This window comes from Flavobacterium sp. KACC 22758 (assembly GCF_028736135.1).
GTDB classification, from domain to species: domain Bacteria; phylum Bacteroidota; class Bacteroidia; order Flavobacteriales; family Flavobacteriaceae; genus Flavobacterium; species Flavobacterium johnsoniae.
Genome location: NZ_CP117878.1, coordinates 3,747,437 through 3,862,779 on the forward strand (window position 1 = coordinate 3,747,437; position 115,343 = coordinate 3,862,779).

Consider the following 115,343-nt stretch of genomic DNA (forward strand, 5'->3'; position numbering starts at 1 on the left):
GATTAATCAATTTTACTGCATTTAAAGAATGTCCGCCAAGAGCGAAAAAGTTATCTGTAATACTAACTTCTCCTTTTATGTCTAATACTTCCTTATAGAATTCGAAAAGATGGTTTTCTATTACTGTAACCGGCATCACATTTGAAGATTCTGGTTTTGCAATCGTTATTTTACGAAGTGAAAGTTCCTTTCTGTCTATTTTTTTATTGGGAGTCAATGGAAATTCATCTACTTGTGTTATAGCATGCGGAATCATATATTCCGGCAGTTCTTCTCTTAATGTATCAATAATTTGAGAGGGATTAAAGTCTTCATTTTCAAGAATTAAGTATGCAATAAGAAAAGATTCCTGTTCTTTTGTTTTTTGAGCCACTACTACAGATGATCTCACATTGCTTATTTGATTTAATTTAGTTTCAATCTCGCCTAATTCAATACGATAACCTCTTATTTTAACCTGATTGTCATTTCGTCCTAAAAACTCAATTTCACCTTTTTCATTCCATCGTCCCAGATCTCCTGTATTATATATTTTTTGATGCTTATTAAATGGGCTTTGAATAAATTTTTCATCAGTTAGTTCCTGATTTTTAAAATAGCCTTGTGCCAATCCATCTCCGCCAATATAAATTGTTCCGGCTGATCCAACAGGAAGAAGCTGCATCGAGTGATCAAGAATATAAAGCTGTGTATTATTAATAGGTTTACCAATATTTGAAGCTTCATTATCGTGAGTTATTTTTTTGCAGCTGGACCAGATGGTTGTTTCTGTAGGACCATACATATTCCATAATTCTCCATTTGTATCTCTTAACTTTTTTGATAAAGTTTCACTTAGTAAATCTCCTCCGCATAAAATTTTTATTGCTTTGCTTCCTTCCCATCCTGCATTGTAAAGCATTTGAAAAAAGCTTGGAGTTGCCTGTATTACACTTGGGTTCTGATCTATTATTGCTTTTACAACCTCAAATGGATCTGAAAGAAGTTGTTTATCTGCAATATATAATGATGCACCGCTAATCAATGGGACAAAAAATTCCAGTATTGAAATATCAAATGACTGTGTGGTTACCGAAAACAGATAATCTTTTTCGTCTATTTTAGGTTTTTGCTGAATGCTGATTAAAAAATTAAGTAATGATTGATGACCAATTGCTACTCCTTTTGGATTACCTGTTGATCCTGAAGTATAAATAATATAAGCAGTGTCTGCAGAAGATGGGCTTTTTAAGACGCTTTCATCTGAATTAAATCTATCGTGAAACATCGATTCAAAATCAATAATATGCCCTTCTATGCCTATATTTTGTTTTAAAATTTCTGTCGAAATTACTTGTTCTACTTCGCTGTGATTTATAATATATTCTAAACGATCTTTAGGAAAAGACGGATCTAATGGGATATATGCATTTCCAGATTTCAAAACTCCCAGCAAAGAAGCGACAAGATTTGCAGAACGATCCATGAGAACTGCAATTGGAGCCGGTATTGCTTTATTTATTTTCTTTTGCAGATAAAATGCTATCCTGTCAGAAAATAAATCTAGCTGCTGATATGTAAATGTTTTTTCATCATCTTTTAAAGCAATTTTATTTGGCGTTTTGTTTACCTGTTGTTTGAAATAATCTAACAATGTTGCTTCCTGAGAATAATCAAACTGAGTTGCATTAAATTTATCCAGCAATTGCTCTTTTTCGAATGCAGTAATATATTCGTACTCTGAAAGTATTTTTTCAGAATTAGAAATTATCTCTGAAAGTAATATTTCAAAGTGCTCTGCAACTTTTGCAATATCTTCTGAATTAAAGTAGTTGACATTATAATCGAAATCTATTTTTACATCTTCCTGTTCATCAAATTCACGTATGTAAATTGCCAGTGCAACACGCTCAGAGTGATGTGACAAAGGAATTACTTTAGTATTTGTATTAAGAAAGTGATCAGCATAATTTTGTTTTTCGTAAGACAGCGTGATATTAAACAGTCTTTGGTTTTCCTGAAACAAACCCAGTTCTTTTACCAGTCTTCCTAAAGGAAATCTTTGATGACGATAATCCTGGCGCAACTGCTGTTTTATATTTTTAATGAGTTCTTCAAAATTATCTTCAAATCCAAATTGTATTCTTAGGGGAGATACTCCCATGAATAATCCAACCGTTTTTTTGAATATAGATTTTCCTCTATTCAAGACAGGAAGTCCAATTGTAAAATCGGTATTTTGATGTTTTCTTCCAAAATAGAGATATAAAATTCCAAGAATAACATGAAAAGTTGTAGCCCCAAGATCTTTACTTCTTTGCTCCAGTTTATTGTAAATCTCACGATTTATAATAATTTCTTTCCTTTTACTTTGATTTGGTTTTCCTGAATTTTCTTTTATCTCCAGTAATTGTTCCGGAAGCTGTTTAAATCTGTTTTTCCAATAATTTTTATCATTTTCATAGTCTTCAGATAACAAATAAGCTTCATCATCAAGAATAAAATCCTGATAAGAGTAAGGATAAAGAGATGTTACGTTTCCAAAAAGTTTAATTTCATTGTAATTTTTCACTAGTCGTTGAAACATTAAAGATGTCCCCCATCCGTCAGTAATAATATGATGATATACTGAGAAAAGATAATTGCGTTTTTCATCTACCTTAATCAAAATGAATTTGTGGAGTAATTCTTTGGTATCTAATTTAACAGATATCTGGAATCTTTGCTGCATAAACTGGCATGCCTCAATATCTGGATTTTCACGAGACGAAAAATCCAAATATTCTAAAAACGAATCATGATTTTCAACAGTATGAATCGTTACCTGATCTTCTGATTTATGTATAATGCTCCTGTAAGAATCATGCTGATTAATAAGTTCAATATATGCCTGATTTAATATTTCATAAGAAACATCTCCATCAATGGAAATCTTTGCCCCAATATTGTAAATAGGGTCATCAGGAAACATAAGCTGTTCAAAATAAACATCTTGTTGAGGAAGTGTAAGTTTCATTTTTTATCAAAATAAGGATAAGAATGCCCCTGCAATCTTCAATTGAGCAAAGATTGTGAGAATAATTACCGGTTAAAAAAATACTTAAATTAGGCCCAGATATTTTCGGCCAGTTCTTCTTTATTTGTAGTTTTTATCTCTTTGACGATATTTCCATAATCAAATTTTATAATCCTGTCTGCTAAATGGAAATACGCATCATCATGAGTAACTGCTATTATGGTTTTACCTTCTTCTTTAAATTTTGGAAGAAGAAATTCATAGAAATATTTTCTAAAATGCGGATCCTGATCTGCTGCCCATTCATCTAAAACCATAACAGGTTTTTTCTCTAACAAATTAAATATCAACGACATTCTTTTACTTTGTCCTTTTGAGAATTTTCTTCTTATAGAAGTGTCCTTATCATCAGTAATGATTCTGTCCATTTCCATAGTTTTCAAAAGTTCATTATAATGTGGGTTGTTTTCTAAAATGTAGTTATCATAATTTTTAGAGAATAAATGATTGTCTGTAAATACAGCTGCAATTAAATCCTGTATATTTTCATCCCTGCTGTTTTTGTCGTCTATAGTAATTTCCCCTTCAGTAGGTTTATACAATCCTGTCAGTAGATTAATAAAAGTACTTTTACCAGAGCCGTTTCCGCCTACAATAAAGATGGTTTCTCCCTTTTTAATATTTAGGTTTATTGGGCCTAACTGAAAAGAAGATTCTTCATCTTTACATGGGTATGTAAATCCTACATCACTAAAACTTAAAGATTCGAAATCATCGAGTGCAGATTCCTTAGGAAGATTCTCTTCTTCAATTACGTCAAAGTCTTTAATGAAATTTGAAATTCTTGTGTTAGCTACAAAAAAGCGGGTATAAAGCTGCTGCAAATTGATGATATTGTTAATAGGCCCAGATATAAATAAAATGATTATCACATACGAAATAACATCTTCTCTCGAAAGCAGATTTAATGCCGGCAATACAAATAAAATTACCGATACCACAAAATATAATCCGTATTGACTTATTAGATTGATAGACAAAAACACGTAATTTATATTAAAATCTAAATTCATGGCTTCATCTCTGTTTGGAACAATAAATTTGTTCATTAAGTTGTCCCTTCTTAAAAAACTAATTTTCAATTCTTTAAACCCTCTAATTACATCATCAACTGATTTGTAATATCCGTCATTATATTCCCTTAATTGATTTACTTTTTTTGACATGGCGTTCATTACAATAAAGTAACAGGCTCCAACCATTACAATCAGGGTTACTACTATAAAAGCAGATACGAGCGAAAGTGTAAACATGTAAATTAGACAAAGAATAAGCATAAGGAGCGAATTAATTGTATGCGTAACAGTATAGGGCAGTAAAGAAAAAGTTCTTAAATCTTCTACAACTGTATAAAATCTTTGTGATCCGTATTGTTCCAGTTTTAATAACGGTACACTTAATATCTGTTTGAAAATTTTCTTCTCGTTTTCATAAAGCATGTTGAAGGAAAACTTATTTAGCTTTTTCTGAAATATAACATTCAAAAGATATGTATATACTAGAATAGAAATAAATACAAGTCCCATATAATCATTAAGAAAAGCTTTGTTTCCAGCCATTACATTATTGATTATATACACGATCGAAAATGTCAATAAAGTATTTGGTACAGCGTATAGGAGTAAGTAAAAAATTTCTCTTTTTTTTATTTTTAACATGATAAGTAAGTTTACGTTAGTTTCATTTTTAATTCTACCCTTTCGGCATCGAGCTGATAAATTATTTTTTCGATATCTATTGATTCCATATCGCCATCTTCGTCAAAAGTTTCAATTATTTTCAATAAAAGTTTGACTATTTTTATTGTTAATGATTGTTTTCTTTCTGTGTTATACTTTGTTGATAATGTCTCATTAAACATAAAGTTCAAACTGCCTAAAATATATCTGAACTTCATTGACAGATTTTCAGAAATTAAAACTTCATTTATCATAATAGGTTCAAGATCATTTTTATTCTGAATTGTAGTCTTAATATCAAATATGTAGACATAACCATCAGTAACTGAGTATACTTCTCTTATATTATTATCCATCTTATTTTATTTTTTGATTGCTGATTTAAATTCCCAATAACTTCTTTTTGCTGGCAGAAAAAGACTTTTTTAGTATTACTGCTATATTTTCTGAATGCTGATAAATAAAAAAATGATTTCCTTCAAGGACACGATATTTAAAATCAGAATCTGTAAATTTTTTCCAGTTTTCAATCTCATGACAGGTTTCTTCTTCAGTTCCCATCAAAGCATAAATTGGTGTGTTAATTACAATTCCTTTTTCTGAGAAATTATCTTTTTCAAGACACTCAAAATCGGCCCGTATAATTGGAGCAAAAAACTCATACAATTCATCATCTTTCAGAACTTCTTCCGGAATACCGCCCAATTCTCTTAATTCATTTTTAAACTCATGATCATCAAGCAAATAGCGTAGAATATCTTTTTTCTTTTTTATTCCAGGACCTGCATTTCCGGAAACTATTAATCGTTCTGGAAAATGACCCATTTTTTCTAACATCGACACCACGCTTAATCCTAATGTTGCTCCCATGCTGTGTCCGTATATTACAAACGGGTTTCCATTTCTCAACTTAACAATCTGACGACAGTAATCAGCAATTGCATCTTCTTTTGATTTGATTAATTCTTCGTTTATTCTTCTGCCTCTTCCCGGCAGTTCTAAAGCAATTGACGAAATATTTTGGTCAAGTTTTTTTTTGAGAAAATCAAACGAAAACGAACTGCCTCCTGCAAAATGCAGTAGAAATAACTGGTTTTTCATACAATCAAAAATTAATTAATTACTTCTTTTTCTTTCTTCTTCATTCCCAAAGTTTCTTTTCTGCGTTTTAATTTTTTCATTTCCAAACATATAATTAAGAGAAATTCTAAAATATCTGTTACTTGGATAAGAAATATAACTTTGCTTTACATCGTTGATTTCTGAAGACATTTTTCTTGAACTAGCATTAAAAACATCAAACAAACCTGCAGAAAGATTTAAATTTTTCAATATTGATTTATAAGTAAATGCAAGATCTAAAGAAGACGCCTGAGAATATTTATACAAATTATCATTGTAAGGAGAGTTATACCAAAAGTTAAGTTCTCCTAAAATTTTTCCGTCTTTGTCTAATGTGAATACATTGTTTACAGAACCATAAAATTCAAAACCTTTTCTAACCTCTGCACTGATTTCATCATTTGTTTTATGCGAAACAGAGTAATTAACGAATAAAGTATTGTCTGTTTTCCACCATGAAAAAATGGGTAACTGATAGCTTTCTGTTAATGAAAATGCATAATTATTATAGAAATTATCTCTAATGATTAATTGTTCTTGTGTTGCTTCATCTAAATTGAAAATAAGTCCAAAGGCATTTGTCTTGGCTGTAAAGGATAATTTTGTATTCAAGTTTTCTTTATAGGTATGCGAAAGTTCAAAATTATCTATATAAGCAGGCTGTAAAGATGGATTTCCTTGTGATGATATTTTGCTGTTTACAAAATAGCGAAGCGGATTTAACAATGAATAATTTGGACGTTCAATTCTTCTTCCATAATTAAATACATACATATTGTTATCATTTTTTTGATAGGACAAGAAAACTGTCGGGAAAAATTTTAAATACTCATTTCGGTTTGTTTGGTCTAAAACTTTTGACTCACCTTTTGTTTGAGTATACTCTGTTCTTAATCCTACCTGAATCTGAATTTTATCATTTATTTTTTTTGTTCCATTTCCATACATGGCCTGTATGTTCTCATCGTATGTGAAATTATCTGAAAGACTAGGGATAAAAACCGGATTGCCCGTTAATAAATCATAACTGTTTGTATTATATTCTGTGGTTATAAAGCTTATTTTGGCTCCATATTGAAAATTGGCAAATTTTGCAGGATGCTCAAAATCAAGTTTAGTATTATAATTCGTTATGGTTTGGTTTGTTTTAGTATCATTTGCAAAATCCATATTCTGGAAATTGTAATTTTCATCATATCGGTTAGATATTATTTTGTTTGACATATCCTGATCATATTTCAAAACATCAAAGTTTAAAACAAGCTTTCTTCCCAGAGTATCGAGTTTGTTTTCAAAGAAAAAATTCAGCAAATGATTATTCTTGTCACTGTCCAATCTTCCTATTGCTTTTAAATATCCATCAATCTGCATGTCTGGCGTATACAAAATTGTATTTGATTTGTCATCTACATATGTTTTTGAGAATGATCCTGTATACTGCATTCCTATTTTACTGTTTTTACTTACATCATAATCAAGCAGCAGTCTTGGAGCAAAAATTTTATCATTTCGGTCTTGCAGAGTTCTTAATTTTAAAGGCTGGTCTTTAAATCCAATTTCTATACGCTGGTCAATATTGGTGGTTCCGGTATCATATCCGGTACTAAAAGTAAGATTGACTTTGTTTTTTCTGTAACTAAAATTGTTGTTCAATGACTGTCTTCCAAATTTTGCCTGAATATGTGTTAAAGAAACATTATCACTCCATGAATCCTTTTTTGATTTTTTGAAAATAATATTTACAATTCCACTGTTCCCTTCGGCTTCATATTTAGCTGATGGATTCGTAATAACTTCAATTTCTTTAATATCTGTTGCAGACAAAGTGGCTAAAAAATTCTTTAGATCATCTCCGGAAAGCTGAACCATTTTGCCTTCTACCATTACTCTTACTCCGCTTCTTCCAAGCATAGTAATCTGATCATTTTTTAAAATCAGCCCCGGCGTTCTTTTTAAGGCATCAAAAGCATTTCCTGTACTTGCAATTGGACTGTTTTGAACAGAAAAAATCGTTTTATCTAATTTCCTCTTTACCAAATTCCCCTGACCTTTAATAACAACTTCTTCCAGCTGATTGCTTTTTCGTTCCAAAAGAATGGTGTCCATCTCTAAATCTTGTTGTAAAACAATCTCTTTTGCAAAATGCTGATAATCTGAATGATTTACAGTTACAGTATATGTTCCTTTAGCAGCAGTAATCTCAAAAGACCCGTCTGGATTTGAAATTGTTTCTTTGATAATATGATTTTCCTTGTCTGTCAATACAACATTTGCATTGGCAACCAAACCAGTTTCATCTTTTATTACTCCGCTTATTTTTGCTTGCGAAAAAGAGTAAAAGGGTATTAGAGATATAAATATTAATAGTATATTTTTCATTTTTTGTTTTATTGAACTTTTCTTAATTGCTATTTCTAATTGTCTCATCGGCTTGTATTTATTTAGCTCTTAGGAATCAATCCATGCTGTTTGTGTGTAACGAAACAGCATGAATATTCATTTTCTGTTAATAAACAGTATTAATTTCAGAATTCTCGTGATCTTTAATTCCTTTTAGCAGGTCTTGTATAAAACTATCCAGAGAAATCAGATTTCCTAATTTTTCGTAGAGGTCTTTAGGGCACATCAATCTCAAATAAACACCATCCTGATATACTTCACATTCCAGATTTATTCCATAAAAGACTAAGAGATTATCATGATATACATTCAGTTTTCCGTTTACAGTATTTTTAGAACTTACTGAACCTTCTTTGATATATAAATTAAGATAACCACTCATGTTTTCGTCTATATCAAAACCTGTTTCCTGCAGAGTATCTTTTCTTATAGTTTCGTACGGAATACCTTGATAAGTTCTGTTTCGCAGGTAAGCTATATAAATTTCAAGAATAGATTCCATAGTAAGGCTGGTGATACCTTTTGCGTATGAAATTGGTAATGCATTATCAGTAACGCCCAATATCTTATTGATATCCATACCTTTCACTTCCTGCTCTCTTCCATTTACCATAAAACTATACAGCAGTCTTTGATCTGATTTAACAGTGCTTAATATCATTTCATAAAAACCAATAAAAAATGCACTAACCGGAAGATTGTTCTTTTTCGCCATTTTTTTGATACTTTTAAATCTATCATCCGAAATAACTGTTTCCTGTATTACATTCACCAGCTCTTTATTAGGATTAATTTCATTATGGTACAATGGCGTTTCCTGCAAAATGTCTGTCCAATATTCTCTTTCTTTCATTCCTTTATCAGATGATAAGAATTTTTCTTTTTCAACTATAAAATCAAACGGATGGTAATAATCAGACTGTTTACCTTCACCTTGGAAATAGTTACACAACTCTGTATAAATTCTATTTACTGAATAATGATCTAAAAGGGAATGATGTATTCTTAAAGTAACCACTGCATTTTTTCCAGAAGCATCTTCCTGCAATACAAGACATCTTATTAGGGCTCCATTAACTAAATCAAATGGTTTTTCTAAAAATTCATCTGTTATTTCAGAAATCTGTTTTTCTTCTGTCAAAGAAATATCATGTATTAATATTTCTAATGCTACATCGTTTGGATGAATATATCTCTGGAATACTTTATTCTCTATTGTTTCAAATTTGAGACTTAAGGCTGGAAAATCTAAAAGGAAGTTTCTAAAATCTTTTTCAAAAGTATCCTTATTAAAATTATACATCTTGTCTCTCATTGTTACACAAGCATATTCATATTTGTAGAATCTTTGCTGGTTGGGTGACAATTCCATTAAATCTCCATATAACCATTCTGTTCCCGTTTTTATATAAGGAGATTTTACAAAGCCTGAATTTGTTTCTTCTGCTTTTAAAGCTAAACTTTCAATAAGATTTTGCAGTTGATTTTCGTAAGCACGAGTCAGTTTTTCAATGGTTTCTTCAGAATATCTTTCTGATGAATAACCAATAGACATGCTCAAACTTCCTGAAACCATCATTCCTGAAACGTCCAGTAAAATATCGCTCTTAGTATTAACTACTGCTGCTGATGATCCTATATTTTCAGAAGCAAATTCAAACACATTCTCTCCTGTAGAATTTCCGGCATTTGAACCAAAATCTCCAAGATAATTAAATTGAATACTTGGCACTAAAGCTGCATCAAAAGCTTTATCGAGATAATTTAAAATTCCATAACCAATTCCTTTGTTTGGAATTTTACGAAGGGATTCCTTAACCGAAACCAACGGCTGATCTCCTGAAATATCCAGAACAAATGGATAAACACTCGTAAACCAGCCAATAGTGCGGCCAATATCGACTCCATCAATGATTTCCTCACGACCATGTCCTTCCATTTTTACTCCAGTCTGACTGATTCCGAAAACCTCTTCGACAGCCAAGCCCAATCCTGTTAAAAGCAGATCATTAATTTCTGTTTTATAAACATGGTGAACCTGGGTCTGCAGCTTATCGGTCAGCTGATTGTTAAGTACAAAACCATTTCTTTTATCAAGGCTGTTAAACTTTTCGGGAGCTGCATAATCCGATGGAAGCTGAGGCAGAACCGCTCTGGAAACATTATCCCAGTATGGTCTTTCCTGCTGCATCTTTGGACTTTTAGCAAAATCCTGTTGTAAAGAAGACCAGCGCTGAAAAGAATCTGTTTTTAAAGGAAGGTTCAATGAAGTTCCTGTTTGTTTGGAAAGATACAGAGCAGATAAGTCTTCGAGTAAAATACGCCATGAAACACCGTCTATAACTAAATGATGAATAATTAACGCTAGACGGTCTCCATCTGAAAGTCTGAAATGACCAACATGAAATAGAATACCTGAACTGATATCAAAGCTGCTTTGTAAATCGTTTCCAATATTTTTTAATGACAAAAGCTCATCTGATTCGCCTCTTAAATCGTGAAATTCAATTTTATGATGAATCCCTGATGAATCAGCGTTATATTGTATCCAGCCTTCTGCCTCTTGTTTGTAAATCATACGAAGAGCATCATGATGTGTGATAAGAGAAGTAATACAATCTGATAACACTTTTGTATCAAGTTCGTCTTTGCTTTTAAGCACAACCGATTGATTATAGTAATTTTTGTCTGACAAAGTTTCACTTTCAAAAAAGTAATGCTGAATAGGCGTCAATACTGATAATCCTTCAACCTCTGACTGGTCTGTGGTAACTGTACCGGCTTCAATTAAAAGAGCAAGGTCTTCTAATATTGGATTTCTCAATATCTGGTCAACTTTTAATAAATAACCATGCTGTTTTAATTTAGATATTAATTGAATCGATTTAATTGAGTCTCCTCCTAAATTGAAAAAGCTGTCATTTATACCAATATTTTCGTATTTTAAAACTTCAGACCATACGGCGGCCAGAATTTTCTCCTGAGCTGTACGCGGTTCTATGTATTCGGTTTTGATTAAATCTTCTTCCTTAACTTCCGGAAGAGATTTTCTGTCTATTTTACCATTACTCGTGAGCGGCATAATTTCTAACTGAACATAATAACCAGGAAGCATGTAATCTGGAAGAATTTTTCCTAAATCTGACTGAATTGCTCTCTTATCCAAAACAATGTCTGCTGTATAATAAGCTGTCAAAAATTTATCTCCATCTTTTACATTAGGAACTACTACAGATTGTTTTACTCCTTTTATTGCTGATAGGTTTCTTTCAATTTCTCCTAATTCGATTCTATGTCCTCTAATTTTTATTTGATCATCTACTCTGCCCAAATAAACCAAATTACCATCTGGAAGCCATTTACCAATATCACCGGTTTTATATAAACTTGTTCCGTCCTCAAATGGATTTGCTATAAATTTCTCTAAAGTTAATTCCGAACGATTCCAATATCCTCTGGCCAAACCAGAACCTCCAATACAGATTTCGCCTATAACTCCTTCTGGTTGTAAATTATTATACTCATCAAGAATGTAGACAGCAGTATTAGCGATAGGCTTTCCAATCAAAATTTCTCCTTCTGCAGACTCTGGTTCATATATTGTACATCCTACTGTAGACTCTGTAGGACCATACTCATTGACAATTCGAATATCCGGATTAAGATTTTTTAATATCCTTACATGATCTTGCTGAAGTTCTTCTCCTCCTACAATTGCTAATTGAACTTTACTTGAGGTTAGTCCAAGATTTCCTAAAACACTTATATGAGCAGGAGTTAGTTTTACACAGGCTGTTTCACTTGTAAAATATTGTTCTAATATATTCTGAAAAGTATCACTTGATTCAAAAACATTTAAACTGCCTCCACTTATTAACGGCAGGAAGAAACTTGTTACTGTTAAGTCAAAAGACAACGAAGTAAACAAACCAAAATTAGTATTTGTAAGTCCTTCTTTTAGATAACATTCTTTTGCCCAAATCAAATAATTGGTCAATGAACTATGTTCTATCATAACCCCTTTTGGAAGTCCTGTAGATCCTGAAGTGTAGATTATATAAGCCAAATCTGACGGCTCGATATTAATTTTATCTGCAATCAAGTCTTTTTCAGAAGGATTAAACTCTGTGTCGATCAATAAAACATTACCATTATAGAAATCTAAATTCTGTTTAAAAGAAGATTCTGTTATTAATAATATAAGTTCAGTATCTTTTGTTATGAATTCTTTACGATGATCCGGTAATTCAGAATCAATTGGTATATAAGTACTTCCAGACTTTAGAATTCCTAATATCGCAACAACCAGCAACTCACTTCTTGTTAAGTGTATACCAATTTTATCTCCTTTGTTTACATTATAATTCGCTTTTAGAGAATAAGCCAGTTGATTTGATAAAGTATTCAGTTCTTTATATGTCAGTTGCAGCTCATTATAAACAACAGCAATATTATCAGGGGTTTTCTGTGCTTGTTCTTCAAATAATTCAACTACAGATTTATCCTTTGGATATGCAATTGCAGTATCATTAAAATCAAATAATAGATGATTTTTTTCTTCTTGGCTTAAATAATCGATAAGCTGGATTTTTGTTTCAGGCTTCTTGATCATTTCATCTAATAACTGTTCAAGATGAATCGCTGTTTTTTCTACAAAAGCAGCATCATAAATATCTGTATTGTAATTAATTCCTAATTTTAAATTATCCTGCTCCAGGAATGTAAATACTAAATCAAACTGAGATGTTTTAATATTGGCTTTGTACTCATAAACCTCTAATCCCGATAATTTATCGTTTTCAACATTATTAAGTTTTGCCTGGCTTTGAAGCCCTACCATAATGTCAAATAAAGCAGATCTGCTGTTATTTCGTTTGAGTTCAAGATTATCGACTAACTCATCAAAAGGATAATTTTGATGCTCATAACCTCCTAATATTACTTCTTTTTCATGGCGCAACAAATCAAGGAAATTAAAATCCTTCTCTACTTTTGTTCTTAAAGCCAAAGTATTCAGATAAAGTCCTATTTGATTTTCAAGATCTGGATGCTCACGACCTGCAATAGGCGAACCAATCACAAAATCATTTTGTCCTGTGTATCTGCTTAATAAAGCGTTCACTCCGGCCATCAATGTCATGAATAATGTAACATCGTGTTTTTGTGAAAAAACTGTCACTTTCTCTAAAAATGAATTTGAAAACTGGTAATTCACAAAGTCACCATTATAGGTTTTTACCAAAGGACGTTTCTTTGATACCGGTAATTCAATCACCGGAAGTGAACCTGAAAATTGATTGAGCCAATAAGCTTCAGATTTTTTATAATGCTCCAGTTGTGATTCCTGATTTAACCAGGATGCATAATCTTTATACTGAACTCTCAATTCAGGAAGATTTACCTCTTTTGAATCAACTAATGCATTGTAAATCGTTACCATTTCTTTAACCAGCAGTTCTGATGACCAGCCATCTCCAATAATATGGTGCATGGTCATAAAGAAGAAGTATTCATTCTGTGCCGATTTTATCAATGAAACACGAACCAGCGGAGCTTTTTCTAAATTGAAAGCAATTCTGTTTTGAATGGCAATATATTCTTCTACTGCTGCTTCTATTTTAGTATTTAAACTGAAATCAATATAGTTTAAACCAAAATTCAAATCATCTGTAGGAGTTATAAACTGGCGCAGTTCTCCTTCTTCATTTATTTTAAAAGAAGTACGCAGAATTTCATGTCTTTTTAAAAGATAAATAAAAGATTCTTCAAATTTTAGTACATCCAATTCTCCTTTAAGCTGTAAAGCAGCCGGCATATTATAAGCTAAAGAAGCTGTTTCGAACTGACTTACAATCCAAAATCTATTTTGAGCAGGTGTTAAAGGGTACGAATCTTGTAAAGCGGCTTTCTCAATTGGAATATATTGAGTGTTTTGTAATTGTTTAGACAAAGTTTCTATTGTTGGGTTTTCGAAAAATGCTTTTATCGAAACATCCAATTTCAATTCTTTTTTGATCTTATTGATCACTTTTACAATCAATAAACTATGTCCGCCCAATTCTAAGAAATTATCATGTATTCCAACAGAATCAATCTTTAAAATTTCCTGCCAGATGTTTACCAGTTTTTCTTCAGTTTCGTTTCTTGGCGCAGCATATTGGTTCTTAATTACATCTTTACCAGATACATCTGGCAGTGCTTTGCGATCTGTTTTCCCATTAGAAGTTAATGGAATTTCAGATAATGGAACAAAAAATGACGGCACCATATATTCTGGAAGATTTTGTTTTAAATACTGTCTTAAATCTGACTGATTTAGTTCTGATGATGAAACATAATAGGCAGCAAGTATTTTACTGTCGTTTCTTTCCTTAACATCAATTACAACTTGTCTTACCTCATCAGAATATTTTTGTAAGCAGGCTTCTATTTCTCCCAGTTCGATACGATGTCCTCGTATTTTAACCTGATCATCTATTCTTCCAAAATATTCGATATTTCCATCTGGCAGCCATCTTCCTATATCTCCGGATTTATATAAAGTATCTCCGTTTTTATATGGGTTTTCTATAAACTTATCAGCCATTAAATCAGCACGGTTCAAATATCCTTTAGACAAACCCGCACCTCCAATGTAAATTTCTCCGGCAATTCCTTTTGGCTGCAGGTTTTTAAATTCATCCAAAATACAGATTGTAGTATTTGAAATAGGTTTTCCAATTAAAATCTCTTCATCGGATGAAGTAATTTCATATACAATACAGCCAACTGTAGTTTCTGTTGGTCCATATTCATTGTAAATTTTCATTGATGGATTTAACCCTTTTAAAATTTGTATTTGCTTTTGGGTTAATGCTTCACCTCCAACAACTGCAACTTCGACATTACTTGTTTTAATATCAAGTCCATCTAAAGCACTTATGTGAGCAGGTGTAATTTTAATACCAGATAATTTACCGTTAAAGTATTCTTTCAGGATATCCAGAACATCTTCTTTCGGATCAAAAACTTTTAAAGAACCTCCTGTAATAAGTGGTAAATACAAGCTTGTAATTGTTAAATCAAAAGATAAAGAAGTAAACAATCCAAAATCAGTGTTTACAAGCTGGGAAGCCAAATAATGTCTTTTACCCCAATCCAGATAATTAAACAAAGAACGATGTTTAATCATTACTCCTTTTGGATTTCCTGTAGAACCCGAAGTATAAATTACATAAGATAAATTGTCATATAGATTTTTAACCTCAAGATTATCTTTTGAATATTTCTCATAAATTTCGGTAAACAATCCTAAAGAAGAATCATCTATTACAATTTTACAGTTACTATCCTTTTCAATATACTCAATTCTGTTCTGTGGATAAGCCGGATCAATTGGAACATAAGCTGCTCCTGATTTTAAAACTCCTAAAATTGAAACTACAAGTTTTTCACTTCTGTTTAATTTTATTCCAATTACATCATTTGCTTCTACTTTATAATTTTCAGATAAATAATGCGCAAACTGATTCGCTTTTTCATTAAGTTCTTTATAGGTAAACTCAATATCTGCAAAGCGTAAAGCAATATTCTCAGGAGTTTTGCGAACCTGGTCTTCAAACAAATCCACTACAGTTTTTTGATCGTTATAATTAAAAACGGTATCGTTAAAATCTACTAAAAGTTCTTGCTTTTCCTGATTAGATAAATAATCTATTGAATTAAGATCCGCAGAACCTGATTTGCTAAATTCTTCGGTAATTTTTAAAAAGTGAGACGAAAGATTCTCTACAAATACTTCATCTAAAACCTCAGAGTTATAGCCAAAATCGATTTTTAAGGCTGTATCCGAAGGCGTTGCAATGATATTAAAATCATAGTTTGTTTGTTCAAAAACAGCTACTTCATCAATATAGAAACTTTTAGTATCTGCACTTTCTTTAGTACTGTCATCCATTTCCTGAACAAAATAATTTTCAAAAGTCAGCAGAGTCTTAATCAATTCATTTCCTAAATTGCTCTGAGACTGTACTTCAGATAAATTGATATAATGGTGTGATGCACTTTGAATTGCCTCTGTCTGAATTCTTTTTAATAATGTTTTTGGTGTGTCTTCATCAGTATATTGAAGTCTTACCGGAATTGTATTAATAAATAATCCTACCATCGTTTCTACTCCGGGTAATTCACCTGGTCTGCCTGAAACTACTGCTCCAAAAACTGAATCCTGTGTATTATTATATCTGGAAAGTAAATAACCCCAAACACCCTGAACAAACACATTAAGAGTTACTCCTGTTTCCTGGCAATAACGCATAACATCCTGATATAAAGCACCCTCTATATTAACTTTAAAATGCTTGATTTCGAAATTTGTTCCGCTTTTAGTTTTTTTCTTAAATGGCAGATCAATAACATTTTCTAAACCATTTAAATATTTTTTCCAGTATTCTAATGATACTTCTTTATTTACTTTTGACAGCCATTTTATGTACTCAGAATATTTTAATGCCACGGGAAGAGCAGCATCCTCGTTTGTAGAAACAGCACTTAAAATAATACTAAAATCATTAATTAAGATACTCATACACCATCCATCCATCAAAATATGATGATAACTCCAGATAAACACATATTTGTTTCTTTCAACTTCAATGATTTTTAATCTCATTAATGAAGGTTGTTCAAAGTTAAATCCTTGTGCTTTATCTTCTGTTTTTATTCTTTCAATGTATTGTTCGATAGTTTCACTATCGTTCTTTTCCATTTTTTGATATGAAAAATTACTTTCTACATTTTTATGAACAATTTGCAGTGTCTGATCTCCAAAACTATTTGTAAATGAAGTTCTTAAAATAGAATATCTTGAAATTAAATCATCAAATGCCTGTTTACAATTTTCAATAGATAATGTTTCTGCATTTATGGTATACACCATTTGTTCAAAGTACATTGGACTTGAATGATCTGCCAGCCAATGGTAATAGAATCCTTGCTGTAAAGGAGATAATTCATAAATATCTTCTACATTGTTATCCTGATTTATTTGTTTTAATTCTTCAAATGATAAATTGGTGTATGTTAAATCTGAAGGTGTTAATTGTGTTTGTTTCGTTTCTGAAAGTTCTGTAATAAGCACCTTTAGCTGATTTTCGTATGCACGAGTTAGTTTTTCTATAGTTTCTTCAGAGTACCTTTCTGATGAATAACCAATAGACATACTTAATCCGCCGGCAGCCATCATTCCTGAAACATCAAGCAAAATGGTACTTTTTGTATTGCTGACATTTACAGACGATCCTATGCTTTCTGGAGCAAATTCGAACACTGCCTCTCCTGTAGAATTTCCGGCATTAGAACCAAAATCCCCAAGATAGTTAAACTGAATACTTGGTGTTAAAGAATCTTCAAAAGCAGTATCGAGATAATTTAAAATACCATAACCAATTCCTTTGTTTGGAATTTTACGAAGAGAATCCTTAACCGAAACCAACGGCTGATTTCCGGAAATATCCAATACAAACGGATAAACACTGGTAAACCATCCAACAGTACGGCCAATATCAATTCCGTCTATAATTTCCTCACGACCATGACCTTCCATTTTAACCGCAGTCTGGCTGGCACCGAAAACTTCTTGAACTGCCAGACCTAATCCAGTTAAAAGCAAATCGTTAATCTCTGTTTTATAAACATGGTGAACCTGGGTTTGCAGTTTTTCAGTCAACGCATTGTCAAGTACAAAACCATTTCTTTTATCAAGCACTGAAGCCTTTACAGAATTTGAAAAATCTGAGGCAAGCTGAGGCAGTTTCGTTTTTGAAATTTTATCCCAATAAGGTCTTTCCTGCTGCATTGCATGACTTTTAGCAAACTCCTGCTGTAAAGAAGACCAACGCTGAAAAGAATCAGTTTTTAAAGGAAGGTTTGTCGGAGTTCCTGATTGATATGAATGATACAAAGCCGATAAGTCTTCAAGCAAAATACGCCACGAAACACCATCAACAACCAAATGGTGGATTATTAATCCTAAACGGTCACCATCTGAAAGTCTGAAATGTCCAGCATGCAGTAAAATTCCCGAACTGATATCAAAACTGCTTTGTAATTCATTTCCAATATTTTTAAGTGATTCCAATTCATCTGCATGACCTCTTAAATCATAAAAATTAATTTTATAATGAGGGTTAGAAGAATCAGCATTATATTGTGTCCATTTCTGCTGTTCTTCTTTATAAACCATACGAAGAGCGTCATGATGTACAACAAGTGAAGCAAGACAATCTGATAAAACTTTTGTATCAAGTTCATTTTTGCTTTTAAGCACTACTGCCTGATTGTAATGGTTTTTGTCTGGTATCGTTTCGCTTTCAAAAAAGTAACGCTGGATAGGTGTCAATACAGACAATCCTTCAACTGCTGACTGATCTGCAGCAACTGTACTGGTTTCAATTAAAAGAGCCAGATCTTCCAATACCGGATTTCGCAATATCTGATCAACTTTTAACAAATAACCGCGTTGTTTTAATCTTGAAACGATCAAAATTGATTTTATAGAATCGCCTCCTAAATTATAGAAGCTGTCTTTTACACCAATATTTTCATATTTTAAAACCTCAGACCATACAGCCGCCAAAACTTCCTCTTGCGAAGTACGTGGTGCGATGTATTCAGTTTTAATTAAATCTTCTTCCGTAACCTCCGGAAGGGCTTTTTTGTCAACTTTACCATTACTTGTCAGCGGCATGACATCCAGTTGAATGTAATATGTTGGAAGCATGTAATCAGGAAGGATTTTTCCTAAATCTGACTGAAGATCTTTTTTATCCAAAGTAATATCTGCTGTATAATAAGCAATCAGGATTTTGTTTCCATTAATCTCTTTTACATCAACAACTACCTGTGCTATTTTATCTGAACAACTTACAAGACTATTTTCAATTTCTCCAAGCTCAATTCTATAACCTCTAATTTTTACCTGATTATCTATTCTTCCCAGAATATCAACATCTCCATTTGGCAGCCACTTTCCTAAGTCTCCGGTGTTGTACATTTTTGTACCTTCTACAAATGGGTTTTCAATAAACTTTTCTGCTGTTAATTCCGGTTTGTTTAAATAGCCTCTTGAGATTCCATCGCCCGCCACATAAAGAGTTCCTGCAATTCCTACAGGAACAGGCTGAAGGGATTCGTCTAAAATATAAACGGTACTGTTTTCTATAGGCTTACCAATAACGATTGTAGGAGTATTCAGGTTTTCAATATCGTGTGTTAAAGAAAAAGTAGTATTTTCTGTAGGCCCATAAGCGTGCGTTAATTTAATATGTTTGTAGGTATTGAATATTTTTTCAACATGTTTAGGAGATACCATCTCTCCTCCAAAAATTAGATGGTCTATTGTTTCAAAAACCTCAATATCATTATCTACTAATTGGTTAAACCAGGCAGTTGTCATAAAAAAGCCATTTACTTTTTCCTGTCTGATGACATTTTTAAGGCAATTAGTATCTAATAAACACTCTTGTGTAGTCATTACTAATTTGGCACCATTTAATAATGTTCCGAAGAAATCAAAAATAGTAGCATCAAAAGAAATTGCTCCGGTACTTAAAAGCACTTTATTTTCATTTAAAGGAAAATATCCTCCAGGTTTTACAAGTCTTACAACACTTCTTTGTTCAACCATTACACCTTTAGGATTACCTGTAGTTCCAGAGGTATAAATTACATAAGCTAAATCCTGAGGAGAATTCACAGACAAAAGGTTGTTTTTTGTATTTTCTGTTTTAGATGCCTCAAAAGCCTCCCATTCGGCAGCATCAATAATTATTTTACAGCGAGTATCATCTTCAATATATTTTATCCTGTCTGCCGGATAATTAGCATCAATAGGAGCATAAGCGCCTCCTGATTTTAAAATACCCAGAATTGCCACAATCAATTTGTCACTTCTGCCTAATTTGATTCCAACAAAATCATCTGGATTAATCTTATAATTCTCTCTTAAATAATGTCCAAGCTGGTTCGCCTTCTCATTAAGTTCTTTATATGTTGTTTCTTTACCTTCAAAAACAACAGCTGTATGATTTGGTGTTTTTAGTACTTGTTCTTCAAACAATGCTGCTATTGTTTTATCATTTGGATAAGCCGTGGCAGCATCATTAAAATCAAACAGAAGACGTTGTTTTTCCTGAGAACTCAAATAATCGATATGCTGAATCTTAGTTTCAGGCTGTTCAATCATTTCGCTTACTAACTGCTCAAAATGACCTGCAATTTTTTCAATAAAAACAGCATCATAAATATCAGTATTGTATTCAATTCCAAGCAAAAGACCATCATTTTCCATAAAGGCAAAAATCAAATCAAACTGTGCTTTTTTATGATTAATTTCCTGCTCATTGATTTCAAGACCTAATAATTTATTACTTTCAAAATTATTTAGTTTTGACTGGCTCTGAAGCACAACCATAATATCAAATAAAACAGATCTGCCGCTTTCGCGTTTTAATTCCAGTTTATCAACCAGTTCGTCAAATGGATATCCTTGATGCTCATAACCTCCTAGTATAATTTCTTTTTCATGGCGTACTAGATCCAGAAAATTGAAATTTTTGTCCATTTGTGTACGGAAAGCCAAAGTATTTAGATAAAGCCCTATTTGATTTTCTAAATCAGAATGTTCTCTTCCGGCAATAGGTGAACCTACAATAATGTCTTGCTGTCCGGTATATCTGCTTAGTAAAGCATTAATTCCAGCCATTAAAGTCATAAATAGGGTAACATCGTGTTTTTGTGAAAAAACTGCTAATTTTTCAGTAAAGCTTTTAGGAAATTGATAGCTCAAATAATCTCCATTATAAGTTTTTACCAAAGGACGTTTTTTAAATCCAGGCAGCTCAATTACAGGAAGTGTACCAGAGAATTGATTTAGCCAATATGCTTCAGATGCTTTATAATGTTCTTGCTGTGCTTCCTGATTTAACCATCCGGCATAATCTTTATATTGAATTCTCAATTCAGGTAAGTTTATTTCTTTTTCCTGAACTAGAGAATTGTATATGGTTACCATTTCTCTAAATAATACAACAGATGACCATCCGTCACCAATTATATGGTGCATTGTCATAAAGAACACATATTCGTCTTCTCCTGATTTAATCAATGAAACACGCAATAATGGTGCATTTTCTAAATTGAAAGCAGTAGTATTCTCTTTAGAAAGATAAGTTTCTATAGCAGTTTCTTTTTCAGTATTAGAACTTAAATCGATATATTTGATATTAAAATCCAACTCTTCCATTGAAGTAATAAACTGACGTGCTTCTCCATTTTCATCTAATTTGAAAGAAGTGCGTAAAGCCTCATGTCTGTTAATCAAAAAGCGGAATGATTCTTCTAATTTTACGCTGTCCAGCTCTCCTTTAAATTTAAGGGGCATAGATAAATTGTAAGCCAAAGATGCATCTCCAACCTGGCTCAAAACCCAAAATCTATGCTGTGATGCTGTTAATGGATATGATTTTGATACAGCCGCTTTTTCAATAGGAATGTATTTTTTCTCTTTTAACTGCTTAGATAAAGCAGCAATCGTAGGATTTTCAAAGAATGTTTTTACAGAAGTATTTAATCCTAATTCTTTTTTTATTCTGTTAATTGCTCTAACAGCCAGTAAACTGTGTCCTCCTAAATCAAAAAAGTTGTCTGTTGTTCCAATTTTATCAATTTTTAAAACTTCCTGCCAGATAACAGCCAGTTTTTCTTCGGTTTCATTTTGAGGAGCAGCGTATTCTTTTGCTGCTAAATCTTCTAGTTTAACAGCCGGAAGTTTTGTTTTGTCAATTTTACCATTTTTAGTCAATGGAAAACCTGTCATGTGTATAAAAGCCGATGGAAGCATATATTTAGGAAGCTTATTTAAAAGCTGTTCTTCCATAAAGTTTTTATCAATTTCAGAATCAGATACATAATACAAAACAATCATCTGTTTATTTGTATCAGCAATTGCTTTAACACTTTTAACAGCAGGAATTTCGGCAGTAATATTTTCTATGGCATCTAATTCTATTCTGTGTCCGAGTATTTTAACCTGATTGTCATTTCTGCCAATAAACTCCATGGTTCCGTTAGGCATAAATCTTCCTAAGTCACCAGTTTTGTATATTCTTTTCTGATTGGTAATTCCTTCAACAGGTCCTTTTAGAAAAGCTTCTTTTGTACGTTTTTCATCATTAAAATACCCTCTTCCCACGCATGGACCTGCCAGATAGATTTCACCCTTAACTCCTACCGGAACTCTTTCTTTATTCTCATCAAGAATATGAACCTCGAAATTTTGTATAGGCTGTTTCATTACCGGAACAGAATAGCTTTGAGGAGTTTCCTGCATTACAAAATGCGACATATCATCAGAAACTTCTGTAGCTCCGTACGTATTTACAATTGGTATCTGCGGGTAAGCATCAAGCCATCTTTTAACCATAGCTTTGGTTAAAGTTTCGGCATTTAAGATCAGTATATCAAGATGAAGTGTAATTTCGTTATTTTCATTTTCAAGATAATTGAGAATTTCCAATAAATAAGAAGGTACCAGTTCTAATAATGTAACCTTGTCTTTTGCTATATTGTTTACAAATTCGTTAATTTCCAGAATTGTTTCTTCATCGTAGATTACACTTGTTCCTCCAGCTGCTAGGGGCGCAAAAAACTGCCAGACAGAAATATCAAAAGTATGCGGTGCATTTTGTGCAACAACACTTTCCTGAGTTATGTTCATTTCTGTAATCTTGGCCAAAATATGATTGATCATTCCATAATGTTCAATCATAGCTCCTTTTGGTCTTCCTGTAGAGCCGCTGGTGTAAATTACATAAGAAAGATCCTCTGGTCCTATTGCAACATTTAACGGAAGAACTGATAAGTCATTTAAAAATGCTTCAATAGCATTTAAATCAATTACCGCAATCTCAATAGGTAATGCTTTAAGCTGTTCTACAACACTGCTGTCATCTGTAATTACAGCTTTTAAATTTGAATTTTCGATGATGTGCTGCAAAGCATCATCACCAAGATTTACAGCAACCGGCACGTAGGCGCTTCCGGTTTTCCAAACAGAAAGGATACTACTTACCATATTGATGGATCTTGAAAGCATTATACCAAAAAGATCATCTTTTCCTGCTGTAAATTCATTCTGGATATAACGTGCAAGTCTATTAGTATTTTGATCTAATTCCTTATAAGTTATGTTTTGATCCTTACATGAAATGGCAATTTTTTCAGCTTGGTTTTCGCACTGTTCTGCAAGCAGTTCGATAATGTTTTTATCAAGTGAAAAGTCTGTTTCTGGCAAGTTTATCTGGCTCAGAAGCTGTTGTTCTTTATTTCCTCTAAATTCTATTTTACCAATTGGTCCGTATAAATTTTGGAGTGTTTCGTTTAATAATTTATTAAAATTATCTCCAAAAAGATACAGCAGATCATTATCGATCATTTCGCCTTTGCATACAATTTTTAATGCAGGTGTATTGCTTTTAAAATCAAAAACAAATACAGCTTTAGCAGTATCCATGATATTAGTATTGGCATCATTTATAGTGATCCCAAATGAAATTTTATTTTTGAAGTCTTGAAAGTTTAAAAAAGAATCTTTAAAAATTTCTAAATCAAAACTATTCTCTATTGATTCTAATAAAGATGCTTTGCCTGCCGAAAAAAGGCTTTTGAAATTTTCAGTTTTGTCAAATTGATGTTTTAGAACAAAAAGCTCGTTTGCGTTTTCTGCATAATCTTCAAATTGTGACAAGGGTGAAATGAAAATAGATGTTTCTTCATATTTATGAAGCAAAACACTTAAAACGCAGGAATAAAAGTTATACATCAGTATATCAGATCCATTGCAGATTTCCTGAACTCTAGTTACATCTTTTATATCCAGATTTAATTCAATCTGAGAGTTTATGTGACTCTCAGATTTTATATGTACTCCTTCAAAAAATGTACTTGAATCAGTATTTTGATTTTCGTTTAAAAATCTATTTAAAAATTCCTCAGTTTTAGCTTTCTTAAGACTCAATAGTTTCATAGCTCAGTGTACTTTTTTTAATTTCAGACATTACTTCTTTTAAACATTGTTTCAGAACATCTACAATTTCATCTAACTGCTCCTCGTTGATTACAAGTGGAGGTGAAATTTGAAGGTGATTTCCTAAAAGTCCATCTACAGAACCTCTTCCCGGATACAATACAACTCCCTTTTGAATTGCTTTTTCACCCAGCATTTTTGAAATTCCCATAGAAACCGGAAATGGTTCTTTTGTGCTTTGATTTTGAACAATTTCAACACCACATAAAAGCCCTTCGCCGCGAACATCTCCAACAATTTCAAACTCATATAATGCTTTTAGTTTTTCAAGAAACAAAGCTCCCATTCTCTTAGCATTACCAATAACGTCTTCTCTTTCTAAAATATCCATTACTTTGTTTCCTACAGCGCAGCCAACAGGATTACAAGCAAAAGTATAACCGCCCAGAAATGGTGTTTTAGTATCTATAAAAGGCTGTGTAACATAGGATGAAGCAATTACGGCTGACAAAGGAAAATAACCTCCGCTCATTCCTTTTCCCGCTGCTATAATATCTGGTACAACACCGTAATTATCCATACCGAAATTTTTACCTGTTCTTCCAAAACCTGTCAGGATTTCATCTGTAATAAAAAGGATTCCGTATTTTTTACATATTTTTGAAATCCCGGCAAAATAATTTGCAGGAGGCGGAACTGCTCCCATTGCAGATGCAATAACTGGTTCTGCAATAAAGGCTGCGATTGATTCCGGCCCTTCTTCAACAATAGTAGTTTCAAACTCTGTAAGCAGGCTTTGAACAAATTGATCTTCGTTTAATTCTTCAGGTCTTCTATAATTGTAAGCCGGAGAAATGTGAGGAAAATTATTAAGCCACTGTTTGTAAAGTTCTCTTCTAATTTTCATTCCTCCCACATCCAGCATAAAAACTGAGTTTCCATGATAAGTATTCCATCTTGAAATTACTTTGTAACGACTAAAATCTCCTCTTAACTGATGAAATTGTAAGGCAAGTTTAACAGCACTTTCTACCGCTTCAGTCCCGCTCATTACTGTCCATGCTTTGCTAAATCCCGCTGGCGCAAAAGAAACAAGACGATCTAAATAACTTTCGACTACATCTGAGTTAAAAGCATGCGTTGGTAAAACAGATATTTTTGAAACCTGCTGGTGAATTACATCTGCAATTTCAGTTCTCCCGTGTCCTATATTTGAAACTGCCGAAGATCCTGAAGATGCATCTAAATATTTTTTACCATTTTGGTCATACACATATACACCTTTACCGTAATCAATTTTAGGGTAAACTTTATTCATATCCGGGCATACTGCCATAGATTGTATTAAGGATTTAATCATACTGTTTTTATTTAGTGGTTAATAAATATCTGTTTGTAATGGTTTTAAGATTGATTTTAGAAATTCTCTTCCAATAAAATTTTACTTTTTCCTGTTTGTTTTTCTTTTTGATAATCAAAACTAATCTCGCGGATTGTGAGCCTGCTGAATTCTTCCTTACTATTCGTTATCTGACTCATTACAGTATTAAATCTTTCTATGAAAAGCATAATCTGGTTTTTATCGTACTTAGCAGCATCATAGGTTAGTATACAAGTAATACTGGATTCATTTTCATAAAAATCAAATGACATATTATGAGTAATTGCAGCATCTTCTTTAAAAATGACATTTACCCCCAACTCCTCTGATCCTGCTGATTCTGGCTGCGACCAATCCTGAACATCATGATTTTTATGGTAGTTGTATTTAATGTTGAAAACTGCCTCTTCATTTTCTTTATAAAAAGAATGAGCGTTTTTTTCTGCTAATTGGAAATCAGTAAAAAGATTCTCCTTTATCTCTGTTATCCTAAAATTCAAATCGTTGTAAACATCCAGCAGTAATTTATCATTGCTGATATTAGCTGCAAATGGTAAATCCAATTTATGCCATTCATTAGGCGCTTCTTCCGGAATTGAAATTTGTAAGGCAACCTCATCATTTTCAGTATATTTTCGTATTGTGGTTTTTAAAGAAAATAGTACCGATGTAAAAAGATCACTGTTGTTTAAATCTGATAATTTCTTTAATCCTTCTTTTAATTCTGTGCTAATAGAAAACTGAAATTGAGAGCCGGATTTATTCAGTCTTTCAATACTTTGTCTTTCAAAAGGAAATACAACATTTGAAAAATTATTTTTGAAAACAGATTTCCAGTAACCACTCATTGCGATTTCTTTTTTATCATCTTCTGAAAGAAAATCAACAAGTTCCAATTTTGTTTCCGGTTTGGTTATTAATTGAGAAACCAGAGCTTCAAAATGTGTAAATACTTTTTCGATAAATGATTTTTCGTAGATATCTGTATTGTAATTTATTTCAAGAAATAATCTCTCATTGTCTGAAAATCTAAAAGACAAATCAAACTGCGAAGTTTTACGTGTTGAGGCATAAGGTTTAATGTACAGGTCTACAAGCTTTTCATCTTCTTCCTTATTTAATTTTGTCTGATTATGCAAAACAATCAGGATATCAAACAGTAAAGCCTTACTTCTATCTCTTTTTAACTGCAGTTTGTCAATCAATTCATCAAACGGATAAAGTTGATTTTCATAAGCTTCCAGAATAACTTCTTTTTCATGCTGCAATAATTCAAGGAAACTGTTTTCTTGATTTATTTTGGTTCTTAAGGCTAAAGTATTCAGGTAGAGTCCTATTTGATTTTCTAAATCAGGATGCTCTCTTCCTGCAACCGGAGTTCCTACAACAATATCATTTTCTCCGGTATATTTACTTAACAACGTGTTGATTCCAGCTGTTAATACCATGAACAATGATACATTCTGCTCTGTAGAGAAATCTCGTAATTTCTGTGAAAAATTATCCGAAAACTCATGCCCAAGATAATCTCCATTATATGTTTTTACCGAAGGTCTTATTTTAGAACCAGGCAGTTCGATGGTTGGAAGATTTCCAGAAAATTGATTCAGCCAATATTGTTCTGAGATTTTATATCCTTCTTTTTTAATCTCATTGTTAAGCCACGCAGCATAATCTTTATACTGAATTCTTAACTCTGGTAAATCTACTTTTCTATCCTGAACAAGAGCATTATAAATAGAAACAACCTCTCCAACTAACAATTCAGATGACCAGCCGTCTCCAATAATATGATGCATCGATATAAAGAATACAAACTTACCTTCCTCTGCTTTGATTAATGAAGCACGAACAAGAGGCGCTTTTTCTAAATCAAATCTAACTGCATTTTCTTTTTCTACATAAGCAGCCAAATCTTCTTCGGTTGTTTTATTAGAGCTAAGATCAACGTAATTAATACTAAAATCCAGATCTTCAACAGGGGTTATAAACTGTCTTAACTCCTCATCTTTATTAAGTTTGAAAGAGGTTCTTAAGCTTTCGTGTCTTTCAATAAGATGAATAAACGATTCCTGAAATTTTGGAATAATTAAATTTCCTTCAAGTCTAAAAACAGTCAGCATATTGTAGGCTAAAGAAGCATCTTCAAACTGGCTTATTAACCAGAACTTTTTTTGTGAAGCCGTTACTGAATAAGAATCAGAAGGAGCAATTTTTTCAATAAAGAAAGATTCTGTTTCTTTTCCTTTTAACTGTCCTGATAAGGCATCAATAGTAGGATTTTCAAAAAATGTTTTTACAGAAATATTTAAGCCTATTTCTTTTTTGATTAAGTTGATAATTCTAACAACTAATAAACTGTGTCCGCCAAGATTAAAGAAATTATCAGTTACACCAATTGTTTCTACTTTTAATATTTCCTGCCAGATTTGAACTAATTTTTCTTCTGTTTTATTTCTTGGCCCAACATATTCTTTTCGGATAATATCTTTCTCAGAAATTTTAGGAAGTGCTTTTCTGTTGATTTTTCCATTCGATGTTAAAGGCATATTTTCTAATGCTATATAATACGATGGCACCATATATTCCGGCAGTACTTTAGAAAGACTTGACTGAATTTCTTTTTTATCTAACTGTGTTTCTGAAACGTAATAAGCAATTAAAAACTTCTCTTCGTTATTTTGCCCCACTGTTACAATAGATTGGCTTATGCCTTCAATTGATACAAGGTTTCTGCTTATTTCTCCTAATTCGATTCTGTGTCCTCTTATTTTTACCTGATCGTCAAATCGTCCTAAGTATTCAATATTACCATTTGGAAATTGTTTTACTTTATCTCCGGTTTTATAAAGTTTTGCTTCTGTTTGAAGAAGTGTATCCTTAACAAATTGCGTTTCTGTTAATTGCAGATTATTCAAATAACCATTTGAAACACCATCTCCACTAATTACCAATTCGCCTTCAACACCTACAGGACATAGTAAAAAGTTCTGATCTACTACAAATACATTAGTATTAGAGAACGGTCTTCCGATTGGAATACGATCGTATGAATTTTCCAGATCAACAACATGAAGTAATTTCCCAATAGTTGTTTCTGTAGGTCCGTAATGATTAACGATGGTAATCTCAGGTTTTTCGGCTTTGATTTTTTCTACAACATCAACGGTTAGCTCTTCTCCTCCAAAAATAATCATCTTGTTAGGCGATTGGCTTTTTAAGTTTAATGATTTCCAATAACTTGGCACAATTTTAATACAATCAACAGAATGATTTTCATAATATTCCTGGATATAATTTACATCTCTTAAGCTGTCTTTTGAAAACAAATGCAGTGTTTTCCCAGTCAGCAAAGAACCAAAAAGAACTGTATTTCCTAAATCTGTAGCAAGTGTTGACATTAAAGCAAAAGAGTCATTATTTTCTATTTGAATCTTTGCTTTTAATCCAAAAACATAGTCGTTTATATTTTTATGATTTACCAATACTCCTTTTGGATTTCCGGTAGATCCTGAAGTATAAATCACATAAGCATTGTTTGAAATATCGACTTTTTCAAAAGGAATTTCTTCGATATTTTTAAAGTCTTTTTGCTCGTCTAATGCAATTATATCTGCATCAAAATCTTTAAAAATAACTGCATCAGCACTGTTTGTAATAACAATTTTTGCTTTGGTATCCTCAAGAATAAAGTTGATTCTTTCTAATGGATAATCAGAATCTACAGGAACATACACAGCTCCAATTTTTAAAACAGCCAATAGTCCTGCAATTGCTTTTTCAAGATGATTGTTGAAACAAATTATAATTTTATCTCCTTTTTCAACATTTTTTTCAAAAAGCTGAGCAGCTAATGCATTTACTTCTTTAGATAAATCTGCGTAAGTAATATTTTTTTTCTCAAATGCAATTGCTGTAACATTCGGATTATTAGCAGCTTGTTCCTCAAATAAATCCACAATGGTTTTATCTTTTGGATAATCTACAGTCAAATTATTGAAATCAAACAACAATTGTGTTCTTTCATTTTCTGTTAAATAATCAACTTTATTAACAGCGGCATCAGGGTTGGTTATAAACTGGTTTAAAAGAATTTCGAAATGCTGAAACATTCTTTCAATTAAAAACTGATCGTAGATATCTGTATTATAAGTAATTGACAGATTTAAGTTTTCTGCTTCGATGAACATAAAGTTCAGGTCAAACTTTGAAAAATTACTCTCAAAATCTACCGGTTCTATTTTTATACCACTTAATTCTTCATTGGTATTTAAATTAGCAACCTGGTTTTGGTTTTGTAATACTACTAAAACATCAAATAAAAACGAACGGCTGCTATCCTGAGGCAAGTTTAGTTTCCACACTAATTCATCAAAAGGATAATCCTGATGCTGGTATGAATTTAATAATAACTGCTTTTCTTTTAGCAATAATGACCTAAACGTTTCCTGCTCATCCAGTTTTGTACGGATAGCAACAGTATTTAAATAAGGCCCAATTTGATTTTCTAAATCAGGGTGCTCTCTGCCTGCAACAGGTGTTCCAAGAATAATATCATCCTGTCCGGAATATCTTGACAAAAGTGTATTTATTCCGGCCATTAAAGTCATGAATAAAGTAACATTTTGGGTTTCTGAAAATGACTTTAATTTTTTGGTAAATTCAACCGAATAAACATGTTCTGCTTTATTTCCGTTATTGGTTTTTATTAAAGGACGTTTTTTAAAAGCAGGTAATTCTAATACAGGCAATTCACCTGAAAATTGATCTAACCAATAGTTTTCAGAAATTTTGTTTTTTTCTAAATGTGCTTCATTTTGTGACCATGCAACATAATCTTTAAACTGGACATCTAAGCCTTCTAATTCTGTCTGGCTTCCATTTAATAAGCTGTTATAAGCGCTGATTATTTCTTTAAATAAAATCAATGAAGACCAGCCGTCTCCAATAATATGGTGCATTGTAAAATAAAATACATGTTGGTTTTCATTTACTTTAATTAAATAAGCTCTTAAAAGAGGAGCTTTTTCTAAATTAAATGGTTCTGCGTTTAAGCTGATTAAGTAAGGTTTAATTTCTTCTAATGAATTAAAATGTGATAAATCCTTTTCAGTAATCTCAAAAGCAGTTTCGCTTACCGGTGTAATATATTGATGAACTTCTCCGTCTAAATTTGATTTGAAAGAAGTTCGCAGGATTTCATGACGCTCAATAATATTTTTAAATGCTTCATTGAATTTTAACTTATCAATTTCTCCATCCATCAGGAAAGCATTAGGCATATTATAAGCAATAGAACTGCTTTCTATTTGCGAAACAACCCACATTCTGTATTGTGTTGAAGATAAATTGTAATATTCCTGAGTCTGAACTTTTGCAATAGCTTCGAAAACAGATTTCTTCGATTCTGCAATTAGTTTTGCCTGCTCTTTTAAAACCGGATTAGTAAATAAATCATAAATGCTGAGTTCTACATCAAAATTTTGCTGAATTCTAAGTCTCAACTGAATAAGTTTAATACTGTTTCCTCCTAAAAACAAATAGTTATCCTTCAGTCTGATTTTTTCAACATTCAATATTTCTTTCCAGATCCCAATCAGTTTTTGTTCTGTTTCATTAGCTGCAGTCTCATCTTCAATTACATTATTATCTGCGGCTAATGTATCTTCGATTATTTTTTTCAGTACAACCGGATCAATTTTACCATTCGCGTTAATTGGTACTTCATCAAGTGCAATAAAACGAGAAGGAACTTCATATTGAGATAAATATTCAAGGCAGTGTTTTCTGATATCGTTTTCATCAACAGCTGCTGATTTATAAAAACATACCAAAATTACACTCAATAAATCTTGTTGATAAGTAAGGCATTTTACCATATCAACCTCTTTTAATTTCAAGATCGTTTGTTCAATTGTATTAATATCAATACGAACACCATTGATTTTTACCAAACCATCTTCTCTTCCGGTAACGATAGTATTTCGCTGCGAATCATATTTTCCGTAATCGCCTGTTTTATAAATAATATCTGTTGAATCTGTTAACGGATTTTGGATAAATTTATCAGCTGTCAGCTCCGGATTTTTGTAATATCCTTTTGTTAAAAATGGGGTTTTTATATAAATGCTTCCTACTTCGCCAATCTTGCAAAGTTTATTTTCTTTATTTAAAATTAATATGGCAGTATTTGAAATTGGCTGTCCTACGCAAAACACATCAGATAATTCTCCTTGAAGTTCTTTTTCTATTCTATAAAATGTGCTAAGAATTGTAGCTTCTGTAGTTCCGTAAAAATTAATAATTTCTGTATTGTTTCCGTGGCATTCTCTCCAGTTTACAACATCTTTGTTGTATAGTTTTTCTCCAGCCAGTAATATGTATTTCAAATTAGGGAATGAAAGACTTTTTTCTTTGCCTTCAGAATAAATACTCAAAATCCTGAACAAAGTTGGCACCATATGAAGCACCGTTATATCATAATTTCTTATCCAGTTTTGTAATTGAATAATATCTTCTTTTGTTTCTGAATTAATTAAACAAAGTGTACTTCCGTTAATTAACGCCATAAAAACAGCCTGGATTGAAGCATCAAATGAAAAAGAAGGCAGTAATCCTATTTTATCAGATTCTTTTATACCCAGTTCTTTTGATTCCCAGTGTATAAAATGACTCAAACTTTTATGACAGCCTAAAACCGCTTTTGGATTACCGGTTGAACCTGAAGTAAAATAAATATAGTTTGGATCGTTTTCGCCAAATTCTAAATTTGGATTTTCATCAGACAAATGTGTTTTACATGTAACATCGACATACGCACCATTTGAATAGGAATACAATTTATGATCTAACGCTCCGCGACTATCAATTGATAATGTTATGATAAATGGAATAGAATAATCGAATGAATCACTAAACTGATGCAGCAGCGAAAGATCTTCTGAAGCAGTAATATATACTTTTGGCATTATTGTGGTATACAATTCCTCCCAATGGTTTCGTTTGTACTTTTTATCAATTGGCAGATAAATTGCTCCAGACTTTAAAGCAGCAAGTAATGATATAACCTGAAGTCTTGGATCTGAGAAATAAACAGTGGCGATCTCACTTTTTGATATGTTATTATGAAGCAAAAGATGAGCCAGCTTATTTGAATATTGATTTAGCTCCTGGTATGATATATTTCCTTTATCGCCTTGTAAAGCAATATTGCTACCTTGATTTTTTACTATATTTTCAAATACGGTATGGATTATTTTTTTGCTCATTTGTATATAATTTTATGTATTAGAAAGCATTCTTCAAATATTTAAAAACAACTCAAAAATTATCTTGGATTTCTATTTTTCATTACTAATTCATTTTAAAATAAGTTTCTGAAATGTTGTTTCTTGTTAATGATTCAAATGCAATAAACAATTTGATTTATTCAAAAGTAGCAGTAACCTAAATCTAAATATTACGGATTTTTCGTAAAATAATTACGGACTTTCACTGTCTGGATACAGTCTTAAAATAATATTTAAATCACAGAAAAGACTTTAAAAAATGGGCTTTATGCACAAAAAAAGGGCTTGGCTTAATTAAAGCCAAACCCTTTTTTTGTGATAACTATCTGTGTTATTAGGATAGCATTATACAGATTTCAAACAGATTTTACCAAATACTAACTTCTTCAATGCTTTCAGATTTCAACTGTCCAACAATTAGTTTTTTGAGCCAGCTGTTTGATAATTCAGGAAAAACAAGTCCATATTTACTAAACAATTCATTTGATTCATTACTCATGTATTTTACATTTCTTTTTTGTGATAAATATCGGTTTACCCAAATATTATAACCATAAATACATTCATACTCCTTTTCAGAACCTTTAAAGTTAATAACTTCATTTTTAAAAGCAGTATCATCTACTATTTTACATGGATAACCAATTTGGTTCATCATGGAAGCAATTTCCTTAATCGAAAAATAAGATGTGTTTTCTAAATGTATACAATTTAAGTCTGAAACTATTTTTTGTAATGCCATTGACGCTACAACATTTGAAATCACATCTACATAGGAAAAAGATATTTTTTCATTGTATGAAGCAGGAATCTGATTCAATGCAATAATTCCATTTAGAACCTGAATAACTCTGTTGTCTTTGGCATTTTTTTGAAACTTACCCGTAACAGAATGTGCACCAATATGACCTACGCGGTATATTTTACCTTTTAACCCCTCATCAAATGCTTTGCGTACCATTTTCTCAGCCTGAAATTTTGACTTTTCATAACCAGACAAAAATTCTTGCCCAATATCAAAATGGTGTTCTGAAAAATCCTGTACTTCGCCAAGTGTATAACCGCTTACCGCTAATGTCGAGATATAATGAAGTGTCTTGCTTTTGCCTAATTTCGAAAAAGAGATTATTTCTTGTGTTCCCAGTACATTAGTATTGTTTAGTTCATCATACGATTTTACAAGATTAACGTTTGCCCCACAGTGAATAACCGTATCAATATAATTGGCAAAATAACTATAGTCTTCTATACCTAAAAGTCTTTTAGACAAATCGCCCAGTATTATATTATTATTGACTTTCTCTGACAGCATTTCGCCCGGAAAATAATAATCAAGAGTGTCTTTTAATTTTTGTTTTGCCATATATAAATTTTCTGCTTTTATAAGGCAATACACTTCTGCATCTTCCAAAAGAAGATCTCTTAACGTACTAGATCCTAAAAATCCCGTTGCTCCGGTTAATAAAATTGCATTACGGTATTTTTTTGTTTTTTGACTAACTGGAAAATTAAGCATTGGTTTTCCTACTGTACATACATTATTATAAAATAAATGAGCAAAATCATTCAATTCTTGTTTTTTATCCAAACCAGTATACGAAGCCAGATGACCTATAAAAAGATTAGCTATTTTATGAATTTCCTGACTGTTAAAACAAGCGGTATTGTATTGAATATCAAAGATTAGTTTATTACCAATAAACCTTCCTGTAAAGAATAATTTATATTCGCTGTTATTTCTATTTGATCGTGTTGGACTTGTTGTATAATGTGAAGGAGTCAATTTAAGAGATGAATTACTATAAGATTCCGGAAATTTTCCCAAATAATTAAATCGTATATCTGATTTGTTTTTTTTATCACCTGCAAAAATATCTCTGTGAGAATTGATTGTATTAGCATATCCTGTAATTGGAACCATAAATTCTTTTAACTGATGAACTGATCTATGGCTTTCATCAAAATCAACCGGAATTGTTGTTGACCACCAGGAGACTGACCTGCTCAAATCTATACCTGCATTTTCTTCGGGCCTTCCATGAAATTCAACATCTACAGAGCATTCTCGAATGTTGTAATAATCGAATACGGAACTAATAAAACTGCTTAGAAAAAGATCTTGTAATTTTAAATTATTATCTGATATGGCTTCAATCTGTCTTAATTTTTCAGAACTTTCATCAGTTGCAACTATTGAAATGACAGAGTTAGAATATCCCGTATTATTCTGGTTTACTGGAATTTTCTTTATTTTATTACTAATTCCCAACGGTTTGTATAAATCCTGAAAAATAGTTTTACTTTTCTTGTAAAAATGATTCTGGATTTGTTCCCTGATTACAGGTAATGGCTTTTCAAGACCAAAAGACTCGTATCTCCATACAATTTCTTCCATTAAAGTATTCCAGGAAATAGCATCAATAATAAGATGATGACTAACAAAAAATAAATAATTCAGATTTTTTGCAGTATCTGTCAGTAATACTGATTTGAACAAAATTCCTTCTTCTATAGAAATAGTATTAACCAGATCATCAGTAATTTTTAAGAGCTGGTCTGTAAATAATTTTTCTGAACTTAAATTATGTACAATTAAAGGCGATACGTGATTCAAATTATTTTCCGGAACATAATCATCAGCAACATTGATAAATTTCAAGTTACAGTTTTCATGAGATTTCAAGGATTCTTCGATTGATTTTGCCAGTATCTTAACATCAATATCACCTTGAATGTCAAACAATACACTTTGTGTATACGCATTTAAATCTAGGGTTTTATTCTGTAAAAATGTCAATTGAGAACTTGTAAATTGTAAATCTGATGATTCGGCAACCGTATTATCCGAAACATTTTTTTTAGATTTTTTTAATGCAATAAAATGATCTAAATATGGATTATCGTATAAAGTTGTTAAGCTTACATCAAAACCATTTAATTGTAATTTCCCAACAAATTTTATAGCACTTAAAGAATCTCCGCCGGAATCTAAAAAATGTTTGTTTGTATTTCCTAAACCAAATATTTCCTGCCAGCAGTATAAAACATTATCTTCCCAGCTATTCAAATCTAAATCTTTAAAAAGCTTTGTACTTTTATTTAAATGCTGTTTTCTTAATGTTTTAAAATCTATTTTTCCATTTCCAGTATACAATATTTCATTCTGAATATAAATATGGCTCGGGATTTTATAATCTGGTAAAATTGTTTTAAGCCACAACAACAGTTCTTCTTTTTGAAGTGTTTCGTTTTCAGTAACTTTTACAAAACATTCTATAAAAGCAGTATCATTTTCATAAAACACATTTAATCTGTTGTATAAAATTTTAGCATGCTTGTTTAAGGCAGATTCTATTTCGCCCAATTCAACTCGATGTCCTCTAATTTTTACCTGATTATCATTTCTGTTTAAAAACACAAAGTTTCCATCTTCCGAGACACTGCAGATATCTCCCGTTTTGTATCCGCGAGCATTGGTTTCTTCATTAAAAAAGAATTTTTCCTGTGTTTCCTGTTCATTATTAAAATAACCAATTCCTACTCCGGGTCCTTCAATATACAATTCGCCCATTCCATTTTTTTCATTGACCAGATATGCGCGTCCTTTTCCAATTGGTTTTCCAATAGGCACACTATTTTCATTTTCTAAAATTTCGTTTAGTGGATAAACTAATGCTCCAACTGTTGTTTCACTTGGTCCGTAATGATTTAGAATAGATGAAAAGAGTTTTAAACTTTTAATCTGTTTAATTAATTTCCATGGTAGTTTTTCACCGCCCAGCACCAGAAAATCCAATTTATAATCTGTTCCAAAGTTTAAAAAAGGAAGCATTACTTCTATATGCGAAGGTGTTGTTTTTATAAAATTAATTTGTTCGCTTTTCAAGATAGAATTAAAAACAGACGGATCTCTTGACTCATTTCTATTAAAAATATAGAGCATTCCGCCAGATATCAAAGACAATAAAAAATTGGTATGTCCTAAATCTGTCGAAAAATTAGTAACATGTGCCGCATTTAACTGATCCGGGCTTTTTAAAAGTTCATATAAATTACGAACATAATGCATAACATTATCGTGCGAAATTTTAATTACTTTAGGAACTCCTGTTGTACCGCTTGTGGTAATCATATAACAGATCTCGGATATTTCAACCGAGTTTAACAGTTCTTCGTTTTCAAGTTCTGCCATAAGCTCTGATTCGTGCAAAATCTGAGTTTCCGATAACATTCCTTCTTTATCATTATCTTGATCTCTTGCAATAATATAAGCTGGTTTTGAATACTTTAATTTGCTTTTAAGTACAAGAATTTCATCATCATCATCTAACAATATTGGTATTCCTCCTGCATAAGCAATTCCCCAAAATAACAATATAGTAGCTGTATCTTTTTTAGTCAAAAGCCCTATTCTGTCATTGAGTTTTATTCCTTTGTTTTTTAATCTTACAGCTAGTTTCAGCGCATATTTTTGTAAGTCAGAATACGTATAATGATTACTACTATCCTTAATCGCAATACGATCAGGATGATTATTTGAAATATCTTCAAATAAATTGGTTAATTTTTTTTGCTCTTGTATCATCTCAAAAAATAGTCAAATGAATAATTAAGTTGAATTATGGGTAGGACTGTCTGGTTGGCCTGATAGAAATATTATCTAAATGCACATTTCCGGGCATTTGAACTAAAAACTGAACAACTTTTGCCACGTCGTCGCCTACAAGCACCGGTCCAATTTCATTGCAGTAGTTTGCAAACCAATCCATATCGTAGCCGGCAGATTCCTGAAAATTTGTTGAAACCAAGCCCGGTTCAATTAAGGTAACCCTTATTCCTTTAGGCCCTAATTCTCTTCTTAAAGCTTCGGTTAAACCATGAACTGCAAATTTTGTAGCTCCGTAAACAGAATTAAATGGTGAAACATTTCTTCCTATTGTTGAACCTATTACTACAATATCTGAAGGAGTTTCGGTATCTGATCCTTTTTCTCTTTCGGCTATCATCACCTGAGAAATTGCTTTTAGCTGATGCTGTAATCCAAGCACATTTATATGCCATAAATTTTCCCATTGCATTTCATCAGAAGTAATTAAAGTTCCTGGTAATCCTCTTCCGGCACAGGCCACAAAAAGACTTGGACTTAAATTCCAATGCTCATTACAAGCCTTTATGCATTTTTCGAGAGTTTCTTTATCTGTAACATCACCAGCAACTACAATTGCTGTTTCTGCTCCGGTTTTTGTATTTATTTCCTGTTTTAGCAAATCCAGTTCTTTTTCGTTTCTTCCGTTTAAAACAATTCTAAAACCATCAGAAGCGATACGTAATGCTGTATTTCTGCCTATACCTGAGCTTGCGCCCGTTATAATTCCTACTCTATTGGTGTTTTTCATTTTCTTATTTTTTTATTAGTAATACCTTGTTTTAAAACTCTTCGCTGATTTCTGAAATAATTGCATTTAAAAAATCTTCTTGTTCTGAAAGTTCTTCCTGACTTATTATTAAATTCAGATAATCGTTTAAAGTCTGCGTTTGGTTTTCTGATACCTTATTAAGCAGGTTTTTAAAATCCTCTATCAGCTTTTCTATATCAGGTTTTTCAAATAAATCAGTATTATAAGTAAAACGGCACTGAAGATTGTTTTCAAACAAGTCAAATTCGAATAGAAGATCATATTTGCTTATTGTTTTTTCTTCATTGAATTGACCTTCTTTAATTGAATTTTCGTTAATTCCCTCATATTCATTTAAAGTAAGCATAATATCAAAAAGCGGACTTCTGGATAAATCTTTACCTTGATTGAGATCTTCTAATAACACATCAAAAGGATAGGATTGATTATCAAAACAATTCAGTACGGTTTCTTTAATTGTTTTAATTAAATTTGAATATGTTTTTTCCTCTTCTAAAAGTATTTTTATCGGAAGTGTATTAACATAAAAACCAACCTGATCATCTAAATCCGGATGAATTCTTCCAGAAACGGGGCTTCCTATTATAATTTCTTTCTGAAGAGAATTCCTGTATAAAATCATTGAGGCAATACCAAGCAGATTTAAAAAGGGAGTTGTTCCTGTGGTATTGGTTAAATCTATAAAGCTTTTAAAAGTATCTCCCTGAATTAAATAAGTCAGCATTGATCCGTTATGCGTTTTAAGATTTGGCCTCTTGTTTGCAAAATTCAAATTCAGTTCTGGTATTTCGCCCTGAAACTGATTTTTCCAAAAATTTTTCTGTTTTATATAATCGTCTTCTTTTACAGTTTTTAAATGCCAGATTGTAAAATCTTTATACTGAATACGCAGTTCAGGCAGCATAGGTTTTTCAGAATTTTTGAAAGCATTATAAAATGCCATTATATCTCTTTTAAGTACTTTATAAGACCAGCCATCAAAAATAATATGATGAAGATTACTATAAAATACAAACGTGCTTTCGTCAACTTTGAGCAGAGCAAATCTTACGAGAGGTCCATTTTTAATATCAAAAGGTTTAAATGAATCTTTAGAAACATATTCAAAAACCTCACTATAAGGATCTTGATTTTGACTGTAATCATACAAATTTATCGTAAGTCCTAATTCTTCAGATGTCTTTATATATTGCGTATAATTTCCATTTGCATCTTCCTTAAATACAGTTCTCAAAATTTCATGTCTTTCAACCACTGCATGCAGGGCCTGAACAAACAAATCCAGGTCATAACCTTCTTTAATTACTAAAGTTGTTGGAATATTATAAGCAACAGAGCTTTCATCTATCTGACTTGCCGGCAATAATCTTCTTTGAGCAAATGAAACCGGATAATCTGATTCTGACTCTACTGCCGGAATTGCATTCTTTGCCTCAATTTCTCTTGAAGCAATATTTTCTGCCTGAGATAATAATGTTGAGTTTGTAAAGATTTCACTGATTTTAAAACTAACTTCAAATTCTTCTTTAATTTTTGAAATTAATTTCATTGCCTTAATACTGTGACCTCCTATTTCAAAAAAATTATCTGTTAAACTTACTTTTTCAATTGTCAGGATTTCTTTCCAGATATTGGCTAATTTTATCTCAATTTCCGTTTTTGGTTCTATAAATTCAGTTTCAACTAAATCATTGTATGTAACAGTTGGAAGAGCATTTTTATCTGCTTTTCCGTTAGAGGTCAACGGAATAGATTCAATTTGGATATAGTAAGCCGGAAGCATGTAATCCGGTAGTTTTTTTGATAAAAATTCTTGTATTTCTTTCTTGTCAATTTTATTTTCCGAAACATAATAAGCTACGATATACTTATCGCCTTGTCTTTCATTTACTACAACAACCGATTGGTTTATGTTTTTAATATCAACAATATTTCTTTCTATTTCACCCAATTCTATCCTATGTCCGCGAATCTTTACCTGATCATCATTTCTTCCTAAATAAATTACATCTCCATTTGAAAGCCATTTTCCTAAATCTCCGGTATTGTACATTTTTGTACCGGCAAGAAATGGATTATCGATAAATTTTTCTGCTGTTAATTCTGGTTTATTTAAATAACCGCGTGATAAGCCATCGCCTGCTACATACAATGTTCCTGCAACTCCTTCAGGTACTGGCTGAAGATATTCATCTAAAATATAGGCTTTACTGTTTTCAATAGGTTTTCCAATAGGAATTGAGGCAGTATCATTAGCTTTAATTGGATGGGTTAAAGAAAATGTTGTATTTTCTGTTGGTCCGTATCCGTTTGTTATTTTTATATTTTTAAAAGTATCAAAAAGCTTTTTTGTATGTATAGGAGATACGACATCACCGCCTGCAATTACATGATCGATAGTTTCAAAAATTTCAATATCGCTGTCTACAACCTGGCTGAACCATGAAGCTGTCATCCAGAGACAATTGATTTTATTTTTTCTAATGATTGTTTTTAAACTAACAGTTTCTAAAAGGTCTTCCTGTTTGGCCATTACAAGTTTGGCTCCGTTTAACAATGTGCCAAAATATTCTATTATTGTGGCATCAAAAGAAACAGCTCCAGTACTCAAAAGCACATTATTTTCATTTAATGGAAAATAAGCTCCCGGTTTTACAAGTCTAACCACATTTCTGTTTTCTACCATCACACCTTTAGGATTACCAGTTGTTCCAGACGTATAAATGACATATGCTAAATCTTTTGGAGAATTTATACCCGGAAGGTTTTCTTTGGCATTCTCTGTTTGATCAGATTTAAAAAGATCCCAATTTTCAGTGTCAATTATAAATTTGCAGCATGTGTCAGCTTCAATATATTGTATTCTTTCTTCTGGATAATTGGCGTCAATAGGAACGTAAGCACCTCCGGCTTTAAGAATTCCTAAAATTGCAATGATTAATTTCTCGCTTCTGTCTAATTTAATTCCAACAAAATCATCGGGTTTTATTTGATAATTATTTCTTAGATAATGTCCTAATTCATTTGCTTGTTCATTAAGATCTTTATAGGTGATCTGCCTGTCTGCAAAAACAACAGCAATATGATCTGGTGTTTTCTCTGTTTGTTCCTCAAATAATTCTACGATAGATTTATCCTTCGGGTACGTGATATCTGTATTATTAAAATCAATTAATAGTTTATGTTTTTCTTTTGGACTTAAATAATTTATCTGTTGGATTTTCAGCTCTGGCTGATCTATCATTGAACTTAATAACTGCTCCAAATGAACTGCTGTTTTTTCAACAAAAGAAAAATCATAAATATCTGTATTATAATTTATTTCTAATGATAAAGAATCGGTTTCTGTAAAAGAGAAAATAAAATCAAATTTTGATGTTTTATCATTTAATTGATACTCTTTAAATTCTAAACCTTTTAGTGTATTACTTTCAAAATTATTAAGTTTAGCCTGGCTTTGAAGCACAACCATAATATCAAATAATGCAGATCTGCTGCTGTCTCTTTTGAGTTCCAGTTTATCTGTTAATTCATCAAACGGATAACTCTGATGCTCATACCCTCCTAATATTACTTCCTTTTGATGGCGAAGTAAATCAAGGAAATTAAAATCTTTATCAATCTTTGTTCTAAAAGCCACAGTATTGAGATAAAGTCCAATTTGATTTTCAAGATCAGGATGTTCTCTGCCCGCAGCCGGAGAGCCAATTATAATATCCTGCTGTCCGGTATATCGGCTTAAAAGCGCATTAATTCCAGACATTAAAGTCATAAATAAAGTAACATTTTGTTTTTGTGAAAAAGCAGTTAGTTTCTCTAAAAATGAATTTGAAAATTGATAATTAAAAAAATCTCCATTATAGGTTTTCACCAAAGGACGTTTATTTAATGCTGGCAATTCAATCACTGGAATCGAACCTGAAAATTGATTCAGCCAGTATTTTTCTGATGCTTTATAATACTGCTGTTGAGATTCTTCATTTAACCATGATGCATAATCTTTGTACTGAATTCTTAATTCAGGCAGGCTTATAGATTTTGATTCGATTAAACAATTATAAATCGTTACAATTTCTTTTACAATCAGTTCAGATGACCAGCCGTCACCAATAATATGATGCATGGTCATAAAAAAAACATATTCATTTTTGTTAGTTTTAATCAACGAAACACGCAGTAATGGTGCTTTTTCAAGATTAAAAAGAATAGCATTTTGACTTGCAATATATTCTTTTACTGCAGGCTCTTTTTCATCATTTGAACTAAAATCAATATAATTGAGACTGAAACCCAAATCTTCCATTGGAGTTATAAACTGACGCAGTTCGCCATCTTTATTTAATTTAAAAGAGGTGCGCAGAATTTCATGTCTTTCTAAAAGATAAAGAAAAGATTCTTCAAATTTTAATACCTCTAATTCGCCTTTAAGTTTTAAAGCAACCGGCATATTATAAGCCAGGGAAGTTGCTTCAAATTGGCTTACAACCCAAAACCTGTTTTGAGATGAAGTTAACGGATAGGATGCTGCTTTTTTAGCCAGCGGAATTTCATTAATCTTATTTTTTGACAACATAGTCGAAAAATAATCTATGATTTCCTGTTTGTGTTTCTTGAGCAGCAAAAGTGTTTCATCATCAATATGATTATTAAGTAAGCTTATTTCCAACTGATCATTTTTCAGTTTTAACGTTACTCCTTCTTCTCTTAACCTTTTAATAAATAAACGTATTTCCATATGTTTTTATATAAGTATTTTTGTAGCAGAATCTTCTAAAACAGCTTCTTCTATCCATTTTGCATTTTCTATATTCAGAGCAAGTACTTCAATTGTTGGAGACATAAAAATCTCTTTTATATTAATTGATACATCAAAATATTTATTAACTCTGTTAATAACCTGTCCTACAATAAGACTATGACCGCCTAATTCGAAGAAATTATCAGTTACACCAATTCTGTCAACTTTTAAGACTTCCTGCCAAATAGAAACTAATATTTCTTCTGTCTCTGTTCTTGGTGCTGTATATTCTTTTTTTATTACATCCTGACCAGATATATCAGGAAGTGCTTTTCTATCTATTTTCCCATTTGGAGTCAGCGGCATTTTTTCTAATTGCACATAATACCCGGGAACCATAAATTCTGGCAGTACATTTTGAAGATAATTTCTTAATTCTCCTTTATTAATATTTTCTGAAGCAGTATAGTAAGCGACTAAACTTTGAGTTGATTTAATTTCTTTTGCCTCTAAAATGACTTGTTTTATTAATTCTGAATATTTTGAGACAGCAGTTTCAATTTCGCCAAGTTCTATTCTATAACCGCGTATTTTAACCTGATGGTCTTTTCTGCCTATAAATTCTATGTTCCCATCTGGCAGCCAATATGCTAAATCACCGGTATCGTACATTTTTTTTCCGGGAATGAATGGATTGTCTATAAATTTTTCAGCTGTTAAATCTGCTTTATTCAAGTAACCCCTTGTCACTCCATTTCCTGATAAATACACTTTTCCTGTTACACCTGTTGGTACTGGCAAAAGTGATTCATTTAATATCCATGCCTGCGTATTCGATATTGGACGTCCAATAGAAATAGTCCTGTTCGCTTTTGAAGTTATTAGATAACAAGTACTATAAGTAGTATCTTCAGATGGGCCGTAAAGATTTCTGACTTCCATTTTTTCTAATGGGAGCTGATCGATAATATCTGTTGGCAATATTTCTCCTGCCATATTAAGCACTTTAATATTTTCTAAAGAGGCATTATCTTCTAATAACTTTCTAACTACTGATGGAACTGTATTTAATAATACATTTTTATCAGTATTGATATATGTTTCTATATCTAATGCATTCTTTAAAACACGTAATGTTTTTCCCGTTGTTAGCGTAAAAAAGAACTCGTAAACCGATAAATCAAAACAATATGACGTAACAGCATAAACCATATCAAATGTGCTATTGGCATATTCTTCTATTGACCAGTCAATTAAAGCTGCCGCATTTCTATGCTCCACCATGACCCCTTTAGGATTTCCGGTAGTTCCAGAGGTATAGATTACATAAGCTAAATCTTTTGGAGTATTATTTTTTACAATATTTAACTTAGAATATTGATCCTTTTCCCTGTAGAAAGATTCAAAAACCGCCTCATCAATAATGAGTTTACTGTTACTGTCTTTTTCTATATATTCAATTCTGGATTCAGGGTAAGAAAGATCAATAGGCACATAGGCTGCACCAGATTTTAAGATCCCGAAAATGGCCGCCATCATACGCTCGCTTCTCTCAAGCTTAATACCAATTACATCATCTGGCTGGATATCATAATGTTTTCTCAAATAACCGCCAAGCTGGTTAGACAATTCGTTTAATAAACGGTAGCTTAACTCTTTATCCTGAAAAATAATGGCTGTACGGTCCGGAGTTTTTAAAACCTGTTCTTCAAATTTATCTATGATCGTTTTATCATGCGAATAGTCTGCAGCAGTAGCATTAAAAGTCTGTGTCACTTCAAGTCTCTCCTCAGGGGTAATATAAGACAGTTCATCTGCTGTAAGGGTAGAATTTTTAAAAGCATCGGTCATTAAAAGCTCCAGATGGGCAGACATTCTTTCAATCAGCAGGGAATCATAAAGATCTGTATTGTACTGTATGGTAAGGGACAGACGGTCCTCATTTTCAGTAAAAACAAAACTTACATCAAACTGCGATGTGCTGCTCTTAAACTCATAATTCTTAATCTGAAGGCCTGTTAATCCGTCACCGCTGTTAAGGTTTTTGAGCTGCGACTGATTTTGAAGCACCACCATCACATCAAATAAGGCAGAACGGCTCATGTCGCGTTTCAGGTTCAGGCTGCCGATAAGATCATCAAAAGGATAATTTTGATGCTGGTAGGCTTCAAGCAGAGTTTCTTTCTCCTGCTTTAAGATTTCTGAAAAACCTGCTTTCTCCTGAAGCTGGGTTCTTATGGCGAGTGTATTAAGGTAAAGTCCTACCTGATTTTCCAAATCCGGATGTTCTCTTCCCGCTATTGGTGTACCGATAATAATATCATGTTGACCTGTATAACGGTAAAGAAGCGTTTTAACTCCTGCCATCAAAGTCATAAACAAAGTGGCATCCTGTACTTTGCAATAGGATTTCAATTGATCTGTAAAAGTCTGCGAAAAAGTATGGCTGATACTGTTCCCTTTGTAGCTTTGTGTTTTTGGACGCTTATTAAAACTTGGAAGATCAAGCACCGGAATTTCTCCCGAAAACTGTTTCATCCAGAATGCTTTCGAGGCCTGATGTTTTTCATTTCCAAGCTCGCCCGAAAGCCAGAATGCATAATCCTTGTACTGGATATTCAATACCGGAAGATCAGCTTCTCTGCCCTCATTTAAGGCATTATAAATTTTAACTGTTTCAGCAACCAGAAGTTCAAGCGACCAGCCGTCTCCAATAATATGGTGCATTGTTAAAAAGAAAATATGTTTCTGCTCCTCAAGCTTTACAAGTCCGGCACGAAGCAGAGGCGCTTTTTCTAAATCAAAAGTGGTATTGTTCTGCTCCTGAAGATAATCTGATACTGCTTTCTGCTGGTTATCTGCAGATGTAAAATCTTTTTCTATCAATTTAAAATCAACTGATTCTGCCGCAATAATATGCTGGCGAACCTCTCCTGATTCGTCTGGTTTAAAATAAGTTCGTAATATTTCATGGCGATGGATTACTTTTTCAACCGAGGCTTCAAATTTATTTTTATCCAAAACTCCTGATAATTCAAAAGCAAACGGAATATTGTACGCCAAGGAACCGCCGTCGAGCTGGCTCAAAAGCCAAAGCCTGTTCTGTGAAGCTGTAAGCGGATAACTTTCCTGAATTGGCGCAGGTGTTATAGATAAATAACCTGCATCAGTCAGCTGTTCTGAAAGGCCTTCAATAGTAGGGTTTGAAAAGAAATCTTTAAAAGAAACTTTTTTATTTAACTGTTTCTGGATTCGGTTGATAACCTGTGCCGCGGCAAGGCTGTGTCCGCCCAGTTCAAAAAAGTTATCGGTAATACCAATCTGGTCTGCTGACAGCACTTCCTGCCAGATCTGGACAAGATCCTGTTCTGCAGCATTTCTAGGTGCTGTATATTCTTTTCTGATAAGGTCTTCCCCACTGATTTCAGGAAGCGCTTTACGGTCGGTTTTACCATTAGGTGTTAATGGAAGTTCCTCTAAGGCTATATAAAAACCGGGAACCATATATTCTGGCAGTTTTCCCTGAAGATAGGTTCTGATATCTGATTTGTCGATTTCCTGTGTGTTCACATAATAAGCTGCCAGTACTTTCTCGCCGTTGATTTCTTTTACAGCAGCAACTGCCTGTCTTACATTTTGTGAATATTGAAGTAAGGCCGTTTCGATCTCTCCCAGCTCAATCCTGAAACCGCGGACTTTAACCTGATGGTCGATTCTGCCTATATATTCTATATTACCGTCGGCACGCCAGTAAGCCAAATCTCCGGTATCGTACATTCTTTCTCCTTCAATAAAAGGATTGGGTACAAACTTTTCTGCGGTAAGTTCAGGTTTATTCACATATCCTCTGGCCAATCCTATACCTGAAATATAAAGTTTGCCAACAATTCCTGCCGGAAGCGGCTGTAAGTCATTACTTAAAACGAACAATTGAATATTTTCGATTGGTTTTCCAATAGGAACCGATATCAGGTCTTTGGTACAATTAAAATAACTAACGTCAATTGTCGCTTCTGTAGGTCCATATAAATTTACTAATGAAACGTCTGGAAGCTGACGGAAGAAGCTTCTGTTATGATCTGCTGTTAAAGCTTCTCCACTTGCAAATACTCTTTTAAGACTTGCTAAATTTTGAATTTCATGTTTGTTTTCTTCCAGATAATCTAAAAACAAATGCAGCATTGAAGGCACAAAATGAAGAACTGAAACTTTATCTTTCTTAATGTGATCAATAATTTCTTTTGGACTTTTTTGTCCTTCTGGTTTTAATACACATAACTTCGCTCCTGTAAATGACCACCAGAATAACTCCCACACAGAAACATCAAATGAATAACTTGTTTTTTGTAAAATAACATCATCCTCGGTAATTGGATAAAAATTCTGCATCCATTCTAAACGATTTACTAAGGCTGTATGCTCCACCATTACCCCTTTAGGGTTTCCGGTAGTTCCAGAGGTATAGATTACATAAGCTAAATTTGAAGGCGTATTGTTCTTCATTATATTTAACTTCGAATATTGATCCTTTTCTCTGTAGAAAGATTCAAAAACCGCCTCATCAATAATGAGTTTACTGTTACTGTCTTTTTCGATATATTCAATTCTGGATTCAGGGTACGAAAGATCAATAGGCACATAGGCTGCACCAGATTTTAAGATCCCGAAAATGGCCGCCATCATGCGCTCGCTTCTCTCAAGCTTAATACCAATTAAATCATCTGGCTGGATATCATAATGTTTTCTCAAATAACCGCCAAGCTGGTTAGACAATTCGTTTAATGAACGGTAGCTTAACTCTTTATCCTGAAAAATAATGGCTGTACGGTCCGGAGTTTTTAAAACCTGCTCTTCAAATTTATCTATGATAGTCTTATCACGAGAATATTCGGCAGCAGTAGCATTAAAAGTCTCTGTTACCTGAAGTTTCTCGTCTGGAGTAATATAGGACAGTTCTTCAACTGCAAGAGAAGGATTTTCTAATGCCTGAGTCATTAAATTTTCAAAATGAGCAGATATTCTTTTGATCAAAAGCGAATCATAAAGATCTGTATTGTACTGAATTGTAAGAGACAACCCTTCTTCTTTTTCAACAAAAACAAAACTTACGTCAAACTGTGAAGTATTATTTTTAAACTCATAATTCTTAATCTGAAGACCTGTTAATGCATCTCCGCTGGAAAGATTTTGAAGCTGAGACTGATTTTGCAGCACCACCATAACATCAAATAATGCGGAACGGCTCATGTCTCTCTTTAGGTTCAGATTCCCTATAAGTTCATCAAAAGGATAATTTTGATGCTGATAAGCTTCGAGCAGAGTTTCTTTTTCCTGATTTAAAATTGATGCAAAATGTGATTTTTGCTTAAGCTGTGTTCTTATGGCAAGTGTATTAAGGTAAAGTCCAGCCTGATTTTCTAAATCCGGATGTTCCCTGCCTGCAATAGGTGTCCCGATAACTAGATCATTCTGGCCTGTATAACGGTAAAGAAGTGTTTTTACTCCTGCCATTAAAGTCATAAACAAGGTGGCATCCTGAGCTTTTGAATAGGATTTTAATTTGTATGAAAAAGTCTGCGAAAAAGTATGACTTACACTGTCGCCTTTGTAAGTCTGCAACAACGGACGTTTATTAAAACTAGGAAGATCCAATACTGGAATTTCGCCTGTAAACTGCTTCATCCAGAATTCTTTAGAAACAAGATGCTTTTCCTCCTCAAGCTCATTAGAAAGCCAGACTGCATAGTCTTTATATTGAATGTTCAATACCGGAAGATCAGCTTCTCTGCCCTCATTTAAGGCATTATAAATTTTAACTGTTTCAGTGACCAAAAGTTCAAGTGACCAGCCGTCTCCAATGATATGGTGCATCGTTAAAAAGAAAATATGTTTCTGCTCCTCAAGCTTTACAAGTCCGGCACGAAGCAGAGGCGCTTTTTCTAAGTCAAAAGCAATACTGTTCTGCTCCTGAAGATAATCTGATACTGCTTTCTGCTGGTTATCTGCAGATGTAAAATCTTTTTCTATCAATTTAAAATCAACTGATTCTGCCGCAATAATATGCTGGCGAACCTCTCCTGATTCGTCTGGTTTAAAATAAGTTCGTAATATTTCATGGCGATGGATTACTTTTTCAACCGAGGCTTCAAATTTATCTTTATCCAAAATTCCTGATAATTCAAAAGCAAACGGAATATTGTACGCCAAAGAACCGCCGTCGAGCTGGCTTAAAAGCCAAAGCCTGTTTTGTGAAGCTGTAAGCGGATAACTTTCCTGAATTGGCGCAGGAGTTATAGATAAATAACCTGCATCGCTCAATCGTGCTGATAAGGCTTCTATAGTTGGGTTTGAGAAGAAATCTTTAAAGGAAACTTTTTTGTTTAACTGCTTTTGGATTCGGTTAATGACCTGTGCCGCAACAAGGCTGTGTCCGCCGAGTTCGAAAAAATTATCCGTAATACCAACCTGATCTACGCCAAGTACTTCCTGCCAGATTTGAGCCAGATTCTGCTCTGCGGCATTTCTTGGAGCTGTATATTCTTTTCTGATAAGGTCTTCCCCGCTTATTTCAGGAAGCGCTTTACGATCGGTTTTGCCATTAGGTGTTAAAGGAAGTTCCTCTAAGGTTATATAAAAACCGGGAACCATATATTCTGGCAGTTTTCCCTGAAGATAGGTTCTGATATCAGATTTGTCGATTTCCTGTGTGCTCACATAATAAGCTGCCAGTACTTTCTCGCCGTTGATTTCTTTTACAGCGGCAACTGCCTGTCTTACATTTTGTGAATATTGAAGTAAGGCCGTTTCAATCTCTCCCAGCTCAATTCTAAATCCACGAATTTTAACCTGACTGTCGATTCTGCCTATATACTCAATATTCCCATCAGGAAGCCAGTATGCTAAATCGCCTGTACGATACATTCTTTCTCCTTTATTAAAAGGATTTTGTACAAACTTTTCAGCGGTAAGTTCAGGCTGATTTAAATAACCGGCTGATAATCCTTTACCTGAAATACAGAGTTCACCAGCTACACCAACAGGTGCTAATTGAATGCTTTCAGGTTCTACAATATATACTTTCCTGTTAGAAATTGGTTTTCCAATTGCAACAGAATTTTGCTTCTCAGTTACCTGATAATAAGTGGCACATACGGTACTTTCTGTTGGTCCGTATGTATTATAGACTGCGATGTGATTCCATAAATTATGAATATAATCAGGCTGCAGCACATCTCCACCACTAATTAATATTCTTATTTTAAGATTAAACTTGTCGTATGATCCGTTTAAATATTGTAATGCATATGGATTTGTACTTAAAATTGTTACGTTGTGATTTTCACATAGACCGAATAATGTTTCGAAATCTCCTTTTCCATCATAAACCACCATACTTCCGCCGCTTATAAGGATTGGGAAAATCTCTTCTATCGAAGTATCAAAAGAAATACTAGCCTGCTGTACTATGCTGTCCTGCGGGTTTAACTGAAAATAGTTTTTAAAGGTCATCGCATAATCTGCCAAAGATGCATGTGTTATCTGTACACCTTTTGGATTTCCTGTAGATCCCGAAGTATATATAATATAGGCTAAATCATTAGAAGTAAATTCAGCTTCAAATTCCTCGATAAAACTATCCGAAACGTTTTTAAATTCTTCTAATACAGCAGTTGTTATTGTAAATTTACAGCCGCTGTCTTTTTCTATATATTTTTTTCTTTCTTCTGGATAGTCCGGATCTATTGGCACATATACAGCACCTGTTTTTAAAACAGCCAGAATAGTTATTATACTCCAGGAATTTCTTTGCAGTCCTATTCCAACAAAATCTCCTTTTTTTACATTGCGGTTTTGTTGTAAGTAGTTTGCTAATTTATTACTGTATATATCTAAAAGTCTGTAACTTATTTCTTCTTCCTGATAAATAAGTGCTGTTTTATCTGGATTTTCAGCAACCGCCGATTTTATTAAATCGATTACCGTTAATGAAACTTCAGCAGAAACATTCTCTTTATTAAATTCGGTAAGGATTTTATTTTTCTCTGCCGCAGTTACAATCTCAACAGCATTTATGGATTGATTTGGATTTTGTAAACCTGATTTTACAAATTCTTCAAAATGAGATAAAAGAGCTGTAATAAAGTCTTGGTTATAAATATCTGTATTGTATTCTACGCTTAAGGAAAGTCCGTTTTCTTTTTCTACAAAAACAAAACTAATGTCCAGCTGGCTTACACCTCTTTCTATTTCATTATATTCAGATGCTGTAATTCCGCTGATTCCTTTTTGGTCATTGATTTCCAGCCCCTGATGGTTTTGCAGTAAAACCATAATATCAAACAATGCCGATCTGCTTTGATCTTTTGCCGGTTTTAAATGATTAACAAGTGCTGTAAAAGGATATTCTTTATTTTCATACGCTTTTATAAGAGTATGTTTTTGCTTTTGCATTAACTCTAAAAAACTATCTCCTTTGTCAAATTTTGTGCGTATGGCTAATGCATTCGAATACAATCCTATTTGATGTTCTAAATCAGTATGTTCTCTTCCTGCTGCTGTAGTTCCTAATGTAATATCGGTCTGACCTGTGTATTTATAAAATAATCCGTTAAGACTGCCCATTAAGAGCATGAAAAGAGTCATTTGCTGTTCTTTTGCAAATGCATTTAATTCTCCTAAAAACTTTTTAGAAAACTCATGATTATGAATGCATCCGTTATACGTTTTTACAGCCGGACGTTTATTTATAATTAACTCAAGGGCGGGAGATTTGGTTTTGAACTGTTCTTTCCAAAACTCCAGTTTTTCGTTGTATTCATCGCTGATAAGCTTTTTATTAAGCCATTCGCTGTAATCTTTATATTGTATTGGCAGTTCTGGCAAATGTATTTCCGCTGCACTTGCCAGACTGTTATAAGCAAGCATAACTTCACGGGTCAAGAGCTGTAATGACCATCCATCGCCAATAATATGATGCAAAACAAACACTAAAATATGTTCTTCTTCGTTGGTTTTTAACAAAGTACCACGTAATAAAGGTCCTTTTTCCAGATCAAACGTGTTTAGGTATTCTAACTTGATACGATTATGAAGCTGTTCAACAGAAAAATGCTGTAATGACGCCTTTTGCAATTTAAAATGAACCTCATCTGATGTTAAAATATACTGCTGGATTTGATCATTTTCATCTTTCCTGAAAATTGTTCTAAGCGATTCGTGACGGGCTATAACCTTCTGAAATGCTTTTTCAAGAAGAAACTCGTTCAGCTTTCCTTTCAATTTTAATGTTGAAGTTATATTATACGCTCTTTTTCCGCCCAAATATTCATGTGTAAACCACATAAAATATTGCGTTGGTGTTAAGGCATAATTTTCTTTAATTTCAGTTTTGGGAATAGACTTATTAAAGGATATTAAACTAATTAAATAGGTTTTGTGTTCCTTAATCTCCTCTAATAATTCTTTTGTCAACACTCCTTTTGGTGCATTTACTTTAAGATTACCATCGATTATTTTCAGCTGAACTCCAAGAGAAAGAAGTTTATTTAAGATGTCATTTTTCATAAAAATTAGTTTAAATCCGGGATTACCAGATCTTTATTTTATTTGTTAATGATTGGTTTGGCCTTAGAAACATTACAGAACAATTTCGTCTTGATCTTCTTCCTGAAGTATCATATCGAATTCGTTTTTCTGAATTAAATAAAAGTTCAGTAAAACTGATAATCCTTTTATGTTTAAAGTATCATACAGGTTTGTTATAGAAAACATTGTATTAAATATTTTATTGATCTTATTAATCAGTACTACAGCTTGCAGACTGTTTCCTCCTAATTCAAAGAAATTATCTTCTGTACCAATTACGGCAGGATCAAGTTTGAGAACCTCAGCCCAGATATTTACCAAATTACTTTCTACATCGTTTACAGGAGCTATATAAGGAACTGTTTTTAAATCAGACATTTGAGGGTCTGGCAATGCTTTTCTTTCAATTTTTCCAGTTCTTGTTAATGGAAAAGCTTCCATTGAAATGTAGATTGCCGGAATCATGTATTTGGGTAAAATTTTCCCTAAAAGGAATTTTACTTTGGTCACATCCAGAATTTCTTCAGATCGAACATAAGCTGTTATATAGCTGTTTCCTTGTAATTCTTTCAACAGAACGACTGCTTCGTTTATAAACTCAATCTGTTCTAATTGATATTCTATTTCAGATAATTCAATTCGCAATCCGTTAATTTTTACCTGAGAATCTTTACGCTGTAAAAATTCAATTTCTCCGGAAGGAAGCATCATCCCTATATCGCCGGATTTATAAACTCTGCCGTTTCCGGTTAATGGATCTGTTGTAAAAACCTTATCTGTTAATTCCTGTCTGTTTAGATATCCTAGAGACAGATAATCGCTTTTGAAAACAATTTCCCCTGTTTGATAAATACCTTTCGGATTATTATTTTCATCTAATAAAAGAATTTTCGTTTCTTCTACAGATTTACCCAATGGCATATTATTTCTTGTCAATTCAGATTCGTGTGTCAAAAATTTCTGGGCCACGATAGTAGATTCTGTCGGACCATAATCATTAACCAAAAATGCGCCTTCGAGGAAATACTTTTTAAATAATTCCAAATCAGATTTATGGCAGGATTCTCCTCCCAAATCGACTAATCTAACTGTTGGCAGTACTTCATCTTTTCTCAGTCCTTTTAAGAAATTTCTATAAATGGTAGGCACCATGTGTATAATTGTGATGTTTTCTTCAAGAAGCCAGTCTGAAAGTGAATCAAGTCCATTTTCTACAATATCATAGATACTTACTTTGGCACCATTTAAAATAGCTCCGTAAATATCTTTTACAGAAGCATCAAATGTATAAGTCGAAAAAACACTTAAATTATCCTGTATCGCGATATGAACATTGTTTGTATATACACGAATAAAGTGAAGAACATTTTTCTGGATCTGTAAAACTCCTTTCGGCATACCTGTAGATCCTGATGTATACAAAACATATGCTTCTGCCAAAGGGCTTGAACTCTGTTTTGGATTTAAGATTTCTGGAAGATTGTAATTTTCAGAAAGCTTTGTAATTGACAATTGCGGTAATTCTTTCTGCAACTGATTTGCTTTTTCTACAGTAACTTCATTACAAACTAATTGATCACATCCAGAATCTTCAATAATATACTGAATTCTGCTCAACGGACTATTTGCATCTATCGGAACATAAGCATAACCCGCTTTCAGCACTCCCAGCATTCCTATTACTGAGGTTTCGTTATGATTTAAAAGCAATGCAATTCGTTTAGTTTTTGTATTGGCTTTTTCTTTGATTTGTTTTGCTAAATGGTTCGCACAATTATTAAGTGTTTTATAGGTAAGCACGGTATGTTTTGATGCAACGGCTTCGCGGTCTGGAAACAATTCTACTTGTTTTTCAAATCGTTGTGCTATACTCTGCTGTATTTCGCTTTCTTCAAAGAATGCAAAATCATTAACTGGTTTTAGATCGTTTTCCTGATAAATAAAGTCTTCAAAAATTTTAATTTCAAACAATGCTTTTTTATCATTTTCTATAACCTGATCTATAATCGACAAATAAGCATTTATCCAATATTGAATAGTTTCTTTTTTAAACAGTTCATGATCGTACACACAGTTAATACTGTAACCATTTTCAAAACTTTTTATATAACATTCAAAATCAAATTTAGGAGCTGTATTTAATATTTCATGAGTTGATGTGAATGCTGTTATTGTATCCAGTGATTTGACATCAAAATCAACCATATTTAAGAAAACCGGACTTAACGGAAAACGATTATCTTCCTGAGGAACATCAATTAGTTCCAAGACTTTTTCAAAGGGATAATTTTGATGTGTTAAAGCGTTAATCAAAGTTTCGTTGACTTTTGCCAGCCAGGTTTCAAAAGAAAAATTACCGCTTATTGTATCACGAAGCATAAGTGTATTGATAAAACACCCCGCCAGATTTTTTAATTGATAATGATTTCTGTTTGCCGTTGGAATTCCAAGAATAATATCTTCTTCTGAAGTTAAACGGTACAATAAAACTTTTAAAACCGCAGCAAATACTGCGAATACACTGGCACCGTTTTTTCTTGATAATTCTTCTATTTTCTTCTTCTTTTCTTCAGAAATAAACAGGGTATATGAAGATGATGTTTCTGCTTTTTTCAGCTTTGAAATATAATCTGATGGTAATTGCAGATACGGCAGCGTTCCCGCAAATTGTTGTTTCCAATAATTTTCCTGGATTTTGATTTCTTCTGACTGCAATACATTATTCTGCCATTGTGCATAATCCTTGTATTGTATGGTTAGTTCCGGAAGCTGAGCTGTTTTTCCTTCTAGTAAAGCGTTATATATTTCCATTAAATCTCTAGAAATAATTCCCATAGACCAGCCGTCGCCAATACTATGATGCATATTAAAATATAAACTGTAACCTGTGCCTTTTTTTAAGACCGCTGCTCTAAACAATAAATCTAATTCAAGATCAAATTCGTACTCAAATACATGTAATTTAATTTCTGTTTCTGACTCAAAAACAGGAATTCGCACCGCCAGATTTTGTATTATTTTTTGTTTTGGCATTCCGGCTTCTTCAGCAAATAAGCTTCTTAAAATTTCATGTCGTTCTAAAAGAATATTAAATGCCTGTTCAAAAACTGCCGTGTTTAAATTTTCCGGTAGATTAAATGTACTGTAAATATTAAACTCTTTTGATTTTCCGTTTATTTTATACAATAACCAATATCTAACCTGCGAAGGAGATAAATCATAAAATTCCTGATACGATAATTTTTCAATAACAGCGATTTCTTCTTTTGAATCTATCAAAAGCACTGCATGGCTTTTAAGACTTGAATTTGTATAAAGAGTTTTTAGATCGACTGCAATTTTAAATACTCTCTGGTATTCGTTCAATAACTTCGTTAATAGTAAACTGTGTCCTCCAAGCTCAAAGAAATCATCGGCGGCACCAATGTTTTGGTATCCTAAAAGCTCCTGCCAGATTACGGCAATTTTTGCTTCTGTTTCATTGGCTGGTGCTATATATTCTTTCTTGATAATATCTGATTCTGATATGGCAGGCAGTTTAGAAAGATCTACTTTTCCATTTGCATTCAGCTGCAGCGTTTCAAGTTCCACGTAATATGAAGGAATCATATAATCAGCCAGCTTATCTTTTAAATAATTTCTAAGTGCTTTTTTGTCAACAGACTCTGTCGATGTATAATAAGCAATTATAAACGGTTCATTCTTTACTTCTTTTACCAAAACCACAGCATTGGAAATCGCTGAATCAAACTCTCTGATCACATATTCAATTTCTCCTAATTCAACTCTGTTTCCTCTAATTTTTACCTGATTATCTTTTCTTCCTATGTATTCAAGATTTCCATCTGGAAGCCATCGGGCTAAATCTCCGGTTTTATATAATTTTTCTTCAGGTTCAAATGGATTTTGAATAAACTTTTCTTTTGTTAATTCGGGCTGATTCAAATATCCTTTTGAAAGTCCAATTCCAGAAATACACAATTCTCCAATTACACCAACTGGCTGTAATTTTAAATTTTCAGACACAATATAAACCTGCGTATTGGCAACAGGTTTTCCTATAGAAACCTTTTCATTCAGAGCTTTTTTACAGTCATAATAAGTTGTTACAACAGTATTTTCTGTTGGTCCATAATTATTAAATACCTGAAGAGAAGTATCTACGGTATAATTTAAACGTTCACCTCCGGTTAGAATTAAAGCTGGGAGTTTCAAATTGGTTTCAGCCATTAGATCCTGACAGATTTTTGAAGGAAGGTAACTATGTGTTATTTCGTTTTTTACCAAAAACGAAACTAATTCAGGTATTTGAAGACGTATTTCATCTTTTTGAATTGGGTAAAGTGATGCACCTGAAATCAGATATGGATATATTTCCCAAACAGACGCATCAAATGCAACTCCGGAAAATAAAGTACCTCTGCTGTTTTCATTGACGTTATAAACTTTTTTATGCCAAAAACATAAGTTTACCAAACTCTGATGTGCAATCATCACTCCTTTTGGTTTTCCTGTAGATCCGGAAGTGTAAATTACATACGCCAGGTCTGTGCCTTTTGGCAGCGTTTTAGGCTGTGAAGAAGAACTTTCATTAAAATCAAAGTCATTCCAAAATGCGTCGTCTATTATTGCTTTTGGAGAAACGTCGTCAAGAATATCTTTTATCCTGTTTTCCGGATAGTTTATGTCTACAGGAACATAAGCAGCACCGGTTTTTAAAATTCCTAATAAAGATATAATCAAATATAAATCTCTTTCCAGCTTAACTGCTGCAAAATCTCCTTTTGCAAGCTGATAATTTTCAATAAGATAATTGGCCAGTTTATTAGACATTTCATCCAATTCAGCATAGGTCAAAGTTTGATCATCAACAATAACAGCAGTTTTTTGAGGAGTTTTTCGGGCTTGATCCAGGAAATGATCGATAACGGTTTTATCTGTATCAAAAACAAAATCTGTATCGTTAAATTCATTCAGCAAGATTACTTTTTCTTCTTCAGATACTAATTCTATATCTTCTAAAAGCACTTGAGGTTTTTGAACAACTTGCTGCAGCAGATTTTCTAAATGAGAAGATAGCGCCGCAATATATTCGGCAGTATAAATATCTGTATTATAGAGAATTTCAAGCTCCAGAGATTCTCTTTCTGTAAAAGTAAAAACAATATCAAAAGCAGAAACTTCACTTATAATTTCAAAATCTTCAATAGTTATACCTGAAGATTTTTTGTTTTCAAAACCAGATACCTGATGCTGATTTTGCAAAACAACCATAATATCAAACAAAGGTGATCTTGAGGAATCTCTCGATAATTTCAATTTTTCTACCAAAGCATCAAATGGATAACTCTGATGTTCGTATGCTTCTAAAAGCTGTTTACCTTCTTTTTGAAGTAATGCCGAAAATGCTTCTTTTGGGTTCAATAAAGTTCTTACAGCAAGTGTATTTATATATAAACCTATTTGATGTTCTAAATCCGGATGTTCTCTTCCGGCTATCGGAGTTCCAATAACAATATCATTCTGTCCGGAATATCTTGATAAGAGCACTTTTACACCCGTCATTAATGCCGTAAATAAAGTTACCTGATACCCTTTAGAAAGATTTTTTAATTCTGTAAGCAATTCTTTTGAAAATGCATGACGGTATTGACTTCCTTGATAAGTTTTTACAGATGGACGGCCGTTATATCCCGGTAATTGAAGTACAGGTACAGTTTCTTTAAACTGCTGCAGCCAATATTCCTCTGCCAGCTGATAGTTTTCCTTATTTTGTTCGTCATGTGTCCACGCAGCATAATCTTTAAACTGAATTGTATGTTCTGGAGATGGAATAGTATTGCCAGATTCTAAAATATTGTAATATTCTAAAACTTGTGCGGTTAAAACTTTCAATGACCATCCGTCGCTTATAAGATGGTGGATCGACAAATAAAACACATAACTATCAACAGCAGTTTTCAATAAAGATGCTTTAAATAAAGGTGCTTCTGCCAGATTATAACTCTCTTTATTTTTTTGTCCTATATAATTTTGTATCTCCTGATCTGGAGATTTATGCATAGAAAAATCTTTGTTTTCTATTGCAAAACGAAATTCATTATCAGGAATAATATATTGTTTTACAGTTCCTTCTTCATTTTTCTTAAAAATGGTTCTGAGCACTTCATGATGTGTAATTACATGATCAAATGCTTTACAAAAATTATAAGCATTTAATTTTCCTTTTAAAACTACAGCTCCGGATATTTGATAGGCTTCGTTTCCTCCTTCTAACTGGCTTAACATCCATAATCTGTTTTGAGAATGGGTTAATGAGTAAGATTCAGAATAAGGCGTTAAAGGAATTGGTAAATATTCCTGATTTTTTAACGACTTTCTTAAATCTTTAATTGTAGGATTAGTATAAAAAACTTTGTATGGAACGCTTTTATTAAGGTTTTTATAAATCGCATTTATAATTTGCGAAATCATTAAACTATGGCCTCCCAATTCAAAAAAATGATCATTTACCCCAATTGGAGAAATTCCCAGCGTCTGCTCCCAAATTTGAACTAATTCGTTTTCAACAGCATCTGAAGGCGCTTCATATTCATTTTTCACAATAAAAACATCCGTAATTTCAGAAAGGGCATCTTTGTTTATCTTGCCGTTTGGAGTTAACGGAATTACCTCTACTGCTGTAAAATAAGACGGAATCATGTAAGCCGGAAGCTGCTTTTCTAAATAAGCTCTTAAATCTGTCTTATTTATATTTTCATTTTCTGTAAAATAGGCTGCTAAAAAATCTTCTCCATTATTTTTTCTTACTGCAACAACTGCCTGTCCAATATTTTCAGAAAAGGAAGAGATTACATTTTCTATTTCTTCAAGCTCGATACGATAACCGCGAAGTTTTATCTGATGGTCTTTTCTGCCAAGAAAAGCCAGATTTCCATCAGGCATCCATTTTACAAGATCGCCTGTATCATACATTTTCTGTCCTTCTACAAAAGGGTTTTCTATAAACTTTGCTGCAGTTAGTTCCGGTTGATTAAGGTAACCTTTTGCAATTCCATCTCCCGAAAGGTATAATTTTCCAATTGTACCCTTTGGTGTCAATTGCAGTTGTTCGTCCAGAATATAAGCCTGAGTATTTAAAATAGCTTTACCAATTGGTATAGTCTGATAATTTTTTTCTGAAGATAATTTATAGCATGTACTATAAGTTGTATCTTCAGATGGGCCGTATAGATTTCTAATTTCGGCATTGGTCTGCAATAACTTTTTAGCTATATCTACCGGAAATGGTTCTCCGGCAAGGTTTATTACTGTGACATTCTCCAGAGAAAATCCTTCAGTTAAAATATTTCGGATACTTGACGGAACTGTATTTAATAAGATCTTTTTATCTTTTGTCAATTCTGGTCCAATCTCCAGTGCATTATTTAATATTTTGATTCTTTTTCCAACAGATAAAGGATAAAACATTTCGTATACCGAAAGATCGAAACAATGTGACGTTGCTGCATATACAATATCAAAATTTTCCGGATTAAATTCTTCTTGTGCCCAATGAATTAAAGCAACAGCATTTTGATGTGTTATCATTACACCTTTTGGATTTCCAGTAGTTCCCGAAGTATAAATAATATATGCCGTATCATCTGATTTTCTTTCCAAGAAGATATTCTCTATATTATATTTTTCCTGGTTTTCCAGAAAGTCATTATATACAGTATCCGTAATAACTAATTTACAGTTACTGTCTGTTTCAATATATGCGATTCTTTCTTCAGGGTAATTAATATCAAGTGGAACATAAGCCGCTCCGGCTTTTAAAACTGCTAATATAGACACGAGCAGTTTTTCGTTTCTTTCTAATTTAACTCCAACAAAATCACCTTTAGATATTCCTTGCTCTGTCAAATAATTTGAAAGCTGGTTCGCCAGTTTATTTAATTCTCTGTAAGTAAGAAATTTGTCTTTACTGACAACTGCAATATCATTAGGTGTTTTATCTGCCTGTTTTTCTACAATTTCTATAAGAGTTAAAGCATGGTTATAATCTGTTTTTTGAGGGTTTAGATTATAAAGTAAGTCTTTCTTTTCTTCATTGGAAAGCAAAGAAATAGTAACGGCCGGAAGATTGATATTTTCTTCTAATTCTTCCAGTAATCTTCCAAAACTCTTTAGAAAATGCTGCGCAAGATTATTTTCTGCAAATTTTTCAGGATAATATAATGCAATTTTTAAATCTTTATTTTCAAGTTTTTCAATATGGATTGACAATTCGCTGCAGGCTTTATTTATTTTATTTCCTGATCCGTATTTAAACTCAAAAGGAATAAATTCGACATTAGATTTCTCTTTTTCAAGATTATAATAAGGGGCATACTTATAGACTTCCTTAATTTCTTCTTTTGTGTCTTGTATAAACTCTTTTATAGTTCTTTTTCCAATTGGCTGGAACTCATAACACAACAATTCATTTTGAACATCTAAAAATGACTTCAAAAACAATACATTCCCATCAGCAATATATCTTTGCAGCAGTAAATTATAAAGTGCGATTAAAACTGTAAATTCTGCATCAGTATTTTCTCCTGTTACTTTATAGAAATAAGAGAGCCTGCCGGCATCGACAATGGTAAAATCAACAGAAGCATCTTCAGAAAAGCCTTCTTTTGTATACACGATTCTATTGTTTTTTTTATACCAGTAATCTTTTGCTATTTTATCATTGATGTGGTTCATTTTATCTTTATTTATAAGATTGTAAGAGTAGCTGACTATGTATTATTTTAATATGTAAGACACATTAGACGATATGCTAAAATAGTAGGAAGATTCATTTATAAATTACGGACTTTTGATATAAAAATTACGGATTTTTATAATTTTAAAAAAAGCCTTCGCTAATTAAACCACTGATTATCAAAACAAAAAAAATAGTAATTTATGCTTAGTGATTTTAAAAATCTGCCGTCATTTATAAATGAAATTATCCTCTGATTTTATTTAAAGAAGTATTTGATTTTGGATTGTTTCTTCTAATTTTTCCAGCATTATTGAAGTCATGTCCTGCAGATCAAATTTATTTTTCCAATTCCAGTCTGTTCTGGCATTATTGTCGTCAATGCTGTCCGGCCAGCTGTCTGCAATCGTTTGTCGAAAATCGTTTTCTTTATAAGTTATTTCAAACTCAGGAATGTGCTTTTTAATTTCACTGGCTATTTCGTGAGGACTGAAACTCATTGCCGACAAGTTATAAGAGGATCTAATTTTTATTAAATCACCTGGCGCATCCATAATATCGATTGCTGCATCTATTGCATCATCAATGTACATCATTGGCAGTTTGGTTTGTGGAGATAAAAAGCAATGGTATTTTTGCTCTTTTAGTGCCGAATGAAAAATATCGACTGCATAATCTGTTGTTCCTCCACCCGGCGGCGCAGACCAGCTGATGATTCCGGGATATCTTACACTTCGAACATCTACACCAAAAGTTTTATGATAGTATTCGCACCATCTTTCTCCAGTTTGTTTGCTTATTCCATATACCGTAGAAGGCTCCATAACTGTATATTGAGGTGTTTTTTCGCGTGGTGTATTATTTCCAAAAACGGCTATGCTGGAAGGCCAGAATATTTTTTTTATTTTTTTCTCTTTCGCTAAATTAAGTACATGAAATAGCGAATTCATATTTAAATCCCATGCAAAAGCATATGCTTTTTCTGCCGAAGCAGATAATAAAGCAGACAGTAAATACACTTCATCAATACTATATTTCTCTACAAAATATTCAACCTGATCAAAATTAAGCGCATCGATAATTTCAAAACAGCCTTGATTAACCACATCATTATCAGGTTTTACTATATCTGAAGCAATAACATTTTCAACTCCGTATATTTGTCTCAATCTCAAGGTGAGCTCCGTACCTATCTGGCCGCATGCACCTATAACTAAAATTTTCTTATTCATACTTTATTTTTAAAAATGATTAATAATTTGGGAAATTTAAAAACCCTGATATTTATATTTTCTTTAAAAAAAACTCATCTATATCGCGATCTGATGAGATGTAGCATTTATATCTTTCATCTATTTTTATTTCTTTCAAAAAAAACTTTTGATCGTTAATCTGTGCTATTCCGTCTAAAACTTCGAATGTTGTCAATGGTATTGTTAATCCAAGTCCGTTTGCTTTAATGACAGCTTCTTTCTGTGTCCAATAATTAAAAAAGGATTCTTCTATTTTGTCTGAAGAAATGATTGTATCCCATTCATTTTCTCTCATCTGCCACTTACAATCTTCAATTGAGATTTCTGAGATAATTTCAATATCAATTCCTATTAGTGATTTTTCGCATATTGCACAAACAACAATCTCACCCGAATGGGAAATATTAAATTGTACCGGATCATCTTTAAAATATGGCTTATTGTACTTTGTCTGCAGTATCTCTTTGCTTGAAGGATCGTAATTGTAAATTTGTTCAATTGCCTTAAACAATATCACTCTTCCCAAAAGAGACAATTGGGCATCCTGCCATCTTCTGTAGCTTCTTATTCTGTCCTGATAATCTGGTGAAAACTTTGGAAGTTCATTTTCGAACAAGCTTTCACAATTATCTTCAGAGATATATGAGTAATAGATATAAATCAAAACTATATGGTAATTTTAAAAATTAAAGACAAAAACTATTTTTCAGTTTTTCAGGCCTTGTGATAAAACCTGTTTGAAGAAAAATCACTTTGTCATAATGTTAAACAGTATCTATTTAGCTTAGCTTCAATAGTGATGCAACGAAAATACAAGTGATTTTGAGAAAAAAATTACGGACTTTTGGTATAAAAATTACGGTATCCATAATTAGATAAGTACTGAATATCAGAAAAATATTCGCATATAAATTTTCCAGATCATAAAATAATCCGGATTTAAAAAAGATAAGTATCTAAAGTTTTGAAATAGCTGTTTAAGACCGAAATAAAACGTCTTAAACATTTTTTGAAGATAAGGGGAATGGAAGCTCGGGATTATTTGATAAAAAATAACCCATAAAAGCCACCTTATAAGATTGATTTTTATTCTAAAGCTTCGATTACAATAGTATCAAGGTTAAAAGTGATATCAATTTTGGTTCCTTTATTTATTTTTGATTTAATTTTAAATTTACCTTTTAAGGAAATAGTTCTGTCTTTCATGTTGTTGATTCCAATTCCGGTTTTAGATATTTTAGTATCAAAACCTTCACCGTCATCGGTAATACTTAATTTCAAGGAATTGCTTTTTACTTTCTGAATTTTTATCTGGCAGTTCTTTGCATTTGCATACTTATTCACATTTAGAATTGATTCCTGCACTATTCTGTATAAATTTATTTTATAGATATTTTGCACCGCTGCCCAATTTATAGAATCATCGACAACATATTTAAATTGTGTTTTTGTAATATCCGCTTGATTATTAATAAGATTCATAAGCAATGTATTAAAATCATTTGCCTCAAAAAAAGGATTCTGATTTAACTCATGCGAAATCATTCTAATTTCGTTTTCAACATTTTGTAATTCTAAAATATAACTTTTGCGTTTCTCAATTATTTCCTGATCGGTTTTAGAATTAAAAAAGCCTAAATTCATTCGAATCGAATAAATTTTGTTCATTATTCCATCATGCAATTCTCTGGCTATTCTGGTTTTTTCGTTTTCTCTCGCAATATTTATTTTTTCATTTTGCTCGATTAACAATCTGTAAATCTCTTCATTTGCTTTTTTCTGTTTAATCAAAAACTGCAATTCTTTATTTTTATATTTAGAATATCTGAAAATCAGAATAACCAAAAATAAAAGTATTAGTACAAATGAGATAATTAATATGTATAGATTTTTTTTTGTCAAAACTTTATTTTCGTCTTCAATCCTTGAGGTTTCATACTCAATTCTTGCATATTTATCATGGGCTTTTCTTTGCACTCTGTTTATACTATCACTTACTTTTATATAGTAATTTGTATAATAGAGTCCATTTTTTTTATCAATTTTAGAAAGCAGTTTAGACGAAGTTAAAATTTCATTACTGCTGTTTAGTTTAATTGCAAGATCATTAGCTTCTTTTATGTTACTAATTGATTTGGCAGTGTCCTTCTGAGTCAAAAAATATTCTCCGATATAAATCTTTTTGTATAATATATCAGATTCAACACCAATGCTGTCAACAATCCGTAAGGATTCTGAAAACATAGATTCAACATTTTTATAATCTCCATTTTTTGTTTTTGAATAGGCCAGGTTACTTAAAACATTTGCATATAATCTTGGCCATCTTTTTCTTAAATCCTTCGAAAGTAATCCCTGCAGCTGCTCTATAGATTTAGAATATTCTCCTTTTAGGTCATATAGATTACAGATATTAATGATAGAACTAACTTTATAGTTGTTTATTTCATCATCACCTTTCATTTTCTTCACTTCAGCAAGCGCCAGGTTATGATAACTCAACGCTTCATTATAGTCTACTAATTTTTCTAAACAATTACCCATTAAGGTATTGCAAGAATATATTAATTCATGATTTGAAGATTTTTTTAAGTACTGTAATGCTTTAGAAACCTCTATTTCGCATTCAACATAATTGCCATCATAAAACAGAACATATGCTTTGTTAAACAACATTCTGCCCACATTATTATAATCATGGATTTTATGATAGATTTTTTCTGCTTTTAAATAATAAAAATAAGCGCTGTCCTTTTTTGAGTTTTCATAACAATCGCCTGCATAATAGTATGCTTTTGCCATTCTTATACTGTCGTTAACTCTTTTTGAAAGGTCTAGCGCTTTTTGACTGTTTTCCAGTGATTTTTTCAGATTATTAATAAAATAATATTCCGAAGCAGCCTTTAAATACAAATCTCTGGTAATCGAATCGTTCTTTCTATATTTTAGCAAATCTACTATTGAATCCAGATACTTCCCTTTTTCATATTCTTCAAGACTATTAATGTGATTTGAATCAAATAAAATAGGATCGCTTTTTTTACATGAAAAAAAAAGAATTAGCAAAGACAAAAAGAGTATTTTTCTGGCAAGAATTTTCAATGTACAAATGGTTTTTAGGGATTTCAAATATATGATATTGAAATTTAAAAAACATATTATCCAAAAAAAACATAAGATTTTTCCTTTTGTTATTTTCTAGGGGGTTTTGGATTACTAGGTTCTCCATCTGAATCTGCACTTGCATCTGCATTAGTATCTACTGGCTTTGCTACTGTGCTTGAATCAATGTTTTTTTCATTTAATTCATTTATTAATTCTTTTTCATTTAATTCATTTATCAATTCTTTACCTGAAGTTCTTACAACATTACCTCCTTCATTAGAATCTTCAAAATCATCATTCGAGCATGAAAATGCTAATAAAGAAATAAAAACTACCCCAACTATATACAACTTTCTTTTCATAAGATTTAATTTTTTAAGTTATTATCTATCTTGAGTAGCAAAAAAACAACTATACTTTAGCTGAATTGTACGGTAAATCCGTAATATTTCGTTAGATTTGTAGAAAATGTACCAAAAACAAAAAAATTATGAGCCTAAACGTTCTAGTGGTAGACGACCATCCTATGACAGTGGATAGTTACATAAACCTATTATCTGATGCAGAATTTCAAACAACAAAGCCAAATTTTATAACCAGTTACAATTGCGAAGATGCTTACAATAAAATAACGTTAATGTCAAAGCAAGACAAGAATATTGATTTTGCTTTATTGGATATTAATCTTCCTCCTTACAAAAAACTTAATATTAGTAATGGTATCGATCTTGCATTACTTGTTAGAGGGAAATTTAAAAATTGTAAAATAGTTTTACTTACAATGCACAGTGAGCCGTTGACAGTCGATAAAATAATTAAAAGTGTAAGACCTGAAGGTTTTATATCTAAAAGTGATATAAATTTTGAACTGTTTCCTGTTTTTTGCAAAAGAATATTAAATGGAGAAATACTTCAAAGTAAAGCCATAATAGAGTCACAGAGAGACTTGTTCAAAAAAAATATAAATTGGGACAATCATGATAATCAAATCTTGCTTTTAATTTCCCAAGGTGTAAAAACGGTAAATCTTCCAGATTATATTCCGCTTTCAATGAGTGCCATCGAAAAAAGAAAAGCCAGTATAAAAGACCAGCTTTTAAAAGAAAAAGGCAGTGATAAAGATTTAATTGAAAAAGCAAAAAAGTTAGGGCTGCTCTAAAAACATAATTAAAATAAAGCATATAGCAGAATCACTTAACATCTAATTATATTTCCTTAAACTCACTCTCTTTTTATCACCATCCTTTAATACTTATTGGGGATGCCTTTCATTTTGCCACAAAAGCTAAGCGGTTTTAAAGATATTATAACCTTGCAGGTTTAAGCTGCAGATTACGTTATGAGGTATATGAAACAATAATTGGTTCTAATATATTAAACAACTTAAGAAAAAAGAATAATCTAAAATGGCTCAATCTTCGTATATATAATTAAAGCAATTATATATGGAACCATCTTCTGTCTTTTTTCTAAAAATTCTTCTGATACTTGCTGGAAAATACAGCATGGGCTGCACTTTTGAAGAGCTGACAAAGCTTGTAACATCTGTGCCTAATGTTTCAAAATTTGATGATGATATTGCCGCTGAAAGGGAAAATCAGGCAAAACTGCTGGATGCCTTAGTTTTTATGAACTCTGAAGGTTACATTTTTCTTAATTCAGATACTGACCAAAGTTTAATAACAATAAAAGGTCTTATTATAATAAATAATAAGATATTATGGAATTAACTTTTTAAGAAAGCTGATTAAAATTTAAATCTAACTCTCACTCTTTAAATAAATTTCGTATTTATTTTCTATGCTGTACCCCCAACTTTGTAATGGCTCTTACAACTTCTTCAAAGTCTGGCTGTAAAGAAAAATGAGTTTTTACAAATGATTTTAAAATTTAGATTATTTTTTTTCATACGATTTCAATAATATGTAAATTAGTGTCTAAAGCATTTCGTAAAATTCAGATTCCTGCTTCAGTCATTTGAAGTTTTTTAAAGGAGTAATTTTCAGTATTAAGTTAACATCCATAAAACCATTATTATGAGTAGGTTTGGTATTTACATAACAGCATTTTTATTTATAACAATGAGTTCCTGTGAATCCTCAAAGGTAGCTGATTTCAAAAAGTCGCTCAATAAATTGGAACGAAGAGCCTTTGAAATTATTCTTGGAAAAAAAGGCTCTGGAGAGAAAAAGCTTAATTGTCTGGCAAAAGATGATTACAAAGGAGCTTTAGCAGCCGTGGATCAACAGAGTAAAGAGTTTGATATGCTTATAGGTGATATCAAAAAACTTTCTACTTATGGCATTCCAAAAGGTGAATCGCTTAAAACTGCCTCGCTTGAATACTATAAGTCCCTTAAAGGACTTCATATATTTGATAGAAAAGAAATAGAGCAGCAAGCGCTCCTGCAAACATTAAAGAACAATGAATTAAAGGATGCTCAAAATAACCTTATAGCATTGGCAAGACAAAAAAAGATGCTTTATAACGCAGTATATGAGAAGGAAGCTCTCCTCCATAATGCGACTGAAAATTTTGAGACAGCTAATGGCTTTTAACAAAGAGTTTTCTCTGTTCCAAATATCATAGTGTACCCAAATAACCAAGAAAAAACGAATTATCTTTTTAAAATTATTCATTGAAATTATGAAATATTAGCCAGCCTTGATATAACATCTACACTTTGTTTGATTTTAAATTTGTAAACACCAAAAAATATCCGCCATGTATGATTATGTATCGCTGTTAAAAAACATTGTGGACAACACACCTCTTCCTATAGCTGTTTTAATTGGTCCCGAACTTAAAATAGAGCTTGCTAATCCTGCAATGATTTCCGTATGGGGAAAAGGAAACGAGGTAATTGGAAAAAACTATTTTGACGTAATTCCTGAAACACCCAGACATGAGATAATGATGCAGGCTCTTGAAGTATTAAACACAGGGATACCATTTTATGCAAAGGATAAACTGATAGATTTAATAGTTGATGGAAAAATAACGCACCATTATTTTAATTACAGTTTTACTCCTCTTTATGGCAAAGATGGAAAAATTTACGGTCTGTTAAAAAATGGAACCGATATAACAGACATGCATAACATAAAGCAGAAGATACAGAGTGCAGACGAAAGACTCCGCATAGCAGTTGAATCTTCCGGAATGGGAACTTACGAAATAAATTTAATTACTAAGGAAACTGTTACTTCTGGAAATTTTAATGAATTATGGTCAGTTGATGACGCATCAGATACTGAAATGCTTCTTAAAAGAATGCACCCCGAAGATTTACCAGTAAGAGAAAAAGCACATCAGGACGCATTAATTACAGGAAAAATAGTGTATGAGGCAAGGATCGTAAATGATAATCAATCTGAAAGATGGGTAAAAGTGAACGGGAAAATTATAAAAGATCAAAATGGGAATGCTTCCAGCATTATTGGAATTATACAGGATATCAGCGATCAGAGACAGTTTGAAAAAGAGCTTCAGCAAAAAATCAACGAAAACACTAAAGAGCTTAGACAGTCAAACGAGAATCTCATTCATTTCGCCAATATGGTTACTCATGACTTAAAAGAGCCTGTAAGAAAAATTAAAACTTTTAATGGTTTATTAAAAAAAGAAATTGAAGCTGAAAGAATTGAAAATATAAAAAAATACAGTGATAAAGTGGATCAGTCTGCCGAAAGAATGCAGACATTAATAGAAGGTACATTAGCCTATTCAACTCTCAACAAATCAATTCAGCCAGTCCAGAAAATAAATCTGGATGAGATCGTTGAAAATATAAAAATCGATCTAGAACTTATTATACAAGAAAAGAATGCAATTCTTATTACAAGTGCACTCCCTGAAATAGAAGGAGCTCCAATATTAATACACCAGTTATTTTATAATTTAATACACAATGCTTTAAAATTTTCCAAGGCAGATGAACCGCCCAGAGTTATAATTACATCGAATATTTTAGATAAAAATGGTACGAAACATGTTCAGATAATCATTAAAGATAATGGTATTGGACTAAATGATATTTATGCAGATCGTATATTTAATGCTTTTGAAAGACTGCATTCCAAAGATGATTATGAAGGAACCGGTCTGGGCCTTGCCTTATGCAGAAAAATAACAGAAAGACATTATGGAACTATCACTGCCGCTGGAAAAGACAATGATGGCGCCGAATTTACAATCACTCTGCCGCTAATCCAGGAAAAAAAGATTATCTAACAGTATGACTGATAGAATAAATTTGATAAAAAAACAAAAACATCCAAAAATACTTTATCACAACAAACCTAAAGCTTCTGCTGTTCGAACCGCTTCAATAGAATTATTTACATTTAGTTTTTCCAAAATATTTTTCTGTGTCTGTTTACAGTAGTAATACTGATATTAAGTTTGACATGCCTCTGAAAAGGATCACAGGGATGAATACAATTCTAAATATCATCTTACCAATAGAATCAATTGTTGTAAATCCAGAATTAGAAATATAAAAAAACGTCCAAAATTATCCGCAAATATATAGCTCTTATTGTTTGCTAAATCTGACAGCACAGCTGCTGAATTATCTAATTTACATATGCTTCCATCATTTTTAAAATCTCATTTAATGCTGCATTACGCTTTTCAGGACTGTCAATTTATTCAAAAGAAAATTTGTCTTCTAAGTTTGAAATAGGATTCATAACTGCAATTCGTTAGTTACTATGCTAAGTTATATGGAAAGAGATTAGAGTGACTTAAAAAATGGTTATATATAACTATTGCCGTAAAAAACTCAAATTACATTCTTTGTAAATTATTAATAAAATTCAAATTTAAAGAAATCATGAAGAGAATTCATTTAGTTTTAATATGTATATGCATAATGACTGTAAAAGGAAATGCTCAAAAATTAACTGCTATGAACTGGCTCAATGAACCAGCTGACTGGGAAATAAAAGACAATAAACTTATTATGCAGGTTACACCACAATCTGATTATTGGAACAAAAGTCATTATGGATTTACAGTTTACGACGGGCCATTTTTGCATACTGAGAGAAGCGGCGAATTTGAAGTTGTTGTAAAAATGAGCGGTGCTTATAAAACTAGATTCGATCAAGTCTGCCTTATGCTTCGCATTGATGAAAATAATTATGTAAAAACTGGTGTAGAATATGTAGATGGAGTTTACAATATTAGTACTGTTCACACTATTGATAAAAGTTCATGGAGTGTTTTGGGCTTAAAAGAAAAACCTAAAAATGTCTGGATGAAAGCCGTACGCCGACTAGACGCTTTGGAGATTTTTTATTCTATTGACGGGGTTAATTATACAATGACGAATACAGTATATTTTCCAGAATTTAAAACAGTACAAGTTGGGATGATGGCTGCAAGCCCAGATGGAAAAGGATTTACGGCAACTTTTGAAGATTTTAAAATTACGCACCTTCCTGATCAAAGACGTTTAGAATGGTTAAAAAATAATCAATAGTTTTTACAGAATTACAAAATACAACTGCTGAACCTGATAAGTTCGGCAGTTTTTTTATATAAATAAAGTTATAAAAGCTAAGTAAAAATGCATCACGTCTTCCCTCGAGCTTGCTCCTATTTTACCCAAAAAAACTACAGCAGATTAGGAAGCCTATGCAGAAAAGTTATTTAAGTACATTTTAACACACTCAACTATTTACCTTAAATAAAAGTTATAATTTACATTTATTTTTTTAAATGAATATTTTTTCACTTAATTTTATAATATGAGACCTATAGATCCTGAAAAGAGAGTGAAAATTTTAAAATCTGTATACACCCTTACTGGAAAATGCGGATTAGCAAGTGTTACTATTTCAGGCATAAGCAAAACAGCAGGAATTGCAGCAGGAACGCTGTATATCTACTTTAAAAATAAAGAAGAAGTTGTACAGCTAGCTTATGCGGCAGTAGAGGATAAAATGACGAATGCAATGTATACAGGCTTTGACATTAGTACCCCCATCAGGCAGTCACTTAAGCAGATTTACATCAATATGCTTAATTACAGGCTCAAAAATTATGATGAAACTGTATTTATCGATCAGTATCAGCAGTCCGGTTACATACAGATAAATTTTTCAAAACAGCTGGCCGAATATGAAAAACAGAATAAACCTCTGTACGATCTATTAGAAAAGGGACAGCAGGAAGGAATCATAAAAACAGTTGATGCAATTATACTCATCAGTTTTTTTGATGGTGCGGTACGCTCCTGCTCCACAGGCATTGTTCAAAAGCTCTTTCCATTAAACCAGAAGCTTATCGATGACTGCTTTGATATGGTATGGAGAGGCATGATCTAATTAATTTAACTTTTAAATGAATAAATTTTCAATTAACATATTTTAATACTATATATTATGAGCATTTTCAAAGACAAAACGATTATAATTACCGGGGCAGCTATGGGACTTGGACTGGCTGCAAGTAAAGCTGTCGCATTAAAAGGAGCGAACCTTTCTATAATAGATTACAACTCAGAAGCACTTGAAAAAGCAAAAGCAGAAATCCTGTCAGCCGCACCCAGTGCTAAAATTATCACTATAGTTGCTGACGTTTCTGATGAACAGGCAGTTAAAAACTATGTAGACCAAACAGTTGCCGAATTTGGGCGCATTGACGGATTCTACAATAATGCTGGTATCGAAGGTAAACAGGCACCATTAGTAGACTATGATATCAATATATTTAAAAAAGTAATTGACATCAATCTTATGGGGGTATATTACGGCTTGAAATACGTAATACCTGTAATGCAGAAACAAGGCGGAGGAAAAATAGTAAACGTAGCTTCTGTTGGCGGAATCAGGGGAGTTCTTAATCAGATGCCTTATGTAGCAAGTAAGCACGCCGTATCTGGTATGACCAAAAATGCTGCTATAGAATATGGTAAAGATGGCATATTTACCAATGCAATTGCACCAGGGGCTATACTTACGCCAATGGTAGCTGAAGCTTTTAAACAAGTTAACCCTGAAGATCCGAAAGCAGCGGAAACAACTTATGCACAAAGAAATCCCACAAGGAGATTAGGCAAACCGGAAGATGTAGGTAATCTGGTAGCATTTCTCCTTAGCGATGAATGTCAGTATGTAAATGGGCAGACCATTGCAATTGATGGAGGTGAATCCAACCTGTATGGAAATTCATAAATCAAAAAACTTTATTTCAAAAGGGATTACGGTTTTCGGGCTTAAGGTTCGAATCCTTCTCTTACTGAGAAACCTGCAAGTCTTAGATTTGCAGGTTTTTTATTATGCCAGTTTTCAATTTTTAAATACAACAATATCTCATTGTTCTATTTGTTATATATTCTACAAATGCTCAGAAAAATTCAATCAGCAGGACTGCATTTTCTATACGCAAAGACGTTTTATTTTCTGGAGACACTAAATGGATAAAGAGACACGAATATGTCTCTTCAAGAAACTAAAACTACCTTTACCTTAAGCTGCTCTTCTTAAATGACTGTCAGCTGGGATAACATTATCTTTATATTAACATTAGATTTTCTTTTGAGATTATAAAAATATATTTAAAGTCTTTACTTTTGAATAGAATTAAAATTGAGAGAAAATGAAATTACTAGATGCACTAAAATGGCGTTACGCAGCCAAAAAAATGAACGGACAAGTTGTACCGCAGGAAAAAATCGATTACATACTGGAAGCTGCAAGATTAGCTCCATCTTCATCTGGTTTACAGCCGTATAAAATTTTTGTAATTACCAATAAGGAATTACAGGAAAAAATCAAAACTGTAGGTTTTGAACAAAGCCAAATTGTGGATGCTTCTCACGTATTGGTTTTTGCGGCATGGGATGGATACTCTTTAGAAAAAATCTCAGAAGTTTTTGAAAGAACAACTGCTGAAAGAGGAATTCCGGCAAGTGCTATGGATGAATATAAAGAAAGACTTTGGGGTATGTATAAAGATCTTGGTCAGGAATGGCATGCCAATCATGCAGCAAAACAAGCGTACATTTCGTTTGGTTTAGCAATTGCAGCTGCTGCAGAACAAGAGGTTGATGCTACACCAATGGAAGGTTTTATCCCAGCCGAGGTAGATAAGTTATTAGGTTTAAACGAGCTTGGTCTTAAAAGTGTATTAGTACTGCCTTTGGGTTACAGAGATGCTTCTAACGATTGGTTAGTGAACCTAAAAAAAGTAAGAACTCCGCAAAGTGAATTCATTACTGAAATAAAATAATTTCATTTTAACGGTATATCATTTTTACCAAAATCCGTGATGCTTTAAATTTACTGATTTCAGCTTATTTAAGGCAGGATTAAAACAAAAAGATGAACATCACTGTTCATCTTTTTGTTTTTTTATTCTATTTGAATACATTGAAATACATTCTAAAAAAAGATAATAAATATGCAGATCATTATATAAAGAATGTAAAGCAGAGGAAAAAATATTTTAAAGAACCCATTTATTTTAAACGTTGTCTTGTCATTTTTAGAGTAAGCATATGTGAAAATTATCGCTATTAATGTTAAAAAGATAGATATGTATCCCGATATAATTATTAGTTCAATAAAGGTGTTATAAGGTAATGTGGGCAATAATGAAGAAGTATAGAAATTGAAAGTTACCATTGTAAGCATCAGCGTAAAAGAAATATTTAACTGGTTTGCAAAATCTTTTACCCAAAAAACCAGCCATGAGGCCACAACAAGAATTCCTATAGGCAGCATTACTTTCCAGAGATAATATTCTATTTTTCGCTGTACATAAATCTCAAAATTACAGCGTGAGAATTCTTCACCTTTTTTACTTGTACTAAGATGATAATAAGTCTTTTGGTTTACATAATCTCTTTTTCCCAAAATTTTCCATTCTTCAATATAAGATGCATCTAATACTTTTGGAAAAAGCTGTGGATTGGTAAAAATCAAATCTTTTTTTTGCATCGAAAAAGATTCCAGTTGTATCATGAAACACTGTTTATCATTTGGATATCTATGAAAATCCATTCCAGATGTAAATCTTCCATGAAAACGCTCGTTGTAAATCAGCGTTTTATCGGGATTAACTATTAATTGTCTGTCAATGATTTCGCGATTGCCCAGAATATTGATAAATTCAAATGAGGGAACCATTATTCCTTTAGGAAATTTTTCGTTTTCGTATATAATTTTGATATCATTATTTCCATAAACCGAATCATGAACAGACGGATCATGCCATAAAAGAACTAAATAAGCATCTATTAAATAGGTTTTGTCGACTGAATTGATATCATAAATTTTATTAAGATGAATCGATACGCTGACTACTAATGGATTTGACGGTTTTATGTCTTTTTTATACAATTTAGCTTCTGTAGAATATGTGGATACTAAAAAGAGCAGTATGAGATAGTAAAACTGTTTCATAAACGATAATTGTTTAATTTTTGATATACACTAATAAGATCATCACATAACTGAGATGCCATTGCAGGATTTAAGTTTTCTTTTATAACTATTCGCATAAATTTGTTTGGGTCTATATTTCCAGGGATATCATAAACCGGAAGCATCCAGTTTTTTGCTTTAAGATGTAATTGAAATTCATCAAGATCTACTGCATCTGCTGTTTTCAATTTAAAAACTACAACTGGTAAAATGCCTTCATCTACAATTTCAAAGTAATCAGATTGTTTCAGTCTTTTTCTAATGACTTCAGCGGTTTTACAGCATTTTTTAATTATTTTTTTGTAGCCTGAAATTCCGTGTTGAAGGATAGAAAAATATTGCGCCAAAATCATCGAAGCACCTTTAGAATAGTTTAGCGTATAAGTTTCTATTGGTTTTTCTAAATAATGTGAAGAAAAAATCAATTCTTTAGACAGAAAAAAGCCGTCTCTAAAAATGAGCCAGCCAATTCCAGGATATACCAAACCAAATTTGTGTCCGGAAAGGTTAATACTTCGTACTAATGACAGTCGAAAATCCCATTTCGATTCTTTTAATTTCAAAAAAGGAAGCACAAATCCGCTAATGGCTGCATCTACATGTATACCAATATCCCAATTGTTTTTTGAGTTGATTTCAACGATTTCCTTATTAAGTTCCTCGATAAGATCAATGCTTCCTGTGTATGTATTTCCTGCGACTGCACCTACGCAGATGGTATTTTCATCTATGGTTTTCAGGATTTCTTCTAAAGGATAAGTATTTAAAGATGAAACCAGAACTTTCCTTGGTTCAACATCAAAATATAACGCAAATGTGTCCCAGCAGACATGAGCATTACTAGTATAAACAATATTAGGTTTTGCAGTATTCAGATTTAAGGATTGCTGTCTTTTTTTCCAATACCATTTGTGTGAAAGCAAAGCAAGATGTATGGCTTCAGAAGATCCTAAAGTTGCTGTCCCGTTTATAGATTTGCGATTGGGTACATTTAATAATCCTGAAAGCAGGGCAATAATCCTATCATGAATTTTTTTGGTTTGTCCGTATTCACCATAATCAATAAAATTTTTTCCTAATTGCTCAATAATGAGTTTATCGGCATAAGGATTCATCGTAGTTGTACTGAAACTTCCAAGATCGAGATGTACATTTCCATCCATATTAAGTTCAGAGCATATCTTATTATAGACTTTTACTGCCTGCTTTCCTTTTTTCGGAAATTTGTATAACAAATCAGGGCTTTTCTTTTTCATGAGAATATGGGGTTTGGTCTAAATTTAGTTTTTGATTTGAAAGCTACAGCTGTGCAATTGCCTGAATATTGCCATAAAGAATATCTGCTATGAAACCACATACTGCAGCAATAAAAAGATTATGTAAAAGTGTATCATCTATAAGATAAGGAGCAAATACTTTTGTATTGATTAAAATTATGGCGCTTACACTTCCAAGTAAAACTGCCATCCAGTAAAATGGAATTTTATGAGTCGTTAAAGTGCTGTTGTCGACTTGTTTTATCAATTTTGGAATGAAGTATAACATTATACCTAAAAAAGCAGCTGCAATTGTATAAAGCTGGTTTATGGTAAACAAAGCAGTATCTGTAAAAATGAACTTATCTGTAAAAAGGCCCAATTCAATTATACCATATCCTAAACCTGAAAAGAGAGCGCTGATTATTGCAATTACGATAAATTGACGGAATATTTTGATTCTTAATAAAACAACCCTTGAATTTAATTTATCCCGATATTGATTGATATAATGTATGCTTTTTGGTGTAGCAGGATGTACAGTATCTTTTAGCATTTCATGTAAAACTATTTTATGAGATAGTTTTTTAGTTTGAGCCAATGAGCCAATGTCTGATGTTATTTTTTTACCTTTTCTAACATTGAATTGCAGCATTACTTCGATCTCTTTTTCGATTAGAGCTTCAAAAGGTGTTTTGGTATCAGCTGTAGGCAGTGTTTTAACTTCAACCGGAATAAAAGCATCTTCTTCTATAGGTTTTGCAATTACAATCTCTTCAGGAGCATTCTCTAATTCCAGTTCAGAGGTTTCCGAAGTGTAAGCAGAACGATTTTTTATTTTATCAAATATTGCATTCATAATCTTTGTTTTAAAGTTATAAAGTTGTTCCGGTATAAAAGTCAAGAAGTTTTGCCTGAGTGATAGTTTCATATTTACGTATAACAGCCTGCAATGCATTATTCCTGTTCCAGTTTCGAACTACCAAGTAAGCTTCGCAAGTAGAGTTTCCATCTTCCAGATTCTTTGTGCTTTCATTTAATAAGAGTGTTGTTTTATCAAGATTAAGAAGTACATTTTGATAAACAGCTTCTTTATTTTTCAACTCATTTATAATAAAATCCACAGTATTTAGTAAAGTCTTTTTTTGATTTTCGAGCTGTGTTTTTTGATAATTAAAATTGATAACTGCACGTTCGATATCAGCGTTTTGGGCTTTTAAATTAAATACAGGTACAGCAAAATTTAACCCTAAGTAATACTGAATTCCTGATAAATTATTCCCATTGTTAAATGCATAAAATGAACTTGCCTGAAAACTTAAAACCGGAGAACGAAAACTTTTTGCAATAGCAATATTTTTTGCTGCAACTGCTGTCTCCAATTGATTACTGCTTATCCCGGGATCTGCCAGAACTGCTTTAGGAAATGCTTCTGTAAGTTCTTTGTATGCCGGGGTAAAAGGAGGAATTTCTTCAATATCAAAATCAGATGTTGTATTCAGATTAATGATCTGGCATATTTTTAATAAAGCCAGTTCATACTGCATATTCAAAGATTCGATTTCATGCCGGTCTTGCTGCAGCAATGCTTCAAAAAAAATTTTATCTGTGCTTTTAAATAAATTTTTAACTGATAATTCATAGCGTAATTGCAGCGCCTTATGATAGAATCTAACACTAACCAGAAACTGTTCTCTTTTAGAAAGTGCATCTGTATAAGCATATAAAACCTGAAGTTCAATATCATTCTGCGCACTTGCAATATTGTATTCACTTTTTACGGCTGTCATACTGGCTTTTTCAAGCTCGTATTTTTTTCTGAATCCGGCATATAGAATGGTGTTAGCTTCTACTCCAAAACTAGAGAACCATGAATAGCCTGCCTGATTTCTGGAATAAGAAGGATTTAACACGGCACTAAATTGAGGAAGATAAAGCCCTTCAATATTCTTTTTATCTTCTCTGTAAACGGCATTTAATATCGTATTCTCTTCGGCCTTAAAACTTCGTTTTCTGCCGTAAGCAATACAATCTTTAAGTGTCCATGTTTTTTGAGCCATTAATTTTGGGACAAGGCACAGCAAGGCCAGGCAAATTAATGCAATACGTTTTTTCATGATAAATGATTTAAATGAAAACTAGTTTTTCGCTAACTCGTCGAGGTTAATAAGATTTAACCTGCTGATGTCTACTTTTTGTCTGATTTCGCAGCTAGGATAAGGAACTCCATTTTTAAGAGCAAAATCGGCTATGGCATAAATGCACAATTCATCATCAAGCGACAGTCTGTTAATACAGGTTTTATACTGTATTTCTTTATTGTTTCCTTTCACAATAATTATACTTCCCATATCATTATAGTTTTAATGAATAGATTTCTGTTAACCTCTTTTACATCCGGATGTTTTTTTGAGGAACTCCCTAAGGAGTTTTTAAATTTTAATTACTTTTTGAAAATTAAGCTCTGTTACTAGTCACTAGCTGTTTGCTTTTTTTGTCGTAATAAGTAATCTTGATAATCTTTGGCGTTCCATCTGGGTTTTGAACGATGTAGAAGTGGAATGCCAAGTTAGCAGAGTTTCTCCCTGTAAAATGCAGACAGAATCCGCCTCCTGGTAAATCTTCTGCCTGATGCGTGCCTTGCTCAATTGTATAGACGTCAGCCGAAGCTACAACAGTTCTAATAAAATCAGCAGCTAAAGGATCTGTAAAATGAGAGTTAGCATCACTAAATGCCTGCTCAATTAACAATGGTGTTAACGTATCAAGAAAAGCTTGATATGAACCATATTTACTAACATACTTTGCTAAGGCGATGTTCCAGCCCGGTTTAAAATTAAGTGCCATAATGTATATATTTAAAGGATTAATAATTCATGTTATACCACACTTTTTACCAGATAGTCATTGATCCTTAAAAAAGACTCAGACGGATCTCCGGCTTCAAAAGTGATTTCTACGTTTGCAGTGGCTTGTTTTTTTCCAAAAATTCCGCCGCCGCCGCCCATGTCAATATCCAGACTTGGTCCATTTTTGCTGTCAGTTTGCTCTACCTTAATTTTGCCCAGACCAACTTTAAACTTAAGTTTGAGTTCTTTAATTTTGATTGCAGATGGCGGCAAAAGGCTTAAAAGCGGAACACTAAGCGTTGTCATTGCTGCAGGATCATCATCAGGATCAAGGGTTGGTACATAAAGTTCTTGTACAAGTGGTTTTCCATCTTCGTCAAAATATTTTGCGATTTGCATGATATGCTGCTCCTCTGTTAATTCCTGAGCTTTTAATACCGCGCTGTGGATAGCCTGTAATAAATGGTCAAATCTTTGTTGTGACATGGTTTCAATTTTTAAATGTTATTTTTCATCCAGCCAGTATGGCTTTCTTGCAAAACCTATGTGATAGGTTGTACTTTGCATATTGAGTTCGTGCTCACCCAGTTTAAAACTTCCAATAGAGATATCTTTCCCTATTATAATTCCCTTAGGGTGCTGCGAAAGGCATTTATTAAGCAACACCAACTGATCTTCCCGCATTTCATCGGTAAAAGGTGCACTCGGATTAATAGAACCAATAGTTATCTTTTTTATATATCGTATATCTGCGATAGTGATCTTTTGTGAATTATCTGGCAGCATATCAGTTGGTGTTAGATTAATTAATTACTCGTTTTCTGCAGATGAGGCTGCTTCAGAACCATCAGCACTCACTAGTTTACCCGGTTCTTTTGGTTTACCGTCTTCGCCTCTTTCAATTTCACCATCAGCATTTGGTTTGTAAGCCATAACCTGACGTGGTTTTGCAGCATCATTCATGATATCAAGCACTCTTGCTAAACCTTCCGGTAAACCATGATTGGTTGCTTTTACCTCGACATGATATTTGGCAGAATGATCTGTTGAGCGTGTGTTTTCTTTGCTTGATGAAATAGAACCCGAAACGCTTGCATTGATAGAAAAAAAAGCAATTTTTGCGCTCATTGATGCACTAAATTCACCTTTAGAAGCAGATGATTCAACAGATTTTGTAGAGCTTTTAACCTCCATGTCAAAAGTGATATCTACCAAATCTACCTGCAGGTTAGGAATGGGTACAATGGCAAGCATTGGCAGTTTCATCTTAACCTCTTCAACTGTAGCATTTCCGTCTTTATCAAGCCCTGGGCGTTCAAAAACAAAATCTACCATTCGTGCAGGACCCGGAACAATAGTCCCTTCTGCATCTTTTACTTTTTCAAAACCGATGTCGTTAATAAATGCTGCTGTAGCCTTAGCCAAATCGGTATTCGATTTTACAGCGGCAGATAACGGTCCACCAATCAGATCTTCCATAGGAAGGCCTTTAAATTGATCTCCAATGTTCATAATAAATTATTTTAAGTGTTAATAATTAAGTAGTAAAGTCTGACTCTTCCAGCAATGTATAGGTGAAAGAATTGCCATATAGACTTTTTGATCTGTTGCATATTCCCATAAAGAATTTGAAATCGGCGGCTTTTTTGAAAACGGTACAACCGGCAGACCATTTTTCGACCGTTTGAGACTCGGTGTCAGGATTGCTGCGGTGAATATTAATTCCGAAAATACCTTCATACTGTGGTCCTGAAAAGTCCAGTTTACCGTCTTTATTACCGTCTCTCCATACTTTTAAAGGAGCTTTTTGCACTAATGCTTCATATTGCCCTTTGTGCAGTCCAACTTGATGTGATCCTTTATACTGACCCGGAACCAGAATAGCGGTACCGCTGACGTTTGAAGGGTTTTTCAGCCAGAATAATCCTGGATCTGTAGTAGCTGCAAAACTGAATACTTGCGGAGTAAGACTGTCGTCGCTGTAGATTAAACATAATGTATCATCAAAAGAGTTAGCGATTACATTTTTACTTCTAATGCCTATAATGTTTAGATTATAAGGTTTGTTTGTGTCAAAAAAAGTATATCCTTTTTTTGCATAAACATTTTGGATTTCATTAATAGATGGTTTCATATTCCTTATTTTTTATTTGATATTTTGATTATCAATTGTTTACAGAGCAATATTACTGCCGTCTAACAGACTTTTTCAGTTTTATGGCATGAGCGGTAAAGTTTTAGTTATGAACGGTTTAAAATAAATTATGTAGGATTTTATTCCTTATTTTTGATCATTGTATAACCCCAAAAACAAATCATAATTATGACTATTAAAGAAATTAGTGTTGAAAAAAGAGTTCAAACATTCTCAAAAAAAAAGAAGGATTTGAACCAGACTGTTTTTTTTAATACTGCATCCCAATCAGATCAGTATTATAAAAGCAATGTGGTCAGGGTAATTAAGAGCAGAAATTGTATGCACTTAAAAACAAAAACAGCAAATAAAACATCCCGCATCATGACAAACTGTATTGGTTTACCTCGGCCATTTTATTAATAGATTGATTTAAGAGCCAATAAAAAATACTGTCATATACTATATAGAATAGGCTTAAAAAAAGTTTTATTCCTGATTTATATAGTTTGTGATTAAATCAAGACATGAAAAGAGAAAACTTTGAAGATTCGATATTTCATTGTTTAATGAATACTGAAATTGAAATCAGCTGTTTAATTTCAATAGTATGACTATTGAATTCTGAAATGATATTTTACCAAATACAAAAATTTTAACCCGAATAATGTTTGTCATTATTCAATCATAAATCTATACCAATTCCCTAAAAAAATGATGCTATAATTTTTTTAGGAGATTGTTACTGATATCTCCTTTTTTTAAAGCTTAATTTCATTTCTGTTTGAGATTCTTCGACAGGCTTTTTTCTATTATTTACTTTTCAAGCTCATCAATAGTTTTGGTGAGAGATTTTGTATGCTGATTTTTAAATTATTTAAAAAATAGCTTTAAAATCTTATGCCCAGAAATAGATGAGATCAAGGCATTGATTTATGCTTCCTGAACTTTTTAATCAGCCGAAATTTTAAGGCAGATTTTAAAGATCTGAGGTATGATAATCTATGTATTTGTAACAATCAAAGACAAAAATTATGAAAATAAGAATACTAATTATAGAAGATGAAGCTTTGCAGGCACAATCTTTAAAAGAAGCCCTGGAAGAAAGAGGGTATGAAGTTACAGCTGTAGCTAATAATTTAAAAGATGCATTAGGATACTATTATGCACAAAAACCAGATATTGTAATTGTAGACGTGTACCTGAATGGTAAACCGGATGGGATTGTATTTGCCCAGCGAATAAATGAAAATAAGTTTACACTAAAACCTTTCGCTTTTTTAACAAGTTCTATAGACCGAAAAACTTTTGAACAGGCCAGAATTACAAATCCATATTGTTATTTAATTAAACCCTTTAATGTTCTCGAATTAGAGTTTGCTATTGAACTTGCCATTGAAAAATTTATGGGAATGCGCGGTGTATTTTCCGGTAATGAATCTGGAGCAATTATGCTGGAAGGTTTTTTTCTGATTAAAAAAAAGGACACTTTGGTAAAAGTTGCATTTAATTGTATAGAGTATATTTATGTTGAAGGAAAATACACTTCAATAATCACTAAAGATGAATCTTTCCTGGTCGAAATATCTCTAAAACAAATTCAGCAGAAGCTGCCTGACAAACAGTTTATACAAATACACCGCAATCATATGGTAAATTTGAATGTCATAAAAAGAATCCATATTTCAGATTGTCATATCGAATTATTATCTGGTAAAACTGTATCTATGAGCCGTAGATTTAAAGAAAAATTTGGAGAGCATTATCCAATTCTAAAATAAAGCAGGCGTAAACTACACCTATCTAAAGTGGAGTTAAAGAATAAAACAAAATGCAGGAAATACCAAGTTTTAAGCGTAAGGTTCGAATCCTGTTTTTCCTCACAAAACCTGCAAGTCTTTAGATTTGCAGGTTTTATATTTATGTCTGTAAATCTTGCCGCATTAAAAATTTTTCTGAGCTTACTTTTCCAGATTTACCAACGAAATATCGTTGGCAGTCAATTTTCTCAAATTTTAGACTTACATACATAATTATCAATACCTTCGTATAACCAAAGCCAGTTTAATCATACGAAAGATGTTTCCTAACCAATCCAAAGCACTTTTGTTTCTCCTTGTTATACTTACAATTGGGGACCAAAATGTCTGGGCCTCTGTTAAAAATGGAAAACAAGTTGAAACCGCAGAAAAAAACCTGCCGGTTCAAAAGCATAATACAAATCAAGAACCGCCTTACAGCGAACAGCAAGTTAAAAAAGCTGAGAAACTGCTAAACAGTTTACCTGAAAACATAGATAAAATCAAAATTTTATTAAAAGTAAGCGACTGGTATGAAGCTTCTTATAACAATCCTAAAACATTAGAAAAGGCTTTTCAATATGCCGAAGATGCCCTAAGGATAAGCCAGGCAATTCATTCAAACATTTATTCCGGTAAATGTTATCTGCAGCTTGCAATGATACATGAATTGAGAAACCACAATTCGATGATAGAAGTTACAGCCAGAAAAGCAATAGCAGTATTAACCCAAACAAACGAATTAGATGATTTAGCAGAATCCTGGGTAATGGTCTGGTCATCAAAAATGAGAACCAACGCACCTATAGCTCAGAGATTAGAACCCATTTTTAAAGCAGCTGCTTTATTTGAAAAAACAGGAAATTATAAAAGGATTGGTGATTGTTACAGGGAAATTAGTGAATTATATTTTTCCTCTTCTAAATTTAACAGCTCCTTAAACTACCTCAAAAAAGCGATATTTTATTATAGAGCCGCAAATCTTAAAGAAGAAGCTATTTATCCTATTTCAACAAGACTTAACATTATTTATGAAGCAGAAAAGAGAAATAAGGACATTATAAGGCTTAAAAACAAAACCCTTTTACAGCAAAGCAGACTTAACAACGAAGTATTTTTGCGCAATTCCATGTGCATCTTTGTGGTACTGTTACTTATAATTCTTGGTTTGCTGTACAAAAGTTTCATGTTCAAGAAAAAAACAAATAAAATACTCGAAACCCAGCAAAACGAAATCAATAAAAAAAATACGATACTGCAAAATCTTGTAGTTGAAAAAGAATGGCTGCTGCGTGAAATTCATCACAGAGTAAAAAATAATCTGCATATGGTGGTTGGTCTTTTAGCAAGCCAGACTGAGTTTTTAAAGAATGAAGAAGCAGTACAGGCAATTAACAGCAGCCAAAACAGAATTCAGGCAATGTCGTTAATTCATCAAAAATTATATCAATCAGAAAGCTTGTCGATTATTGATATGCCTTCGTACATTTTTGAATTAACAGAATATCTAAAAGATTCTTTTGAAATACGAAATACCATCCGATTCATTTTAGACATAGATACTTTTAATCTTCCTTTATCACATTCCATTCCCATTGGACTTATTTTTAATGAAGCAGTTACAAATGCAATAAAATATGCATTTCCTGAACATGAGAACTGCACAATAAATATTACACTTAAAAAAAATGAAGGCGGTAATCATATATTAATCATTCATGATAACGGTATAGGGCTTCCTCCCTATTTCGATCCATATAATAACCCTTCTTTGGGTATAAAACTAATGCACGGTTTGGCTGCTGATATTGAAGGAAAGTTTTTAATATCAAATGCAAACGGCACCAAAATAACTTTGGAGTTCACTCTTAACGAAAGTAATCTTGATTAATTTAATTCTATAAAATGGCAAAACCTCTAAAAATACTCATTGTTGAAGATCAGTTTGTAGAAGCAAATCATTTGCGATTGATGCTCAAAAAAGCAGGACATTCTATTATAGGAATGGCCCGGTCAGTTTCTGATGCTAAATATTATATTGCTCAGGAAAAACCAGAACTGGTTCTTTTAGATATTTTTCTTTTAGGAAAAGAAACCGGAATAGATCTTGCCGAAATTCTCAAAGAAAACAATATCCCGTTTATATATCTTTCTGCAAATTCTAACGAAGAAGTTCTTAATAAAGCTAAACTGACACATCCGTATGGTTTTTTGGTAAAACCTTTTCGTGAAAAAGATTTATTGATTACGATCGAAATTGCAGAATATCATCAAGAGCACGGAATTGAATCTTCTATTAGAAAAGAACTTTTGTTTCAAAAACAATTAAAATCAATAGTCAAAAAAAGCGGCACCTGGGATGATCGTGTTCTAAACATAATTACGTGTTTGCAGTCCCTTATTTCTTTTGATCTTGTAATGGCCGTTTTTTATATCGATAATAAATTATCAAATCGGGTTTTAGGATATGCGAGAACAGGTTTACATGAATATCAAAAAATAGGAATTGAAGAACTGCAGAATATTACAGCATTAAAAGAATCTGAAATTAATGAATTAAGAAATAAAAGTAAGGTAGAAACCAATGCAACATTTTATAATGATCTGGATTTTGTAAAAATATGCGAAAAAACACCCATCAAAAAAATGATTGCCAATTCTATGAACATGAAGTCCAATTTGATGCTGCCTGTTCCTTTATCGCTTCATGAAAACGGCGGACTTTATTTGTCTTTTTTCAGCAGGCAGTCAAACAATTACAACAAAAATCATCTTACACTTTGCGAAAGACTTCAGGAACCTTTAATTTATGCTATTGAAAATTTAATACATGCTGATAAAAAATTAGATCAAAAAAAATCTTCTGCAAATAATACCGGAAAAAGTACAAAAATATCTGGATTTGAATCTATTGTGGGCAAAAGTCCCATGCTTTTAAAATTATTTGATCATATTATACAAGTAGCTCCGGCAGATACAACTGTTTTAATTACAGGCGAAAGCGGTACCGGAAAAGAAAGTATTGCTAATAGTATCCAACAATTATCTGGCAGAAAAAATGATCCGTTCGTAAAAATTAATTGTTCTGCTCTGCCTCCTAGTCTTATCGAATCAGAATTGTTTGGGCATGAAAAAGGCTCTTTTACAGGAGCAACAGAAAAACGAATTGGTAAATTTGAACAAGCTAATAACGGAACTTTATTTCTGGACGAAATTGGAGATATGCCTCTTGAAATGCAGGCAAAATTACTGCGCGCCATTCAGGAAAAAGAAATCGAACGTGTTGGCGGCAATATGCCTATAAAAGTAAATGTCAGGATAATTGCAGCAACCAATTGTAATCTGGAAAAAGAGGTTGCAGACGGCCGTTTTAGACTTGATTTATATTATAGATTAAATGTATTTCCTATTCAGCTTCCGCCGTTAAGAGAACGCAAAGAAGATATTGGACTTTTGGCACGTCATTTTATAGCAGTATATAGCGCTAAAACGGGAAAAAATGTAACCGAAATAGCAGAAAGCGCATTAAAGAGTCTTTTATCTTACCAATGGCCCGGAAATATTAGAGAACTCGAAAATCTTATTGAGAGAAGTATTCTTTTAGCAAAAACAGATACTATTGAACATATTCCGCTTCCGGCTTTTGACGAAATAAAAACAAATAACAAATCTACTGAATGGTTCTTTAAAACGATTCAGGAAAACGAAAGAGAACACATCATCAATGTTTTAGAAAAATGCAATGGAAGAATCAGAGGTGCCGGCGGAGCGTCAGAAATACTCGGTCTTCCTCCTACTACACTGGCATCCAGAATGCAAAAACTCGGCATCAAAAGAAGCCATTTTTAATGGTGAATTATGAATTGATAATTGATAATTGTTAATTGTTAATTGTTAATTAAACAAACGGTATTACGTTGCTCATTTTTCGTTATACGACGAAATATAGTTCGCTTAAAATCAGTACTAAATACATAAACAACTAAAAAACAAACAGTTACAAAACAGGTTTGATTTTAGTTTACAGTTTGGCATAACACTAAAACATGTATTATGCTGACTGAAAACCCTACTACGATACTTTTTATTACAGGTGCATTTGTAAGTAATAAATGCTGGGACGAATGGAAAGTTTTTTTCGAAAACAAAGGCTTTAAAACTTTAGCTCCTTCATGGCCCTACAAAGACGCTCCTGTAGAAGTTTTACGCGAACGTCATCCTGATCCGCAGGTTGCCAGTTTTCGATTGTCTCAATTGATCGAATATTTTGAAGATATCGCTAAAAATTTACCTCAAAAACCTATTATCATAGGACATTCTATTGGCGGACTTACAGCACAAATACTGTTGCAGCGTAATCTCGCATCGGCTGCAATTGCAATACATTCGGTTCCTCCGCAGGGAATTATGACTTTTAAATTCTCCTTTTTAAAAGCAGGCTGGGGTCCGCTTGGCTTTTTTACTTCGACTAAAAAAACATTTATGATGAGTTTTAGTCAGTGGCAGTATGCTTTTACAAACGGAATGCCCGAAGAATGGCAGGAAAAAGCCTATTGCGATTTTGCAATTCCTGAATCAAAATTAATCGTTCGGGATACCATTACATCAACAGCAAGAGTAGATTTTAATGCTCCGCATAAACCATTGTTACTAATTGCAGGATCAATCGATCATACTATTCCTGAATCTCTTAACTATTCTAACTACAAAAAATACACAGACAAAAATTCTGTGACAGATTACAAGGTTTTTCCAGAAAGAAACCACTTTGTTTTAAATCAGCCGGGCTGGCAGGAAATCGCGCTTTACATACAAAACTGGATCGAAAAACTTCCGGTACAAATTTCATAATAACCAATTATTTTTTAACTAATTAAAATTTTAAAATCATGAAAACGAATTTATTAAACATGTCATTCTTAAACTTCAAAAGTAAATCGGCACAGTTATTTGGCTTTGCAATTTTACTGCTGGTATTAATTTCCTGTAATAAAAAAGCAGAAGAAACACCTGCGGCAGAATCTAAACCTGTAGAAACAACCGAAACAGCGCAGGCAGCACCGGCAAATCCTCCGGAAAACTTTAAACATGCCACTGCCACTGTAAACGGAATCAAAATTCATTACGTAATTGGCGGTAAAGGAGATCCGTTAGTTTTAGTTCACGGATTTGGGCAGAACTGGTATATGTGGAATCGTTTATTACCAGAATTATCCAAACATTTTACCGTTATCGCTCCAGATTTAAGAGGTGTTGGTGAATCTGACAAACCAGAAAGCGGTTACGATAAAAAAACAATGGCATCTGATATTCATGAATTAGTAAATCAGCTTGGTTATAAAAACATCAATCTGGCTGGACATGATATCGGACTTATGGTCGCTTACGCTTATGCAGCACAATATGGCGACAGCGTAAAAAAAGTAGCTTTAATGGATGCTCTTTTACCTGGAATTGAGCCAGTTTGGACGAATGTTAAAGGATCTGCATGGTGGTTTGGATTTTTTGCATGGCCGGCATCGGGAGATATTGTAAAAGGAAAAGAAAAAGAATTCTTAACTAATTTCTGGCCGGTTGTAGGTCACGTAAAAGATCCTTTTACTCCAGAAGAATCTGCAGAATTTATCAGAGCTTATGCTGTTGAAGGAGGTACAACTGCTGCTTTTAAATGGTTTGGCGCATTTGACCAAGACGGAAAAGACAATCTGGTTTTCGCAAAGAAAAAACTAAAAATGCCATTATTAGCAATGGGCGGCGAATATTTTGCGGCAGCTTTCCTTAAAGACCATTCAAAATTAGTTGCAGAAAATGTTACAGAATCAAAAATTGCTGGCGCAGGACACTGGCTTGTTCAGGAAAATACTGCTCAGGTACAAAAAGATTTACTTGCCTTTTTCTTGGCTAAATAACCCGTTGTGTTTTTTATTTCAACACATAGAAACATAGATTTTTATTTATAGAAAAGTGATTAAAAAGAAACTAGTTTCTAACACATAGCCAACTATGTTTTTTAAACAAGTGAAACGCCTTTTTAAACCTTCAATGCTGATAGCTATCGGGAATGTTTCTATGTGTTGAAAAATTACCCGCAAAGGATTAAACAACTAAAATCATGAAAAAAATATTATTAATTCTATTGCTTTCTGCGGGCTTGTCATCTCAAGCTCAGCAAAAAGCAGATCTGATTATCTACAACGGAAAAATTGCAACCATGCAGAAACAAAACGAATTTGTTCAGGCAATTGCAATAAAAGACGGAATTATTCTGGATACGGGAACAGAGAAAAATATTCTCTCGGCTTATAAATCCTCAGCAACAAAATTAATTGATGCCAAAGGAAAAACAGTAATTCCGGGATTGAATGACAGTCATATGCACGTCATTCGTGAAGGTTTGAATTATAATTCTGAATTGCGCTGGGATGGTGTAAAAACCTTAAAACGCGCTATGGAAATGCTGAAAGAACAAGCAGCAAGAACTCCAGAAGGCGTTTGGATTAAAGTAATTGGCGGCTGGAATGAATTTCAGTTTGAAGAAAAAAGACAGCCTACAATTGACGAAATCAATGCTGCCGTTCCTGATAAACCTGTTTTTATAACCTATTTATATGGAAAAGCTTTCCTGAATAAAAAAGGGATTGAAGTTTTAAAATACACAAAAGATACTAAATATGAAGGAAGTCTTCTGGAACAGGATGCAAACGGAAATTTAACTGGTTTAATGTACGCCAAAGAAACACCTAAAGCAATTTATACCACATTAGGATTAACCACAAAATTAACTCCCGAAGAACGTATCAATAGTTCCATACAGTTTAATCACGAACTAAACCGTTTTGGACTTACAAGTATAATTGACGCTGCCGGAGGAAGTCAAAACTATCCTGCTGATTATGTTACGTCTTTAGAACTGGCGAAACAAAATAAACTGAGCCTGCGAATTTCATATTATTTATTCGCTCAGCAAAAAGGCAAAGAATTACAGGATTATGAGAAATGGGCAGCTGAAACTCAGATCAATAAAAATGACAATTTAATAGTTCCAAATGGTTATGTAGAAGAAGGCGCGGGAGAAAACATCGTAGCTTCGGCAGCTGATTTTGAAAATTTTCTGGAACCCAGAATTGTTTTGTCCGATGAAATGGAAAAAGATCTGGAACCAATTATCAGATTATTGGCTAAAAACAAATGGCCTTTCCGACTTCACGCTACTTACGGCGAATCGATTGACAGAATGCTGAATGTTTTTGAAAAAGTAAATAAGGAAATTCCGTTTAACGGATTACGCTGGTTTTTTGATCACGCCGAAACGATTACGCCATCTGAACTGCAACGTGTTAAAAAATTGGGAGGCGGCATTGCGGTGCAATTTAGAATGTATTATCAGGGAGAATTGTACAACAAAATGTACGGAGCTCCAAAAACCCAGCTTCCTCCTATCAAGAAAATGCTGGAATTGGGAATTCCTGTGGGAATGGGAACCGATGCAACCCGAATTTCAACTTACAATCCGTGGATGTCTTTGCATTGGCTTCTTACAGGAAAAACAATTGGCGGTATGCAGTTTTGGCCGAAAGATCAGGTTTTAGATAAATTCACAGCTTTGCAATTGTATGCTTCTGGAAGTGCCTGGTTTTCGGGTGAAGAAAAAGACAAAGGAAAACTTGTAAAAGGAATGTATGCTGATTTAGCCATTATATCTGATGATTATTTTTCGGTTAAACCCGATGATATTCGAAAAATAGAATCGGTTTTGACTGTTGTGAATGGCAAAGTTGTTTACGCTTCCGCGGAATATAAAGACCTAAATCCTGAGATTCCAGCCGTAATTCCGGATTGGTCTCCTGTGAAATATTTTGGTGGATATCAGAGATGACAGCACACAGATGACGCAGGTTTAAACGGATTGTTACTGACTATTTTTTTATTCATCAGCAAAAATCCGTTTCAATTCTTTTCATCCTTGGACCAACTTTTAAAACATTATAAATAGTAAACCATGAAAAAGATAAACCCTATTATAATATTACTGCTGTTGTTTTTAGTGCAGCATACGTATGCACAATTTCCAATGCCGCCAGAAGTGCCAATTTGGGATGCTAACAAAGTGACTTTGCAATTGCATAAAATTTCGGATAATGTGTATGCGATTTCACCAGCAACGACCGAAACCGAAACTACAAAGGGAATTCCGCAGGCTACTTCTGCGGGTTTTATTGTGGGTGATAAAGGCGTTTTGTTAATCGAAACGATGCTAAGCAAAAGATTATACGATCAATTGTATAAATTAATTCGTTCTGTTACTCCAAAACCTATTGTTTATGCTGTAAATACTAGTGATCACGGCGATCATTGTTTTGGAAATTACCTTCTTCCAAAAGAAACTATTTTGATTCAAAATGAATTCTGTAAAGAAAATCTCGCCAAGAACTACGACGGAATTAAACAATTTATGATTATGCTTTTTGGAAAAGACCGCGGTATTGAGCAAAGTGTATATCGTCCTGCTGATCTTACCATTGCAGTAAATCAAAGCTTAAAACTGGATTTGGGCGGCGGTAAAATTGTAGAAATTATTAATGTGGGCACAGCGCAGTCTCCCGCAGATTTGTTTGTTTTTCTGAAAGATTCAGATAAGAATGTTTTGTGGGCTGGAAATCCTTTTATTGCTGAAAGTCCAGCGATTCCGTGGCTGTTTGATGGTTATTTTTTAGAGCCAGTCCGTAATCTTCAAAAAATTTACGACATGGTTGGCGACAATGATGTTGTGGTTCCGGGCCACGGCAGAATTACAAACAAACAAGGCATAAAATATACGATTGATTATGTAAACGCTTTGAAAACTAATGTTGAAAATGCCGTTAAAAAAGGTGAAACATTAGACGAAGTTAAAGCTGCTGTTACAATGAAAGAATTTGATAAAGGTTATGTGCTTTTTAACTGGCTGCATTACAATTTCAATATTCCGAACGCTTACAACGATATCAAGAAAAACAGTTTAGGCAAATAGCCATGAAAAAAAATATCCTATTATTTCTTTTTTGCATACAGCTCCAGGCGCAGCATTATCCTGATTTTAAACCACTGCGTTTTGATGAAAATTATGAAGTTTTGCAAAAAGATACGGTTAAAAATAATTGGTATAAAACCATGAAATACCTGCCGCTCTCCTCCTCGGGGAAAACGTATTTGAGTTTTGGAGGAGAGATTCGGTATCAATATTTCTATGCCAAAAATGAAAAATGGGGCGACGATCCTCAAGATCCAGACGGTTACATTTTAAACCGTTTACTGCTTCATGCAGATTTTCATTCGAGCAAATATTTCAGGGCATTTATCCAATTACAAAGCAGTAATGCCAACGGAAGAATTGATCCGAGTCCGGTTGACAGCGACCCGCTTGAAGTGCATCAGGGTTTTGTAGATATTAATCTTATTTTAGAAAAAAATAAACAATTGATTTTTAGAGCTGGAAGACAGGAATTGAGTTATGGTTCTCAACGTTTAGTTGCGGTTCGGGATGGACCAAATAACCGTCAATCGTTTGATGCCGTGAAAACTGTTTTAGGTTTCAATAATTATCGAGCCGATTTATTTTACAGTCATTATGTTGTCGCACAAGACGGTATTTTTGATGATTACTCGAATAAAAAAAGACAGTTTTGGGGAAGTTATTTTGTTATCAATAAAATTCTGGCAATCAAAAATATTGATTTGTATTATCTGGGATATCAAAGGGCAAATGCGAATTTTGATGATGCGGGCGGAAAAGAATTACGACATTCTGTTGGAACCCGTATTTGGGGAAAATATGATGAATGGCGTTATGATGCCGAAGCGGTTTATCAGTTTGGCAATATTGAATCTAAAGATATTAAGGCCTGGACGGTTTCTCTAAATACCGGATACCGATTTACATCGGTAGTTTTAAAACCTGAATTTGGATTTAAAGTAGAATTAATCAGCGGTGATAAAACAAATGGAGATAATCAATTAAATACTTTTAATCCGTTGTTTCCTAGAGGTGCTTATTTTGGATTGGCTTCGGTTATCGGGCCTTCAAACTTGGTTGACTTCCATCCTTCTATTAGTCTTGAACTGGCCAAAAATATCGATTGGGTTATTGATTATGATATGTTTTGGAGATACAGCAATCAGGACGGAATTTATGGTCCAAACACGATTATGATTTATCCTGGCGACGCAACCGAAGCCAAAGAGATTGGAAAACAGTTAGAAAGTGAAATTATCTACACTCCTAATCAATATTTATATTTCCGTATTGAGGCAACTTGGTTTAAAGCTGGGGATTTTCTAAAAGCTGCTGGAACTGGAAAAAATATGTTTTTTACGGGGGTTACAGCACAGATCAAGTTTTAACAACTCTTTGCACATCATTTTTTAAATACATAGAGACATAGGTTTACTGTATCTATAAAGGCGTTTCACTTGTTTAAATAAACATAGCTTATTGAATTATTTCACGCAGATTTAAAATGATTTAAGCAGATTAACACAGATTTCAAAATATTTAATCTGCTCAAATCTGCCGAATCTGCGTGAAACCAAAAAAATCATCCAAAAGTGTTGTTGGAACTATGTAACAGAGAGATATTTCTCTTTCGTATTCTCAAATTATATCAAAATCTATGTTTCTATGTATTTAAAACTTTTTCAATAATATATACTTAGAGTATTATTTACAATTAAAATATTCATGCAATGACAACAAGAAGAAATTTTATAAAAATGGCGGGATTGACAAGTGCGGCGATGATAGCAAATCCTGTTGAGACTTTTTCAACTCCTATAAATAAAGAAAAAATGGAATTAGAAACATCAAATAAATGGTTAGACGGATCTAGATTAGTAGTTTCTGTCTCTATGCAGTTTGAAGCGGGCGGACAGCCTCAAAATGCTGAAAGTCCGTTTCCGCAGAACATGCAGAAAGGCTATAATGACTTTCCTGCCGAAACCTGGTATCAATACGGTTATAAAGAAGGAATTCCGAGAATGCTGGACAACTGGGACAAACACGGAATAAAAGTAACTTCGCATATGGTGGGCTCAGCTGTTTTGCAAAATCCACAGCTGGCAAAAGAAATTGTACAGCGCGGACATGAAGCTGCTGCTCACGGAATGAACTGGAGTTCGCAATATGCCATGTCTTACGACGAAGAAAAAAAGTTCATCAAAGCCGGAGCTGATGCTATAAAAAGTGTTACGGGTTTTACTGCCGTTGGATACAATGCCAACTGGCTTCGACGCGGAGAAAACACTTTAAAAATTCTTCAGGAGTTGGGTTTTACCTATCATATAGATGATTTAAGCAGAGATGAGCCTTTCATTATTCAGGTTAATAAAAAAGATTTTACAGTTGTTCCTTATACAATTCGCTGCAATGATATTGTTTTGATTGAGGGCAAAAACTTTTCTTCAGATCAATTTTTTAATCAGGTTAAGGCAGAATTTGATCAGCTTTATGCAGAAAGTGAATTTAAGCGAAGACAGCTTTCTATCAGTTTTCACGACCGAATTGGCGGTACACCGCAAATGGTTAAAACTACTTCTGATTTAATAGAGTATATCAAAAAACATAATGGCGTTACTTTTAAAAGAAAAGATGAAATTGCCAAAATGACGCTTCAGGATAAAACATCAATTCGTGAATAAACACACTTTTTTTGGTTTCTTATATTCGCTGCAAAACGATTCTTTTTAATTCTGCTTAATCAACATAAAACCTGCAAGTCCTTACGATTTGCAGGTTTACTTTTTATGGTATTTTATAATACGGACTTAACCAATTTACAGAATCAGAAGAATAATTCAGTTAAAAATTCTTCCATACCATAAATAAAGGCGGCCAATTGGCCGCCTTTATGGTATTTAAAAAATTTAAGTAAAGAGATTTAAATTTTACTTTCGTCATCAACAGCATCCTGCCATTTATCCCAAACTTTTACTCCTGCATTGTATCCGTCATAACCAAAATTCTGGCTTAACTGGCCTCTAATGTTAGGCTCTATTGCAAGTCTAAATGGAATTGGCCAGTAATTGTTGCGTTTATCCATAGAATAAAACTTTACACCTGGTTTTAAAGAAATACCTCCCGGATATTTGTTGTAAAGGGTATAATGAACAATACGCTGCCACCAATAACTTCCTCCAGATGCGTCTTTCCCAGCTTGTTTATCCCAAGTGTCTTTGTTATACGTATTTCCCCATTCATCTGGTTTTCCGCTTAGCGCAAGACAATGTGAAATACGTTTTAACTCAACATTTCTCCATTCTTCCATATAAAGCTCTCTTCCTCTTTCTGCACAAATATCACCAATAGTTACTGTAGTATACATTTGTGAAGCTTTTGCTCTTGTTCTTACAGCATTTACGTCCTGAGCTGCACCTGAAACATTGCCTTGATAAAAACGGGCTTCGGCACGTAACAAATAAGTTTCGGCTAAACGATAAATATACATGTGCGCGCTTGCTCCTGCAGTAGCTCCTTGAAAATCATTTGCTGCCGGATTAGCTTCGGCCACAACATCGTGATAAAAGATTTTATAATGCGGGAAATCAAACCAGTCACGAATAGAATCCTGCGCTAACAACTTGCCAGATGCATCTTTCATTCTAAAATTTTGGCCAGCCCACGCTGCACTTCCGCCAGCTCCAGGAGCATATTTAAGATCTTCCATATTTACCCAGTTGCCAACAGTACTGTTATGTCTAAGATCTACCTTATCTTCAAAACCGTTTACAACCCACATAGGATGCTGTGAGTAATAAGAACCGCTGATTGTACCAATACCACGTCCAATTGCTCTTTGATAATCATACTTTGCATTATAATTGGTTTTATCCGTCAATGGAAAACGAGGCGCTGCTGTTTTTCCGTCAGGAGTAATTAAGTTGGCATCATTCCAGTTTGGACCAAAAATTCTCATTGAAGAAAACGCTAAAAATGACTGAGCTCCTCCATTTGGTGCTACCAAAATAGCCTCTGTATTTGCAGAAATCACTTTGTTTTCAGGTCTGTGCAAATCCCAGATTACATTTCTTGTAATTGGCCATGCCGTTGGGTTTCCTCCTGGATCAAATATTCCTAAAGTATTCTGCACCAAAGAATAACCAGATTGATTAATCAAAATATTGGCTTGTGCTTCAGCATCGGCAAATCTTCCGGATGCTAAATAACATTTAATCAATAACTGACGGCAGGCACCTTTACTAATCATACCTACATAACCTATTTTTGCCTGTTCAGGCACCCATTCTACAGCTTTCTCCATATCAGCCGTAATCATTTCAATTATGGCTTCTTTTTTTGTAGAATAATAACTCTGCTTGGGAACTTCCAAAATTTTAGTGATCAGCGGAATATCCCCAAATTGATAGACTAGATTAAGATATCGATATGCTCTGTGAAAATAAGCCTGACCGATATATTTATTTTTAACTTCTGCAGATAAACTTGTCACATTACCAATATAGGTCAATACAGTATTAGCATTTTTGATACCTGTATAGGCTTCTGTCCACATAAATCCAAGATAAATAGATTCACCGCCTGCATCTCTTCTAAAATCTCCAGTAGGAACGATAGTATTGGCATAATCAGCAATATTACTGCCTGTGTCAGTTTTTCCATACTGTGCCATGTCTGAGAAAAGATATTCTGTACCAATTGGCACACTCACACCAGAATAACCAAAGTGAATATAATTATTACGCAGCTGTTTATCACACAATGCTAAAGTTGCCTGTAATCCGGCTTCTGTAGAAAATGTAGTTCCCGGTTCGTAAAACGAAAGCGGATCTGAGTCAAGAAAATCTTTTGAACAAGAGCTGGAAAGCACTGCCAATACTGCGAAAGGCAATAGTCTTGTAATTTTATGTTTTATATATTTTTTCATTGTTGAGTAATTTTAAAGTTGGAAATTAAAACCTAAATTAAACTGTCTTGTAGCCAGTCCGCCTGTTTCTGGATCTCCGTAATATTTCCATTCTTTAGAAGCAGACCATGTTGCAACGTTTTGAACCGAAGCATAAATTTTTATACTTTTAATATGTACTTTATCTAAAATATCTTTAGGAAGCGTGTAAGCTAACGAAATGTTATCCAGACGAATAAAACTGCGGTCGTACAATCTTCCCGGCGCAACCGGAGTCCCAGCAGGTCCTTTAGCATCAAGACGCGCCCACTCATTAGTTGGATTGTCAAGTGTCCAATACGGATTTACATAAGGATTGAAATTGAATTTATATAAACTCGCATCGTTGAAAGTATTCATATAATTTGAGTTAAGTGACTTTCCTCCCATATTAGAATACATACTGATACCCAAATCCCAATTTTTATAAATCTTGAAATCATTGCGCAGCGACCATTGTACAGGAGAATTTGAGTTTCCTAAAAACTGTTTGTCTTTTTCATTATAAACTGCTTTTTTATAAGGGTTTCCATCTGCATCTACCGCATCTACATCATCTGCCGTATAACTGTTGGCAACTTTTGGATCTCCAGGACGCTGTCCGTATTTTTGAGCCTCTTTCCATTCATCTTTCTGCCAGATTCCAGTTATTCTATAATCCCAAATTTGAGTAATTGATTTTCCTATAAACCATCCATTTGCAGAATCATTTCCTTCTTGTCTTCCAATAACATTACCATTTTCATCTTTAATGTCTACCATATTGCCATACAATGACACAATTTTGTTCTCGTTGTAAGATATTCCAAACGTAGTACGCCATTCAAAATTTTCTCTTTTCATATTAAGCGTATTAAGACTCAATTCAATACCTTGATTTTGAACTTCTCCAAGATTGGTAGCAATTGATGAAAATCCTGTAAAACCAGGTAATGACTGACTCATAATCATATCACGTGTAGAGGCTCTGTAAGCATCTACAGTAGCAGTAATACGGTCATTTAAGAAACCTAAATCAATACCAATGTTTGTTGATGTTGTTTTTTCCCATTCCAGATTTGGATTTGCCATACGGTCAAGCGCTAAATATTTCAATTCAAGTGCTTTTCCAGAAGGATCTAAATACCCCATTGTTCCGGTATTTACCAGGTTTGCCAAAGAAATGTAGGGATCAGCAAGTGTTCTGTTTCCATTTTTACCCCAAGACAAACGCAATTTACCAGTACTCATAGCATCCCAGTTAAACCATTTTTCATTTTTAAAGTTCCATGCAACCCCAAAAGAAGGGAAAACTGCATAAGGATTTGAAGCTCCAAATGCTGAATATCCATCACGGCGAATAGTCGCTGTAAGCATATAACGATTATCAAATGAATAGAAAAGTCTTGCCATTAACGCATCTGCCGTTTCATGTGTATCGTTTGATCTAAGCGCACTATTCGCCATCGTGGCTGTATTCACGAGGTGAAAACCTAAAGCATCTGAAGGCTGGATATTATAAGCATCCATTCCATCTGACCAAAAACGGCGTTCTTCAGCTTCCTGAACAAAAGTGGCTATAATATGATGTTTTTGAGCAATCGTGTAATCCCATGTTAAGTTATTATTCAGGTTATAATCAAATCTTGTTGAATTGTTTCTGTTTACACCTGTAGTAGCTGCAGGCCAGTTTGGGTTCTGCGTAGATCTGAAATAACGATCATGAAAAAACTGATAACGAGGCGCAATGTTAAAAGTATAAGTAATACCTAAAGGAAGACTTACTTTAGCATTGAAAATGGTATTTAATGTTGTATATCCTGTCTCTTTTTCAATAAATTGACGCTCGTAGTAATAGTTATAATTTTGTCCTGAGACATTTTTTCCCATCGGCTGTCTTTCGTAGTTGCCATTTGCATCTATAAAAGTTCCAAACGGGCTGGTTCTCATCATATTATTATCTCCAGCGTTTGTACCTAAAGAAGGAGTTATATCTCCATCTGATCGATCCTGAAAATTAACGTTTAATCCAAGTTCAAGCCAGTTCGTAACTTTAGCATCAACTTTCATGTTAGAACGAGCTGATTTGTAATCATTTCCAACAATCGCTCCTTCTGAAGTTAAATAACCAAAAGACATATAATAATTTACTCGGTCACCTGCACCGGAAATACTCAAATTATTATCATGATTAATTCCTGTTCTAAAAGAACTGTTACTCCAGTCGTGTGTTTTATCAGCCAGGAAATTTGCCATCAGCGAAGGATCAAAATTTAGTCCTAAACGCGCTCCCCAAACTTCTTTACTGCTTTTTCCGACTGTTTGAGCTGTTGGCTGATAAGCCAGCCATTGTGCTTCGGTAATGCCCCATTTTGATAAATCATTTGGATTTGAAAAATACCCGGGTCTGCCATTTGCAACTGTTCCTGTTATAAATGCTTCGTATTGGCCAGTTGCAGTATTAACACCATACGTTTGGGCAGTTTCCCAGTCTTCACGATATTTTAAATATCCTTCTGGAGAATACACTTTACGATAGGCACTTTTATTGCTGATCGTTGTGTTAGTAGTAAAACTAACCATAGGTTTACCCGTTTTACCTTTTTTAGTTGAAATAAGAATAACCCCTGCTGCTGCTCTCGATCCGTATACAGATGCTGCCGAAGCATCTTTTAAAATATCAAGCTGTGCAATATCATCAGGATTAATTTCTGAAAGTTCACCATAAAACTGCATTCCGTCTAAAATAATAAGCGGGTCATTATGAGGTCCGTATTTATCATCCTTATTATTACTGGCAGTATATACAGAAGTCTGACCACGAATTTGTATTCTCCCGCCTCCTTTTGCAGAAGGATCATACCCTACTCTTACTCCGGGAGTACCTCTTAAGATATCCTGAACCGTCTGCGGATTTTGGTTTACTAATTTATCAGGCGAAACCTGAACAATTGCTCCCGTTAAATCCTTTTTCTTCATTTTACCATAACCTACAACAACTACCTCATCTAATGAAGTTGTTGCTTTTTGCATTTTTACAGTAATTGAAGTTTTACCTTTTAGGCTGACTTCGGCAGTCGTATAGCCTAAAAAAGATATTAGTAATACAGAATTAGGATTCTCTACTTTTAAAGAAAACTTTCCGTCAAAATCTGTTAAAGCAGCATTTTTACTTCCTTTTTCTAAAACAGTAACTCCCGGCAATGGCATACCATTTTCGTCATTTACCTGTCCTTTAATTTCTGTTTGAAGTACATTTGAAGATACAGTTGTACTTGTAGAACTAATGGCGTATCCAGAAACCTGAAATAAAGAAAACAATAGCGATAATATCATCATTTTCTTTTTCAAATTAAATTCAGATACACAATTAGAACCTTTTTTAATCCTAAAGTGATTTTTCATTTTTGGTTTGAAATTTTGGTTATTGATAGTTAGTTTTGGAAATCATTACTGTGCTGGCTGAATCACATTATGATTTCACCGCAAATTTGATTTAAAGTAGGGATATTAAAATACGTTTTTGGGTATACTAAAGTCTTGAAAATACATTAAACGCAGTATTTTAGTATTAAAAAAACATATTAACCAAAAAAGACGGTAAATAATAGGTATTTAATTAACCGAATGAGTTACTAACACTATTCTTTAAAATTGAACTAAAAAACGGCTCCTTATTTATTGCCAAAACTCCTCTTTCAAAATCTTAAGAAAATTATCGGGTTTCATAACAAAAAAATGGTGCTTTAGAACATTTTTTTTAACCAGCGAAACGAAAAATAGTAGTTTTAAACTATAGAAATCTAAAGAAGTTATGCGGACTTTTTTTAAGTCGGCAGCAAGATGCTTATCTCTCGAACTTCATTCCTCTTTATTATTTTATTAACCCCTAAATAAAAAAACTATGGAACTAAAAGATCGTCTTTATAATCAAATTCAAATTAAGGCTTCACATAACAGTTATGTTGATGTATTGCCGGCTCTGCCTACTCAATTATTGTTTGATCCAAATGATCCTGCAAAAGATGGATGCTTGGGACTCGAACTCGACATTTGGAGGCATTCCTCAAAATATGTTCCGTATAGCTCTATACAGGAAGGATATTTTACTGTAAGTCATTCAAATGGACGTCAAATCAAATTGAAATATTTTCTTGACATTCTAAAAACCTGGCACGAAGCCAATAAATTACATTACCCGGTTTTTGTTACTATAGACATAAAAAGTAAATTCGGAGGATATGCCAGATTTCATGAAGAAATCGATACGTATTTGCAGCAGTATTTTGGAGATGATAAAATCTTTATGCCAAATGCTATGATGCCAGATAGAAAAGCCGGATTATATGATAATGCCAGAGTTTACGGCTGGCATAAAATTGGTGATATGTTAGGCAAATTTATTTTTTGCCTGAGCGGAAACAAGGGATGGAAAAAAAGATACTCTAATACTGATATTTTAGACCGACGCTGTTTTAGTGATATAGATATTGATGATGAAAAGGATATTAATAATATTGTTGTTTATAATATGTCAAAATCAAAAGGTTTAAAGTATTCTTACAGCGGACCTTCAACCCGCATTACGCGTGTGTACGATGTTGACAAAGAGAAAGACTGGAATGATATTTTAAGATTCAATCATTCAGTAATAGCAACAAATAAAGTCAATGATACTAAATGGGCAAAGGTTAATAACACCTCTCCTATAAATGTTAAAACAGGAGTTTAACTAAATAAAAAACATGCTTAAAAAATTAAGCATGTTTTTTATGAACCTGAAAGATTAATTGCGGTTCGCGTTATTTGCTTGTCTAATTCCTTTTGGATCCGTTAAGTTAAAACGATACACAAAACTAAGTCTGTATCGGGCCGCATTAGGTATGCTATTCACATTTAGGTAATAATTATCACCAATTGTAGTGCTTTTGTTTTGACGCAGATCAAATGCATTTGTAACATCAAATACAATAGTCGCTTTATCTTTCAATAAAACTTTACTTAACCCAAAATCAAGCGATTGCAGGGGATCATTTTTGGTTTGTGCATTTTGCTGCGCTCCGCGAAAATTATAACGTCCCTGAAAACTAAATTTTGCAGGCAGTTTAATCTGTGTGTTTAAACGTCCGGTAAAAGTCTTTCCTTCATAATTAAGGTCTTCATCTTGATAACTTCCTTTTTGTTTAAAATGATAAAAATTCATTTCCATATTTACCTGAAGCCATTTTGCAGGATTATATAAGGTTGAAAGTTCAATACCGCTTCGTATTTCATGTTGAATATTAATAGGTGTTGTATAAAAAATATTGTTTTCGCGATAGGTAAAATCTTGTATATAACCGCTTTCCCACTGGTAATAAACAGACGAATTTAAAGTAAATTTTTTCCATGTTTTAAGAAAAGCCAGCTCAAAAACATCTGTATAAGATGGATTAAGATCTGGATTTCCAACATATTGTGCATTTAAATCTGTTACTTCATTAAAAGGGTATAAAGCATATAAGGGCGGACGATTGATGCGCTTACTGTAATTTAACTGTAAAGTTGATGCATCAAACTTATAGCTCAAATTAACGCTTGGAAATAATCTATTATAATTTTTATCATCACTATATGTGTTTTTACTATCTGTAATCGAAATTTTGGTAAACTCTGTTCGCAGTCCAAACATATAGCTGAATCGTTTAATTTTACTGCTGTATTGCGCATATCCGCTGGCAATTGTTTCTGTATACTTTAAATCGTTATCAATATTTTGATAGATTTTCCAAATATCATCTTCTTGCTGTTCTGCCAAAAATTGACTTGAAACTTTACGAATCTCCGTTTTAACACCAACTTCAAATGTTGAAATTGTATCTATCGGCTGTACAAAATCACTCTGAACAAGCAGATCTTTACTATTTCCTACTGAATTAGTCCGAATACCGGGATAAGCCAATGTTTCTGGATACAAACGCTGTGTCGAAAGATTCCAGTTTTTATCGCTGTTCCACCAATCATACTGAACGTCAATTGTCCATTTTTTTGCCGGACGTTTAAAAGTCTGGGTATAATTAAATTCTAATTGGTTGTAATCTCTTTTTTCTAATGATTTGCCTTTTCTTGCTAAAACACTGTCTTTTACATTTTCGGCCTGACCGTAATTGTATAATAAATGAGTTTTATCATCATCTTCTGTAGCATTTTTTAAAAACGCCGCTGTAATAGTTCGATGTTCATCTATATAATAATCGGCTCCAAAATACATTAATTTTCCATCGTCATGACGATCCTCGTTTTGCACTCGGTTTAAATAATTTGATTTGCCATTATCTGTAGTAGTCTGGTTTGTGGTATATAAACCAACATAATCTGAAGAACGTATCCCAAAATTTGAAAAAATATTGATTTTATCTGATTTAAAATTGATGCTTGGATTTAGACGGCTGTCATTTGGAGATCCTGCCACTAATCGAACCTGACCGCTAAAACCGCTTTTTTTGTTTCGCTTTAAAATAATATTAATAATCCCTGCCGAACCGGAAGCATCATATCGAGATGAAGGATTGGTTATTACCTCAATACGTTCAATTTGATCGGCTGCAATTTGGTCAAGGGCATTATTTTGTGTTAAACCAGATTGTCGTCCGTTAATTAACACCAATACACTGCTGTTACCGCGAAGACTTACGCCGCCAGTTGGACTAACGGTTACAGACGGAACACTATTTAAAACATCATGTGCAGAACCATTCTGCGAAAGCACATCTTTACCAACTTCAAAAACTTTTTTATCAAGTTTTAAGCTCACACTCGATTTTTGTCCTGTAATTTCAACGGCGTTTAATTGAACTGCATCAGAATGCAAATCAATTGTGCCTAATTCAATTTTTGGCCTGCCCGAAATGATTTCAAATGTTCGGCTGTAATTTTGATATCCAATGTAACTAAAAGTGATTGTCATTTTGCCATTTGGCAGTTTTTCAAGAACAAAATCACCTTTATCATCGGTTACACCAACTGCCAATGTTTTTAATGTGCTGTCTTGTATTGACACTGTTGCATAAGGAATCGCTTCTTTATTTGCATTATCCTGAACTTTACCCGAAACAACTGTTTGCTGTGAAAGGCCAAGCATAGGAATTAATAAAATTAAAATACTGGTTATTACTGTTTTCATGTTTATTGGTTTTATGATACAAGATTACTTTATAAAACAAACCAGTGTTCTTTAAAACATTCAAACGGCTCTAAGAGCTTTTGAAATGCACTTCGCAATTCGATATTTATTTTATCTTTATCCTATGTATAGATCAGCTTTTTTTACCTTTTTTTTACTGCTATTGTTTACATCATGTAAACAGTATACGGAGTTCGTCAAATCTGATGTAACTTATTATAAAGATGATGATAAACCACATGATTATCTGGGTTCATCACCAGATTCTATATTTAAGGTTAATATTGATGTTGATCTTTATAAACGAGAAAATCCCTCTGCTCCGCTGGGACTGCAGATTAATGCTTTTGGTGCTTTTGACGTTTATTGGGACGGTGTATTAGTGGGAAGCAACGGTAAAATGGCAAAATCTGGTCAGAGCGAAGTACCGGGAACAGAAATGAGCTATTACCAAATACCCGAAAAACTGGCTGGTAAAGGCAAACATATTGTAACCATAACAGGAACACAAACACAGCTTAGAGAAACCCTGCGCGGTATAGACGTAAAACTCGAAAGTTATTTAAGGCTGCACCGCGCACCGCTCATTGTTATGTCTTTTATGAACCTCATGGCCGGGGCTTTTCTCATTGCATCAATTTATTATTTTTTTCTATACATCAACAGCACTCGCAAAGAAGCAACAGTTTTGCTTTTCGCAATAATCTGTCTGCTCTTTTTCTGTCTGCTTATTATAGAATACATAAAATTTTATATCGACATTCCGTATACCCACTTTTATACACGGCTGCAAATTGTAGGCTTGCTTACTTTTATAATTTCTATATTGGTTCCATGGTATTTTATGCTGCAGTTTGGCTTTAAAAGAAAGCGGTTATTTTTATTTCTTTTATTTGCAGGTCTTGTAATAATCTATGTTAAACATTACGGTCATTACGACAAAACAGCCATATATTTTAGCTATGTAATGTGTTTTGTCTCTATTATTATTGCAGTCGATGCGGCATTTAGAAAAATTAAAGGCGGAGTAATAGTAGTTGCGGGCTTGTTGGCCAGCATTGTAGTAAATAAATTTATATTTTATGATTTTGGATTGTTTATCTCTTTTACCATTATCGTATTGTCAATGCTTTACCTGCATACCATTAAAACTAAAGCTTTAGAAGAAGCTCATAATGCATCGTTATTACTTTCGTCCAGATTACAGCTTGAACTTGTTAAGAAAAATATTCAGCCGCATTTTCTTCGCAATACCCTTACTTCGCTCATTGACTGGATCGAAGAATCACCGCAGCAGGGCATTGTATTCATTCGGGCGCTGGCAGACGAATTTGATATTATGAATTCCATTTCTGAAGAAACCTTAATTCCTGTAAGACAAGAGATTGAATTATGCAAAAAGCATTTAGAAGTAATGTCTTTTCGAAAAGAATTGAGTTACAAATGGGAAGAAAAAAATATTGATGAAAATGAAGAGATTCCGCCTGCCATTATTCACACCATTATAGAAAATGGCATTACACACAGTTTACCTTCAAACGATGGTTCGATTACTTTCTGTTTAAGTTTTATAAGAGAAAGAAAATACAAACAATATACTTTGCGCACCGTGGCAAAAAATCGAAATAAAAAGAAAAGCGACCTCAGCGGAACAGGTTTTAAATATATAAAAGCCCGATTAAATGAAAGTTATGGCAATAACTGGCAGTTTGATTCTTTTGCTGTTGAAGAAGGATGGCTCACAGAAATTAAAATTTTTGATACAAAATGAAAATTCTAATTATTGAAGACGAAGCGAGAATTGCAAAACGAATTGAAAGAATGACAAGAGGCTTTTTTAATAAAGATGTCCAGATTTTTCTTTCTGATTCAGTTGAAAACGGCTTAAATACAATCGATCAAAATGAAATTGATTTATTGCTTCTGGATTTAAACCTAAATGGTGAAGATGGATTTGATGTCCTGCAGACTGTTGTATCAAAATCTTTTCAAACCATTATTATTTCAGCATATACAGACAAAGCTATTACTGCATTTAATTACGGCGTTTTAGATTTTGTGCCCAAACCATTTGACGAAAACAGACTTGCACAGGCCTTTATCCGTTATACTGTACCAGAAAGAAAAGCGGGAAGTGATATCCAGTTTTTAGCAGTAAAAAAAGCAAAAACTATTAAACTCATTACTATCAAAGATATTAAATACATAAAAGGCGCCGGTATTTATACAGAATTGCATTTACATGACGGCCGTATAGAATTACATGACAAATCGCTGGAATCGCTGGAAAAACTGCTGCCAATAACATTCGAACGAATACACAAATCATATATTCTCTGCTGGAATGAAGCAGAAAAGCTCGTTGTAGAAGCCGGAGGCCGATATCAGATGTTACTAAAAAATGGAGAAATACTACCTGTAGGCCGTTCTAAATATAAAGAAATCAAAGATAAATTGATATAGAAAGTCATCTTCTAAAATGAGAATTAAGCAATTCATTTTCATAATTATATAAATTAACAGAAATAAAAAGTTTTACTTTTAAATAATTCTAATTGAGAAAATTAGATAAAACTCAGTCTATTAATTTAAAACTTATATATTATGATTTCTGACAATTACTATTATAATTCTGAAGAATATTCAGGAGATATAACCGCTTACGAAGAACAGCTTTTATTGAATTATGATGATTATCTGCAGGGAAATCTTTCCAGTACACTATCAGCTAATAATCATTACAATCTTGAGTTAGACGATTTAGAAGATGAATTTCTTGAAGATGATATGGAGTCAGAATACGACGAAAATGATTGGGAAGAAGAGGAAGCAGAAAATTTTGAGGAAGATGATACTGCAGATGAAACTTTCTTAATGCAAAGTTGAATGTGGATAGACAAATACTGGTAAAGCCGATGAGTTGTTCATCGGCTTTTCTTTTTCTTGTGTTTTTTTGTTTCTGAATTATTTCTCCAGAATAATTTTAACCTTTATGATAAGGACATCCTGAAGCAGGAGATTCTATTTTATGAGAAGATGGAAACTGTTCTTCCATTAATTGTCTCTGTTCTGACGAAACATCTTCGATTTTACGAAGTGTATTTACTTGTATATGAGGCCAGCTTGTTGTACCGCCGTCATCTCCAAAATCAAATTCAAAAAATATGATCTGCTCGTATTGCAGCTGCAGAATTTCTTTTCCATTTTCTTCAACAGTTTCAATCCACATTCGCATGTTCATTTCAACTGTAGTAACAAAACGATTTACAAACGGAACATTTAATATTCCGCCTTGCGCTCCCGTTTTATTTTTAGATGACATCTGAATAAGTACGTGGTTTTTTATAGTTTCTCCTTTTAAAGAATCACGCAGTCTTAAGTCCGGTCTTACTGAATACGGATATAACGGATGTGCCAGAATTCGCTGTGTATAAATCCTGTTTTCCTGAGGGTCATTATCCTTGTTAAGCTTTTCAAATACCCATGCAGGCGGGGCTTTATCAAGATTTATAGGCTCTTTTTTACTTGCTCCTGCACCTCCCATAGTTTTTGAAATAGAAAGGTGATCGTATTCCCACGCTTCATTACCTTCTGGAAATTCAGGTGCAGTATTAATTAAATAACCTGACTTGCCTCTAGTTAGATCTCCTAACAATGTTATGGTGCTTCCGTGCGGAATTACGCCGCTTCGTGAAATAGAATAGTCGGGTATAAAGTAAGGTCCTGTCTGCCCTGCTCCTGGTTTTAACTCTTTAGCAGGAACAATAGAAAGATAAGGTCTTCATTTTAAATTTTCGAGAGTTACATATTCTTTTTCACCTAAATCATTTATAATCAAGAAAACCGTTTCGTCCTGATAACCGCTTTTATATAAATCTCTATTAGGAGCATCTGGTTCTAATGCATGTATACCTCGGTCCTCTTCAATTGTTTTTTCTGTGGCAGCATAATTAAATATATCGCTCAGCCACAAATACATTCCGTTTTCTTCATGAATTGGAGTATATTTTAAAGCTGATTCTCCCGGCACAGCATTTACACTTTTAATACTTTGTTCGTATTTAACTGCACCGCAAAACTGCTCGTTAGCGCCGCCGCGATTACGAACTCCGCCAGGAACTAAATCAAAAGTGAGTTTTTCGATATATTCTTCACATTCAAAACTAAATTTTCCGGGAATCGTTCCTGCATTAGTGCCCGGCGAAGGCATAATTGTAGTGTGTATACCGCTTCCTATTAATTCTCTTGAACCATTTCCATTATGATTATAGCTTACCCAGGTTCCTTGTAATGCTCTTAAAATACCATAATCTACATTGTCTAGAATTTTCTGCAGATTACTTTCGTGAAAAGGCCTGATTGGAGTTTCAATTTGAACTTTTGAATATCCCTTCATCATACTCGCCAATATACCTTCGGTTTCGGGAGCTCCTTTAAATGATATTTCATTTTGATTTGAATCTATATTTGAGGCTAAATGAGTTAAATTTAACTCATCATCAAAGCCGTTACGTTTTAACATACTATTACTTTTTTAAATTAATGATTTGAATTACTAACAAAAAACTTCTTCTTTTTACCATCCTAAATAGTAATTTTCTGGAAGCCAGAACGGACGTTTCAGCCCAAAATAATCCTGCAGCATTTTCTCTGCCTCACAAAATGCTCCTTCTACCCAGCCCTGCTGATCAGAATATGCTTCACCGCAAATATGAATCTGTTCATCATGTTTTGGTTTTCTCATATATTTCATGACATCTCCAACAGAAAATCCTGCTTTCCACGCATGATAACCTGCCCCAAAAGGCTCATCTGTCCAGTCTTTAAAATAGGTTACATAAGGTTCTGGTATAGTTACATCTTTACCGTGCAGTTCGCGAAGCTGATTCATTAATTCGTCTACCATAAGCTTTGCAGCCTGTACATCATTTAACTGGTGAAGCTCTTTTAACGAAGCCGATTTAGCCGCTTTAACTTCAAAAAGTACTTTATCATCAGAAAGCGCTTTCCAGAATGTTTCGGTTTCCATATCGCCGTAACTTCCTAACAGCATGGAGTTTTTCGTTTTTTTATCGGTTCCAAAATAGTAGCATTGTCTCATTGGTAAATCGGTAATCGAATGTCCTGAATCTATTCCTAATTCTTTCCACCACGGATATTCAAAGCCCATTAATATTTTGAAAGCCGGCTCCATAATAACAGAACGGATATTTTCATTTAAAACCGAATTTTCATTCACATTGAAAAAGAAATTGTTCTGGTCTAAAAGTTCCAAAGATTTTCTCGGCATAGCCAAAACAATAGAATTAGCATATACATGCCATTTGCTGTTGGTTTTTATATTTAGAAAAGTAAGCTGGTATTTATGTGTTTTTACCGAATGTTCTTTGGTAAAAGTTTCCAGTTTATTTTCAGACCAAATGCAGGCACCTTTGTGTTCCATATAGGAATTGGCAACCGCATAAGCAATACTGTCATAACCTTCTTCAATAGTTTTATAAATTGTTCCTGCCGTAAAATCGCCAACCATATATGGAAAAGCTTCGGCAGAATTCCAGTTGATGGTATTTGAATAATAACCTCCCGCATTGGCTAAAAACTCATATCCTTCCTGCGAAACCTGATCTTTAATTAAGTTCCAGAAACCCAGATCGTTTACTTTTCTTTTATCATAAGGCGATTTTGGAAAATTGTAAACCAGTCTTGGTTTGATTTCATCCCAATCTTCACTGGTTAATTCAAAAGTATAGTCGTATACATTATGTCCTTTTTTGATTTTCTTTTGATATTTTTTAGCAACCCAGGGATCTGCCATTAAAACATCATAAATAATTTTATTAAAAAGCTGGTCTGAACTAAAGCCTAAATCAGTCTCATTAAGATAATATCTCGTTGGCAGTTTTTTACCTTTTTTCTGAGCTTCATCCCACGCATCTTGTTTAAAACGCTCTTTTCGAAGATACATTAATAGTTTTGACGACTTGCCCATTGGAAACGGAACCGGAGTCATTTTATCTTTTAAAACAGGAATACGTTTTTTAGGATCTTTTGGAGATATATAACCTTCAATTAAAGTAGTTACGATTTCCTGAGAAGTCAGATAGCGCATTCCTCCTAACTCGCCCCAGAAATCCATTCCCGGCATAATAACAGATTCCAGTCTTCCGCCCAGTTTACTGCTCAGGTCAAAAATCTGCACCTGATCTGCAGTATATTTTTTATCTGTTACCAAACGATAAGCGGTGTATAATCCGGAAGTCCCGGCACCAATAATAGCTGTTTCGATTTTTAAATCAGGCTGCATTCCTGAATTTAAAGGTGTATTTTTATTCATAGTTTTGTGGTTTTTAAAATGCTTTAAAGTATTTGTATCCTAATTGGAAAGGAGTGATATCAAAATCGGTATGTCCGTCTAAAGCCAGATCAGACATGATTTTTCCTAAAAACGGAGTAAATTTTGCCGCCCATCCTGTTGCGTACAACACAATATTGTTGTGATTTGGCACATAGCTTGGAGCAAAATCAATCAGTAATTCCTTATTTGCAATTTTACTCAGCGAAATCAAACAGGTTGAAGTATATTCTGGTTCTGTGCTAAGTCCTGTCATGTGGTCTCTTACCCAGTCAGAAGTATATCCTAATTCTTGCGGATTAGGAATTAATGTCCTGTCGCTCGGTTCTTCAAGAGGATTGATAACAAAATCCGGCGCTACGCGAATGTATTCCGGATTATCCCAATCGACAGATGGAAAGCCATAAAACTGATTTCCATTTTCGCCAATAGCATTTTGAAATACAAACCAGGTTGGATATTGAATAGCAGGATCGGTTTTTTTGAAATAAGCCGAAGACATATTCCAATACGCAGCTTCAATTTTAAAATCCAGCAGATTGATTACGCTGTTAATATAAGGTCCGGGAATAATTGCCAGTTTTTTGGCAATGTAAATTCCGTTTGGAGTAGTAAGTTCAAAAAGCTCTCCATTTTGTTTAATATCCAATACCGGAGAATCTTCTTGTAAATGAACGGTTTCTTCATTTTTGCATAAATTTAAAAGCGCTTCATTTGTCGCCCTAAAATTAATGCTGGCGCCATCGGCCTGAAACAATCCGGTATAAGTTTCGGGTAAATTTTTGAAATGATATTTTGCTTCAATTTCTTTTGCTGTGAGCGTTGTATAAGGAACTCCTAATTCTTTTAATGCCTGTTCGGCTTCGGCAATATTCCCTTCTGTAGAATGTACGGCTGGATCTCCAAACCATAGTGTTCCCACTTTATCAAGAAGCGAGGTATTTGCTTCTTTTTCTAAAGCATCCCAATACGGCTGTGCATCTAATGCCATCTGTACCATATATTCCTGCGGATATGGAATTCTAAACTGACGCGAAACCCCGGCAGAACTTCCTAGCTGATTCACAAACGTGAACTGCTCCAGCACTAAAGTTTTTGCTTTTCTTTTGCCAAGATGGTATGCTGTCGCCAGACCTATAGGACCTCCGCCAATAACAATTACATCGTAGTTTTCTGTATTCATAGTTTTTAATTTTATAGTAGTTTGGGATGAATTTAGAACAACACATAGGCATTGTCGTAAGTCTAAATTATTGCAGACATAAAACCGAATTAAAAAAAATGACACAAAGCGGAAATTATTGGTCACAAAACATGCTTTATACAGGATGAAAAATTGAAGTAGAAAAAATGCACAAATTCAGAGAGATTTGTGCATTTCTAATTGCTGTTTTGCAGTAAAACAAAAAAGGCTGCCTCACGAATTGTGAGACAGCCTTTCTTTATATTCAGCTTAAAAATTAGTTCTAATGCAGATTATTTTACATCAAACCATAATTTTGTAGTCAGTAAATCTTTTCCCTGAGCTTCTATCGCCGCCTGGTAGCTTACACCATTTAGTGACTGCTCTGTACCCGGATAGAAAAAACGAGAAGGAATTTTTCCGTCTAAAACGGTAGCCGGCCCCGCTGTTAATACTGGATAATCTAATCTTCTCCATTCTGTAAAAGCATCTAAACCTTGTCCGAAGAAAGCAATCCATTTTTGAGTACCAATTGATTTAGCATAATTAGCCGCATCGTACTTCACGTTTGCCTGATTCAAATAATTAGAAATAACTGCAGCATCAGTAATTCCAAATTGATTAAACGATGCCGTAATTGCATTTTTATAAAGCTGTTCTGCATCTCCAGAGATATAACCTCTAGCTGCAGCTTCTGCAAGATTAAACAATACTTCAGAGTAAGAATAAATTACCGCTGGTGATGTTGATGTCAGAAAATAAGTTCCTGGTTTTGATGTTTTGGCAAAACCCTGGCTGTTGGCATCACTATTTGATAATCCGTTACCGCCGCCAACATATGTACCAACACTTGCATCTGATGGCAATTGTGCATAAACTTGTAAACGCGGATCTGAAAATTCTTTTAATTTATCTACCATAGTTTTTGAAATACGGAAATCATCACGAGTTTCAAACCAGGCTGATGCTGGGTTTTGTTGAGGCGAGCTGATATAAGTAAACTTAAATGTATCTGCATTACTGGCTAATACTCCAGCCGCATCACTTGTTGCATCAATAGCCGCTTGTTTAGCTAAAACCGGTTCTCTGTCTGAAATTCTTAATGCAATTCTCAGACGAAGTGAATTCACAAATCTTTTCCATTTTACAACATCTCCTTTGTAAACTAAATCTCCAGTTACAGTACCGTTTGCTGCTCCTAACAAAGATTGGGCTTTTTTTAAATCTTCAAGCAGACCTGTGTATACATCTTTTTGAGTATCGTATGCTGGTGTTACTTTTTGACCTGCTTCTTTGTACGGAATATTTCCGTAAGCATCTGTCAACAATAAAAATGTCCATGAACGCAAAGCAATAGCAATTCCTTTATAATTTGAATTGGCCTGAGCATCTGGGAAATTAATAATGGTATTCAAATCTGTAATTAAGGTCGCATAACCTGTATTCCATAAAGAAGTGAAAGATGTGTTCGAAACATCATATCTGTCTGGCTCAGTGTATTGAATTTTAGCCCAATGCTGTACAAATAGCAAAGATGAGTTAAAATTATTAGCATCTCCCCAATATAAGTCAGCTCCTTGTTTTAAAGTTCCTGTTAACAAGTAAGGTGCCAATGGTGTTTCAGTTGCATTTGGATTTTTGTTGATATCATCCAGCGTATCGCTGCAAGAGGTCAACGTTAATGCAAATAGAGTTATATAGGCTATTTTTTTTAGCATGATTCTTTATTTTTAGAATTTAAGATTAACGTTAAGGCTGAAATTTCTAGTTGTTGGTAAAGCTAAACTCTCCAAACCTTGTGCATTTCCAGTATTGAAAGCCGTTTCAGGATCAATATTTGGTGCATCTTTGTAGATAAAGAAAAGGTTACGTCCTACTGCAGTAATACTTGCCCCTTCTAATCCTAGTTTTTTCGCATATGACTTGTTGAAATTGTAAGCCAGTTTAATTTCTCTCATTTTTACAAAAGTTGAGCTGTAAATGTAAGCTTCACTAATGTTGTATGATGCTTTGTAATATTCCTGCGCACTGATTATAGTAGTGTTTGGAGTTCCATTGTCATAAACTCCGTTAAAAACCATACCGTCATCATAAACTGCTGCTCCGCCTGGTGCTGCTCCGTTTACTAAAGTTTTTGTAGTACCATTTAAGTAATAGCTCAAACCGCCATTTTCAGCGCCACGTCCCGGAAGTGTTGAAGCCAATACACCTGTATAAGTTCCGGTTCTGTTAGTTCCTGAGAAAATTTCACCACCTACACTTGCATCAACAAGAAACGATAATTCAAGATTTTTATAAGTCAAAGTATTAGTAACACCAGCTAAATAATCTGGAGTATAGTGTCCTAAAACTCTTTTCGTCGGATCAGCTTTTGGTAATCCGTTTGCTCCTACTACAATATTTCCGCTTGCATCACGAAGATAAGCTGTTCCGTAAAGTGCTCCGTAAGCCTGTCCTACAGATGCTAATACATCAACACCTCCTGATGAACCAATTGTATAGTTTTGGATTTGTTTTGCATAATCTAAAATCTCTACTTTACTTCTGTTTCTAGAATAATTTGCTCCAATATTCCATTTGAAATTTTCAGTCTGAACAGGAGTTCCGTCTAATTGAATTTCTATACCATTATTGTTGACTTTTCCAGCATTGATTAACTGAGAGTTATATCCGCTTGAAGCTGTTGTTTTAATCTCCAAAATCTGGTCGAAACTGTTTGTATTATAATAAGCAAAATCAAAGTGAAGTCTGTTTTTAAAGAAAGAAGCCTCTAAACCAACTTCAGTTGAACGAGTTGTTTCTGGTTTTAAGTTTTCATTCAATTTCTTTTGTGAAGAAGTCTGAATTGGATTTCCGTCAAATGCAGTCTGGAAATTATAAACTGTTGACAATTGATAAGGATCTGCATCATTACCAACTTCAGACCATCCACCGCGTAACTTTAAGAAATCAAGTGTATTGCTTTTTAATTTTAAGGCCTCAGATAATATTAAACTACCATTAATAGATGGATAAAAATAAGATCGGTTGCTGCTTGGTAATGTAGATGACCAGTCATTACGAGCTGTAAGGTTTAAATAAGCATAGTTTTTATATCCAAATTGTGCCGAAGCATAAGCACTGTAAACTCTCAATCTTGACAATGTATTTGATGATGTCAATGGATCTCTTGAATTCGTCAAAGTGTACAAATCAGGTACAGCTAAACGTGGTGCTTTTTGATAATTGTTTGCATCACTGTGGTTACGAATATTAAATCCGGCAAGTGCATCAACAGTAAAATCATCACTTAATTTTTTAGTATAAGTAAAAATACCTTCAGTATTCTGCTCATTTACAGTGTAAGCATCTTCTGCATAAGAACCAAAAGGCGTTCCGTTTGTACCGTATTTGATAGTGTATTTTCTTCTGTCATTATAATAATCAACTCCTGT

The 115,343-nt window shown here is 33.3% G+C and carries 57 protein-coding genes (2 of these 57 running past the window's edge); 21 read left to right on the forward strand and 36 right to left on the reverse strand.

Annotation, left to right across the window (positions count from 1 at the left end; genetic code table 11):
* From PQ462_RS15810 to PQ462_RS15890, 17 genes are all read right to left on the reverse strand, one after another.
* Positions 1 to 2,995, reverse strand: partial view of an amino acid adenylation domain-containing protein gene (locus tag PQ462_RS15810; RefSeq protein ID WP_274250708.1) — the 5' portion only. It extends 1,451 nt beyond the left edge of the window; 2,995 of the gene's 4,446 nt are visible here — the first part of the coding sequence; it begins with the start codon at positions 2,993 to 2,995; its stop codon lies beyond the left edge, outside the window.
* A gap of 89 nt (positions 2,996 to 3,084) precedes the next feature.
* The gene (locus PQ462_RS15815) at positions 3,085 to 4,713 is read right to left on the reverse strand and encodes a cyclic peptide export ABC transporter (RefSeq protein ID WP_274250709.1); all 1,629 of its coding nucleotides are present in this window, start codon (positions 4,711 to 4,713) and stop codon (positions 3,085 to 3,087) included.
* A gap of 11 nt (positions 4,714 to 4,724) precedes the next feature.
* The gene (locus PQ462_RS15820) at positions 4,725 to 5,090 is read right to left on the reverse strand and encodes a hypothetical protein (RefSeq protein WP_274250710.1); all 366 of its coding nucleotides are present in this window, start codon (positions 5,088 to 5,090) and stop codon (positions 4,725 to 4,727) included.
* Between the two features lie 25 nt (positions 5,091 to 5,115).
* A complete protein-coding gene (locus PQ462_RS15825; RefSeq protein WP_274250711.1) occupies positions 5,116 to 5,835 on the reverse strand; it encodes a thioesterase II family protein in 720 nt (239 codons plus the stop codon).
* A gap of 15 nt (positions 5,836 to 5,850) precedes the next feature.
* Positions 5,851 to 8,235 (reverse strand): TonB-dependent receptor domain-containing protein, encoded by a 2,385-nt coding sequence (locus tag PQ462_RS15830; RefSeq protein WP_274250712.1) that lies wholly within the window; start codon positions 8,233 to 8,235, stop codon positions 5,851 to 5,853.
* A 127-nt stretch (positions 8,236 to 8,362) separates the two neighbouring features.
* Positions 8,363 to 24,319, reverse strand: a complete 15,957-nt coding sequence (locus PQ462_RS15835; RefSeq protein WP_274250713.1) for a non-ribosomal peptide synthetase — start codon at positions 24,317 to 24,319, stop codon at positions 8,363 to 8,365.
* Positions 24,300 to 25,679, reverse strand: coding sequence for an aminotransferase family protein (locus tag PQ462_RS15840; RefSeq protein WP_274250714.1), 1,380 nt, complete (start codon positions 25,677 to 25,679; stop codon positions 24,300 to 24,302). Before PQ462_RS15840 ends, PQ462_RS15835 begins: the two co-directional genes overlap by 20 nt.
* A 56-nt stretch (positions 25,680 to 25,735) precedes the next feature.
* Positions 25,736 to 32,968: a non-ribosomal peptide synthetase gene (locus PQ462_RS15845; RefSeq protein ID WP_274250715.1), complete on the reverse strand. Its 7,233-nt coding sequence runs from the start codon at positions 32,966 to 32,968 to the stop codon at positions 25,736 to 25,738.
* 388 nt (positions 32,969 to 33,356) lie between these two features.
* Entirely contained in the window at positions 33,357 to 37,574 is a 4,218-nt protein-coding gene (locus PQ462_RS15850; RefSeq protein ID WP_274250716.1) for an AMP-binding protein, read from the reverse strand.
* A gap of 34 nt (positions 37,575 to 37,608) precedes the next feature.
* The gene (locus tag PQ462_RS15855) at positions 37,609 to 38,385 is read right to left on the reverse strand and encodes an SDR family oxidoreductase (RefSeq protein WP_274250717.1); all 777 of its coding nucleotides are present in this window, start codon (positions 38,383 to 38,385) and stop codon (positions 37,609 to 37,611) included.
* Between the two features lie 31 nt (positions 38,386 to 38,416).
* Entirely contained in the window at positions 38,417 to 43,141 is a 4,725-nt protein-coding gene (locus PQ462_RS15860) for a non-ribosomal peptide synthetase (RefSeq protein ID WP_274250718.1), read from the reverse strand.
* 6 nt (positions 43,142 to 43,147) lie between these two features.
* Positions 43,148 to 52,708, reverse strand: a complete 9,561-nt coding sequence (locus PQ462_RS15865) for a non-ribosomal peptide synthetase (protein WP_274250719.1) — start codon at positions 52,706 to 52,708, stop codon at positions 43,148 to 43,150.
* A 72-nt stretch (positions 52,709 to 52,780) separates the two neighbouring features.
* On the reverse strand, positions 52,781 to 61,465 hold the full coding sequence (locus tag PQ462_RS15870; RefSeq protein WP_274250720.1) for a non-ribosomal peptide synthetase: 8,685 nt from the start codon (positions 61,463 to 61,465) through the stop codon (positions 52,781 to 52,783).
* 264 nt (positions 61,466 to 61,729) lie between these two features.
* Positions 61,730 to 62,698, reverse strand: a complete 969-nt coding sequence (locus tag PQ462_RS15875; protein WP_274250721.1) for an NAD-dependent epimerase/dehydratase family protein — start codon at positions 62,696 to 62,698, stop codon at positions 61,730 to 61,732.
* Positions 62,699 to 62,750: 52 nt separating this feature from the next.
* A complete protein-coding gene (locus tag PQ462_RS15880) occupies positions 62,751 to 63,383 on the reverse strand; it encodes a 4'-phosphopantetheinyl transferase family protein (protein ID WP_274250722.1) in 633 nt (210 codons plus the stop codon).
* 422 nt (positions 63,384 to 63,805) lie between these two features.
* The gene (locus tag PQ462_RS15885) at positions 63,806 to 65,821 is read right to left on the reverse strand and encodes a tetratricopeptide repeat-containing sensor histidine kinase (RefSeq protein WP_274250723.1); all 2,016 of its coding nucleotides are present in this window, start codon (positions 65,819 to 65,821) and stop codon (positions 63,806 to 63,808) included.
* 89 nt (positions 65,822 to 65,910) lie between these two features.
* Positions 65,911 to 66,186: a hypothetical protein gene (locus tag PQ462_RS15890; protein ID WP_274250724.1), complete on the reverse strand. Its 276-nt coding sequence runs from the start codon at positions 66,184 to 66,186 to the stop codon at positions 65,911 to 65,913.
* A 128-nt stretch (positions 66,187 to 66,314) separates the two neighbouring features.
* Between PQ462_RS15890 and PQ462_RS15895 the strand changes: the two genes are divergently transcribed.
* The 8 genes from PQ462_RS15895 to PQ462_RS15930 all read left to right on the forward strand — a co-directional run bounded on the left by PQ462_RS15895 (position 66,315) and on the right by PQ462_RS15930 (position 74,065).
* The gene (locus PQ462_RS15895; protein ID WP_274250725.1) at positions 66,315 to 66,983 is read left to right on the forward strand and encodes a response regulator; all 669 of its coding nucleotides are present in this window, start codon (positions 66,315 to 66,317) and stop codon (positions 66,981 to 66,983) included.
* 286 nt (positions 66,984 to 67,269) lie between these two features.
* Positions 67,270 to 67,554 carry a hypothetical protein gene (locus PQ462_RS15900; protein ID WP_274250726.1) on the forward strand — a complete coding sequence of 95 codons (285 nt, stop codon included), beginning with the start codon at positions 67,270 to 67,272 and terminating at the stop codon, positions 67,552 to 67,554.
* 306 nt (positions 67,555 to 67,860) lie between these two features.
* A complete protein-coding gene (locus PQ462_RS15905) occupies positions 67,861 to 68,382 on the forward strand; it encodes a hypothetical protein (protein ID WP_274250727.1) in 522 nt (173 codons plus the stop codon).
* 166 nt (positions 68,383 to 68,548) lie between these two features.
* Positions 68,549 to 70,057 carry an ATP-binding protein gene (locus PQ462_RS15910; RefSeq protein ID WP_274250728.1) on the forward strand — a complete coding sequence of 503 codons (1,509 nt, stop codon included), beginning with the start codon at positions 68,549 to 68,551 and terminating at the stop codon, positions 70,055 to 70,057.
* Between the two features lie 604 nt (positions 70,058 to 70,661).
* Entirely contained in the window at positions 70,662 to 71,312 is a 651-nt protein-coding gene (locus tag PQ462_RS15915; protein WP_274250729.1) for a DUF1349 domain-containing protein, read from the forward strand.
* 268 nt (positions 71,313 to 71,580) lie between these two features.
* Positions 71,581 to 72,159 carry a TetR/AcrR family transcriptional regulator gene (locus PQ462_RS15920; protein ID WP_274250730.1) on the forward strand — a complete coding sequence of 193 codons (579 nt, stop codon included), beginning with the start codon at positions 71,581 to 71,583 and terminating at the stop codon, positions 72,157 to 72,159.
* 57 nt (positions 72,160 to 72,216) lie between these two features.
* The gene (locus PQ462_RS15925) at positions 72,217 to 73,008 is read left to right on the forward strand and encodes a glucose 1-dehydrogenase (protein WP_274250731.1); all 792 of its coding nucleotides are present in this window, start codon (positions 72,217 to 72,219) and stop codon (positions 73,006 to 73,008) included.
* A 424-nt stretch (positions 73,009 to 73,432) separates the two neighbouring features.
* Complete coding sequence (locus tag PQ462_RS15930; RefSeq protein ID WP_012026453.1) at positions 73,433 to 74,065, forward strand: NAD(P)H-dependent oxidoreductase; 633 nt, start codon at positions 73,433 to 73,435, stop codon at positions 74,063 to 74,065.
* A 152-nt stretch (positions 74,066 to 74,217) separates the two neighbouring features.
* Here PQ462_RS15930 and PQ462_RS15935 read toward each other — a convergent pair whose 3' ends face one another.
* The 10 genes from PQ462_RS15935 to PQ462_RS15980 form a co-directional block, all read right to left on the reverse strand.
* Complete coding sequence (locus PQ462_RS15935) at positions 74,218 to 75,240, reverse strand: hypothetical protein (RefSeq protein WP_274250732.1); 1,023 nt, start codon at positions 75,238 to 75,240, stop codon at positions 74,218 to 74,220.
* Positions 75,237 to 76,517, reverse strand: a complete 1,281-nt coding sequence (locus tag PQ462_RS15940; RefSeq protein WP_274250733.1) for a glutamate decarboxylase — start codon at positions 76,515 to 76,517, stop codon at positions 75,237 to 75,239. Before PQ462_RS15940 ends, PQ462_RS15935 begins: the two co-directional genes overlap by 4 nt.
* Positions 76,518 to 76,560: 43 nt before the next feature.
* Positions 76,561 to 77,376: a hypothetical protein gene (locus PQ462_RS15945; protein WP_274250734.1), complete on the reverse strand. Its 816-nt coding sequence runs from the start codon at positions 77,374 to 77,376 to the stop codon at positions 76,561 to 76,563.
* Between the two features lie 16 nt (positions 77,377 to 77,392).
* Entirely contained in the window at positions 77,393 to 78,634 is a 1,242-nt protein-coding gene (locus PQ462_RS15950) for a TolC family protein (protein ID WP_274250735.1), read from the reverse strand.
* A gap of 21 nt (positions 78,635 to 78,655) precedes the next feature.
* The gene (locus PQ462_RS15955) at positions 78,656 to 78,868 is read right to left on the reverse strand and encodes a hypothetical protein (RefSeq protein ID WP_274250736.1); all 213 of its coding nucleotides are present in this window, start codon (positions 78,866 to 78,868) and stop codon (positions 78,656 to 78,658) included.
* A gap of 106 nt (positions 78,869 to 78,974) precedes the next feature.
* Positions 78,975 to 79,364, reverse strand: a complete 390-nt coding sequence (locus tag PQ462_RS15960) for a hypothetical protein (RefSeq protein WP_274250737.1) — start codon at positions 79,362 to 79,364, stop codon at positions 78,975 to 78,977.
* Between the two features lie 32 nt (positions 79,365 to 79,396).
* Complete coding sequence (locus tag PQ462_RS15965; protein ID WP_274250738.1) at positions 79,397 to 79,852, reverse strand: DUF2589 domain-containing protein; 456 nt, start codon at positions 79,850 to 79,852, stop codon at positions 79,397 to 79,399.
* A gap of 18 nt (positions 79,853 to 79,870) precedes the next feature.
* Entirely contained in the window at positions 79,871 to 80,152 is a 282-nt protein-coding gene (locus PQ462_RS15970) for a hypothetical protein (RefSeq protein ID WP_274250739.1), read from the reverse strand.
* A 24-nt stretch (positions 80,153 to 80,176) separates the two neighbouring features.
* A complete protein-coding gene (locus tag PQ462_RS15975) occupies positions 80,177 to 80,878 on the reverse strand; it encodes a DUF2589 domain-containing protein (RefSeq protein WP_073411003.1) in 702 nt (233 codons plus the stop codon).
* 25 nt (positions 80,879 to 80,903) lie between these two features.
* Complete coding sequence (locus tag PQ462_RS15980; protein ID WP_274250740.1) at positions 80,904 to 81,500, reverse strand: hypothetical protein; 597 nt, start codon at positions 81,498 to 81,500, stop codon at positions 80,904 to 80,906.
* A 1,034-nt stretch (positions 81,501 to 82,534) separates the two neighbouring features.
* Between PQ462_RS15980 and PQ462_RS15985 the strand changes: the two genes are divergently transcribed.
* From PQ462_RS15985 to PQ462_RS16025, 9 genes are all read left to right on the forward strand, one after another.
* Positions 82,535 to 83,281 carry a LytR/AlgR family response regulator transcription factor gene (locus tag PQ462_RS15985; protein ID WP_274250741.1) on the forward strand — a complete coding sequence of 249 codons (747 nt, stop codon included), beginning with the start codon at positions 82,535 to 82,537 and terminating at the stop codon, positions 83,279 to 83,281.
* A gap of 298 nt (positions 83,282 to 83,579) precedes the next feature.
* Positions 83,580 to 85,190: a sensor histidine kinase gene (locus PQ462_RS15990; RefSeq protein WP_274250742.1), complete on the forward strand. Its 1,611-nt coding sequence runs from the start codon at positions 83,580 to 83,582 to the stop codon at positions 85,188 to 85,190.
* A gap of 14 nt (positions 85,191 to 85,204) precedes the next feature.
* Positions 85,205 to 87,148 carry a sigma 54-interacting response regulator gene (locus tag PQ462_RS15995; protein WP_274250743.1) on the forward strand — a complete coding sequence of 648 codons (1,944 nt, stop codon included), beginning with the start codon at positions 85,205 to 85,207 and terminating at the stop codon, positions 87,146 to 87,148.
* A gap of 204 nt (positions 87,149 to 87,352) precedes the next feature.
* A complete protein-coding gene (locus PQ462_RS16000; protein ID WP_274250744.1) occupies positions 87,353 to 88,150 on the forward strand; it encodes an alpha/beta hydrolase in 798 nt (265 codons plus the stop codon).
* Between the two features lie 38 nt (positions 88,151 to 88,188).
* A complete protein-coding gene (locus PQ462_RS16005) occupies positions 88,189 to 89,208 on the forward strand; it encodes an alpha/beta fold hydrolase (RefSeq protein ID WP_274250745.1) in 1,020 nt (339 codons plus the stop codon).
* Between the two features lie 203 nt (positions 89,209 to 89,411).
* Entirely contained in the window at positions 89,412 to 91,175 is a 1,764-nt protein-coding gene (locus PQ462_RS16010) for an amidohydrolase (protein ID WP_274250746.1), read from the forward strand.
* A 123-nt stretch (positions 91,176 to 91,298) separates the two neighbouring features.
* Complete coding sequence (locus PQ462_RS16015; RefSeq protein ID WP_274250747.1) at positions 91,299 to 92,309, forward strand: MBL fold metallo-hydrolase; 1,011 nt, start codon at positions 91,299 to 91,301, stop codon at positions 92,307 to 92,309.
* Positions 92,310 to 92,311: 2 nt separating this feature from the next.
* The gene (locus PQ462_RS16020; protein ID WP_274250748.1) at positions 92,312 to 93,679 is read left to right on the forward strand and encodes an alginate export family protein; all 1,368 of its coding nucleotides are present in this window, start codon (positions 92,312 to 92,314) and stop codon (positions 93,677 to 93,679) included.
* A gap of 342 nt (positions 93,680 to 94,021) precedes the next feature.
* The gene (locus PQ462_RS16025) at positions 94,022 to 94,972 is read left to right on the forward strand and encodes a polysaccharide deacetylase family protein (protein ID WP_274250749.1); all 951 of its coding nucleotides are present in this window, start codon (positions 94,022 to 94,024) and stop codon (positions 94,970 to 94,972) included.
* 239 nt (positions 94,973 to 95,211) lie between these two features.
* Here the strand turns inward: PQ462_RS16025 and PQ462_RS16030 are convergent, their stop codons facing one another.
* Both PQ462_RS16030 and PQ462_RS16035 read right to left on the reverse strand, forming a co-directional pair.
* Entirely contained in the window at positions 95,212 to 97,215 is a 2,004-nt protein-coding gene (locus PQ462_RS16030) for a RagB/SusD family nutrient uptake outer membrane protein (protein ID WP_274250751.1), read from the reverse strand.
* Positions 97,216 to 97,227: 12 nt separating this feature from the next.
* The gene (locus PQ462_RS16035; RefSeq protein ID WP_274250752.1) at positions 97,228 to 100,617 is read right to left on the reverse strand and encodes a SusC/RagA family TonB-linked outer membrane protein; all 3,390 of its coding nucleotides are present in this window, start codon (positions 100,615 to 100,617) and stop codon (positions 97,228 to 97,230) included.
* 499 nt (positions 100,618 to 101,116) lie between these two features.
* Between PQ462_RS16035 and PQ462_RS16040 the strand changes: the two genes are divergently transcribed.
* Positions 101,117 to 101,944 carry a Ca2+-dependent phosphoinositide-specific phospholipase C gene (locus tag PQ462_RS16040; protein ID WP_274250753.1) on the forward strand — a complete coding sequence of 276 codons (828 nt, stop codon included), beginning with the start codon at positions 101,117 to 101,119 and terminating at the stop codon, positions 101,942 to 101,944.
* Positions 101,945 to 101,998: 54 nt separating this feature from the next.
* Here PQ462_RS16040 and PQ462_RS16045 read toward each other — a convergent pair whose 3' ends face one another.
* Positions 101,999 to 104,374, reverse strand: coding sequence for an outer membrane beta-barrel family protein (locus PQ462_RS16045; RefSeq protein ID WP_274250754.1), 2,376 nt, complete (start codon positions 104,372 to 104,374; stop codon positions 101,999 to 102,001).
* A gap of 163 nt (positions 104,375 to 104,537) precedes the next feature.
* Here PQ462_RS16045 and PQ462_RS16050 point away from each other — a divergent pair, with 163 nt between their 5' ends.
* The 3 genes from PQ462_RS16050 to PQ462_RS16060 all read left to right on the forward strand — a co-directional run bounded on the left by PQ462_RS16050 (position 104,538) and on the right by PQ462_RS16060 (position 107,260).
* Positions 104,538 to 106,145 carry a histidine kinase gene (locus PQ462_RS16050; protein WP_274250755.1) on the forward strand — a complete coding sequence of 536 codons (1,608 nt, stop codon included), beginning with the start codon at positions 104,538 to 104,540 and terminating at the stop codon, positions 106,143 to 106,145.
* Positions 106,142 to 106,837 (forward strand): LytR/AlgR family response regulator transcription factor, encoded by a 696-nt coding sequence (locus tag PQ462_RS16055; protein WP_274250756.1) that lies wholly within the window; start codon positions 106,142 to 106,144, stop codon positions 106,835 to 106,837. The genes PQ462_RS16050 and PQ462_RS16055 overlap by 4 nt, the downstream gene beginning before the upstream one ends.
* 141 nt (positions 106,838 to 106,978) lie before the next feature.
* Positions 106,979 to 107,260 carry a hypothetical protein gene (locus PQ462_RS16060; RefSeq protein WP_012026461.1) on the forward strand — a complete coding sequence of 94 codons (282 nt, stop codon included), beginning with the start codon at positions 106,979 to 106,981 and terminating at the stop codon, positions 107,258 to 107,260.
* A gap of 97 nt (positions 107,261 to 107,357) precedes the next feature.
* Here PQ462_RS16060 and PQ462_RS16065 read toward each other — a convergent pair whose 3' ends face one another.
* From PQ462_RS16065 to PQ462_RS16090, 6 genes are all read right to left on the reverse strand, one after another.
* Positions 107,358 to 108,140 (reverse strand): peroxidase, FMP-type, encoded by a 783-nt coding sequence (locus PQ462_RS16065; protein WP_274253728.1) that lies wholly within the window; start codon positions 108,138 to 108,140, stop codon positions 107,358 to 107,360.
* Between the two features lie 15 nt (positions 108,141 to 108,155).
* On the reverse strand, positions 108,156 to 108,896 hold the full coding sequence (locus PQ462_RS16070; RefSeq protein WP_274250757.1) for a hypothetical protein: 741 nt from the start codon (positions 108,894 to 108,896) through the stop codon (positions 108,156 to 108,158).
* Between the two features lie 54 nt (positions 108,897 to 108,950).
* Positions 108,951 to 110,708, reverse strand: coding sequence for a flavin monoamine oxidase family protein (locus PQ462_RS16075; protein ID WP_274250758.1), 1,758 nt, complete (start codon positions 110,706 to 110,708; stop codon positions 108,951 to 108,953).
* Between the two features lie 13 nt (positions 110,709 to 110,721).
* Positions 110,722 to 111,909, reverse strand: coding sequence for an FAD-dependent oxidoreductase (locus PQ462_RS16080; RefSeq protein WP_274250759.1), 1,188 nt, complete (start codon positions 111,907 to 111,909; stop codon positions 110,722 to 110,724).
* A gap of 293 nt (positions 111,910 to 112,202) precedes the next feature.
* A complete protein-coding gene (locus tag PQ462_RS16085) occupies positions 112,203 to 113,627 on the reverse strand; it encodes a SusD/RagB family nutrient-binding outer membrane lipoprotein (protein WP_274250760.1) in 1,425 nt (474 codons plus the stop codon).
* A 12-nt stretch (positions 113,628 to 113,639) separates the two neighbouring features.
* Positions 113,640 to 115,343, reverse strand: partial view of a SusC/RagA family TonB-linked outer membrane protein gene (locus PQ462_RS16090; RefSeq protein ID WP_274250761.1) — the 3' portion only. The gene runs 1,473 nt beyond the window's last position; 1,704 of the gene's 3,177 nt are visible here — the last part of the coding sequence; its start codon lies off the right edge, out of view; it ends in the stop codon at positions 113,640 to 113,642.

Bases quoted from the DNA above. Each gene is read 5' to 3' on its own strand.
- PQ462_RS15960 (WP_274250737.1), bottom strand. From the start codon at position 79,364: ATGGCACTTAATTTTAAACCGGGCTGGAACATCGCCTTAGCAAAGTAT.
- PQ462_RS16060 (WP_012026461.1), top strand. From the start codon at position 106,979: ATGATTTCTGACAATTACTATTATAATTCTGAAGAATATTCAGGAGAT.
- PQ462_RS16025 (WP_274250749.1), top strand. From the start codon at position 94,022: ATGACAACAAGAAGAAATTTTATAAAAATGGCGGGATTGACAAGTGCG.
- PQ462_RS16070 (WP_274250757.1), bottom strand. From the start codon at position 108,896: ATGTTAAAACGTAACGGCTTTGATGATGAGTTAAATTTAACTCATTTA.
- PQ462_RS15860 (WP_274250718.1), bottom strand. From the start codon at position 43,141: ATGGAAATACGTTTATTTATTAAAAGGTTAAGAGAAGAAGGAGTAACG.
- PQ462_RS15975 (WP_073411003.1), bottom strand. From the start codon at position 80,878: ATGAACATTGGAGATCAATTTAAAGGCCTTCCTATGGAAGATCTGATT.
- PQ462_RS15995 (WP_274250743.1), top strand. From the start codon at position 85,205: ATGGCAAAACCTCTAAAAATACTCATTGTTGAAGATCAGTTTGTAGAA.
- PQ462_RS15980 (WP_274250740.1), bottom strand. From the start codon at position 81,500: ATGAAACCATCTATTAATGAAATCCAAAATGTTTATGCAAAAAAAGGA.
- PQ462_RS15890 (WP_274250724.1), bottom strand. From the start codon at position 66,186: ATGAAAAGAAAGTTGTATATAGTTGGGGTAGTTTTTATTTCTTTATTA.
- PQ462_RS15910 (WP_274250728.1), top strand. From the start codon at position 68,549: ATGTATGATTATGTATCGCTGTTAAAAAACATTGTGGACAACACACCT.
- PQ462_RS16035 (WP_274250752.1), bottom strand. From the start codon at position 100,617: ATGAAAAATCACTTTAGGATTAAAAAAGGTTCTAATTGTGTATCTGAA.
- PQ462_RS15895 (WP_274250725.1), top strand. From the start codon at position 66,315: ATGAGCCTAAACGTTCTAGTGGTAGACGACCATCCTATGACAGTGGAT.
- PQ462_RS15920 (WP_274250730.1), top strand. From the start codon at position 71,581: ATGAGACCTATAGATCCTGAAAAGAGAGTGAAAATTTTAAAATCTGTA.
- PQ462_RS15820 (WP_274250710.1), bottom strand. From the start codon at position 5,090: ATGGATAATAATATAAGAGAAGTATACTCAGTTACTGATGGTTATGTC.
- PQ462_RS15945 (WP_274250734.1), bottom strand. From the start codon at position 77,376: ATGAATGCAATATTTGATAAAATAAAAAATCGTTCTGCTTACACTTCG.
- PQ462_RS15855 (WP_274250717.1), bottom strand. From the start codon at position 38,385: ATGAAAAACACCAATAGAGTAGGAATTATAACGGGCGCAAGCTCAGGT.
- PQ462_RS16075 (WP_274250758.1), bottom strand. From the start codon at position 110,708: ATGAATAAAAATACACCTTTAAATTCAGGAATGCAGCCTGATTTAAAA.
- PQ462_RS16020 (WP_274250748.1), top strand. From the start codon at position 92,312: ATGAAAAAAAATATCCTATTATTTCTTTTTTGCATACAGCTCCAGGCG.
- PQ462_RS16010 (WP_274250746.1), top strand. From the start codon at position 89,412: ATGAAAAAAATATTATTAATTCTATTGCTTTCTGCGGGCTTGTCATCT.
- PQ462_RS15925 (WP_274250731.1), top strand. From the start codon at position 72,217: ATGAGCATTTTCAAAGACAAAACGATTATAATTACCGGGGCAGCTATG.
- PQ462_RS15950 (WP_274250735.1), bottom strand. From the start codon at position 78,634: ATGAAAAAACGTATTGCATTAATTTGCCTGGCCTTGCTGTGCCTTGTC.
- PQ462_RS15955 (WP_274250736.1), bottom strand. From the start codon at position 78,868: ATGGGAAGTATAATTATTGTGAAAGGAAACAATAAAGAAATACAGTAT.
- PQ462_RS15915 (WP_274250729.1), top strand. From the start codon at position 70,662: ATGAAGAGAATTCATTTAGTTTTAATATGTATATGCATAATGACTGTA.
- PQ462_RS16030 (WP_274250751.1), bottom strand. From the start codon at position 97,215: ATGAAAAAATATATAAAACATAAAATTACAAGACTATTGCCTTTCGCA.
- PQ462_RS16015 (WP_274250747.1), top strand. From the start codon at position 91,299: ATGAAAAAGATAAACCCTATTATAATATTACTGCTGTTGTTTTTAGTG.
- PQ462_RS15840 (WP_274250714.1), bottom strand. From the start codon at position 25,679: ATGATTAAATCCTTAATACAATCTATGGCAGTATGCCCGGATATGAAT.
- PQ462_RS16040 (WP_274250753.1), top strand. From the start codon at position 101,117: ATGGAACTAAAAGATCGTCTTTATAATCAAATTCAAATTAAGGCTTCA.
- PQ462_RS15970 (WP_274250739.1), bottom strand. From the start codon at position 80,152: ATGCTGCCAGATAATTCACAAAAGATCACTATCGCAGATATACGATAT.
- PQ462_RS15905 (WP_274250727.1), top strand. From the start codon at position 67,861: ATGAGTAGGTTTGGTATTTACATAACAGCATTTTTATTTATAACAATG.
- PQ462_RS15825 (WP_274250711.1), bottom strand. From the start codon at position 5,835: ATGAAAAACCAGTTATTTCTACTGCATTTTGCAGGAGGCAGTTCGTTT.
- PQ462_RS15940 (WP_274250733.1), bottom strand. From the start codon at position 76,517: ATGAAAAAGAAAAGCCCTGATTTGTTATACAAATTTCCGAAAAAAGGA.
- PQ462_RS15990 (WP_274250742.1), top strand. From the start codon at position 83,580: ATGTTTCCTAACCAATCCAAAGCACTTTTGTTTCTCCTTGTTATACTT.
- PQ462_RS15830 (WP_274250712.1), bottom strand. From the start codon at position 8,235: ATGAAAAATATACTATTAATATTTATATCTCTAATACCCTTTTACTCT.
- PQ462_RS15965 (WP_274250738.1), bottom strand. From the start codon at position 79,852: ATGTCACAACAAAGATTTGACCATTTATTACAGGCTATCCACAGCGCG.
- PQ462_RS15835 (WP_274250713.1), bottom strand. From the start codon at position 24,319: ATGAAACTATTGAGTCTTAAGAAAGCTAAAACTGAGGAATTTTTAAAT.
- PQ462_RS15815 (WP_274250709.1), bottom strand. From the start codon at position 4,713: ATGTTAAAAATAAAAAAAAGAGAAATTTTTTACTTACTCCTATACGCT.
- PQ462_RS15900 (WP_274250726.1), top strand. From the start codon at position 67,270: ATGGAACCATCTTCTGTCTTTTTTCTAAAAATTCTTCTGATACTTGCT.
- PQ462_RS15935 (WP_274250732.1), bottom strand. From the start codon at position 75,240: ATGAAACAGTTTTACTATCTCATACTGCTCTTTTTAGTATCCACATAT.
- PQ462_RS15870 (WP_274250720.1), bottom strand. From the start codon at position 61,465: ATGAACCACATCAATGATAAAATAGCAAAAGATTACTGGTATAAAAAA.
- PQ462_RS16000 (WP_274250744.1), top strand. From the start codon at position 87,353: ATGCTGACTGAAAACCCTACTACGATACTTTTTATTACAGGTGCATTT.
- PQ462_RS16080 (WP_274250759.1), bottom strand. From the start codon at position 111,909: ATGAATACAGAAAACTACGATGTAATTGTTATTGGCGGAGGTCCTATA.
- PQ462_RS15930 (WP_012026453.1), top strand. From the start codon at position 73,433: ATGAAATTACTAGATGCACTAAAATGGCGTTACGCAGCCAAAAAAATG.
- PQ462_RS15865 (WP_274250719.1), bottom strand. From the start codon at position 52,708: ATGAAAAATGACATCTTAAATAAACTTCTTTCTCTTGGAGTTCAGCTG.
- PQ462_RS16055 (WP_274250756.1), top strand. From the start codon at position 106,142: ATGAAAATTCTAATTATTGAAGACGAAGCGAGAATTGCAAAACGAATT.
- PQ462_RS15845 (WP_274250715.1), bottom strand. From the start codon at position 32,968: ATGAGCAAAAAAATAATCCATACCGTATTTGAAAATATAGTAAAAAAT.
- PQ462_RS15850 (WP_274250716.1), bottom strand. From the start codon at position 37,574: ATGATACAAGAGCAAAAAAAATTAACCAATTTATTTGAAGATATTTCA.
- PQ462_RS16045 (WP_274250754.1), bottom strand. From the start codon at position 104,374: ATGAAAACAGTAATAACCAGTATTTTAATTTTATTAATTCCTATGCTT.
- PQ462_RS16085 (WP_274250760.1), bottom strand. From the start codon at position 113,627: ATGCTAAAAAAAATAGCCTATATAACTCTATTTGCATTAACGTTGACC.
- PQ462_RS15985 (WP_274250741.1), top strand. From the start codon at position 82,535: ATGAAAATAAGAATACTAATTATAGAAGATGAAGCTTTGCAGGCACAA.
- PQ462_RS15875 (WP_274250721.1), bottom strand. From the start codon at position 62,698: ATGAATAAGAAAATTTTAGTTATAGGTGCATGCGGCCAGATAGGTACG.
- PQ462_RS16005 (WP_274250745.1), top strand. From the start codon at position 88,189: ATGAAAACGAATTTATTAAACATGTCATTCTTAAACTTCAAAAGTAAA.